At 73.7% G+C, this 114,512-nt stretch carries 95 protein-coding genes, 1 tRNA gene and 2 riboswitches (1 of these 98 only partly in view); of the genes, 51 read left to right on the plus strand and 45 right to left on the minus strand.

The window, feature by feature from the left end; genetic code table 11:
- Positions 1-316 precede the first annotated feature (316 nt).
- On the plus strand, positions 317-958 hold the full coding sequence (locus ACFVXH_RS09400; protein ID WP_079271871.1) for a suppressor of fused domain protein: 642 nt from the start codon (positions 317-319) through the stop codon (positions 956-958).
- Positions 959-1,047: 89 nt separating this feature from the next.
- Here ACFVXH_RS09400 and ACFVXH_RS09405 read toward each other — a convergent pair whose 3' ends face one another.
- From ACFVXH_RS09405 to ACFVXH_RS09425, 5 genes are all read right to left on the minus strand, one after another.
- Positions 1,048-1,908, minus strand: a complete 861-nt coding sequence (locus ACFVXH_RS09405; protein WP_387821836.1) for a PHP domain-containing protein — start codon at positions 1,906-1,908, stop codon at positions 1,048-1,050.
- Between the two features lie 56 nt (positions 1,909-1,964).
- Complete coding sequence (locus tag ACFVXH_RS09410; protein ID WP_063780222.1) at positions 1,965-2,603, minus strand: DUF6758 family protein; 639 nt, start codon at positions 2,601-2,603, stop codon at positions 1,965-1,967.
- 308 nt (positions 2,604-2,911) lie between these two features.
- Positions 2,912-3,070 carry a hypothetical protein gene (locus ACFVXH_RS09415; protein ID WP_158077673.1) on the minus strand — a complete coding sequence of 53 codons (159 nt, stop codon included), beginning with the start codon at positions 3,068-3,070 and terminating at the stop codon, positions 2,912-2,914.
- A 396-nt stretch (positions 3,071-3,466) separates the two neighbouring features.
- Positions 3,467-4,348, minus strand: coding sequence for an alpha/beta fold hydrolase (locus ACFVXH_RS09420; RefSeq protein ID WP_049654106.1), 882 nt, complete (start codon positions 4,346-4,348; stop codon positions 3,467-3,469).
- A gap of 128 nt (positions 4,349-4,476) precedes the next feature.
- Positions 4,477-6,597: a DEAD/DEAH box helicase gene (locus tag ACFVXH_RS09425; RefSeq protein ID WP_387821841.1), complete on the minus strand. Its 2,121-nt coding sequence runs from the start codon at positions 6,595-6,597 to the stop codon at positions 4,477-4,479.
- A 693-nt stretch (positions 6,598-7,290) separates the two neighbouring features.
- Between ACFVXH_RS09425 and ACFVXH_RS09430 the strand changes: the two genes are divergently transcribed.
- Entirely contained in the window at positions 7,291-8,019 is a 729-nt protein-coding gene (locus ACFVXH_RS09430) for a ferritin-like fold-containing protein (protein ID WP_049660234.1), read from the plus strand.
- Between the two features lie 25 nt (positions 8,020-8,044).
- Here ACFVXH_RS09430 and ACFVXH_RS09435 read toward each other — a convergent pair whose 3' ends face one another.
- The 3 genes from ACFVXH_RS09435 to ACFVXH_RS09445 form a co-directional block, all read right to left on the minus strand.
- Positions 8,045-8,380 (minus strand): hypothetical protein, encoded by a 336-nt coding sequence (locus ACFVXH_RS09435; protein ID WP_387821844.1) that lies wholly within the window; start codon positions 8,378-8,380, stop codon positions 8,045-8,047.
- A 171-nt stretch (positions 8,381-8,551) separates the two neighbouring features.
- Complete coding sequence (locus ACFVXH_RS09440; protein WP_387821847.1) at positions 8,552-8,779, minus strand: DUF3107 domain-containing protein; 228 nt, start codon at positions 8,777-8,779, stop codon at positions 8,552-8,554.
- 131 nt (positions 8,780-8,910) lie between these two features.
- The gene (locus ACFVXH_RS09445; protein WP_049660673.1) at positions 8,911-9,573 is read right to left on the minus strand and encodes a TetR/AcrR family transcriptional regulator; all 663 of its coding nucleotides are present in this window, start codon (positions 9,571-9,573) and stop codon (positions 8,911-8,913) included.
- 221 nt (positions 9,574-9,794) lie between these two features.
- Here ACFVXH_RS09445 and ACFVXH_RS09450 point away from each other — a divergent pair, with 221 nt between their 5' ends.
- The 5 genes from ACFVXH_RS09450 (at position 9,795) to moeZ (ending at position 16,457) form a co-directional block, all read left to right on the plus strand.
- On the plus strand, positions 9,795-10,697 hold the full coding sequence (locus ACFVXH_RS09450) for an alpha/beta fold hydrolase (protein WP_074001382.1): 903 nt from the start codon (positions 9,795-9,797) through the stop codon (positions 10,695-10,697).
- Positions 10,698-11,223: 526 nt separating this feature from the next.
- Positions 11,224-12,834, plus strand: a complete 1,611-nt coding sequence (locus tag ACFVXH_RS09455; protein ID WP_387821851.1) for a DUF3492 domain-containing protein — start codon at positions 11,224-11,226, stop codon at positions 12,832-12,834.
- On the plus strand, positions 12,834-13,916 hold the full coding sequence (locus ACFVXH_RS09460; protein ID WP_387821854.1) for a hypothetical protein: 1,083 nt from the start codon (positions 12,834-12,836) through the stop codon (positions 13,914-13,916). Before ACFVXH_RS09455 ends, ACFVXH_RS09460 begins: the two co-directional genes overlap by 1 nt.
- A gap of 142 nt (positions 13,917-14,058) precedes the next feature.
- Positions 14,059-15,048, plus strand: coding sequence for an NAD(P)-dependent oxidoreductase (locus tag ACFVXH_RS09465; protein ID WP_074001385.1), 990 nt, complete (start codon positions 14,059-14,061; stop codon positions 15,046-15,048).
- A gap of 230 nt (positions 15,049-15,278) precedes the next feature.
- Complete coding sequence (moeZ, locus tag ACFVXH_RS09470; RefSeq protein ID WP_049657292.1) at positions 15,279-16,457, plus strand: adenylyltransferase/sulfurtransferase MoeZ; 1,179 nt, start codon at positions 15,279-15,281, stop codon at positions 16,455-16,457.
- A gap of 78 nt (positions 16,458-16,535) precedes the next feature.
- On the opposite strand, the gene ACFVXH_RS09475 is transcribed toward moeZ, so the two are convergent.
- Positions 16,536-19,274: a lysylphosphatidylglycerol synthase transmembrane domain-containing protein gene (locus ACFVXH_RS09475; RefSeq protein WP_234348593.1), complete on the minus strand. Its 2,739-nt coding sequence runs from the start codon at positions 19,272-19,274 to the stop codon at positions 16,536-16,538.
- 135 nt (positions 19,275-19,409) lie between these two features.
- On the opposite strand from ACFVXH_RS09475, the gene ACFVXH_RS09480 reads away from it, so the two are divergent.
- The 4 genes from ACFVXH_RS09480 (at position 19,410) to ACFVXH_RS09495 (ending at position 27,941) form a co-directional block, all read left to right on the plus strand.
- The gene (locus tag ACFVXH_RS09480) at positions 19,410-19,763 is read left to right on the plus strand and encodes an MGMT family protein (RefSeq protein ID WP_049657293.1); all 354 of its coding nucleotides are present in this window, start codon (positions 19,410-19,412) and stop codon (positions 19,761-19,763) included.
- A gap of 92 nt (positions 19,764-19,855) precedes the next feature.
- Positions 19,856-23,272 (plus strand): ATP-dependent helicase, encoded by a 3,417-nt coding sequence (locus ACFVXH_RS09485; protein ID WP_387821859.1) that lies wholly within the window; start codon positions 19,856-19,858, stop codon positions 23,270-23,272.
- A gap of 32 nt (positions 23,273-23,304) precedes the next feature.
- Entirely contained in the window at positions 23,305-26,538 is a 3,234-nt protein-coding gene (locus ACFVXH_RS09490; protein ID WP_387821862.1) for a UvrD-helicase domain-containing protein, read from the plus strand.
- Positions 26,539-26,729: 191 nt separating this feature from the next.
- Positions 26,730-27,941, plus strand: a complete 1,212-nt coding sequence (locus ACFVXH_RS09495; RefSeq protein ID WP_143204490.1) for a PP2C family protein-serine/threonine phosphatase — start codon at positions 26,730-26,732, stop codon at positions 27,939-27,941.
- 13 nt (positions 27,942-27,954) lie between these two features.
- Here ACFVXH_RS09495 and ACFVXH_RS09500 read toward each other — a convergent pair whose 3' ends face one another.
- Positions 27,955-28,926, minus strand: coding sequence for an endonuclease/exonuclease/phosphatase family protein (locus ACFVXH_RS09500; protein ID WP_387821865.1), 972 nt, complete (start codon positions 28,924-28,926; stop codon positions 27,955-27,957).
- A 79-nt stretch (positions 28,927-29,005) separates the two neighbouring features.
- On the opposite strand from ACFVXH_RS09500, the gene ACFVXH_RS09505 reads away from it, so the two are divergent.
- The 6 genes from ACFVXH_RS09505 to ACFVXH_RS09530 all read left to right on the plus strand — a co-directional run bounded on the left by ACFVXH_RS09505 (position 29,006) and on the right by ACFVXH_RS09530 (position 37,036).
- Positions 29,006-29,632, plus strand: a complete 627-nt coding sequence (locus ACFVXH_RS09505; RefSeq protein WP_049656855.1) for a PadR family transcriptional regulator — start codon at positions 29,006-29,008, stop codon at positions 29,630-29,632.
- Between the two features lie 175 nt (positions 29,633-29,807).
- The gene (locus tag ACFVXH_RS09510; protein ID WP_387821868.1) at positions 29,808-30,572 is read left to right on the plus strand and encodes an ABC transporter ATP-binding protein; all 765 of its coding nucleotides are present in this window, start codon (positions 29,808-29,810) and stop codon (positions 30,570-30,572) included.
- Positions 30,569-33,436: an FtsX-like permease family protein gene (locus tag ACFVXH_RS09515; RefSeq protein ID WP_387821871.1), complete on the plus strand. Its 2,868-nt coding sequence runs from the start codon at positions 30,569-30,571 to the stop codon at positions 33,434-33,436. Before ACFVXH_RS09510 ends, ACFVXH_RS09515 begins: the two co-directional genes overlap by 4 nt.
- Before the next feature lie 134 nt (positions 33,437-33,570).
- Entirely contained in the window at positions 33,571-34,974 is a 1,404-nt protein-coding gene (locus ACFVXH_RS09520) for a dipeptidase (protein ID WP_049656851.1), read from the plus strand.
- A gap of 70 nt (positions 34,975-35,044) precedes the next feature.
- Positions 35,045-35,986: an NAD(+) diphosphatase gene (gene nudC, locus ACFVXH_RS09525; protein WP_049656848.1), complete on the plus strand. Its 942-nt coding sequence runs from the start codon at positions 35,045-35,047 to the stop codon at positions 35,984-35,986.
- 210 nt (positions 35,987-36,196) lie between these two features.
- Positions 36,197-37,036 (plus strand): GntR family transcriptional regulator, encoded by an 840-nt coding sequence (locus ACFVXH_RS09530; protein ID WP_074001394.1) that lies wholly within the window; start codon positions 36,197-36,199, stop codon positions 37,034-37,036.
- Between the two features lie 103 nt (positions 37,037-37,139).
- Here ACFVXH_RS09530 and ACFVXH_RS09535 read toward each other — a convergent pair whose 3' ends face one another.
- Positions 37,140-37,397 (minus strand): mycoredoxin, encoded by a 258-nt coding sequence (locus ACFVXH_RS09535; RefSeq protein WP_049660517.1) that lies wholly within the window; start codon positions 37,395-37,397, stop codon positions 37,140-37,142.
- 263 nt (positions 37,398-37,660) lie between these two features.
- Here ACFVXH_RS09535 and ACFVXH_RS09540 point away from each other — a divergent pair, with 263 nt between their 5' ends.
- From ACFVXH_RS09540 to ACFVXH_RS09555, 4 genes are all read left to right on the plus strand, one after another.
- Positions 37,661-39,829: an ATP-dependent DNA helicase UvrD2 gene (locus ACFVXH_RS09540; RefSeq protein ID WP_259316914.1), complete on the plus strand. Its 2,169-nt coding sequence runs from the start codon at positions 37,661-37,663 to the stop codon at positions 39,827-39,829.
- Positions 39,830-40,100: 271 nt separating this feature from the next.
- On the plus strand, positions 40,101-40,544 hold the full coding sequence (locus ACFVXH_RS09545) for a hypothetical protein (protein ID WP_375874122.1): 444 nt from the start codon (positions 40,101-40,103) through the stop codon (positions 40,542-40,544).
- A gap of 170 nt (positions 40,545-40,714) precedes the next feature.
- Positions 40,715-41,083: a WhiB family transcriptional regulator gene (locus tag ACFVXH_RS09550; RefSeq protein WP_369808359.1), complete on the plus strand. Its 369-nt coding sequence runs from the start codon at positions 40,715-40,717 to the stop codon at positions 41,081-41,083.
- Positions 41,080-41,478, plus strand: coding sequence for a hypothetical protein (locus tag ACFVXH_RS09555; protein ID WP_063780373.1), 399 nt, complete (start codon positions 41,080-41,082; stop codon positions 41,476-41,478). The genes ACFVXH_RS09550 and ACFVXH_RS09555 overlap by 4 nt, the downstream gene beginning before the upstream one ends.
- 181 nt (positions 41,479-41,659) lie before the next feature.
- On the opposite strand, the gene ACFVXH_RS09560 is transcribed toward ACFVXH_RS09555, so the two are convergent.
- Together ACFVXH_RS09560 and ACFVXH_RS09565 are read right to left on the minus strand one after the other, a co-directional pair.
- Positions 41,660-43,087, minus strand: a complete 1,428-nt coding sequence (locus ACFVXH_RS09560; RefSeq protein ID WP_387821879.1) for an ABC1 kinase family protein — start codon at positions 43,085-43,087, stop codon at positions 41,660-41,662.
- A 654-nt stretch (positions 43,088-43,741) separates the two neighbouring features.
- Complete coding sequence (locus tag ACFVXH_RS09565) at positions 43,742-44,830, minus strand: ThiF family adenylyltransferase (RefSeq protein ID WP_387821882.1); 1,089 nt, start codon at positions 44,828-44,830, stop codon at positions 43,742-43,744.
- Positions 44,831-45,085: 255 nt separating this feature from the next.
- On the opposite strand from ACFVXH_RS09565, the gene ACFVXH_RS09570 reads away from it, so the two are divergent.
- A complete protein-coding gene (locus tag ACFVXH_RS09570) occupies positions 45,086-45,823 on the plus strand; it encodes a M48 family metallopeptidase (protein WP_259316727.1) in 738 nt (245 codons plus the stop codon).
- A gap of 136 nt (positions 45,824-45,959) precedes the next feature.
- On the opposite strand, the gene ACFVXH_RS09575 is transcribed toward ACFVXH_RS09570, so the two are convergent.
- Both ACFVXH_RS09575 and ACFVXH_RS09580 read right to left on the minus strand, forming a co-directional pair.
- The gene (locus ACFVXH_RS09575) at positions 45,960-46,559 is read right to left on the minus strand and encodes an NUDIX hydrolase (RefSeq protein WP_049660410.1); all 600 of its coding nucleotides are present in this window, start codon (positions 46,557-46,559) and stop codon (positions 45,960-45,962) included.
- Positions 46,556-48,079, minus strand: a complete 1,524-nt coding sequence (locus tag ACFVXH_RS09580) for a zinc-dependent metalloprotease (protein WP_387821887.1) — start codon at positions 48,077-48,079, stop codon at positions 46,556-46,558. Before ACFVXH_RS09580 ends, ACFVXH_RS09575 begins: the two co-directional genes overlap by 4 nt.
- 198 nt (positions 48,080-48,277) lie before the next feature.
- Here ACFVXH_RS09580 and ACFVXH_RS09585 point away from each other — a divergent pair, with 198 nt between their 5' ends.
- The 4 genes from ACFVXH_RS09585 (at position 48,278) to ACFVXH_RS09600 (ending at position 51,673) form a co-directional block, all read left to right on the plus strand.
- Complete coding sequence (locus tag ACFVXH_RS09585) at positions 48,278-49,438, plus strand: NAD-dependent epimerase/dehydratase family protein (RefSeq protein WP_107086545.1); 1,161 nt, start codon at positions 48,278-48,280, stop codon at positions 49,436-49,438.
- Between the two features lie 173 nt (positions 49,439-49,611).
- Positions 49,612-50,052, plus strand: coding sequence for a molybdenum cofactor biosynthesis protein MoaE (locus ACFVXH_RS09590; protein ID WP_241852763.1), 441 nt, complete (start codon positions 49,612-49,614; stop codon positions 50,050-50,052).
- A 295-nt stretch (positions 50,053-50,347) separates the two neighbouring features.
- Positions 50,348-50,521, plus strand: coding sequence for a hypothetical protein (locus ACFVXH_RS09595; protein ID WP_234348548.1), 174 nt, complete (start codon positions 50,348-50,350; stop codon positions 50,519-50,521).
- 42 nt (positions 50,522-50,563) lie between these two features.
- Complete coding sequence (locus ACFVXH_RS09600; RefSeq protein ID WP_049655905.1) at positions 50,564-51,673, plus strand: PDZ domain-containing protein; 1,110 nt, start codon at positions 50,564-50,566, stop codon at positions 51,671-51,673.
- A gap of 83 nt (positions 51,674-51,756) precedes the next feature.
- On the opposite strand, the gene ACFVXH_RS09605 is transcribed toward ACFVXH_RS09600, so the two are convergent.
- The gene (locus ACFVXH_RS09605; protein WP_049655907.1) at positions 51,757-52,329 is read right to left on the minus strand and encodes a PPA1309 family protein; all 573 of its coding nucleotides are present in this window, start codon (positions 52,327-52,329) and stop codon (positions 51,757-51,759) included.
- A gap of 245 nt (positions 52,330-52,574) precedes the next feature.
- On the opposite strand from ACFVXH_RS09605, the gene ACFVXH_RS09610 reads away from it, so the two are divergent.
- From ACFVXH_RS09610 to ACFVXH_RS09620, 3 genes are all read left to right on the plus strand, one after another.
- Positions 52,575-55,535 carry a UPF0182 family protein gene (locus tag ACFVXH_RS09610; protein WP_074001563.1) on the plus strand — a complete coding sequence of 987 codons (2,961 nt, stop codon included), beginning with the start codon at positions 52,575-52,577 and terminating at the stop codon, positions 55,533-55,535.
- A gap of 76 nt (positions 55,536-55,611) precedes the next feature.
- Positions 55,612-55,685: transfer RNA gene (locus ACFVXH_RS09615), tRNA-Met, on the plus strand.
- A gap of 378 nt (positions 55,686-56,063) precedes the next feature.
- Positions 56,064-58,040 carry a tetratricopeptide repeat protein gene (locus ACFVXH_RS09620; protein WP_220450059.1) on the plus strand — a complete coding sequence of 659 codons (1,977 nt, stop codon included), beginning with the start codon at positions 56,064-56,066 and terminating at the stop codon, positions 58,038-58,040.
- A 79-nt stretch (positions 58,041-58,119) separates the two neighbouring features.
- On the opposite strand, the gene ACFVXH_RS09625 is transcribed toward ACFVXH_RS09620, so the two are convergent.
- Positions 58,120-58,533 (minus strand): Fur family transcriptional regulator, encoded by a 414-nt coding sequence (locus ACFVXH_RS09625; RefSeq protein ID WP_049655052.1) that lies wholly within the window; start codon positions 58,531-58,533, stop codon positions 58,120-58,122.
- A gap of 104 nt (positions 58,534-58,637) precedes the next feature.
- Here ACFVXH_RS09625 and ACFVXH_RS09630 point away from each other — a divergent pair, with 104 nt between their 5' ends.
- Positions 58,638-60,113: a catalase gene (locus tag ACFVXH_RS09630; RefSeq protein ID WP_380779350.1), complete on the plus strand. Its 1,476-nt coding sequence runs from the start codon at positions 58,638-58,640 to the stop codon at positions 60,111-60,113.
- Positions 60,114-60,203: 90 nt separating this feature from the next.
- On the opposite strand, the gene hisN is transcribed toward ACFVXH_RS09630, so the two are convergent.
- From hisN to ACFVXH_RS09655, 5 genes are all read right to left on the minus strand, one after another.
- Positions 60,204-61,001, minus strand: a complete 798-nt coding sequence (gene hisN / locus ACFVXH_RS09635; protein WP_049655055.1) for a histidinol-phosphatase — start codon at positions 60,999-61,001, stop codon at positions 60,204-60,206.
- Positions 61,002-61,019: 18 nt separating this feature from the next.
- Entirely contained in the window at positions 61,020-61,343 is a 324-nt protein-coding gene (locus ACFVXH_RS09640) for a multidrug efflux SMR transporter (RefSeq protein WP_074001397.1), read from the minus strand.
- Positions 61,344-61,477: 134 nt separating this feature from the next.
- Positions 61,478-62,530: a ribosome small subunit-dependent GTPase A gene (gene rsgA / locus ACFVXH_RS09645; RefSeq protein WP_049655059.1), complete on the minus strand. Its 1,053-nt coding sequence runs from the start codon at positions 62,528-62,530 to the stop codon at positions 61,478-61,480.
- 15 nt (positions 62,531-62,545) lie between these two features.
- The gene (aroA, locus tag ACFVXH_RS09650) at positions 62,546-63,886 is read right to left on the minus strand and encodes a 3-phosphoshikimate 1-carboxyvinyltransferase (protein WP_049655060.1); all 1,341 of its coding nucleotides are present in this window, start codon (positions 63,884-63,886) and stop codon (positions 62,546-62,548) included.
- Between the two features lie 68 nt (positions 63,887-63,954).
- On the minus strand, positions 63,955-64,680 hold the full coding sequence (locus ACFVXH_RS09655; RefSeq protein ID WP_074001398.1) for a M50 family metallopeptidase: 726 nt from the start codon (positions 64,678-64,680) through the stop codon (positions 63,955-63,957).
- Positions 64,681-64,830: 150 nt separating this feature from the next.
- Between ACFVXH_RS09655 and ACFVXH_RS09660 the strand changes: the two genes are divergently transcribed.
- From ACFVXH_RS09660 to def, 8 genes are all read left to right on the plus strand, one after another.
- Positions 64,831-65,583, plus strand: a complete 753-nt coding sequence (locus ACFVXH_RS09660) for an SOS response-associated peptidase (protein WP_387821898.1) — start codon at positions 64,831-64,833, stop codon at positions 65,581-65,583.
- A 44-nt stretch (positions 65,584-65,627) separates the two neighbouring features.
- Entirely contained in the window at positions 65,628-66,281 is a 654-nt protein-coding gene (locus ACFVXH_RS09665; RefSeq protein WP_387821901.1) for an alpha/beta family hydrolase, read from the plus strand.
- A 151-nt stretch (positions 66,282-66,432) separates the two neighbouring features.
- On the plus strand, positions 66,433-67,338 hold the full coding sequence (locus ACFVXH_RS09670; RefSeq protein WP_387821904.1) for a sigma-70 family RNA polymerase sigma factor: 906 nt from the start codon (positions 66,433-66,435) through the stop codon (positions 67,336-67,338).
- Complete coding sequence (gene rsrA, locus ACFVXH_RS09675) at positions 67,335-67,745, plus strand: mycothiol system anti-sigma-R factor (protein WP_079271878.1); 411 nt, start codon at positions 67,335-67,337, stop codon at positions 67,743-67,745. The genes ACFVXH_RS09670 and rsrA overlap by 4 nt, the downstream gene beginning before the upstream one ends.
- A gap of 422 nt (positions 67,746-68,167) precedes the next feature.
- Positions 68,168-69,604: an HD-GYP domain-containing protein gene (locus ACFVXH_RS09680; RefSeq protein ID WP_387821908.1), complete on the plus strand. Its 1,437-nt coding sequence runs from the start codon at positions 68,168-68,170 to the stop codon at positions 69,602-69,604.
- A gap of 125 nt (positions 69,605-69,729) precedes the next feature.
- Positions 69,730-71,037 carry an HD-GYP domain-containing protein gene (locus tag ACFVXH_RS09685; RefSeq protein ID WP_387821911.1) on the plus strand — a complete coding sequence of 436 codons (1,308 nt, stop codon included), beginning with the start codon at positions 69,730-69,732 and terminating at the stop codon, positions 71,035-71,037.
- Positions 71,038-71,537: 500 nt separating this feature from the next.
- A complete protein-coding gene (locus ACFVXH_RS09690) occupies positions 71,538-72,530 on the plus strand; it encodes a tetratricopeptide repeat domain-containing protein (RefSeq protein WP_049652370.1) in 993 nt (330 codons plus the stop codon).
- A 109-nt stretch (positions 72,531-72,639) separates the two neighbouring features.
- The gene (gene def / locus ACFVXH_RS09695; protein WP_369808303.1) at positions 72,640-73,215 is read left to right on the plus strand and encodes a peptide deformylase; all 576 of its coding nucleotides are present in this window, start codon (positions 72,640-72,642) and stop codon (positions 73,213-73,215) included.
- 83 nt (positions 73,216-73,298) lie between these two features.
- Here def and ACFVXH_RS09700 read toward each other — a convergent pair whose 3' ends face one another.
- The 3 genes from ACFVXH_RS09700 to ACFVXH_RS09710 all read right to left on the minus strand — a co-directional run bounded on the left by ACFVXH_RS09700 (position 73,299) and on the right by ACFVXH_RS09710 (position 75,825).
- Positions 73,299-74,282, minus strand: coding sequence for an NAD(P)-dependent oxidoreductase (locus tag ACFVXH_RS09700; protein WP_049652368.1), 984 nt, complete (start codon positions 74,280-74,282; stop codon positions 73,299-73,301).
- A 104-nt stretch (positions 74,283-74,386) separates the two neighbouring features.
- Positions 74,387-75,256 (minus strand): transcriptional regulator, encoded by an 870-nt coding sequence (locus ACFVXH_RS09705; protein WP_387821915.1) that lies wholly within the window; start codon positions 75,254-75,256, stop codon positions 74,387-74,389.
- A gap of 77 nt (positions 75,257-75,333) precedes the next feature.
- Positions 75,334-75,825: a hypothetical protein gene (locus tag ACFVXH_RS09710; RefSeq protein WP_159028470.1), complete on the minus strand. Its 492-nt coding sequence runs from the start codon at positions 75,823-75,825 to the stop codon at positions 75,334-75,336.
- A 161-nt stretch (positions 75,826-75,986) separates the two neighbouring features.
- On the opposite strand from ACFVXH_RS09710, the gene ACFVXH_RS09715 reads away from it, so the two are divergent.
- Positions 75,987-76,460 carry an SRPBCC family protein gene (locus tag ACFVXH_RS09715; protein ID WP_375877113.1) on the plus strand — a complete coding sequence of 158 codons (474 nt, stop codon included), beginning with the start codon at positions 75,987-75,989 and terminating at the stop codon, positions 76,458-76,460.
- Between the two features lie 73 nt (positions 76,461-76,533).
- Here the strand turns inward: ACFVXH_RS09715 and ACFVXH_RS09720 are convergent, their stop codons facing one another.
- The 5 genes from ACFVXH_RS09720 to ACFVXH_RS09740 form a co-directional block, all read right to left on the minus strand.
- The gene (locus ACFVXH_RS09720) at positions 76,534-77,529 is read right to left on the minus strand and encodes a ribonucleotide-diphosphate reductase subunit beta (protein ID WP_074001568.1); all 996 of its coding nucleotides are present in this window, start codon (positions 77,527-77,529) and stop codon (positions 76,534-76,536) included.
- Between the two features lie 20 nt (positions 77,530-77,549).
- Entirely contained in the window at positions 77,550-79,961 is a 2,412-nt protein-coding gene (locus tag ACFVXH_RS09725) for a ribonucleoside-diphosphate reductase subunit alpha (protein ID WP_049652373.1), read from the minus strand.
- Positions 79,962-80,153: 192 nt separating this feature from the next.
- Positions 80,154-80,288: riboswitch (cobalamin riboswitch) on the minus strand.
- A 72-nt stretch (positions 80,289-80,360) separates the two neighbouring features.
- Positions 80,361-82,052, minus strand: coding sequence for a glycosyltransferase family 39 protein (locus ACFVXH_RS09730; protein WP_387821918.1), 1,692 nt, complete (start codon positions 82,050-82,052; stop codon positions 80,361-80,363).
- Positions 82,052-83,188: a glycoside hydrolase family 26 protein gene (locus ACFVXH_RS09735; protein ID WP_387821921.1), complete on the minus strand. Its 1,137-nt coding sequence runs from the start codon at positions 83,186-83,188 to the stop codon at positions 82,052-82,054. The genes ACFVXH_RS09730 and ACFVXH_RS09735 overlap by 1 nt, the downstream gene beginning before the upstream one ends.
- A gap of 5 nt (positions 83,189-83,193) precedes the next feature.
- A complete protein-coding gene (locus tag ACFVXH_RS09740; RefSeq protein ID WP_107086463.1) occupies positions 83,194-84,612 on the minus strand; it encodes a glycosyltransferase family 2 protein in 1,419 nt (472 codons plus the stop codon).
- Between the two features lie 435 nt (positions 84,613-85,047).
- Here ACFVXH_RS09740 and ACFVXH_RS09745 point away from each other — a divergent pair, with 435 nt between their 5' ends.
- The 3 genes from ACFVXH_RS09745 (at position 85,048) to ACFVXH_RS09755 (ending at position 89,595) form a co-directional block, all read left to right on the plus strand.
- Complete coding sequence (locus tag ACFVXH_RS09745) at positions 85,048-86,268, plus strand: ricin-type beta-trefoil lectin domain protein (RefSeq protein ID WP_074001409.1); 1,221 nt, start codon at positions 85,048-85,050, stop codon at positions 86,266-86,268.
- Between the two features lie 94 nt (positions 86,269-86,362).
- On the plus strand, positions 86,363-87,748 hold the full coding sequence (locus tag ACFVXH_RS09750; RefSeq protein ID WP_387821924.1) for a LamG-like jellyroll fold domain-containing protein: 1,386 nt from the start codon (positions 86,363-86,365) through the stop codon (positions 87,746-87,748).
- Positions 87,749-87,909: 161 nt separating this feature from the next.
- A complete protein-coding gene (locus ACFVXH_RS09755; RefSeq protein ID WP_380745538.1) occupies positions 87,910-89,595 on the plus strand; it encodes an ArnT family glycosyltransferase in 1,686 nt (561 codons plus the stop codon).
- Between the two features lie 19 nt (positions 89,596-89,614).
- Here the strand turns inward: ACFVXH_RS09755 and ACFVXH_RS09760 are convergent, their stop codons facing one another.
- Positions 89,615-90,109, minus strand: coding sequence for a GNAT family N-acetyltransferase (locus ACFVXH_RS09760; protein ID WP_387821929.1), 495 nt, complete (start codon positions 90,107-90,109; stop codon positions 89,615-89,617).
- Positions 90,110-90,510: 401 nt separating this feature from the next.
- Here ACFVXH_RS09760 and ACFVXH_RS09765 point away from each other — a divergent pair, with 401 nt between their 5' ends.
- Positions 90,511-91,485 (plus strand): helix-turn-helix domain-containing protein, encoded by a 975-nt coding sequence (locus ACFVXH_RS09765; protein WP_117489493.1) that lies wholly within the window; start codon positions 90,511-90,513, stop codon positions 91,483-91,485.
- Between the two features lie 37 nt (positions 91,486-91,522).
- Here ACFVXH_RS09765 and ACFVXH_RS09770 read toward each other — a convergent pair whose 3' ends face one another.
- The 4 genes from ACFVXH_RS09770 to ACFVXH_RS09785 form a co-directional block, all read right to left on the minus strand.
- Positions 91,523-92,401 (minus strand): histidine phosphatase family protein, encoded by an 879-nt coding sequence (locus tag ACFVXH_RS09770; RefSeq protein ID WP_387821933.1) that lies wholly within the window; start codon positions 92,399-92,401, stop codon positions 91,523-91,525.
- A gap of 154 nt (positions 92,402-92,555) precedes the next feature.
- A complete protein-coding gene (gene mctP / locus ACFVXH_RS09775; RefSeq protein WP_049649418.1) occupies positions 92,556-94,166 on the minus strand; it encodes a monocarboxylate uptake permease MctP in 1,611 nt (536 codons plus the stop codon).
- Positions 94,163-94,426 (minus strand): DUF3311 domain-containing protein, encoded by a 264-nt coding sequence (locus ACFVXH_RS09780; RefSeq protein ID WP_049649419.1) that lies wholly within the window; start codon positions 94,424-94,426, stop codon positions 94,163-94,165. The genes mctP and ACFVXH_RS09780 overlap by 4 nt, the downstream gene beginning before the upstream one ends.
- 350 nt (positions 94,427-94,776) lie before the next feature.
- The gene (locus ACFVXH_RS09785; protein WP_049649420.1) at positions 94,777-95,568 is read right to left on the minus strand and encodes a GntR family transcriptional regulator; all 792 of its coding nucleotides are present in this window, start codon (positions 95,566-95,568) and stop codon (positions 94,777-94,779) included.
- A gap of 340 nt (positions 95,569-95,908) precedes the next feature.
- Between ACFVXH_RS09785 and ACFVXH_RS09790 the strand changes: the two genes are divergently transcribed.
- The 7 genes from ACFVXH_RS09790 (at position 95,909) to ACFVXH_RS09820 (ending at position 105,727) form a co-directional block, all read left to right on the plus strand.
- Positions 95,909-97,198 (plus strand): extracellular solute-binding protein, encoded by a 1,290-nt coding sequence (locus tag ACFVXH_RS09790; protein WP_074001414.1) that lies wholly within the window; start codon positions 95,909-95,911, stop codon positions 97,196-97,198.
- 138 nt (positions 97,199-97,336) lie between these two features.
- The gene (locus ACFVXH_RS09795; protein ID WP_049649422.1) at positions 97,337-98,365 is read left to right on the plus strand and encodes a carbohydrate ABC transporter permease; all 1,029 of its coding nucleotides are present in this window, start codon (positions 97,337-97,339) and stop codon (positions 98,363-98,365) included.
- Complete coding sequence (locus ACFVXH_RS09800) at positions 98,362-99,189, plus strand: carbohydrate ABC transporter permease (protein WP_049649423.1); 828 nt, start codon at positions 98,362-98,364, stop codon at positions 99,187-99,189. Before ACFVXH_RS09795 ends, ACFVXH_RS09800 begins: the two co-directional genes overlap by 4 nt.
- 6 nt (positions 99,190-99,195) lie before the next feature.
- On the plus strand, positions 99,196-100,749 hold the full coding sequence (locus tag ACFVXH_RS09805; protein ID WP_049649424.1) for a glycoside hydrolase family 3 protein: 1,554 nt from the start codon (positions 99,196-99,198) through the stop codon (positions 100,747-100,749).
- Between the two features lie 419 nt (positions 100,750-101,168).
- Positions 101,169-102,485: an extracellular solute-binding protein gene (locus ACFVXH_RS09810; RefSeq protein WP_259316730.1), complete on the plus strand. Its 1,317-nt coding sequence runs from the start codon at positions 101,169-101,171 to the stop codon at positions 102,483-102,485.
- A 262-nt stretch (positions 102,486-102,747) separates the two neighbouring features.
- Positions 102,748-103,806, plus strand: a complete 1,059-nt coding sequence (locus tag ACFVXH_RS09815) for an SIS domain-containing protein (protein WP_049649426.1) — start codon at positions 102,748-102,750, stop codon at positions 103,804-103,806.
- A gap of 400 nt (positions 103,807-104,206) precedes the next feature.
- Complete coding sequence (locus ACFVXH_RS09820) at positions 104,207-105,727, plus strand: sensor histidine kinase (RefSeq protein WP_181970676.1); 1,521 nt, start codon at positions 104,207-104,209, stop codon at positions 105,725-105,727.
- Positions 105,728-106,188: 461 nt separating this feature from the next.
- On the opposite strand, the gene ACFVXH_RS09825 is transcribed toward ACFVXH_RS09820, so the two are convergent.
- Positions 106,189-106,440: a WhiB family transcriptional regulator gene (locus ACFVXH_RS09825; RefSeq protein WP_014138019.1), complete on the minus strand. Its 252-nt coding sequence runs from the start codon at positions 106,438-106,440 to the stop codon at positions 106,189-106,191.
- Positions 106,441-106,809: 369 nt separating this feature from the next.
- Complete coding sequence (locus ACFVXH_RS09830; protein WP_074001417.1) at positions 106,810-107,781, minus strand: diacylglycerol kinase family protein; 972 nt, start codon at positions 107,779-107,781, stop codon at positions 106,810-106,812.
- A gap of 50 nt (positions 107,782-107,831) precedes the next feature.
- Here ACFVXH_RS09830 and ACFVXH_RS09835 point away from each other — a divergent pair, with 50 nt between their 5' ends.
- Positions 107,832-108,260, plus strand: coding sequence for a hypothetical protein (locus tag ACFVXH_RS09835; RefSeq protein ID WP_049649428.1), 429 nt, complete (start codon positions 107,832-107,834; stop codon positions 108,258-108,260).
- Between the two features lie 95 nt (positions 108,261-108,355).
- Here the strand turns inward: ACFVXH_RS09835 and ACFVXH_RS09840 are convergent, their stop codons facing one another.
- The 8 genes from ACFVXH_RS09840 to sodN form a co-directional block, all read right to left on the minus strand.
- A complete protein-coding gene (locus ACFVXH_RS09840) occupies positions 108,356-109,423 on the minus strand; it encodes an RNA polymerase sigma factor SigF (RefSeq protein ID WP_117489497.1) in 1,068 nt (355 codons plus the stop codon).
- A gap of 180 nt (positions 109,424-109,603) precedes the next feature.
- Complete coding sequence (locus tag ACFVXH_RS09845; protein ID WP_049649429.1) at positions 109,604-110,014, minus strand: anti-sigma regulatory factor; 411 nt, start codon at positions 110,012-110,014, stop codon at positions 109,604-109,606.
- 188 nt (positions 110,015-110,202) lie between these two features.
- The gene (locus tag ACFVXH_RS09850; protein WP_049649430.1) at positions 110,203-110,679 is read right to left on the minus strand and encodes a GNAT family N-acetyltransferase; all 477 of its coding nucleotides are present in this window, start codon (positions 110,677-110,679) and stop codon (positions 110,203-110,205) included.
- Positions 110,680-110,689: 10 nt separating this feature from the next.
- A complete protein-coding gene (locus ACFVXH_RS09855; RefSeq protein WP_049649431.1) occupies positions 110,690-111,073 on the minus strand; it encodes a nuclear transport factor 2 family protein in 384 nt (127 codons plus the stop codon).
- 90 nt (positions 111,074-111,163) lie between these two features.
- On the minus strand, positions 111,164-112,156 hold the full coding sequence (locus ACFVXH_RS09860; RefSeq protein WP_387821946.1) for an ABC transporter substrate-binding protein: 993 nt from the start codon (positions 112,154-112,156) through the stop codon (positions 111,164-111,166).
- A gap of 16 nt (positions 112,157-112,172) precedes the next feature.
- Complete coding sequence (locus tag ACFVXH_RS09865; protein ID WP_234348192.1) at positions 112,173-112,976, minus strand: ABC transporter ATP-binding protein; 804 nt, start codon at positions 112,974-112,976, stop codon at positions 112,173-112,175.
- Positions 112,973-114,052, minus strand: a complete 1,080-nt coding sequence (locus ACFVXH_RS09870) for an iron ABC transporter permease (RefSeq protein ID WP_074001420.1) — start codon at positions 114,050-114,052, stop codon at positions 112,973-112,975. The genes ACFVXH_RS09865 and ACFVXH_RS09870 overlap by 4 nt, the downstream gene beginning before the upstream one ends.
- A 122-nt stretch (positions 114,053-114,174) precedes the next feature.
- Positions 114,175-114,300: riboswitch (cobalamin riboswitch) on the minus strand.
- A gap of 81 nt (positions 114,301-114,381) precedes the next feature.
- A protein-coding gene (gene sodN, locus ACFVXH_RS09875; protein ID WP_049649434.1) for a superoxide dismutase, Ni crosses the window boundary here: on the minus strand, positions 114,382-114,512 show its end. The gene runs 265 nt beyond the window's last position; only the last 131 of its 396 coding nucleotides appear in the window; its start codon lies beyond the right edge, outside the window; it ends in the stop codon at positions 114,382-114,384.

Consider the following 114,512-nt stretch of genomic DNA (forward strand, 5'->3'; position numbering starts at 1 on the left):
TGGGCCTGCGGGGCGCGGGGTACGGGGAAGTCGGGGCCGGGCAGAGCTGCCGGTACTGCATGGTCGGCCGGTATCCACCGCAACCACCTCCTTCGCGCCGCCGCCCCGGGACGAACGATCCCGGTGGCCAGTCGCTCACCCTAACATCTGACCGGGCGTCGAGGCCGAGGGGTTCCCGGAGGTTTCCGAAGGCTTTACGGGATCCTTGCCCCGCCCGGCCGTTGCCCCGCCACGGCGCCCCGCCGCACCGCCGTCGCACCCGCCTCCGGCCCGCCCGCACGCGGCCCGCGAACCCCCGGGGGTTACGCTCACCGGCATGGCGCACGACTTCCCGCTCTTCGGCGACCCCCACGGCGGCAGCTCCCCGGAGCTCACCCGGGAGGCGGTGCTGGCCGCCGTCGAGGCCCGGCTGATCTCCACCTTCGGCGAACCGGGCGGCCGCGCCGCGGTCACCTTCCTCGGCGCCGACCGGATCGAGGTGCTGCGCTTCGGCCCGGACGCCGAGGGCCTGGTGCGGTACGCGACGCTCGGCATGTCCGCCGCACCGATGGCCGACCCGACCGCGCCGGTCGCCGACCAGGTCCGCGGCCCGCGCGTCGAACTGGTGCTGACGGTCCGGGGCGGGCGCGACAGCGTGCTGCGCACCCTGGCCACCTTCGCCGCCACCCCGCAGGTCGAGGGCCTGGTGGTGGCCCCGGGCGGCTCGCTGGACCTCGGCTCGCCGCTCTGGGACGGCGCGCCCTTCACCTCGGTGCTCGCGGCCGAACCGGGCGGCCTGGTCGAGGACCTGGAGCTGGCCGAGCCGGCCGACCCGGTCCGCTTCCTGCCGCTGCTGCCGATGACGCCCAACGAGGCGGGCTGGAAGCGGGTGCACGGCGCGGCCGCGCTCCAGGAGCGCTGGCTCGACCAGGGCGCCGACCTGCGCGACCCGGGCCGACGCGGCGTCCGGCTGGACTGACCGCCGCCCGGCCGTACTCCGAAACTCCGAACGCCGGGCCAAGGGACTCATGATCCCCTGGCCCGGCGTTCGCGTTCGTTCGCGTCCGCTCAGCGCTCGATCGGCTTCGCGCCGGTCGCCTGCGCCAGCAGCGCCCCGTACACCTCCGGGTCGGTGGTGTGCTCGCCGAGCCGTACGGTCTTGCGGGTGCCGTGGTAGTCGCTGGAGCCGGTGACCAGCAGGCCGAGCTCGCCGGCCAGGCCGCGCAGCCGCTCCCTGGTCTCCTCGTCGTGGTCGGTGTGGTCGACCTCCAGCCCGGCCAGTCCGGCCGCCGCGAGGTCGGCGATCACCTGGTCGGAGACCGTCCGGCCGCGCTTGACCGCGCCCGGGTGGGCGAACACCGGCACCCCGCCGGCCGCCCGGACCAGCCGGACCGCCGTGACCGGGTCGGTCTCGTGCTTGCGGACGTCCGCCCGCCCGCCGTTGGCCAGCCAGTCGGCGGTGAAGGCGTCCGAGACGGTGGCGACCACGCCGGCCTCGACCAGCGCGCTGGCGATGTGCGGCCGGCCGACCGAGCCGGCCCCGGCGATCCGCCGCACCTGCTCCCAGCTGATCTCCGCGCCGAGCTCCCGGCAGCGCTCCACGATCGCCCGCCCGCGCCGGAACCGGTCGGTGCGCACCAGGTCCCGCTCGCGCGCGAACTCCGGCTCCTCGGGGTCGAACAGGTACGCCAGCAGGTGCAGGCTGATGCCGTCCACGGCGCAGGACAGCTCGGCGCCCGGGACGACGGTCAGCCGGCTGCCCGCGGGCAGTGCGCGCACCGCCACGGCGGCTTCGGCGTGGCCGGCCACGGTGTCGTGGTCGGTCAGCGCCACCACGTCGAGGCCCGCGGCGACGGCCGCCGCGACCAGCTCGGCCGGGCTGTCGGTGCCGTCGGAGGCGTTGCTGTGGGCGTGCAGGTCGATGCGCACGGATCGGGCTCCTGGAGGCTCGTGGGTGCCGCCCAGGATAGGCCTAGGGCCGGTCGTCAGCCGAGGAGCCGGGGGGAGAGCGCCCCGCAGGGCAGCAGGTCCAGTTCGGCGCCGGCCTCGCGCAGGTCGGTCAGCACCAGCTCGTCGTACATCACCAGCGCGGACTGCTCGGGCCAGGCGACCGCCCAGAGCCAGAGCCCGCGGGCCTCGCCGACGAACACCGCGCGGTCGGCCGGGGCGTCCGGGACGTGGAACATCGGGGTGGGCCGCCCGGCGGCCAGCAGCTTGGCGTCGGCGGGCTTGTAGAGGCCGACGGAGTCGCCCGGGTCCGGCCCGGACAGGCCCGCGTAGCGGGCGCCGAGGCCGACCCCCAGCTCCTCGGCGACCAGCACCAGCTCGCCGAAGCCGCCGAGCGGCGCGGGCCCGGAGCAGGCGACGGCGGTGGCCCGGGCGCCCGAGACGTCGTCGCCGACGTGGGCGATGCCGGTGTAGAGCCAGCCGACCGGGAGCGGCCAGGGCAGCCAGACCGGGACCTGGGAGCGGGCGACGGCGACGCCGAGGGCCTCCACACTCGGGGGCAGCACGGGCTGCATCGGGTGCACGGCTCCGTGCCGGTCGCACTGCCAGGTGTCTGAGAACAGACCGGGGGCGCGGACCCGACCGGCGCACCTCGGGCAGCTGGGCTCGCCCCTCATAGCCGTCAACGCTCCTCCCTCCGGACCGCCGCGTCAAGGACGATCACCCGTACGGAGGGCTCGGCGGCACCTGTCGGTGGCGGGCGCCCGGACCGGCGCCGGGTGGGCGTGGCACGGGCGGTTCCCGTTGGGGGATGTCCCGTCCCGGGCGGCGGCAAACGTCCGGGGCGTCGACCCCGGAAACACTGACGCCCCGTCATCGGCGAATGCGGTGACGGGGCGTCAGTCGGGTATCGGAACGTCCGGATCGGACGCTCCCGGCTCGTCGGCGGCGGGTGAGGCCTCCCGGTCGGAGGCGCCGCGCCGGGTCAGACGGTCGGGCACGGACGGATGAGCAGGCGCTCGCCGGTGCGGGCGGCGGCCTGGACGACCTCGCGCACGGTGGCGGCGTCGGCGATCTGGCGGTCGGCGGCGGAGCCGTTGGTCTCGTCGAGTCGGACGATCTCGAAGCGCATGGTCTTCGTCATGGGCGTCTCCTTTCCTGGCCCCGCGGGGCGGGGCGGGGGTGGCTGAGTCGGTATCAGCTCTCTCGGGGTCTTGCGGATCCGGAGGTGAGGCCGGATCGGGCGGGTCGTCGCGCGTGTGGCGGTCTGCTGCGGCAAGGGCTCCCCCTGCTTGCCTGGTGCGTCCAGTGCCTCGTGCACCACGGTGTCGTGGCGGTGCTACCGGGCCGTTGCCCGTCCGTGAAGTCCAGGTTTCGGGTGATCGGTGCCGCGGTGGAGGCCGGCGATGATTCCCGGACAGAATCAAAGATTACCGTAACTAACGAATTTTGTCCTGTGTTGAAGCCGATCGAACTTGAAGAAGTGGTACAGACCACTTTCGGCGGACCGGGGGAACCGGCGCGGCCCCGACCGCGTCGGTCAGGCCCAGAACGCGGCCAGCGCCCCGGCCGTGGCGGCCGGCTGCTCGGCGTTGGGGGAGTGGCCGGCGTCCGCGACCACCACCCGGCGGGCGCCCAGGCGCTCGGCCATCGCGGTCTGCTCCGGGACAGGCCAGGCGTGGTCCCGCACCCCGGACAGCACCAGCACCGGCAGCCCGGCGGTGGCGGCGGCCAGCTCCGCCACCCGGTCCGGCGCGGCCACCAGGTGAGCGCCGGTGACGGACAGCGCCCGCGGCACGTTGGCCAGCCAGCGGCGGTGCAGGAACTCCGCGACGGCCGGCTCCAGGCTCGGCCGCGGCTGCCCGCTCTCCGCCTCCAGCTGCCGCATGACCTGCCAGATCTGCTCCAGGTCCATCCCCCGCAGGGCGTCCAGCAGCAGCCCGGTGCGGACCGCCTCGGCCGGGTCGATCGCGCCCGGGCCGGTGGACACCAGGGTCAGCGACCGCCAGGGCAGCGGGCCCTCCGCGGCCGCGGCGAGCACCGCCTCGCGCACCACCTGGCCGCCGAAGGAGTGCCCCAGCAGGTGCGGCGGGGCGCCCCCGGCCTCGGCCGCCAGCACCCCGGTGAGCGCCCGTACGTCCGCGCCGAGCGCCCCGACGGCGTACGCCGCCGGATCGTCCGGACCGCCGGTCTGGTACTGCCCGCGCTGGTCCACGGCCGTCACCCGGTACCCGGCGGCCGCCAGCGGCTCCAGCAGCGCGATGAAGTCCTCCTTGCTGCCGGTGAACCCCGGCACCAGCAGCGCCGAGCCGCGCACCGGCCCGGCCGGCTCCGCCCGCAGCGCCGCGAACTCCCCGCGCCCGGTCACCAGCCGCTCGGCCCGCGCGCACCCGGGCAGCGTCAGAAACGGCGGCGTGCTCATGGGCTGCTCTCCCTGCTGTCCTGTCGGCGCTCCCCGACGCCCCCGAGCTTAGGAGGCGGGCACAACGCCCGAGGGGGCGGGCCGGGCCGGGTGGCCTGGCCCGCCCCCTCGGGGGAGACACGGGGGTGTCAGCTCTCCGGGGTGGCCTCCGCGGGCGCCGCCGCCTTGCGGGTGCGGGTGCGCTTGCGCGGGGCCGGGACCTCGGTGGCGGCCTCGGCGGCCGGGGCCTCCGGGGCGGTCTCGGCGACGGCCTTCGGCTTGCGGGCCCGGGTCGCCTTCTTGGCCGGGGCGGGAGCCTCGGCGGCGGCCTCGGCGACCGGAGCCGCCTCGACGGCCTCGGCCTTCGGCTTCCGGGCGCGGGTGGCCTTCTTCACCGGGGCCGGAGCCTCGGTGGCCTCGGCGACCGGGGCGGCGGCCTCGACGGCCTCCGCCTTCGGCTTGCGGGCCCGGGTGGCCTTCTTGGCCGGGGCGGGAGCCTCGACGACCGCCTCGACGACCGGAGCCGCCTCGACGACCGGAGCCGCCTCGACGACCGGAGCCGCCTCGACGACCGGAGCAGCGGTCTCGACGGCCTCGACGGCCTCCGCCTTCGGCTTGCGGGTCCGGGTGCGGGTGGCCTTCTTCGCCGGGGCCGGAGCCTCCGCGATCGCCTCGACGGCGGCCTCGACGACCGCCACGGCCTCGGCCACGACGGCCTCGGCGACCGGAGTCGCCTCGACCGCCACGACGGCCTCGGCGGCGGCGGCACCGCCGCGCGAGCGGCGGCGGCGACGGCGCGGCGCGGCCTCGCCCTCGGCGCCCTCGACGGCCGGAGCCGCCGCGGCGGCCTCGGTCACGCCGGCGACGGCCTCGCCCTCGGTGCCGACCGCCGCGCCCCGACGGGTGCGGCGGCGCTCACGGTTGCGGCGCGGCTTCTGCTCCTCGGCCTCGGCCGCGCCGGAGCCCGGACGGTCGGTGCCCGGACGATCGGAGCCGGAGCCGGCGCCCGGACGGTCCGAGCCGCCCTGGCCGCCGCGCCCACCGCGACCGCCGCGGGGCGCGCGGGCACCGCGTCCACCGGTCTCGCCGAGGTCCTCGACCTCCTCCGCGTTCAGCCCGGCGCGGGTGCGCTCCGAGCGCGGCAGGATGCCCTTGGTGCCCGGCGCGATCTTCAGCAGCTCGTACAGGTGCGCCGAGGTGGAGTAGGTCTCCTCCGGGTCGTTGAACGACAGGTCCAGCGCCTTGTTGATGAGCTGCCAGCGCGGGATGTCGTCCCAGTCGACCAGGGTGACGGCGGTGCCGGAGGCGCCGGCCCGGCCGGTGCGGCCGATCCGGTGCAGGTAGGTCTTCTCGTCCTCGGGGCACTGGTAGTTGATGACGTGGGTGACGCCCTCGACGTCGATGCCGCGGGCCGCGACGTCGGTGCAGACCAGCACGTCGACCTTGCCGTTGCGGAAGGCCCGCAGGGCCTGCTCGCGGGCGCCCTGGCCGAGGTCGCCGTGGACCGCGCCGGCCGCGAAGCCGCGCTGGGTCAGCTGGTCGGAGACGTCGGCGGCGGTGCGCTTGGTGCGGCAGAAGATCATCGCCAGCCCGCGGCCGTCGGCCTGCAGGATGCGCGAGACCATCTCGACCTTGTCCAGCGAGTGCGCACGGAAGATGTGCTGCTCGATGTTGGCGACGGTCGCGCCGGTGTCGTCCGGGGCGGCGGCCCGGATGTGGGTCGGCTGGCTCATGTACCGGCGGGCGAGGCTGATGACCTGGCCCGGCATGGTGGCCGAGAACAGCAGGGTCTGCCGCTTGGCCGGCAGCATGGTGATGATCTTCTCGACGTCGGGCAGGAAGCCCAGGTCGAGCATCTCGTCGGCCTCGTCCAGGACCAGCGCGCGGACCTTCGACAGGTTCAGCTTCTTCTGCCCGGCGAGGTCCAGCAGACGGCCCGGGGTGCCGACGACGATGTCGACGCCCTTGTTGAGCGCCTCGACCTGCGGCTCGTACGCCCGGCCGCCGTAGACCGCGAGCACGCGGACGTTGCGGACCTTGCCGGCGGTCTGCAGGTCGTTGGTGACCTGGGTGCAGAGCTCGCGCGTCGGGACGACGATCAGCGCCTGCGGGAAGTCGGAGAGCTGCTCCTCGGTCGCCCGGCCGGCGTCCACGTCGGCGCGCACGATGGCCCGCTCGATCAGCGGGAGGCCGAAGCCGAGGGTCTTGCCGGTGCCGGTCTTGGCCTGGCCGATGACGTCGTGGCCGGTCAGCGCGACCGGGAGGGTCATCTCCTGGATGGGGAAGGGGTGGACGATGCCGACGGACTCGAGTGCCTCGGCGGTCTCCGGGAGGATCCCCAGGTCCCGGAAGGTCGTCTTGATGGGTTCAGCGGTGGTGGACAGGGTGCTGCCTCTTCCGTTTTCGAAAGGGCCGAGAGCGAGCGGCGGGCGGGCAGCCGCGCGGCTGTCTACGGGCCTGGACGGCCCTGGTACAGCTGCGCGGACGCACAACCGCGCCGGTCCCTGCGGCCGGCCGGTGCGCGCTGCCCGGTGCGGGGCGCGTCGCCGGCGGCGTCGGGGAGGATTCCCGTGAGGGACCTGCGCGGGACCTCCGCCTCGGGGCGTGGTCTCGGCGGCCCTCGCTCGGCCACTGATGCGGTGCCAAGGCTTGAGGTCCAAGCCATGGTCGGAGCCGATCGGCTCTCCGACCGGGCATCCGCGTACGTGAGTACCCGTGCCACCGGTGCGGACACGTCCGGTTGGACGGTGCCGCTACGGAGGGTTCGCGCGGGGTACCGAGACGGCGGTGACACCATGCGAACACGACGGGCTCCGTACCACCATACAGTCAGGCGACGACTCGAACACGTGACGCGTCTGACATTGCCCCCGGCAACTGCCACCGGAGCGGCCGGTCCGGGCGGTCACCCGGGCGTGCCTGGTGGTGGGGCGGACAAGCGGGCGGGACTAAAGTTGCGGGTCATGGAGACCCATGGTGAGACGCAGGACGCGGCGGCCGGCTCGATCGGGGACTGGGCCGCGTGCTCGGCCGACCCCGGCTACCGGGCGGCGGTGCTCGACCTGCTCGGCGCGCTCGCGTACGGCGAGCTGAGCGCCTTCGAGCGGCTCGCCGAGGACGCCAAGCTGGCGCCCGACCTCGCCGACAAGGCGGCGCTGGCCCGGATGGCCTCCGCCGAGTTCCAGCACTACCAGCGGCTGCACGACCGGCTCGCCGAGGTCGGCGCCGACCCGCAGGAGGCGATGCGGCCGTTCGTCGAGCCGCTGGAGCTGTTCCACCGGATGACGGCGCCCTCGGACTGGCTGGAGGGCCTGGTCAAGGCCTACGTCGGCGACGCCATCGCGACCGACTTCTACCGCGAGGTGGCCGTCCGGCTGGACGACGACACCCGCGACCTGGTGCTGAGCGTCATGTCCGACACCGGCCACGCCCAGTTCGCCGTCGACAAGGTCCGCCAGGCGATCGAGGCCGACCCGCGGGCCGGCGGCCGGCTCGCCCTGTGGGGCCGGCGGCTGATGGGCGAGGCGCTCAGCCAGGCCCAGCGGGTGGTCGCCGAGCGCGACGCGCTGTCCAACCTGCTGGTCGGCGGCGTCCAGGTGCAGGGCTTCGACCTGGTCGAAGTCGGCAAGATGTTCAACCGGATCACCGAGGCGCACACCAAGCGGATGGCCGCCCTCGGCCTGGCCTCCTAGCGGCCCCGCGACCTACCGGGGGTTCTCAGGCCGCCCGGTGCCGCCGCGCCGCGCGGTGGGTGCCGGGCCGGTGCGGGTGGTGCCGGTGGTGCCGGTGGGCCGGGGCGCGCCCCGCCGCGAGGTCCGGCCGGGCCAGCAGCGAGGTGAGCACGCCCGAGGCCACCGCCGCGGCCGCGACGGACACCGCGGGCTGGCGGCCGTCCACGCTGAAGTGCGCGACCACCCCGCCGACCAGCGCCGCCGCCAGCGCGGTGCCCAGGACCAGGGCCCGGGCGGCCCGGAAGTACGCCGGGCGGGCCAGCAGGGCCGTGCCGCCCGTGACCAGGCCGACGAGGGCGAAGACGATCGACTCGACCAGCAAGGCTGCCTCCCGGGGGGACGGGCGTGCGGCACCGGCGCCGCACCCTCGCCGTACCCCGCCCCACCCGCTCGTACACGCGACGCAGCCCCACGGGCCACAGCGCCCCCGGACACGACGGTGCCCCGCTCCCTCGCGGGAACGGGGCACCGGACGATGCTGTGCTGCGGCGCCTCAGGCGGTGCCGAAACCGACCTTGCGGGCGGCCGACTCGCCGATCTCCACGTACGCCAGGCGCTCGGCCGGGACGATGATGCGACGGCCGTGCTCGTCGGACAGCGCGAAGATCTTCTCCGAGCCCTCCAGCGCCTTCGCGACCGCGTTCTGGACCTCATCGGCAGTCTGCGAGCTCTCGATCACGATCTCGCGGGGCGCGTTCTGCACGCCGATCTTGACCTCCACGGCTTCCGTCCCTCCGGGGTTGCAGCCTCCACGCACGGGCACCGGACCGCCTGGGACAAGCGTTCGCGGCGACCGTGCCGTACGGCTTCACCATAGAGCACCGGATCCCCGGCCCGGCGAAGGTCGGCGGATCAGCCCTGGTGGGCGGTGCCCTCGCCGGACTGCTCGCCCGGGTGCATCGGGAAGCCCTTCAGGCCGCGCCAGGACAGGCTGGCGACCAGCCGGACCGCCTCGTCGCGGGGGATCGCCAGGCCCTGCGACAGCCAGTACCGGGCGGTGATCTGGGCCAGGCCGCAGACCCCGGCGGCGAGCAGCTTGGACTCCGCCTCCGGCAGGTCGGTGTCCTCCTGGATCACCTTGCTGACGAGCGTCGCGCTCGCCTCGGAGGCCCGCTCGACCCGCTCGCGCACGGCCGGCTCGTTGGTCAGGTCCGACTCGAAGACCAGCCGGAAGGCGCCGGACTCGCTGGAGACGTAGTTGAAGTACGCCTCCATGGTGTTGGCCACCCGCTGCTTGTTGTCGGTGGTCGCCGACAGCGCCTCGCGGGTCGACTCGACCAGGGCGTCGCAGTGCTTGTCCAGCAGCGCCAGGTACAGCTCCAGCTTCCCGGGGAAGTGCTGGTAGAGCACCGGCTTGCTCACCCCGGCGCGGTCGGCGATGTCGTCCATGGCGGCCGCGTGGTAGCCCTGCGCGACGAACACCTCCTGGGCGGCACCGAGCAGTTGTTCACGGCGGGCGCTTCGCGGCAGGCGGGCACCGCGCGGGCGCTCCTGCGCCTCCTGGATGGCCGTCACGGCGCTCCTCACTTCGGGGTCTGTTCGCTGCTGGCAAGATGGCCGATTCTACTTTTCGGTAACCGCGTCCGCGTTCGGCGAAGGCGAGAAAAGACGATCGGCCTGGTTGTCAGGAGCCCACAATACGGCGCTGACCTCGGCCTCGGCAGTGGTGGAACGGAGGCGGCCGGCGGCCGGACCACCCCGGGGTTCCCGGGGCGGGCTCATTACCATCGTCCACCATGAGCAGCGCTGAGCAGCAGGTACGTACGGTCGAGGTCCCCGGCGCGGTGCTCGCGGTGCACCGTCCCGCCGTGGACGGCGCCGCCGACGGGCGCGAGCCCGGGCTCTTCGTGCACGGCCTCGGCGGCTCGGCCGCCAACTGGGAGGCCCTGATGGACCGGCTCGGCGGGCAGGTCGACGGCGAGGCCGTGGACCTGCCCGGCTTCGGCCGCTCCCACCCGCCCACCGACGGCAACCTCACCGTCTCCGGCCACGTCCGCGCGGTGATCGGCTACCTGGAGGCCTCCGGCCGCGGCCCGGTCCACCTGTTCGGCAACTCGCTGGGCGGCGCGGTCGCCGTCCGGCTGGCGGCGCTGCGCCCGGACCTGGTGCGCAGCCTCACCCTCGTCTCCCCGGCCCTGCCCGAGCTGCCCCCGCAGCACTCCGCCTGGCCGACCGCCCTGCTCGCGGTGCCCGGGGTGCCCGCGGTGCTGCGCCGGCTGTCCGCGGGCGGGCGCGACGCCGAGGCGGCCACCGAGGACCTGCTGCGGCTGGTCTACGGCGACCCGGGCAGTCTGAGCCCGGCGGCCCGGGCCCAGGCGGTGGCCGAGTACCGGCGCCGGCTGGAGGTGCCGCACGCGATGCAGGCGCTGGTCGGCTCGGCCCGCGGCATCGTCTCGGCGTACACCGAGCGCGGCGACCAGGCGCTGTGGCGGCAGGCCGAGCGGGTCGAGGCGCCGGTGCTGCTGGTGTACGGGCTGCGCGACAAGCTGGTCTCCTACCGCTCGGCCCGCCGCGCCTGCGCGGCCTTCCCGGACGCCCGGCTGCTGGTGCTGCCGGAGTCCGGGCACGTGGCGATGATGGAGCACCCCGACGAGGTCGCCCGCGCGGTGCGGGAGCTGATCGCGCACACCGCGGGCTGAGCGCGGACCACGGCCCGGGCGCACACGGCGGGCCGGGCGCGGACCAGGGGCTGAGCGCGTGCCGTGGCGGGCCGACCGCGCGCCCGGGCGGGGCCGCGCGGGCGGCCGCGCATACCGCCCGGTAACGCCCTGGTCCCGGTCGAGGTCACGTCGGTTCACTCGATCAGGTGGCAGGCAGGCATGTGACCGATGGATCGGCCCGGGCCGGTCCTACCTTTCTGCTGTCGGACCGAACAGGTGTGGGGGAGTCGCGGCCGCCGGAGGAACCGGAGGGCGGTCGCGGCCGAGGTCCCGGCGGGTCGGGCCCGACCGCCGGAGCGGGCGCCCGGGGGAACGGAACGCGGCGCGTCCGCGACCGGGCCGCCCGGAGGCACCGCGGCGCCGGCCCCGGCCGACCGGACTCCCCGGCCCCGACCGTCCCCGCCGCCGTACGGGGGCACCCCGGGCCACTGCCCGGGCCGCCCGGGCACCCGTCGGTCCGTCCGTGGTCCCGCCCAGCGAATCCGCTCTGCCCCGGAGGTCTCCCGTGCGCGTTGCCCTGCTCACCGAGGGTGCCCGTCCGCATCCCCGCCGTGGTACCGGAGGCTGGTGCGACCGGCTCGCCGAGGGCCTGCCGGAGCACGGGTTCGAGCGGTACCTGCTCACCGGCCCGGAACAGCCGGGCACGGCGGAGCGGCTGTCGCCCGCCTGGCGCGGCGCGTACGAGCTGGCGCTGTGGGGGCGCCGGCCGGTCGGCCGGGCACCGCGCGCGCCGCGCAGACGCCGGTACGCCGGGGCGTACGAACAGCTGGTGCGGGCCCTGGTGCTGCCCGGGGAGAGAGCGGGCTTCGGGCCGGGGCTGTACCGGCTGGCCGCGCTCGCCCGGGAGGACGGCACGCTGCCCGCCTTCCTGGCCTCCGCGCACGCCCGCCGGCTGCTGGAGCGGACCTGGCGGCTGCCCGGCGCGGACACCTCGGCCGGGCAGCCGCTGGTCTGCGACGTGCTGGTCGCGGCCGACCTGCTGGAACAGTGCCTGCGCCCGCTGTCCGCGCCCTGGTACGGCACCGGCCCCGGCGGCCTCGGCGCGGTCGACCTGTGCCACGTGGTCGGCGGCGGCCCGGCCGCGCTGCCCGCCCTGGTGGCCCGGCACCTGCACGGGGTGCCGTTCGTGGTCACCGAGCACGGACTGCACCTGCGCGAGCAGTACCTCGGCTACCGCGAGGCGCCGTACCGGTGGCCGGTCCGCGCCCTGCTGCTGTCCTTCTTCCGGGCGCTCACCGAGGAGACGTACCGGCGGGCCGCGATACTCACCCCGGGCAGCGCCCACGACCAGCAGTGGCAGCGCCGCTGCGGGGCCGATCCGGCGCGCACCCGGGTGGTGTACGAGGGCACCCCGGCGGTGGACCGCCCGGCCGCCGGGCCGGAACCCGCGGCGCCGACCCTGGTGTGGGCGGGCGCGCTGGAGCCGGGCCGGGACCCGGAGCTGGCGCTGCACGCCTTCGCCCGGGTCCGCGCCGACCTGCCCGGCGCCCGGCTGGTGGTGTACGGGGAGGAGGCGGCGCCCGGCTACCGGGCGCACTGCGCGGCGGTGGCCGAGCGGCTGGGAGTGGCCCCGGCGGTGGAGTTCGCCGGACAGCCCCGCTCGCTGGCCGGGGCCTGGGAGGCGGGCACGGTGGCGGTCTTCTCGGGACTCTCCCAGCGCAGCCCCCGGCTGCTCGCCGACGCGCTGCTCAGCGGCCGGGCGGTGGTCTCCACCGACGTCGGGGTGGCCCGCGAGGTGGTCGGGCCGACCGGGCTGCTGGTGCCCGCCCGCGATCCGCGCGCCCTGGCCGGCGCCTGCCTGGCGCTGCTGCGCGACGAGGAGCGGCGGGGCCGGCTCGGTCTGGCCGGGCGGCTGCGGGCGCAGGAACGCTTCGCCGTGGAGCCGGTGATCGGCGCCTTCCGGGAGATCTACCTGGAGCTGGTCTCGCAGTACCCGGCCTTCCCCGGCGGCGGGGGCGGCGGCGAGGGCGTCCCGGCGCCGCGCCCCTTCGCCCGCCCCGCCGAGTACTGGCTGGCCGACGGCCCGCGCGGCGGCACCCCGCCGGACGGCGGCGCGCGGGACGCGGACACGGCGGCCGACGGCGTGCGGCCGGCCGAACTCGCGGAGGCCCGCTGATGTCCGGCGGCCCCCTGCCCGGCGGCAGCGCGGACCCGGTGCGCGAGGTGATGGCGGAGCACCGGGAGCTGTGCGAGCGCGCCGTCGACCCGCTGGAGATCGCCGCCGGGCTGGAGGAGGCCGGGCTCGGCCAGGACGCCGCCGCCCGCTGCCGGCACGCCGACCTGTTCTCGCTGGCCGAGGAGCTGTACGCCCGGGTGCCGCGCCGCCCGCCGCCGCCCGGGCCCGCGCAGCCGCGGTCGGGCGGGGCCGCGGCCCGGGCCGCGCTGACCGCCGCCGCGCTGGCCGCGCTGCCCTGCGCGGGGGCGGCCGCGCTGGGCCCGCGCTGGCCGGTGCTGCTGCTGCCCGCCGCCGTCCCGCTGGTGCTGCTGCCCGCGCTGACCGCACCGACCCCGGCCGAGCCCGGCCCGCCCTGCGCCGGGCCGGGGGTGCTGGGGCCCGGGCCGACGCCCCGGCCGTACCCCGGCTCCCGGCTGCGGCCGGCGGCGCTGGGCCACGGGCTGGGCCTGGCCGCGCTGCTGCTGCTCCCGCCGGCCCTGCCGGGCGGGGACCGCCCGCTGGCCGTCGCGCTGGTGCTGGCGGCGGCGGTGTCGGCCGGGTCGGCCGAGCGGACGGCCCGCTGGTACCGGCAGCTCGGCCGCGGCCACCTGGGCGCGGCGGGCACCCTGGCGGAGTTCCGGGCCCGGATGCGGCCGGTGCTCCCGGTCGCGCTGGCCCTGCACCTGGCGGTGCTCGGGGTGCTGAGCTTCGCCGCGCTGGCGGTGCTGGCCGTCGTCGCCCCGCGTCCCGGGCCGGGCCACGGCGGCGGGCTGCTGCACCTGGCGGCCGAGCGGGCCGGCCCCGCCCAGTGGGCGGCGCAGGGCGTGCTGGGCCTGCTGGTGGTGCTGCCGGTGCTGCTGGCGCGGTGCGGCCGGCCGGCGTCGGCCGCGGCGGGGGCGTCGGCCGGGGCCGCCGCGGTGCTCGGCCCGCTCGCCCTGGGGCGCTCCGCCCCGGAGGCCTGGCTGCTCGGCGGCGGCACCGTCGCGGCGGCGCTGCTGGCGTACGCCGGGGCGGTGCTCGGCCGGGCCGGCTCGCACCGGTGAGCGCCGTCCGCCCGTTCGCCACCCCCCGTTCGACGTTTGTCGGGGCCCGGTTCACGGTTCCCGCTCCCGTCCCGTTCGTTGAACTTCGTTGAATCCGTTCCGCCAGGTCGTCCCGAGCTGGCTTCGTGGAAGGACGCCCCCGATGAGGGTGCTGCTGCTGGGCGCCGACGGCTTCATCGGCCGCCGGGTCACCGATCGTCTGCTGATGGACCAGGAGTTGCAGGTGACGGTGCTCGGCCGACGCGACTCGGCCGACATCCGCTTCGACCTGACCACCGGGAGCCCGGGCGCGCTGGCCCGGTTCCTGGACGCGGTCGCGCCGCAGGTGGTGATCAACTGCGCGGGCGCCACCTACGGCAGCTCGCGCACCCTGATCCGGTCGAACACGCTGGCCGTCGCGACGGTCTGCGAGGCCATCCGGCGCTGCCGGGAGCCGGCCAGGCTGGTGCACGTCGGCTCGGCCGCCGAGTACGGGCCGGTGCCCGGCGGGGTGCCGGTCTCCGAGCAGGCCGAGCCGCGGCCGGTCGGCCCGTACGGGGTGTCCAAGCTGGCCGGGACGGAGCTGGTGCTGGCCTCCGGGTTGGACGCGGCGGTGCTGCGGGTCTTCGACGTGGTGGGCCCGGGGGCGCCGACCGCCTCGCTGTTCGGGCGGCTGGCCGAGGGCCTGCGGCGGGCGCTGGAGCGGGACGAGCACCAGGTGCGGATGCCGGACCTGTCCGGGTTCCGGGACTTCGTGGACGTCCGGGACGTCGCGCGGGCCATCCAGGCGGCCGCGGTGTCGGCCGCCACCGGGGTGGTCAACATCGGCAGCGGGCACGCCGTCCGGGCCCGGGACGCGGCCCAGCTGCTGGTGCGGGCCTCGGGCTTCGAGGGGCAGATCGTCGAGGAGAACCGGCCGGTCCTGCTGCCCGCGCAGGCCGTCGGGGCGGGCGGCGACCACCTGCCGGGCCACCACCTGCCCGGGCACCGGCCGGAGGGGCACCGGCCGGAGGGCCGGCCGGTGCCGGGCGAGCCGGTGCCGTGGCGGCAGGCGGACGTGCGCACCGCCCGGGACCGTCTCGGATGGCGGACGCAGGTGCCGCTGGAGGAGTCGCTGGGCGACGTCTGGCTGGAGACGGCCTGCCGGGTGTGAGCGCCTCCCGCGCGGTGCCCCGGGCCCGTCAACCACGGGTTCGGGGCGCCTTCCGGGGGTCCGGCCGCGGGTTCCACGATCCGGTGCCGCCCGTCTCGCCCATCGGACGGGCTGTCTCGGAATACCGGGGGCGCGTGACACTGTTGGCCTAGACAGCCACCCGAGTGGCGGAGCAGCAACCCGCAGCGAGGCTGGCCCTGGCCACCCGAACAAGACCCATCGGAGTCCCCGTGTCGTTGCCACCCCTGGTCGAGCCGGCCGCCGAGCTCACCGTTGACGAGGTCCGCCGGTACTCCCGCCACCTGATCATCCCGGACGTGGGCATGGCGGGGCAGAAGCGGCTGAAGAACGCCAAGGTGCTGTGCGTCGGCGCCGGCGGACTCGGCTCGCCGGCCCTGCTGTACCTGGCCGCCGCCGGTGTCGGCACGCTGGGCATCGTCGAGTTCGACGTGGTCGACGAGTCGAACCTGCAGCGCCAGGTGATCCACGGGCAGTCGGACGTCGGCCGCTCCAAGGCGGAGTCGGCCCGCGACTCGGTCAAGGAGATCAACCCGTACGTCGACGTGGTGCTGCACGAGGAGCGCCTCGACAACTCCAACGTCATGGAGATCTTCGCCGGCTACGACCTGATCGTCGACGGCACCGACAACTTCGCCACCCGCTACCTGGTGAACGACGCCGCGGTGCTGCTGGGCAAGCCGTACGTGTGGGGCTCGATCTACCGCTTCGACGGCCAGGCCAGCGTGTTCTGGGCCGAGCACGGCCCCTGCTACCGCTGCCTGTACCCGGAGGCCCCGCCGCCGGGCATGGTCCCCTCCTGCGCCGAGGGCGGCGTGCTGGGCGTGCTGTGCGCGTCCATCGGCTCGATCCAGGTCAACGAGGCGATCAAGCTGCTGGCCGGCATCGGCGAGCCGCTGCTCGGCCGGCTGATGATCTACGACGCCCTGGAGATGAACTACCGCCAGGTGAAGGTCCGCAAGGACCCGAACTGCGCCGTCTGCGGTGAGAACCCGACGGTCACCGAGCTGATCGACTACGAGGCCTTCTGCGGCGTCGTGTCGGAGGAGGCGCAGGCCGCCGCCGCCGGTTCGACCATCACCTCGCAGCAGCTCAAGCAGTGGCAGGACGACAAGGAGGACATCTACCTCATCGACGTCCGCGAGCCCGGCGAGTACGAGATCGTCAACATCCCCGGCGCGGTGCTGATCCCGAAGAACGAGTTCCTGATGGGCGACGCGCTGGAGAAGCTGCCGCAGGACCGGAAGATCGTGCTGCACTGCAAGTCGGGCGTGCGCTCGGCCGAGGTGCTGGCCGTGGTCAAGGCCGCGGGCTTCGGCAACGCCGTCCACCTGGGCGGCGGCGTGCTCGGCTGGGTGAACCAGATCGAGCCGCACAAGCCGGTCTACTAGGACGCGCACGGGGAAGGGCCCGCCGCGCCTTGGATTCCCAAGGTGACCGGCGGGCCCTTCCCCGTGTCCGGGGGCGGCTCAGAGCGCGTTCCTGCGCTGGAGCACGTTGTAGGAGATCCAGCCCGGCAGCACCGGTAGCCAGAAGGTGAGCGCCCGGTAGAGGAAGACCGCCGGGGTGGCGACCGCGGGGGAGACGTCCGCGACGGTCAGGGCGCCGATCAGGGCGACCTCGACCGGGCCGATGCCGCCGGGGGTGGGGATCGCCGAGCCGGCCGCGTTGGCGGTCAGGAAGACCACCGCGACGGCCGAGAAGCTGACGTCGCCGCCGAAGGCCTGCACCGAGAAGTCCAGGCAGGCGGTGAAGGAGAGGGTCAGCAGCAGGATGCCGCCGAAGCCGGTGACCAGCTTGCTGGGCGTCTGCATCAGGTCGAGCATCCGCGGCACCACGCCGAAGAACAGCGAGCGCAGCCGGCCCAGCACGAACCGGCGCAGCGGCGCGACGGCGGCCACCACCAGGGCGAGCACGGCGGCGGTCAGCACGCCGATGATCACCGCGCGGGAGGCGGAGAGGTCCCCGTTGGTCTGGCTGCCGGTGATCAGGCCGAAGCTGAACAGCAGCAGCAGGTGCCCGGCCAGGCCGGCCAGCTGGGAGGCGCCGACCGAGGCCACCGCCTGGCCGGAGCGGATGCCGGCCTTCTGCAGGTAGCGGGTGTTGAGCGCGATGCCGCCGATCGCGGCGGGGGCGACCAGCTTGACGAAGGAGCCGGCCAGCTGGGCGGCGACGGTGCGCCGGAACGGCAGCTTCTCGGGCACGAAGCCGGTCAGGCTCATCGCGGCGGCGACGTAGCTGAAGGCGGCGGCGAGCAGGGCGGCCGCGGCCCAGGCCCAGTTCATCTGGGAGAGCTTCAGCTGGGCCGGCTTGATGGTGGTCAGGGCCAGGTAGGCGGCGAAGGTGAGCGCGATCACCATGATCAGGCTCTTCGGCTTCAGCCGTTCCAGCTTGGCCGGGGCCATCGGGGCCTCGGGGGCGATCTGGAGGATCTGGCCGCGGATGCGGCTCAGCAGGTCCTCGCCGGCCGCCGCGATGTCCTCCTCGGCCTGCTCCTGGGTGCGCTCGCCGGCCGCGACCTGCTCCAGCGCCCTGGCCCGGGCGGCGGCCTTGCGCTCCTTGGTGAGCTTGGCGAGGTCGACCCGGGTGGAGCGGCTCATCCCGACCGGCTGGAGCAGCGGCAGCGCCTGCGCCACCCGCTCGGCGCCGAGCACCGCGTTGGCGGTGGCGACGGCGCGCTCCGGGCCGATCCGCAGGGCGAAGGTGGTGAGCAGCTGGGCGACGTCGATCCGCAGGGTCAGGTCGGTGGCGGCGATGTCGCCGCCGGAGAGGTTGACCAGGCAGCCGGTCCGCCCGTCCACCACCAGCAGGGACTCGCCGGTGAGCCGGCGGTGGGCGATCCGGCGCTCGTGCAGGGCGGTCACCGACTGCCAGATCGAGGCCATCACCGGGTCGGTGACCTCCTCGTCGGCCAGCTCGTCCAGGGTGCGGCCCTCGACGTTCTCGTAGACCAGGATCGCGGCGTCCGGGCCGAGCTCGGAGGTGGCGACCAGCTGCGGCGCGCGGGCGCCCGAGGCGGCCGCCGCGTACGCGATCAGGGCCTCCTGCTCCAGCGCCTGGCGCAGCGACTGGGGGCTGCGGCGCACCGCCACCGAGCGCAGCCGCAGCCGCCGCCAGGCCCGGTAGAAGAAGCCGGAGGCCTGCTGCTCGCGGTCGATGATGTGCACGTCCAGCGGGGGGCCGCCCTGCTGGGTGACCTGGTAGCGGCGGGTGCCGCCGGGGGCGTCGGGGGCGCGCATGGCACCGGCCGGGGTGAAGCCGACCTTGCGCAGGCCGATCATCAGGTGCTGGCCGGTGGGCCGGATGTTGGGCGAGCCGATCGCGTACAGCGTGCCGTACGCGACGGACCAGCCGGTCAGCACGGTGAGCAGCAGCGACAGCGGGGTGGTGTAGCCGCCGAGCAGCTCGGTGACCCCGCTGAAGACCACCACCACCCACAGCGCGACCCGCCAGCGCGGTCTGCTCGACATGCCGACGGCGGTCATGTAGGCGATCACCGGGGCGAGGTAGCCGTGCACCGGGTCGGTGAGGGTGCCGGTGCTGTCCAGCGGCAGCTGGGTCAGCGCGTCCCGGATGTGGTCGGAGGCGCCTTCGGCCACCCACCAGTCGATGCCGAGCGAGACGCCGTACGCCAGCACCGAGGCGAGCACGCCGTCGGCGACCCGCAGGCCGTCGCGTTTGATCAGCCGCTCGACCGCGAAGGCCAGCGGCACGGCGAGCACCGCGACGCTGGAGAGCAGGCCGGTGATGGTGGAGAACACCGCGGAGAAGTGCGGTGCGTTGGAGGCGATGTCCTGCTCGATGCCGGTGGTGGTCGAGGTGGCGATGCCGGCCAGCACGAAGACGGCGACGATGCCGAGGACGCCGGCCAGGAAGCGGATCAGGTCGGACGGGCGGTGCGCGCGGGCGGCGAGCAGCGGCTCGTCGACGTCCAGGTGCGGGGCCTCGTCCGGCGGCTCGGGCTCCCCGGGCGGGGCGGCGGGGGCCGCGGGCGCCGGGGCGCCGGTGGTCTCGGCCGGGGGCGGGCCGGGCTGCTCGGGGGTCTTCGCGGGTGCGGGGGTCTTGATCGTCCGGTCCTTGATCAGGGAGACTTCCGGCGTCGGCCCGGGTTCGGGCCGGCCCTCGCCCCCGCTCCCGGGCGCCGACGGCACGGCGGCAGCGGACTCGTCGGAGTCCTTGTCCACGCCCACGTCAGCCGTCCCGGTCATCTGGTCTTGTCCTCGTATCACCACTCACCGCCCCGGAAGATGGTGGCATGCCCCGGCGCCCCGTGCGGGACAGGGGGCGGATCGGGCGCGGCGGATCGTACGGACGGGGCCGCGGGCGCGCCCCCGTAGGGAAGAATGCCGCAGGTGACGGACGCAACACACGACGGCCCTCCGGACGCCCTGCCGCCGTTCGCCGAACTGGTGCTCGACCTGACCGAGCGGATTCCACCCGGCCGGGTGATGACCTACGGCGACGTCGCCGAGTACCTCGGCCAGGGCGGCCCCCGACAGGTCGGCCGGGTGATGGCCCTGTACGGCGGCCCGGTGCCCTGGTGGCGGGTCGTCCGCGCGGACGGCCGGCTGCTGCCCGGGCACGAGCACCGCGCCCTCGACCACTACGGCGAGGAGGGCACCCCGCTGCGCGAACTCGCCGACCCGCCCCGGGTCGACCTCAAGCGGGCCCGCTGGGACGGTCGGCCGATTCCCTAGGGGGGCTTGACCGACGGCCGCCGCACGGACCGGACTGACAGCGCGGGACCGTAGGCTCGATACGGGCGGGTCCGACGCGGGCCCGCCCCGCCATGCCCCCTGTTCGACCCCAGGACCCGTTCGTGACCTCCCCGTACCGGCTCGTGCGCAGCCCGCTCGTCCAGCCCGACCCACCTGTGCTGGACGCCTACCAGCGCGCCGTGGTCGAGCACCCCGGCGGGCCGCTGCTGGTGCTGGCCGGGCCGGGCACCGGCAAGACCACCACCCTGGTCGAGGCGGTCGCCCGGCGGATCGAGGACGGCACCGACCCCGAGCGGATCCTCGTCCTCACCTTCAGCCGCAAGGCCGCGACGGAACTGCGCGACCGGATGTCCGGACGGCTCGGCGGCACCGCCGCCGCCCCCCAGGCCACCACCTTCCACTCCTACTGCTACGCCCTGCTGCGCGCCCACCAGGACCCGGAGGACTACGCCGAGCCGCTGCGGCTGCTCTCCGGCCCCGAACAGGACGTCATGGTCCGCGAACTGCTGGCCGGCGGCGCCGAGGACGCCAAGCTCGGCCTCGGCCGGATCGCCTGGCCGCTGGACCTGCGGGCCTGCCTGACCACCCGCGGCTTCGCCGACGAGGTCCGCGCCGTCCTCGCCCGCAGCCGCGAACTCGGCCTCGGCGAGGCCGAACTCGAGCGCTTCGCCCAGGGCGTCCAGCGCCCCGACTGGGCCGCCGCCGCGCACTTCCTCGCCGACTACCTCGACGTGCTCGACCTGCGCGGCGTCCTCGACTACGCCGAACTCGTCCACCGCGCCGTGCTGCTCGCCGAGCGCCCCGACGTCGCCGAGCAGCTGCGGCGGCGCTACGACGTCGTCTTCGTCGACGAGTACCAGGACACCGACCCCTCCCAGGTCCGGCTGCTGCGCCGGCTCGCCGGCGGCGGACGCGACCTCGTCGCGGTCGGCGACCCGGACCAGTCGATCTACGCCTTCCGCGGCGCCGACATCAACGGCATCCTCGACTTCCCCCAGACCTTCCGACAGGCCGACGGCAGCCCCGCCGAGGTCAAGGTGCTGCGGGTCTCCCGCCGCTCCGGCGCCCTGCTGCTCGCCGCCTCCCGGGAGGTCGCCCGCCGGATGCCGATGGGCCGGCTGCCCGCCGACAAGCTCGCCCAGCACCGCGCCCTGCTGCCCTCCCGCGAAGGCGGCAGGGTCGAGGTCTACACCTACCCGACCCCCGGCGCCGAACTCGACTCGATCGCCGACCTGCTGCGCCGCGCCCACCTGGAGGACGGCGTGCCCTGGGGCGAGATGGCCGTGCTCGTCCGGGCCGGCGCCCGCTCCATCCCCGGCGTACGGCGGGCCCTCGGCGCGGCCGGCGTCCCGCTGGAGATCGACGGCGACGACCTGCCGCTGCGCGAGGAGCCGGCCGTCGCCCAGCTGCTGCTCGCCCTGCGGGTCTGCGCCGAACAGGCCGCCCGCGACAAGCAGGGCGACCCGGACGCCCCCGACCCGCTCACCACCGACCTGGCGCACGCCCTGCTCACCGGCCCGCTCGGCGGCCTCGACGGCTCCGACCTGCGCCGCCTCGGCCGCGCCCTGCGCGAGGAGGAACGCGCCGCGCTGCGCGCCGAGGCCAGGGCCCGCCTCCGGACCCCCGAGGGCGGGGCGGACGACGGGAGCGTGCCGCCGGATCCCGGCCCCGGCCCCGCCGCCGCCCCCCGCCCGGCCGGCGAACTGATCCGCGAGGCCCTCGCCGAACCCGAGCGCCTCGTCGCACTCGACCCCGCGCACGCCCGCCGCGCCCGCGACCTCGGCACCCTGCTGCGCAAGGTCCGCGAACTGCTGGCCGGCGGCTGCACCGCCGAGGAGGCGCTCTGGGAGCTGTGGGACGGCAGCCGCCGCTGGCGCGAGCGACTGGAACGGGCCGCCCTGCGCGGCGGCGCGGCCGGCCGCAACGCCGACCGCGACCTGGACGCGCTCTGCGCCCTGTTCGAGACCGCCGCCCGCGCCGAGGAACAGGTCACCGGCCACCGCAGCGCCCTCGACCTGCTCGCCGAACTCGAAGCCCAGGACATCGCCGCCGACACCCTCACCGTCCGGACCGTGCGCCCCGAGGCGGTGCGGCTGATGACCGCCCACCGCTCCAAGGGCCTGGAGTGGCGCCTGGTCGTGGTGGCCGGCGTCCAGGACGGCCTCTGGCCCGACCTGCGCCGCCGCGGCTCCCTGCTGGAGGCCGACCGGATCGGCCGCGACGGCCTCGCCGAACCGCTCTCCCCGGCCGCGCTGCTCGGCGAGGAGCGCCGGCTCTTCTACGTCGCCGCGACCCGCGCCAAGGAACGGCTGATCGTCACCGCCGTCAAGGCCCCCGCCGACGACGGCGACGAACCGTCCCGCTTCCTGCGCGAGCTCTACCGCGAGGACGTCGACCCCAGGACCGGCAGGGTCGTCCGCCGCACCCCGCCGGTCACCGTCGAGGACGTCACCCACCGGCCGCGCCGCCCGCTGTCCGTCGCCGCGCTGGTCGCCGAACTGCGCGCCGTCACCGTCGACCCCGCCCGCTCGCCCGAACTGCGCCGCGCCGCCGCCGAACGCCTCGCCACCCTCGCCGCCGCCACCGACGAGGAGGGGCAGCCGCTGGTGCCCGCCGCCCGCCCCGAACGCTGGTGGGGCCTGGACGACCCGACCGCCGCCGCCGAGCCGCTGCGCAGCGCCGACGCGCCCGTCCGGCTGTCCGGCAGCGGGCTGGAACAGCTGGAGAGCTGCTCCCTGCAGTGGTTCCTGGACAAGGAGGTCAAGGCGCGCGGCGCCGGCTCGGCCGCCCAGGGCTTCGGCAACGTGGTGCACGCCCTCGCCGACGAGGTCGGCTCCGGCCGCACCCCCGCCGACCTCGCCGTGCTCATGGAGCGGCTGGACACCGTCTGGGACGCGCTGGCCTTCGACGCGCCCTGGAAGTCCCAGCAGGAGAAGACCGAGGCCCGCGCAGCCCTGGAGCGCTTCCTCAACTGGCACGTCCTGGAGCGCGGCCGGGACCTCGTCGCCACCGAGCACGGCTTCGACGTCACCCTCGACGTCGGCGGCGTCTCGGTGCGCATCCGCGGCTCGATGGACCGGGTGGAGAAGGACTCCGCCGGGCGCGCCTACGTGGTCGACTTCAAGACCGGCAAGCAGATACCCACCGACAGGTCGCTGCCCGAGCACAAGCAGCTCGCCGTCTACCAGCTCGCCGTCCGGGCCGGCGCCCTCAACGAGCTGCCCGGCTTCCCCGGGCACCCGCCGGACACCGGCGGCGCCGAACTCGTCCACCTGCGCGAGCCCGCCGCCAAGGCCGCCCAGGACACCCCCAAGGTGCAGCACCAGGAGCCGCCGCAGGGCGAGCCCTGGATCGAGAACCTGCTCGCCGAGGCTGCCGGGAAGGTCCTCGCCGAGCGCTTCGTCCCGCAGACCGGCGGCGGCTGCGACCGCTGCACCTTCCGCCGCAGCTGCTCCGCCCAGCGCGACGGGGCGCAGCTCGTGGAGTGAATCCTGTCCGACGCTCCGGTTACGGTTGCGGGGTGACCGCCGTGCTCAGCCATCCCGACCAGCTCAAGGAGCTGCTCGGCATCCCGTTCAACCGGGAGCAGATGGCGGCCGTCGCAGCCCCCCTGGAGCCGGCCGTGATCGTCGCCGGCGCGGGCTCCGGCAAGACCACGGTGATGGCCGCCCGGGTGGTCTGGCTGGTCGGCTCCGGCGCGGTCCGGCCCGAGGAGGTGCTCGGCCTCACCTTCACCAACAAGGCCGCCGGCGAGCTCTCCGAGCGGGTGCGCGCCTCCCTCCTGCGGGCCGGGGTCGTCGACCGGGACGGCGCCGAGCCGCTCGGCGACCCGGAGATCTCCACCTACCACGCCTTCGCCGGCCGCCTGCTCAAGGAGCACGGCCTGCGGATCGGCATCGAACCGGACGTCCGGCTGCTCGCCGACGCCACCCGCTTCCAGCTCGCCGCCAAGGTGCTGCGCACCGCCCGCGGCCCGTTCCCCGCCCTCACCGGCACCTTCGCCAACCTGGTCGCCGACCTGACCGCACTGGACGGCGAGCTCGCCGAGCACCTGGTCGAGCCGCAGACCCTGCGCGAGTTCGACGAACGGCTGCTGGACACCCTCGCCACCGTCAAGCTCACCAACGACGACCTGCGGGCCGTCCCGGCCACCGCCCGGGCCCGGCTGGAGCTGCTGCGCCTCGTCGAGGACTACCGGCGCCGCAAACGCTCCGCCGGGCTGATGGACTTCGGTGACCAGATCGCCGCCGCCGCCCGCCTCGCCCAGCAGCGCCCGGAGGTCGGCGAGCTGCTGCGCGGCCAGTTCAAGGTGGTGCTGCTGGACGAGTACCAGGACACCTCGGTCGCCCAGCGGCTGATGCTCGCCGGCCTGTTCGGCGCCCCCGGCGACGGGACCGGCACCGGCAGCGGCCACCCGGTGACCGCCGTCGGCGACCCCTGCCAGGCGATCTACGGCTGGCGCGGCGCCTCGGTGGCCAACCTCGACGAGTTCCCCCGGCACTTCCCGAAGGCCGACGGCCGCCCCGCCGACCGCTACGCGCTCAGCGAGAACCGCCGCAGCGGCGGCCGCCTGCTCGCCTTCGCCAACGAACTCGCCGCCCCGCTGCGGGAGATGCACGAGGGCGTGGAGGCGCTGCGCCCGGCCCCCGGCGCCGAGCGGGACGGCTACGTGCGCGCGGCGCTGCTGCCCACCCACGCCGAGGAGGTCGACTGGCTGGCCGACTCGATCGCCCACCTGGTGCGCACCGGCACCGCGCCCGGCCGGATCGCCGTGCTGTGCCGCGGCGGCGCGGCCTTCCCGGACATCCACGCCGCGCTGGTCGCCCGGGAGGTGCCGGTCGAGGTGGTCGGCCTCGGCGGGCTGCTGCAGCTGCCCGAGGTGGCCGACCTGGTGGCGGTCTGCGAGGTGCTGCAGGACCCGACCGCCAACGCCGCGCTGGTGCGCCTGCTGATCGGCCCGCGCTGGCGGATCGGCCCGCGCGACCTCGCCCTGCTCGGCCGCCGGGCCGCCGACCTGGTGCGCACCGACCACCCCGAGGGCGTCGAGGCGCTGGCCGCGGCCGTCGCCGAGGCCGACCCGACCGAGGTGGTCTCGCTGGCCGACGCGGTGGAGACCTTCCTCGACGCCTCGGCCGGCGACGAGGGGAAGCCCGACGACCTGCCGTTCTCCGCCGAGGCGCGGGTGCGCTTCGCCCGGCTCGCCGCCGAGCTGCGCGACCTGCGCCGCTCGCTCGCCGACCCGCTGATGGACGTGCTGCACCGGGTGCTGTCCGTCACCGGCCTGGAGGTCGAACTCGCCGCCTCTCCGCAGGCCCTGGCCGCCCGGCGGCGGGAGACCCTGCACGCCTTCCTGGACGTCGCCGCCTCCTTCGCAGACCTCGACGGCGACCCGGGCCTCGCCGCCTTCCTCGGCTTCCTGCGCGCCGCCCAGGAGTACGAGCGCGGCCTGGACAGCAGCCTGCCCGGCGGCGAGGACACCGTGAAGGTGCTCACCGCGCACAAGTCCAAGGGCCTGGAGTGGGACGTGGTCGCCGTCCCCGGCCTGGTACGGGGCGCGTTCCCGTCGTCCAGCCCGCGCGAACGCTGGACGAGCACCAAGCGCGTGCTCCCGCACGCCCTGCGCGGCGACGCCGAAACGCTGCCCGACGTGCGCGGCGGGTGGAACGGGAAGTCGATGACGGCCTTCAAGAAGGAGCTGGCCGACCACTCCGCCGTCGAGGAACTGCGCCTGGGCTACGTGGCGTTCACCCGCCCCCGGTCGCTGCTGCTGGCCTCCGGGCACTGGTGGGGGCCGAGCCAGAAGACCGTCCGCGGCCCGTCCGACTTCCTGGAGCGGCTGCGCGAGCACTGCGAGCGGCCCGGCGCCGGCGAGGTCGAGCACTGGGCCGAGCAGCCGGAGAAGGGCGCCGAGAACCCGGCGCTGGCCTCCCCGGTCGAGCGCCCCTGGCCGCTGCCGCTGGACCCGGCCGCCCAGCACGCCCGCCGCCGGGTCGCCGAGGTGGTGCGCGCGCGGGTGGCGGGCGCGGCGGCCCCCGAGGCCGAGGAGCTGACCTCCGAGGACCAGCGCCAGGTCGCCTCCTGGGACCGCGATCTGACCGCGCTGCTGGGCGAGTTGGAGCGCTCCCGGCGCACCGCGCGGGACGTTCCGCTGCCCGCCTCGCTGTCCGCCACCCAGCTGCTGCGCCTCGCCGCCGACCCGGACGGCTTCGCGCACGAGCTGGCCCGTCCGATGCCGCGCCCCCCGCAGCCGGCGGCCCGGCGCGGCACCCGCTTCCACGCCTGGGTGCAGTCCCGGATCGAGCCGCTGCTGCTGGTCGAGCCCGGCGCGCTGCCCGGCGCCGACGACGACGGCATCGAGGACGAGCAGGACCTGGAGCGGCTCAAGGAGGCGTTCCTGCGCACCCCGTACGCGCGGCGCAAGCCCCACCGGGTGGAGGCGCCGTTCCAGCTGGTGCTGGCGGGACGGGTGGTGCGGGGACGGATCGACGCGGTCTACCGGGAAGATGACGCGTTGTCGGAATCCGGTGGTGCGTCACGCTACGAAGTGGTGGACTGGAAGACCCACCGGGAGGAGACCGCCGACCCGTTGCAGCTCGCGGTCTACCGGCTGGCCTGGGCCGAGCACGCGGGCGTCGATCCCGAGCAGGTCACGGCTTCCTTCCTGTACGTCCGCAGCGGACGGATCGTCCGTCCCGCAGGACTTCCCGACCGAAAAGAGTTGGAACGGCTCCTGATCGGGAACAGTGACTATTGAGTCACACAGAGCATCCAAGTCATCACGCCAGTGCCCGAAACCTGTGCGTCATGCACGTTTCGCGCCTATTGTGGGGTCGGTAACCGGTCAACCCCCGTGCTCCGGCCGCCAGCGAGGCCCGTATTCCCTGACCCTCAGTCATCACCGCAGGTGCCCTCGGGCATCGGCGTCTTCTGCTGGAGAGACCGAAGTTGAGCGCGACCGGATGGATCAGAGAGCGGTTCACCGGGCCGACACCGGGGCCCGCTCCGCGCGCGACCGGCACCTGGCCGAGGACGGCGCTGGCGCTGCCGTTCATCGGCATGGTGCTGATCGTCGCCCTCGACTACCTCAGCGGCACCGAGGTGACGGTCGAACCGGCCCTCACCGCCGTACCCGCGCTGGCCGCCGTGGTCAGCCGCCGAACCTGGTACCCGCTCGCCATCGGTCTGGGCACCGAGGCGGCGGCCTTCCTGATGGCCTTCCGCAGCGACACGCTCGGCGAATCCGTGCACGCCGCCAGCGTCTTCGCGATCCTGCTCGTCGCCGCGATCGGCTGGGTCAGCGCCACCCTGAGACTGCGCCAGGAACAGGCGTTGGCCGACGCCCAGCTGGTCGCCTCGATCGCCCGCCGGGTGCTGCTGCGGCCCGTCCCCGAACGGGTCGGCACCGTCCGGGCGGCCGTCCACTACGAGGCCGCCGCCGCGCACGCCCGGATCGGCGGCGACCTCTACGAGGTGGTCAACACCCGGCACGGGGTGCGGGCCGTGGTCGGGGACGTCCGCGGCAAGGGCCTCGGCGCGGTGGAGACGGCCGCCGCCGTGCTCGGCGCCTTCCGCGAGGCGGCCCACCAGGAGGCCGCCCTGGACCGGGTGGCCGGCTGGCTGGCCGTCAGCCTCGACCGCGCCCTGCACGAGAACGACCACCCGGGCGTGGAGGAGGAGTTCGTCACCCTGGTGCTGATCGGCGTCCGCCCCGACGGCGCCGCGGAGATCGTCAACTGCGGCCACCCGGCCCCGCTGCTGCTGCGCGGCGGCGAGGTCAGCCCGCTCGAACTCGCCGAGACCGTACCGCCGCTGGGCGTCCTCGACCCGGCCGACGTCCGCCCGCCGGTGCACCGGCTGCTGCTCCAGGGCGAGGACCGGGTCCTGCTGTTCACCGACGGGGTGATCGAGGCCCGCGACCGCGCCGGCGTCTTCTACCCGCTCGCCGAACGCCTCCCGCGCTGCGCCGCCGGCCGCCCGGCCGACGTCCTGCAGCGCCTGCACGAGGACGTGGTGCGCCACGTCGGGCGCCAGCTCGGCGACGACGCGGCCATGCTGCTGCTCCAGTTCGACCCGCCGCCCGCGCTCGGGCCCGGAGCACCCCGGGGCGCGGCCACCGTCCACCTCCCGCAGCAGGCCGGGGTCCTGGCGCGCCACTGAGGACCCAGAGGCCCTACAGGGACACCTCGACCAGCAGCGGGCGGTGGTCCGACACCACCGCGCGCGGCGCCGCCGCCGGGCCGACCGCCGTCCGCGGCACGCCGATCGCCAGCACGTGGTCGAACTGCACCGCGGGCCGGTGCGAGGGGTAGGTCGGCGTGCGCGCCAGGTCGTACCAGCCCTGCAGGCGCGGCCGCGGCTCGCGCACCCGGCGCCGGCGCGGCTCGGTCAGCGCGGGCCGGGCCCGCCGGGCCGCCCGCAGCTCGCGCACCCGCGCCCGCGGCGCGGTGCGCTCCAGCGCCGTCGCCCCGCCGAGCACCGTCCGCGGCACGGCGCCGACCAGGTTGAAGTCGCCCAGCACCAGGTACGGCCGGGGCAGGTCGGCGATCCAGCGCCGGATGCCGGCCAGCTGCGCCATGTTCCAGCCGGGGACGAAGGACAGGTGCGCCGCCACCACGGTGAACGGTCCGTGCTCGCCCTCCAGGACGGCCGCCAGCGCCGCCCGCGGCTCGTCCGGCACCGGGGTCAGCCCGCGCCGCCCGGCCACCCGCAGCGGCAGCCCGAACGGGGCCGGGGCGAACCGGCGGGCCCGCCAGTGCCGGACCGGAAGCCTCGTCAGCAGCGCCGTCCCGTACGAGGGCGCGGCGCCGTCGCCGACCTCGTCCGGCCCGTACACCCGCAGGCCGACCGGACCGGACGGCTCCGGCACCCAGCCCGCCACCGGCGCCGGGCGGCCGTGCAGCGCGGCGGCGAAGCGCCAGTCCTTGGCGCCCATCGCCGCGGCGGCCACCGCCGCCTGGTCGGTGAGGCCGGAGCGCGCCTGGTGGCGGTCCACCTCCTGGAGCGCCAGCACGTCGGCGTCCAGCGCGGCCACCGCCTCGGCCAACGGCCCGCCGGGGTCGGACGGGTAGGGCCGCGGCGCGCCGTCCGGGGCGAGCGGCTGTCCGTGCAACAGATTGAAGGTGGCGATGCGCAACTGGCTCACACCGCACGACGGTACCCGGTCCCCGGGGGAGGGGGGCCCGGCTTGAGGCGGTAGGGCATACCGGGTATACATACTCGGTATGTCCATCCGTCACGGTCTGCTCGCCCTGCTCGACCAGGGCCCGCGCTACGGCTACCAGCTGCGCACCGAGTTCGAGGCGCGCACCGGCGCCACCTGGCCGCTCAACGTCGGGCAGGTCTACACCACGCTGTCGCGACTGGAGCGCGACGGGCTGGTCGAGCCAGCGGGGGAGGACGGCGAGGGCCACCAGTTCTACGCCGCCACCGACGCCGGCCGGGAGGAGCTGCGGTCCTGGTTCGACACCCCGGTGCCCCGGACCAACCCCCCGCGCGACGAACTGGCGATCAAGCTCGCCATGGCGGTCACCGTCCCCGGAGTGGACGTCTCCGCCGTCGTCCAGGGCCAGCGCCGGCACAGCATCAAGGCGCTCCAGGACTACACCCGGCTCAAGGGCCGCGCCCTCGCCGGCGAGAAGCGCCCCGGCGTGGTGCCCTCCGCCAGCAACGACCTCGCCTGGCTGCTCGTCCTCGACCAGCTGATCTTCCAGACCGAAGCGGAGATCCGCTGGCTCGACCACTGCGAGACCCGGCTCGCCCAGCAGGCCGAACTCCTGCAGGCCCGCACCGCCGAGGCCGCCCGCGACGACGGCGCGCCCGCGAAACGCGGCCGCCGCCTGCGGGCCTGAGCCCACCGCCCGAGCGCATCGCCCGAGTCCACCGCCCGAGCGCATCGCTTGAGCCCACCGCCCGAGCGCATCGCTCGAGCCCACCGCCTGAGTCCGCGCGCGTGAGTCCGCGCGCCACCCGAACCACCAGGCTCGGCCCGACTCCGAGCCCACACCCAGCACAAGGGGGGAATTCGTGTCCCACACCCAAGAGGCCCGGCAGACGCCGGTGCTCCACCTGGAGAACGTCACCCGGGTCCACGGCCACGGCGCCGCCGAGGTCCAGGCCCTGCGCGGCGTCGACCTCAAGGTCCACCCCGGCGAGTTCGTCGCCGTCATGGGCCCCTCCGGGTCCGGCAAGTCGACCCTGCTCACCCTGGCCGGCGGCCTGGACACCCCGAGCGGCGGCCAGGTCCTGGTCGAGGGCGTCGCCCTCGGCGGCCTCAACCGCAAGAAGCTCGCCCAGGTCCGCCGCCGCTCCGTCGGCTACGTCTTCCAGGACTACAACCTGATCCCGGCGCTCACCGCCGCCGAGAACATCTCGCTGCCGCGCGAACTCGACGGGCTGTCCACCCGCGCCGCCCGCCGCGAGGCCCTCGTCGCCCTGGAGGAGCTCGGCATCCCCGAGCTCGCCGACCGGTTCCCCGACGACATGTCCGGCGGCCAGCAGCAGCGCGTCGCCATCGCCCGCGCCCTGATCGGCGACCGCCGCCTCGTCCTCGCCGACGAGCCCACCGGCGCCCTCGACTCCACCACCGGCGAAGCCGTGCTCGCCGTCCTGCGCGCCCGCTGCGACGCCGGCGCCGCCGCCATGATGGTCACCCACGAGGCCCGGCACGCCGCCTGGGCCGACCGGGTCGTCTTCCTGCGCGACGGCCGGATGGTCGACGAGTCCGTCAGCCAGGACGCCGCCAGCCTGCTCGTCACCGCCGCCGGCAACAGCCTGAAGGTGGACGAGTGAAGCTCAGCGCCTGGCGGGTCGCCCTGCGCATAGCCCGCCGCGACGCCCTGCGCGCCAAGGGCCGCAGCGCCCTCGTCATCGCCATGGTCGCCCTGCCCGTCCTCGGCGTCACCGGCGCCGACGTCGTCTTCCGCAGCGCCGAGCTCACGCCCACCGAACAGGTGGCGCGGCTCATCGGCCAGGCCGCCGGCGAGCTGAGCGTGGTCGAGGCAGGCTCCACCGTCAAGCAGGCGCCGGACCCCGACAAGGGCTTCACCGTCAAGGACCCCAAGGACGACGCCAAGGAGGGCGAAGCCCCCGCGTACACCCCCGTCCAGCGGCGCTCCCTGGACACCGCCCCCGCCGAGCTGGCCCGCCAGCTGCTCCCGGCCGGCGCCGTCCTGGTGCCGGAGCTCTCGGGCCCGTACACCGCCGCGAGCAGCGCCCAGGGCCTGCTCAGCACCCGGGTCGGCGAGGCCGACCTGACCGACCCGGTCTGGCAGGGCCGGGTGAACCTGGTCCAGGGCCGCGCCCCGGCCGCCGACACCGAGGCCGCCGTCACCACGGACTTCCTCAAGCGCTCCGGCCTCAAGGTCGGCGACAAGACCGCCGTCCGCGGCCTGGAGTCCGCCCCCTTCACCATCAGCGGTGTCTACGAGTACCCCGGTGAGCTGCGGGCCACCGAACTGACCGCCCGCCCCGGCACCCTGCTGGAGCGGCTCGCCAAGGCCACCAGGACGGACAACGCCCGCGAGGCCGGCACCGAGACCTCCCGCTGGCTCGTCAAGCTCCCGGCCGGGGCCGCGCTCGACTGGAACAAGGTCAAGGAGGTCAACGAGTACGGCTTCACCGTGACCTCCCGCGCCGTCCTGCTCGACCCGCCGGCCCGCGCCGAGGTCCCCTACTACGTCGAGCAGAAGTCGCGCGGCGGCGAGGAGACCTCCTACCTCAACCGGACCGACGTCGTCATCCTCGCCACCGTCGTCGGCATGGCCCTGCTGGAGATCGTCCTCCTCGCGGGCCCCGCCTTCGCCGTCGGCGCACGGCGCTCGCGGCGGCAGCTCGGGCTGCTGGCCGCGGCCGGCGGTGAACGCGCCAACGTCCGCTCGGTCGTGCTCGGCGGCGGCATCGTCCTCGGCGTCACCGGCGCCCTGGTCGGCCTCGGCCTGGGCGTCGGCCTGGTCGCCCTGCTGCGCACCAGCGCCGAGGACTACTCCGGCAAGCGCTTCGGCCACTTCAACCTGCAGCCGCTCGACCTGCTCGGCATCCTCCTGGTCGGCCTCGTCACCGGCCTGCTGGCCGCCGTCGTGCCCGCCGTCCAGGCCTCCCGCCAGGACGTCGTCGCCGCGCTGACCGGCCGCGACACGCTCAAGCCGCCGAGCCGCAAGCTCGCCGTCCTCGGCCTGCTGATGCTCGGCGGCGGCGCCGCCCTCGCCCTGTTCGGCGCGACCAGCGGCATCGGCAACCGCAGCGTCGCCGTCCTCGGCGGCTCGGTCGTCGCGGAGCTCGGCATGGTCGTCCTGACGCCCTACCTGGTCGGGCTCTTCGGCCGGCTCGGCCGCTGGCTCTCGCTCGGCCCCCGGCTCGCCCTGCGCGACTCGGTGCGCCACCGCGGCCGCACCGCGCCCGCCGTGGCCGCCGTGATGGCCGCCGTCGCCGGCTCCGTCGCGGTCAGCGTCTACATGGCCAGCTACGAGGAGCAGAACCGGCGCGACTACGTCGCCTCCGGGCCCTCCAAGGCCGTGATGCTCGGCAGCGGCTGGATGACCGACGCCGACAGCAAGCTGCTGCCGCAGGCGCGCGAGGCCGTCGAACGCAGCATCCCCGACCTCGGCCAGCGCGCCGACGTCCAGCGCGTCGAGCCCAAGGGCAACTGCCCCGACGGCAGCTTCTGCGGCTACATCAGGGTCGAGGTGCCCAAGGCGGACCGCTGCCCCGCCCTCGACCCGACCAACGAGCTCGACCCCGCGGAGCACTACCGGATCATGGGGACGGACCCGCGCTGCAAGTCGGACAACCGCCGCAGCACCCCGTACACCGCGCTGGTCGCCGGCGACGCCACCCTGCTGCGCAACCTCTACGGCGTCACCGACCAGGGGGCCGGCCAGGCCCTCGCGGCCGGCAAGGCCGTGGTCTTCGACCCCCGGTACCTCAAGGACGGCAAGCTCGCCCTCCAGTACACCCTGCCGGTCCACCCCGATTCGAGCGGCAACTCCCGGGAGAAGCCGGTCACCACCGAGATCGCCGTGGACGCCGTCCTCGTCGACTCCTCGGTGCCGGCCCCGGGCCAGGCCGTGGTCAGCCCGGCCACCGCGGCCCGGCTCGGCTTCGCCACCGCTCCGGCCGGCTCGGTCTGGCTGCCCGCCGCGATGCCCTCCGACGGCGCCCAGCAGAAGGCCGACGGCGCGATGGCCAAGCTCACCGACCACACGATGCTCAAGATCGAACGCGGCTACGAGTCCCGGGCCGGACTGGTCCAGCTCGGCCTGAACGTCTTCGCCGCGATCGTCGCCCTCGGCGCGGCCGGCATCGCCACCGGACTGGCCGCCGCCGACTCCCAGCGCGACCTGACCACCCTCGCGGCGGTCGGCGCCGAACCCCGCATCCGGCGCTCGCTGTCCGGCTTCCAGTGCGGGGTGATCGCCGCCATGGGCGCCCTGCTCGGCGCGGTCTGCGGCGTGGTGCCGGGGGTGGCGCTGCGCAAGGTCGAGGCCGCGACGGGCGGCTACCCCGGGATGAGCGCCGCCGAGCTGGCCAACAAGGCGATCGTGGTCTTCCCGTGGCCCACCATCGCCGCCACCGTGGTGCTGCTGCCGCTGCTCGCGGCCGGCCTGGCCGCCGTGATGACCCGCTCGCGGATCACCCTGCTGCGCCGCTCGGGCTGAGCCCGGCGCACCCGTCCGTCACCCCCGTCGCGCACCCCTGTCGCGACGGGGGTGACGCATGTTACAGAGCCGGGAACGCCCGGCAGCCGGACGGCCGGGGCGGGCACCCGCACGGGCGAACTACAGTCGTCGGTATGACGAGAACCCCGGACAGCGTCGTCCGCTCCTACATCGACCAGCACCAGGCCGCGTTCCTCGCCGACCTCTCCGAGTGGCTGGCCATCCCCTCCGTCTCCGCCGACCCGGCCCGGGCCGGCGAGGTGCGGCGCTCGGCCGAGTGGCTGGCCGCCAAGCTGGGGGAGACCGGCTTCCCGGTCGCCGAGGTGTGGGAGACCGACGGACTGCCGGCGGTGTTCGCCGAGTGGCCCTCCGGGGACCCGTCCGCGCCGACCGTCCTGGTCTACGGGCACCACGACGTGCAGCCCGCGGCCCGGGAGGACGGCTGGGACACCGAGCCGTTCACCCCGACCGTGGTCGACGGCCGGCTGTACGCGCGCGGCGCCGCCGACGACAAGGGCCAGGTGTTCTTCCACACCCTGGGGGTGCGCGCCCACCTGGCCGCCACCGGCCGCACCGCGCCGGCCGTCAACCTCAAGCTGCTGATCGAGGGCGAGGAGGAGTCCGGCTCGCCGAACTTCGCCGACCTGGTCCGGCGCGAGGCCGGGCGGCTGGCCGCCGACGTGGTCGTCATCTCGGACACCGGCATGTGGTCCGCGACCACGCCGACCGTCTGCACCGGCATGCGCGGCCTGGCCGACGCCCAGATCGACCTGTACGGGCCGGACACCGACATCCACTCCGGCTCCTTCGGCGGCGCCGTCCCCAATCCGGCCCAGGTCGCGGCCGAGCTGGCCGCCGCCCTGCACGACGCCGACCGCAGGGTCGCGATCCCGGGCTTCTACGACGGCGTCGTCGAGCTGACCGAGACCGAGCGCGAGCTGTTCGCCGAGCTGCCCTTCGACGAGGAGCAGTGGCTGCGGGTCGCCAAGTCGTACGGCACCCGCGGCGAGGCCGGCTACTCCACCCTGGAGCGGATCTGGGCCCGCCCGACCGCCGAGGTCAACGGCATCTGGGGCGGCTACACCGGCCCCGGCGGCAAGACCATCGTCCCCGCCTCGGCGCACCTCAAGCTGTCCTTCCGGCTGGTCGCCGGGCAGGAGGTGGAGCAGGTCCGCGAGGCGGTGCGGGACTGGGTGGCCGGGCGGGTGCCCGAGGGCGTCCGGTACGAGCTGGTCTTCCCCGGCGCGACCCGGCCCTGCCTGACCCCGCTGGACCACCCGGCGCTCCAGTCCACCGTCCGGGCGATGGGGCGGGCCTTCGAGCAGAAGATCCTCTTCACCCGCGAGGGCGGCTCCGGCCCGGCCGCCGACCTCCAGGACGCGCTGGGCGCGCCGGTGCTGTTCCTCGGCATCTCGGTGCCCTCGGACGGCTGGCACTCGGTCAACGAGAAGGTCGAGCTGGACCTGCTGGCCAAGGGCGTGGAGACGGCCGCGTACCTCTGGGGCGACCTGGCCGAGAACTTCCGGCCGGGGGCATGACGCCCACCGCACGCACCATGGCAGCCAGATCACTCATCCGGATGATTCACCACGTGGGGATGGAACAGACGTGAGCACCGTGCCTGAGACCGAGCGCCCGTTGCCCCTGGCCCTGGCCCGGTCCGGGGTGGACCGGGCGGCCGAGCACCGCCTCGACGAGCCCTGGCTGGCGGCCGCCTGGAGCCACCCGAACACCCGGGTGCTGCCGATCGCCGGCGGTGAGGCGTTCGTGGTCGACACCGCGCAGGGCACCGAACTCGTGCTGATGCCCTCCTTCGAGGCCCCGCAGACCGGCGACCGGTACTTCCTCGGCACCGACCAGGACGGCGTCTCGTACTTCGCGCTGGCCGGCGAGAGCCTGCCCGGGCGGCTGGACGGCGACGCCCGGCCGGCCGGGCTGCGCGAGGTCGGCGGGCTGCTGTCCGACCGGGACGCCGGGCTGCTGGTGCACGCCGTGGCGCTGGAGCACTGGCACCGGCTGCACAGCTTCTGCTCGCGCTGCGGGCACCCGACCGAGAAGGCCGGCGCCGGGCACGTGCGGCGCTGCACCTCCTGCGCGGCCGAGCACTACCCGCGCACCGACCCGGCGGTGATCATGGTGATCACCGACGAGCAGGACCGCTGCCTGCTCGGCCGCCAGGCGCTGTGGCCGGAGGGCCGCTGGTCGACGCTGGCCGGCTTCGTCGAGCCGGGGGAGTCGATCGAGCAGGCGGTGGCCCGCGAGGTGCACGAGGAGGCGGGCGTCAAGGTCGGCGAGGTGCGCTACGTGGCCAGCCAGCCCTGGCCGTTCCCGTCCAGCCTGATGCTCGGCTTCCTGGGCCGGGCGCTGCCCGGCGGCACCGAGATCACCGTGGACGGCGAGGAGCTGGCCGAGGCGCGCTGGTTCTCCCGCGAGGAGCTGCGCGCCGGGATGGAGGCGGGCGAGATCCTGCCGCCGTCCGGCATCTCGATCGCCCGGCACCTGGTCGAGCTCTGGTACGGGGAGCCGCTGCCCTCGGCGGCGCGCTGGTAATCCAGGACGAAAGGGGGGCGCGTGGTCAATTCCATGCGCCCCCCTTTTTCTCTCCAACCCCTTCCCGAATTCGCCACGACCAGCTGTTCGTATCCGGACGGGCCAGTTCTGCTACCGGGAGGGGTCGGCGCGGGGGCGCATTCAACCCGCTCGGACGATATTGCCGGAAACGGCTGATACCGGCTCACCGCGCTCGCTACATTCACGAGGGTGACAATCCCCCGGGGCACCGCCCAATCCCCCAAATACCAGCGCCTCGCCGCCGACCTGCGCCGCCGGATCGCCGAGGGCGAGTTCACCGCCGACGCCGCCCTGCCGGTCGAGAGCGAACTGGAGCGCCAGTACGGCGTCGCCCGCAACACCGTCCGGCTCGCCGTCGACGTCCTGGTCAACGAGGGCCGCCTGGTCCGCCTCCAGGGCAAGGGCACGTACCTGCGCGAACACCCCGTCCTGGACCACCGCGCCTACGGCCCCGGCCTGACCCCCGCGCCGCGCGACTGCCTCGCCGCGCCCTCCGACGTCTACCTCGGCGAGGCCGCCGAAGCCGGGCGGGAACTCGGCACCGACTTCGAGATGATGATCGTCCGGGCCCGGGTGGACATCGCCGAACGGCTCGGGCTGCGCCCCGGCGAGGCCATCGTGGTCCGCCGCCAGCTGCGGCTGCTCGACCGCGAGCCGTACTCCATCGAGGAGAGCCACTACCGGGCCGGCCTCGCCGCCGGCACCCCGCTGATGGAGCCCGACCCCGTCGAGGGCGGCGACGAGGCGGTGCTCGCCACCCTCGGACGCACCGAGATCGGCGCGGTGGACCACCTGGTCGCGCGGATGCCCGGCCCCGAGGAGGCCCAGTGGTTCCAGGGCGGCCCCGGCGTGCCGCTGATGGTGCAGACCCGCGTCACCTACGACCGGCGCGGGCCGGTGCGGGTCATCGAGACCCGCTACTCGGCCGACCGCAGCCGGCTCGTCTACGGCGTCGGCGACCTCGGCGCCCGCACCACCCTGCCCGCGCCCGCCGCGCCCGTCGACCCGGCCCGGGCCGACGCGCCGTGAGGCGCGCGCCGGCCCCGGCGGCCCGGGCCCGCGGGGCCCGGGTCGGGGCCGGTCGGGCCCGGGCCCGGCGGGTTCGCGCCCGGCGGGTGTGGACCCGGTGGGGTCAGGACGCCAGGGCCTTCTTGACCTGCAGCAGGCTCGGGTTGGTCATCACGACCCGCTCGCCGCCGCCCACCGGCGTCACCAGCACCGTCGGGACGGTCTGGTTCCCGTTGTTCACCGACTCGACGAAGGACGCCGACGCCGGGTCCTCCTCGATGTTGATCTCGGTGTAGCCGATGCCTTCACGGTCCAGCTGGCTCTTGAGTCGGTTGCAGTACCCACACCAGGTCGTGCTGTACATCGTCACGGTGCCGGACATCGAGGGGGCTCCTTCGAAAGAGGGGGGCGTACGGTCTCCGGCAGGAACGTCCACCGGGCGGCGGACATTCCGGAGCGCCGTCGACCGTCGCGCGGAGTGATCATCCTGCGATCGCACCGGGCCTGTGGACAACCCCGTCCGCGATGTCCCCCCGGGCTGAGAGGATGGAACGCATGCAGGAAGACCTCTTGAGCGGCAGCCCCTACGACGGCCCCCACGGCTCCCCCTGGGCCGACCCCGGTGCCGACACGGGCCCGGACGCGGTGCTCGCCGGGCTCGACCCCGAGCAGCGCGCCGTCGCCACCGCCCTGCACGGTCCCGTCTGCGTCCTGGCCGGCGCCGGCACCGGCAAGACCCGCGCCATCACCCACCGGATCGCCTACGGCGTGCGCAGCGGCGTCTACCACCCCCAGCAGGTCCTCGCCGTCACCTTCACCGCCCGCGCCGCCGGCGAGATGCGCGGCCGGCTGCGCCAGCTCGGCGCCGACGGCGTCCAGGCCCGCACCTTCCACGCCGCCGCGCTGCGCCAGCTCCAGTACTTCTGGCCGCGCGCCGTCGGCGGCCCCGTCCCCCAGCTCCTGGAACGCAAGGTCCAGCTCGTCGCCGAGGCCGCCGGCCGCTGCGGCCTGCGCGTCCAGCGCACCGAACTGCGCGACCTCACCGCCGAGATCGAATGGGCCAAGGTCACCCAGATCGCCCCCGAGGACTACCCCGCGGCCGTCGCCAAGTCCGGCCGCGAGGCCCCCCGCGACCCGGCCGAGACCGCCCAGGTCTACCGGGTCTACGAGGAGGCCAAGAGCCGCCGCGGCAGCATGGACTTCGAGGACGTCCTGCTGCTCACCGCCGCCATCCTGGAGGACCGCCCGGACATCGCCGACCAGGTCCGCTCCCAGTACCGGCACTTCACCGTCGACGAGTACCAGGACGTCTCCCCGCTCCAGCAGCGCCTGCTCGACCGGTGGACCGGCCCCGACGGCGGCGCCAGCCTCTGCGTCGTCGGCGACGCCAGCCAGACCATCTACTCCTTCACCGGCGCCACCCCCGACTACCTGCTCAACTTCCGCACCCGGCACCCCGAGGCGACGGTGGTCAAGCTGGTCCGCGACTACCGCTCCACCCCCCAGGTCGTCCACCTCGCCAACGGACTGCTCGCCCAGGCGCGCGGCGAGGCCGCCCGGCACCGCCTGGAGCTCGTCTCCCAGCGCGAGGCCGGCCCCGAGCCGGTCTACACCGAGTACGAGGACGAGCCCACCGAGGCCGAGACCACCGGCCGCCGGATCAAGGACCTGCTCGCCGCCGGGGTGCGCGCCAGCGAGATCGCCGTGCTGTTCCGCACCAACGGCCAGTCCGAGGTCTACGAGCAGGCCCTCGCCGACCTCGGCGTGCCCTACCAGCTCAAGGGCGCGGAACGGTTCTTCGAGCGCCCCGAGGTCCGGGACGCCGGCGTGCTGCTGCGCGGCGCCGCCCGGGCCGCCTCCGACCCGCTCACCGACGACGCCCCCGACCTGGCCGGCCAGGTCCGCGCGGTCCTGGCCACCCGCGGCTTCACCGCCGAGCCCCCGGCCGGCTCCGGCGCCGTCCGGGACCGCTGGGAGTCGCTGGCCGCCCTGGTCCGGCTGGCCGAGGAGTTCGAGCGCACCCGCACCGCGGCCGGCCAGACCACCGACCTCGCCGCCTACGTCGCCGAGCTGGACGCCCGGGCCGCGGCCCAGCACGCCCCGGCCGTCGAGGGCGTCACGCTCGCCTCGCTGCACGCCGCCAAGGGCCTCGAATGGGACGCCGTCTTCCTGGTCGGCCTCACCGAGGGCACCCTGCCGATCATCTACGCCAAGACCGACGAGCAGGTCGAGGAGGAACGCCGCCTCCTCTACGTCGGCGTCACCCGGGCCCGCAAGCACCTCAGCCTCTCCTGGGCGCTCTCCCGCTCCCCGGGCGGCCGGGCCAGCCGCAAGCCGACCCGCTTCCTGGACGGGCTGCGCCCCGGCTCCGCCGCCCCGGGCGCGCGCACCGGCGCGCGCGGCGGGCGGGGGGGCGTCGAGCCCGGCGAGCGCTCCGCCGGGCGGCGGGCCCGCGGACCGGTCAAGTGCCGGGTCTGCGACAAGGTGCTCACCGAGGCCGTCGAGCGCAAGCTGCGCCGCTGCGAGAGCTGCCCGTCCACGATGGACGAGGGGCTGTACGAGCGGCTGCGCGAGTGGCGGGCCCGGCAGGCGAAGAAGCAGGGCGCGCCGGCCTACGTGGTGTTCACCGACGCCACGCTGATGGCGATCGCCGAGGACGTGCCCGCCGGCCGCGGTGAGCTGGCGGCCATCTCCGGGGTCGGCGCGATGAAGCTGGACAAGTACGGGGCCGCCGTGCTCTCGTTGTGTGCGGGGGAGGAGCCCGAGGAGGATCCGGACGACGTCGAGGACGGCGGTCCGGCCGATCAGGCCTGAGCAGGTCCGAGCGCGGTCCCAGGGGCCGCTCCGAGGGTTTCGGAACCCGTCGTGTGACGTGCCGAAGAACTCGCGTGAAAAATAGTTTGCGCCGCGTACCGGGAGCGCAATAGCCTGCCGGAGCGGTCAAGGGGACGCGGTCGCACGGGGTGAAACCTGTGCCGATGCCCCTCGCCCGAGAGCTTTACCGAGACAGACATCCGAACATTCGGAGCCAGGGAGACCAGGCTCCGCGAGACGCCGAGAGGAGGCGAAGACAGTGGGAAACATCATGATCACCAAAATGACTGGCCAGACCGTTGTCGCTGCCTCCCTGCGTGCCGCCCGTCTGCGGGCGCTCGCCGAGCTCGGTGGAACCGGTCTGGGTCTCGACACCACCGGTGTCTCCGCTCCCGTTGTCAGTGGTCTTGGACACACTGATCTGTGCCTCACGGGCGGCAGGAGCTTCGAAGGCACCTTTGTCGAGACCGGTCTGTCCCGTGACTGGGCGTCGTTCGGTACGTCGTGCTCCCTGCGCGACGAGCGACCGACCCAGGCACCGAAGGCAGCAGTAGCCGCCGCCATGCATGGCGGCTATGCGCAGGTCGTCGGTGCCGGAAACGCCCAGAAGCAGAACGAGCAGCAGATTAACCAGGCCATGGCCGCCTTCACGGGCGCCGAGGCCATCCGGATGCAGGCCTTCCGCGGCCCTGAACCCTGGAGAGAACGAACCTGAGCCAGCCTCAGGTCGGCACCTCCAGGGCCGCGGAACCCGTCACACCGGGATCCGCGGCCCTTCTGTTTTGTCCGGTACGCAAGACCACCCAGGCCCTCCGGGGCCTCCGGCCCAGCACCACCAGTCACCTGGGCCGGAACCACTGAGAAAAGACGAGGAAGACGCCCACAGTGTCCACGGTCATCACACCGCCCACCCCGTCCGTACCGCCGACAAGCCAGATCACCAAGGCCGACCAGGCCGACCCCCCGGAGGTTCCTTCCATGCAGCTCAGCTCGATCGAGCAGGCCGAGTCCCTCGGTCTCCCCATCCCCTGCCGCGCCTTCGACCCCGAGGTCTTCTTCGCGGAGACGCCGGCCGACGTCGAGTACGCGAAGTCGCTCTGCGGCACCTGCCCGGTGAAGGAGGCCTGCCTGGCCGGCGCCCTGGAGCGGCGCGAGCCGTGGGGCGTCTGGGGTGGCGAGCTGTTCGTCCAGGGCGTCGTGGTGGCGCGCAAGCGTCCCCGTGGCCGTCCGCGCAAGACCGAGGTCATGGCATGAACCCCGCCCACGAGGCCAGGGTCGTCCGCCGGGGAGAGCAGCCCCCGCTGGACAGCGCCCTCCGCCGATCCGTGCGGATCGCCGCCGCCAAGGCCGACGCCGCAGCCCGCATCACGTCCCCGAGCAAGCACCACGAGCAGGACCACGACATGAACCCCGCCGCCGTCGATCCCACCGCCCGCGCCGAGCAGGCCACCGAACGTCAGACCCAGAACAGGATCCTCGAGATGCAACTCCTCCACGAATCCCTGGCCCGTGCCCATATGCAAGACAGGCTGCACGAGGCCGAGAACCAACGGCTCGTCAGCCGGGTCGCCCGGGCCCGCAAGCTCAGGCAGCGGGCCGAGCGGGCCTCGATGCGCGCCCGCAAGGCGCTCGCCGTCGCGCTGATGTAGCGCTGATACAGCGGATGCAGGGTCCCGCCGGCCCGGAGGGCCCGTCCTCGACAGGCCCCCGCCGGCTCCGGTCCACGGCCGGCCGCCGGTTCGCCGGCGGACCTTGAACCACCCCCGTCGTGCCGCAGGCCGCTCCCCGTCGTCGGGGGAGCGGCCTGCGGCCGTTGTCGCGGTGTGGGGGTCAGTCCTTGCGGACCCGGGCGGGTTCGGCGGTCCTGGCGGGCTTCACGGGCTTCGTGGGGGTGGCGGGGTTGGCGGGTTCCGCGTGCTCTGCCGACGGCCGCCCGGCGAAATCGGGCAGCCACTCCAGCATCTCCGCGCGGAACGGCGCCTTGGCGCCCAGCTGGCAGAGCACCCCGATGGTGCTCAGCGTCACCCGGTGGATCAGCAGGTACGCGGGCGGCAGGTTCAGCTGCTTGCCCAGGTTGTAGGCGGGCGAGCGCGGGTCGGCGATCCGGGCCGCCTGGGCCCGCATCCAGGTCCGGGTGAAGTGGAAGTTCTCCACCGCGGCCGGCTCGATGATCGGCAGCAGGTAGTCCAGCACCGCGTCCGGGTCCAGCCGGACCGAGGGCTTCACGAAGCCCTCCTCGCGCAGCATCCGGAGCACGCCCGCCGCGTCCCCGGCCAGCGCCATCCGCAGCGAGGCCCCGATCGGGGCCGGCAGCCCGCCGGGCAGCCGGTCCACCGTGCCGAAGTCCAGCACGCCCAGCCGCCAGCCCGACACCGGGCCGTCGTCCTTCAGCAGCCGGAAGTTGCCCGGGTGCGGGTCCGCGTGCAGCAGGCCGGTCCGGGACGGGCCGGCGAACAGGAACCGGGCCAGCAGCTGCCCGGCGCGGTCGCGCTCCTCCTGAGTGCCGTCCGCGATCACCTCGGCCAGCGGGGTGCCGCCCATCCACTCGGTGACCAGCACCTGGTCGGCCTGGGCCACCACGCCCGGCACCACGATGTCCGGGTCGTCCGTGAACTCCTCGGCGTGGCGGCGCTGGGCCTGCGCCTCCAGCTCGTAGTCCAGCTCCTCCGAGACGCGCTCGCGCAGCTCGGTGATCAGCGGCTTGATGTCCAGCCCGGGAATCAGCGGGCCCAGCAGCCAGGCCACCCGGCTCAGCTGCGAGAGGTCCGCGAGCAGCGCGTCCCCCGCACCCGGGTACTGCACCTTGACGGCGACCGTGCGGCCGTCGTGCCAGACCGCCTTGTGCACCTGTCCGATCGAGGCGGCGGCCGCGGGCCGGTCGTCGAACTCCCGGAACAGCCCGCGCCAGTCGTCACCGAGCCGCTGGGCGAGCGCGGTGTGCACCTTGGCGGCGGGCATCGGGGGAGCGGCGTCCTGGAGCTTGGTGAGCGCCGCCCGGTACGGCCCGGCGACCTCCTCGGGCAGCGCGGCCTCGAAGACGGACAGCACCTGCCCGAACTTCATCGCCCCGCCCTTTAGTTCGCCGAGGACCTTGAACAGCTGGTCCGCGGTGGCCTGTTGGAGCTCGGCGGTGACCACCTCGGCGGAGCGGCCGCCGATCCGCTTGCCCAGGCCGAGCGTGGCGCGACCGGCTATCCCCAGCGGCAGGGCGGCGAGCCGTGCCGTGCGGGTCACTGCCTTGCGCGGAAGATCGCTCACCCCGGGCCTCCATTCCCTGGCCCCCCGGTTCCGGACGGCCGACCATCTCTACGCCATTGTGCCCGCTCCCTGCTGCGTGCCCCTCGGAATTCCGTGGGGCGGGGCGGAGAGTGGCCTCCCTTTGCGGGGAGTTGGGCGGCTTGGTCCGGGGAGGGCGGGGGGTGGGGCAGGTGGTTGCTGCGCAGGAAGTCGGCTCGGCCGACTTCCTGCGCGGTGTTGTGATGCTGCTCGCTTCCCTCTTCCCCGGGGCCCCTCCCCCCTCCCCCCTCCCCCCACCCCACCCACCGCCCACCACCCACCGCCCACCGCCCACCGCACCCACAACCCACCGACCTCGTACCCCGAGCGGTGGCGCCCCGTCCTCTCTGCCGGTCCGTGCCCGTGCCCGGTCTGTGCCCGTGCCCGTGCCCGTGCCCGTGCCGTGCCATGGCCTGTGCCTTGCCCGAGGCAGGGCACAGGCCATGGGAGGCCTCGCACCCGCCCGTGGGGCTTGTCGGCCCCGGCCGGGGGTTCGTCGGGACGGCGGGCCCACCCCGGCCATCGGCTCGTATGGCCGGGTGGGTGCCCGTGGTCCCGTGGGGAGGCCGGAGGCTGCCGAGCCGTGCAGCCGCCGGGCCTGCTCCCGTCAGACTCGTTCTTCTCCTCCTCCGTTCCTCACCCCGGGGGCAGCGGCTGCCAGAGGCAGCCGCAGTCCGGGTGCCCGCGCAGTCGCAGGCGCCGTGGCATGCCGTCCCCGGCCGAGACCTCGCACCAGCCGTCCACGCTCGGTGGGCGCCCGCCGTCCAGGAACACCTGGACGTGCAGGGCCGCCAGGCCGGCGACCGCCGTCGCGAGCGCCGTGTCGCAGGCCGGGGTACGGGCCCGGCCGGGCCCTCCGTCGGCCAGCTGGGCCAGGACCCTCGGCCAGGCGGCGTCCTCGTCCTCCCGCCGCAGCACCAGGCAGTGCCCGCAGGCCGACATCCCGGGGATCACCAGTGGCCCGATGACGCCGAACTCCTCGACCACGCCCACGTAGAGGTGCGGCACCCCGGCCCGCAGCAGCAGCCGGGCCTCGTACGTCCCGCCCGCGAAGGCGGCGCTGCCGTCCCGGGGCGCGAGGACCACGAAGTCCGGTGGTGGGTCCCCGGGCCGGCGGCGGGGCACGGGCGCCGGTGGCCGCCCCGCCGCGCGCTGCACGGCCTCCCGGGCCGCCGTCGAGCGCAGTCGGCCGACGTCCCCGGGCGGCAGCCCGGCGGGGGAGCAGTCGCCGGGTTTCACCCGGCCGGTGTCCGCGACCGTGACCGTGCCGGTGCCGCCCGCCGCGAGCACCGCCGCCACGGCGGCGCCGACCCGGCCCGCGCCGCGCACCTCGATCCGCGCGTCGGCCCGGCGGCCCAGGACCGCCGGTGCGGCGCCCGGCCCGGAGTGGACCAGGGAGAGCGAGGCGAGGTCCGGTTCGAGCAGGTCCCGCTGCTGCGCGGGGAAGCGGGCCAGTGCGCGGCGGCCGGCCTCCGCGTCGTCCAGCAGGCCGGTCTCCTCCAGGCCGGTGAGCAGGGTGTCGGCCGGTTCGCGGCCGAGCCCGATGCGTTCTCCCTCGTTCAGGAGCTCCGGTCGGTCGCGCGTCCCGTCGAGCAGCGCGAGGAAGTCGCAGAGGGTCTTGTTGGCGTTGCCGAGCACCCCGGCGAACCGGGTGACGGTGCCGAACTGCAGGGTCTCCGAGTCCCGCCAGCTGCGGGACAGCGCGGGCTTGAGGGCGAGGCGCACGACGATCTTCCTTCCGATCGTTTCCGGACGGCTGACCGCAGCTTGCCCCATCACGCCGATGTCGTGCGCAGAGTTATCCACAGGTCTGTGCTTATGATCACCCCATCCGTTCGCACGCCCTGTGGATAACTGGCCATCCTCCCCGATGTCGCTTTCCGGACACCCCCCGTCGACTTTTCGTTCCCGATCGCTCCATGAAAGATTCCGGCCATGGCAGCGGACTTCTGTCCGTGGTACCGGGTAACGTCGTGTGCCATGGCAGCCGAGCGGGACTCCCATCCACCGGCGTCGCGTCGGCGTGCCCCCGCAGCGTCCGGGTCGCAGGTCGCGGCGCCGAACACGCGCGGGCGCCCGGACCAGCGGCAGCAGCCGGGGCCGGCCCCGTCGCAGCCGCCGCCCGCCGGTGCCACGGCCCCCGAGGCGCACGACCGCAGCCGGGTCGAGGTGCGCCGCAGCGCCCGCCGCAGCCGTACCGTCTCCGCCTACCGCGAGGGCGACCGCACCATCGTGCTGATCCCGGCCCGGATGTCGCACGCCGAGGAGCAGCGCTGGGTCGCGCAGATGCTGGAGAAGCTCGCCGCCCAGGAGTCCCGGCGGATCCCCGGGGACGAGGCCCTGATGGCCCGGGCCCGCGAGCTGTCGGCCTCCTACCTGGACGACCGCGCCCGGCCCAGTCAGGTCCGCTGGGTCACCAACCAGAATTCCCGCTGGGGCTCCTGCACCCCCAGCGAGGGGACGATCCGCCTCTCCCACCGTCTTCAGGGCATGCCGGAGTACGTGCTGGACTACGTGCTGCTGCACGAGCTGGCGCACCTGCTGGTGCCGGACCACGGCCCGGCGTTCTGGGCGCTGCTGGAGGCCTACCCGCGGACCGAGCGGGCCCGCGGCTACCTGGAGGGCGTGGTCTCCGCGGCCCGGCTGCCGCACATCCCCGGCGCCCGGCACGCCGCCCCGGGCCCGACCGGGCCCGATCAGGCGGCCTCCTGCGACTGAGGCCGCGGCGGAGCGGGAGTCGCGGTGGTGTCAGGGCCGGGGCAGCGCGGGAGCCAAGGGCGGGCCGGTCCGACCGTAGGAACGACGGAAGGGGGCGCGGGCCGATGCGGCCCACGCCCCCTTCCGGTGTCGCACCTCAGCCGGTCAGCTGCCGTGCCCGGGCCACCAGGTCGCGCACCGAGTGGTCGGTGAGCTCCGGCAGCCGGTCGTAGTCGAACCAGCGCAGGTCCAGCGACTCCTCGCTGATCAGCGCCTGGGCGCCGGCCGGGGCCAGCGCGATGTACTGGACGTCCAGGTGGGTGTTCTCCGGCCGGTCCTTGCCGGCGCAGCGCACCAGGTGCCGGTCCAGCTTGGCCGGTACCGGGGTGCCGCCGCTCTCCAGCAGCACCAGGTCGGGGATGCCGGACTCCTCGACGGCCTCGCGCAGCGCGGCCGAGGCGAGGTCGCGGTCGCCGGGCTCGCAGTGCCCGCCCATCTGGAGCCACATGCCGACCTTGGGGTGCAGGGTCAGCAGCACCCGCCCGGCGGCCGGGTCGACGACCGCCGCGCTCGCGGTGATGTGCGCGGGCAGGCAGGAGCGGTACAGGCCGTCGGGCCGCGCGGCGAGGTGCTCCAGGTAGTCGAGTCGCAGCCGCTCCTGGTCCTGGTCGGCGGGCCGCCACCCGCTCAGCGCGCGGACGGCGTCCGCGTGCAGGCCGGAGGAGGTCTCGGTGGCGGGCGTCTCGGTGGCCGTCATGCGGTGGGCTCGCCCTTCCCGCCGGTGCCATCCTCGTCGGTCTTCGGCTGCTCGTCCTTCTTGGTGAGGTCGGGCTTGCCGGCCGCGGCCTCGCCGAGCAGCTTGTCGAGCGCGTCGAAGTCGATGCCGCCCTCCAGGTCGTCGGCGGAGCCCCGGTGGACGAAGGCGTCCGGGTCGTCCAGGTCGGCGGCGGTGGGCAGCATGTCCGGGTGCTCCCAGAGCGCGTCGCGGCCCTCGATGCCGCGGGCGTCGGCGAGCAGCGCCCAGAGCCGGGAGGCGTCGCGCAGCCGGCGCGGGCGCAGCTCCAGGCCGACCAGGGTGGCGAAGGTCTGCTCGGCGGGCCCGCCGGCCGCGCGGCGGCGGCGGACGGTCTCGCGCAGCGCGCCGGACTGCGGCAGGTGCGGCTCGGCGGCGGCGTGCACGACGGCGTCGACCCAGCCCTCGACCAGCGCGAGCGCCGTCTCCAGGCGGGCGAGCGCGGCCTTCTGCTCGGGGGTGTCCTCGGGCTGGAGCAGGCCGCCGGCCAGCGCCTCCTGGAGCGCCTCCGGGTTGGTGGGGTCGAGCTGGCCGACCAGCTCCTCCATCCGGGAGGTGTCGACCTTGATGCCGCGCGCGTAGGCCTCGACGGCGCCCAGCAGGTGGGCCCGCAGCCACGGCACGTGGGCGAAGAGCCGCTGGTGGGCGGCCTCGCGCAGGGCGAGGTAGAGCCGGACCTCGTCGGCGGGCACGCTCAGGCCCTCGCCGAACTCGGCGACGTTCTGCGGCAGCAGCGCGGCCTTGCCGGCCGGGGCGAGCGGCAGGCCGATGTCGGCGGAGCCGACCACCTCGCCGGCGAGCGCGCCGAGCGCCTGGCCGATCTGGGTGCCGAACATGGCGCCGCCCATCGAGCGCATCACGCCCATCAGCGGGCCGGCCATGGCCTGCATCTCCTCGGGCAGGACGCCGCCCATGGCGTTGCCGACCCGCTCGGCGACCGGGTCCACCAGGTCCTTCCAGACCGGGAGGGTGGCCTCGATCCACTCGGCGCGGCTCCAGGCGACGGCGGTGCCGGCGCCGGAGGGGAACTCGGTGGAGCCGTCGAGCCACAGGTCGGCCAGGCGGACGGCCTCGGCGACGGCGGAGCGCTCGGCCGCGCTGACCGAGCGGTCCTTGCTCTTGCCCTCGGCGGGCTCGGCGACGACGGTCTGGCGGGCGATGTTCGTGGCGAGGTCCCAGTTCACCGGGCCGCCCTCGAAGGAGAGCATCTGGCCGAGCTGCTGGAAGGCGGCGCCGAGGTCGCCCGGGTTCATGCCGCCGAACATCGCGGCGAAGGGGTTGTCGGCACCGGCGCCGCCGGGGCCGCCCGGGGCGCCGGGCATGCCGAAGAGCGCGCCGAAGGGGTTGCCGCTCCCGAAGCCGAACGGCTGCGGGCCGCTGTCGGACTGCTCCTGGTCCTTCTTCTTCTGCGCGTCGTCGGGCTTGGCCTTGCCGTCCTCGGGCTCCTCTGGCGGAACGCCGAATCCGAAGGGAAGGTCGCTCACGGGGTCCTCGATCCGGTCGGCCGTCATGCGGGTGTGGCGGGAAAGTCTGCGCCCGGGGCGGCGGCGGAGTGGGGGACTCGGGGCGGCTCCCGCGCGGCAGGCCCGCGCCGGGTGCACCACCGGGCCTTCGCCTCGGGCAGGATGGACGTACGTGACACACGTCCGTACGCACATAAAGCTAACCGTGGAGGATGGCCGGTGAGTTCCCCGCCCTCGGACGTTCGCTCTGGGCTGACCGGAGGAGAGACCGGAGGAGAGGACGCGTCGGACACCACGGCGTCGCCGCCTCCAGCCTACGGCGGACGGCCGCTGACCGTGGCGGTCACGGGCGCCGCGGGGGTGCTGGGCGAGCGGGTCGCCGCCCGGCTGGTGGCCTCGCCGCACGTGCGGAAGGTCCTCGCGGTGGACGACCGGCGCGGCGACGTGCCGGGCGTGCAGTGGCGGGTCCTCGACGTGCGCGACCCGGCGGTGGCCGAGCGGCTGGCCGGGGTCGACGTGGTGGTGCACCTGGCGATGGACTTCGGCATGGAGTCGGACGCCCGGGCCCGCAGCGCCTACAACGTGCGCGGCGCCCAGACGGTGCTGACCGCGGCCGCGGCCGCCGGGGTGCACCGCGTGGTGCTGTGCACCTCGGCGATGGTCTACGGCGCGCTGGCCGACAACGAGGTGCCGCTGGCCGAGGACTCCGAGCTGCGGGCCACCGAGGAGGCCTCGCTGGTCGGGGACCTGCTGGAGATCGAGCGGCTGGCCCGCCGGGCGCCGCGCGCCCACCCGGGCCTGCAGGTGACGGTGCTGCGTCCGGCCGTGGTGGTGGGCCCCGGCGTGGACACCGTGCTGACCCGGCACTTCGAGGCGCCCAGGCTGCTGGTGGTGGCCGGCTCCCGGCCGTGCTGGCAGTTCTGTCACGTGGACGACCTGGCGGCGGCGCTGGAGTACGCGGCGCTGGGCCTGGTCGAGGGCGAGGTGACGGTCGGCTGCGACGGCTGGCTGGAGCAGGAGGACGTGGAGCGGCTGTCCGGGATCCGGCGGATGGAGCTGCCGGCCTCGCTGGCGCTCGGTACGGCCGCGCGGCTGCACCGGCTGGGCCTGACCCCGGCCCCGGCCGGGGACCTGGCGTACACGATGTACCCGTGGGTGGTGTCCGGCAGCCGGCTGCACGAGGCGGGCTGGCGCCCGGCGCACACCAACGAGCAGGTGCTGGCCGAGCTGCTGGAGCAGGTGTCCGGCAAGCACGCGGTGGCCGGGCGCCGGCTGGGCGGCAAGGAGGCGGCGACCAGCCTGGGGGCGGCCGGGGCGACGGTGGCGCTGGTCGGTACGGCGGCGCTGGTGCGCCGGGCCCGCAAGCGGCGGCGGTTCTGAGCGGCCGGTCCTGAACGGCCGGTCCTGAGTGCCGGTTCCGATCGGCCGGTGCCGGACGGCGGGGCCCGGCCGGCGGGCGGCGCTCTCCCTCGATTTCTCACGATGCGAAATTCCGGAACCGCGGTGCGGAAAGCACTTGCCCCGGAGCGTCCCGGATGGGGAATCATGGGGTCATGTCCGACAACCACGACCCCATCCGCCTGCTCGCCATCCGCGACACCCCGCTCTCGCTGGACGAGGTGTACGAGGCGGTCGGCGACGACGCGGCCGGCGGCACCACCGTCTTCGTCGGGACGGTCCGGGACCACGACGGCGGCAAGTCGGTCTCCGCGCTGGAGTACAGCTGCCACCCCACCGCCGAGCAGGAGCTGCGCCGGGTCGCCGAGAAGGTGGCCGCGGACTTCCCGGTCCGGGCGCTGGCCGCGGTCCACCGGGTGGGCCGGCTGGAGATCACCGACAAGGCCGTGATCGTCGCCGTCTCCTGCGCCCACCGCGGCGAGGCCTTCGCGGCCGCCCGCCGGCTGATCGACGACCTCAAGCACGAGGTGCCGATCTGGAAGCACCAGGTCTTCTCCGACGGCGCGGAGGAGTGGGTCGGCGCCGGCGACTGCTGAGGCCGGCCCGGACCCGACGGAACCGGACCGGACCGGACCGGACCGGACGGCACGGAACCGGACGCGGGGGCACCGAGCCGGTCGGAACCGAACGGCACACCTCGCGCGTCCGTCGGGTCAGGCGCGCCGCGGTCTCACTCCAACGGGTCCGTGCCGGCGCTCCGGATACTCCCTGGAAGTGAGCCGATCGGCCGTCCCGTAACCCGGACGGCGCCGGCCGCGTTGTCCGCCGGAGTGGTTAATCTGCTCATAGACACGACGAGCTGGGAGTGCTGGTATGGGTGTGCTCGCCTGGTTGATCATTCCGGTTGTCGCCGTCCTGGTCGCCGCCCTCTGGGCGGGGTGGGCCCAGCGGGCCCCGCGGGCCACCGGCGATCCGGCCTCACTCGCCGAACACCGGCGCTTCATGGCCGCGATGGAACGCACCACCGCGGGCGCCGCCGCCCCGGGTGAGGGCTCCGGCCGGTAGCCCGGCGGGCGCCGCTTCAGGCACGTCCCGTACTGTCGAGGCATGCCACGCCGCTCCGCGACGATGCTCGCTGCCACCCTGCTGCTCATAGCGCTGCTCTGCGTCTCGGTGCTGATGAAGGTGCCGTACACGGAGATGAGCCCGGGGCCGACGTACAACACGCTCGGCAACCAGGGCGGCAAGCCGGTGATCAGCATCAGCGGGCACGAGTCGTACCCGACGACCGGGCACCTCAACATGACCACCGTCCAGGTCACCGGGGCCAAGTACGAGCCCAGCCTGGTCAACGCGGTGGTCGGCTGGCTGCGGGACGACGTGCTGGTGGTGCCGCACGACAACGTCTACCCCAAGGGGCAGTCGGACGCGGACGCCAAGAAGCAGAACGCCGAGGAGTTCGCCTCCTCCGAGGACAGCGCCCGCACCGCGGCGCTCAAGCAGCTGGGCGTGCCGGTCGGCAGCGAGCTGATCGTGAAGTCGGTCACCGCGGGCGCCCCGGCCGAGGGCCGGCTGCACGCGGGCGACCAGATCGTGGCCGTGGACGGCGTCCCGGCCGGCTCGGTCGAGCAGGTGGTCGCGGCGGTCACCAAGCACAAGCCGGGCGAGTCGGCGGTCTTCACCGTCGTGCCGCGCGTCAAGGACGCGAACGGCGTCGCCACGGCGGGCGGGAAGACCGACGTCACCGTCCCGACCGTCCGCGCCAAGGACCTCGACCCGAAGGCCCCCGCCGAGCGGGCGGAGCTCGCGGTGGTGGGCATCGGCACCGGGATCCGGCACACCTACCCGTTCCAGATCGACATCGGGCTGCAGGACGTCGGCGGCCCGAGCGCCGGGCTGATGTTCTCGCTCGGCATCATCGACAAGCTCACCCCGGGCGGCGACCTCACCGGCGGCAAGTTCGTGGCCGGCACCGGGACCATCGACGACGACGGCAAGGTCGGGCCGATCGGCGGCATCTCGATGAAGCTGATCGCCGCCCGGGACGCCGGGGCCGAGTACTTCTTCACCCCGTCCTCGAACTGCGCCGAGGCGACCAAGAACGTCCCGTCCGGGCTGACCCTGATCAAGACGGACACGCTGGACAGCGCGCTGAAGTCGCTGGAGCAGGTCCGCTCGGGGCAGACCTCCGCGCTGCCGTCCTGCGCCGCCAAGTAGCGGCCGGGTAGTCGCCGAGCAGCGGCCGGGTGGTCACCGGGCAGCCGCCGGGGCGGCCGCCCGGGAACGTCGGCGGGAAGGCGTCAGGCGAAGGTCGCCAGCAGCGCGTCGGTCAGGCCGGGCACCAGGTCGGGGCCGGTCAGCACCTCGCGGGCGACGTCCTTGGAGCGCAGCCGCAGCGCGATCTCCTTCTTGCCGCCGCGGAGCACCGCGGCGGTGATCCGCACCTCCTCGCGCTTGGGGTGGTTGGCCACCCACTCGGCGAGCTGGGCGTCGGAGGCGCCGCGCGGGCGGGACTGCTCGGCGCCCGGGGGCAGCATGAGGCGCTCGACGACCAGGGCGCAGCCGGCCACGGAGTCGGGCCAGGCGATGGTGCCGAGGAACTTGTCGAGCTCCATGCCGGCCGGCAGCTCGTCCTGCTCGATCGGGGTCAGGCCGGGCTCGTCGCCGTCGGCGAGGCCGAGCTGCTTGGCGATCTTCGGGTTGGCCTTGCGCAGGGCGGCGCTGTCCACCAGGGCGAACAGCCGGGCCGGGAGGTCCCAGCCGAGGGTGGAGGCGTACTCGTCGATCTCCAGCGCGGCCCGGGTCAGCGGGGTGGCGGCCGGGAGCTTGGAGACGTCGTCGGGGGAGTTGTTCAGATCAGACGCGTCGGACATGCCTCAATCCTCACACGCCGGGCGGGGCGCGCTCGCCGGAAGGCCGCCAGGGGCGGTCGGGGGGCGTCGCGGGGGCCGTCGCGGGCCGTCGGGAGGGCTGGGGGAGCCGTGGCGGGGACGGCCGGCGGCGGGCGGTCGTCGTAACCGTCTGCTAACGGTGGGAACTCGGCCAAAGCCTGGTTAAGTTGCTCTGACGACCGACCCCATTCAGACGACACAGCCGAGGTGCCACCGTGGTCTTCCAGATGCCCGAACGCTCAGGGCCGGGTTTCCGGCGCAGGGTAGGCCCGCCCTCCCGGCGGGCGCGGGTGGCCCTGCTGACCCTGGGCGTGCTCGCGGTGCTCTTCCTGCTGTTCGTCATGTTCGCGGGCTTCTGGACGGACTGGCTGTGGTTCAGGTCGGTCCACTTCTCCTCGGTGTTCACCACCCAGCTGTGGACGAAGATCGGCCTGTTCGGGGTGTTCGGCCTGCTGATGGCGGTGATCGTCGGCTTCAACATCTGGCTGGCGCACCGGCTGCGGCCGCCGCTGTCGGCGATGTCGGTGGAGCAGCAGAGCCTGGACCGCTACCGGTCGGGCCTGGCGCCGTTCAAGCGCTGGGCGCTGATCGGGGTCTCGCTGGTGATCGGCCTGGTGGCCGGCGCCGCGGCCTCGGGCCAGTGGCGGACCTGGCTGATGTGGACGAACTCGACCTCCTTCGGTGAGAAGGACTCGCAGTTCGGCATGGACGTCTCGTTCTACGCCTTCGACCTGCCGTTCTACGAGTTCGTGCTGGGCTTCGCGTTCAGCGCGGTGATCGTCTCGCTGCTGACCTCGGCGCTGGTGCACTACCTGTACGGCGGGCTGCGGCTGCAGGGCCCGGGGCGCCGGGCGAGCGCGGGCGCGCAGGGGCACCTGGCGGTGCTGCTGGGCGTGTTCGTGCTGCTGAAGGCCGTCGCGTACTGGCTGGACCGGTACGCGCTGGCGGTGAAGACCGGCTCGTACAAGGGCGTCTCGGGCTGGACGGGTCTGCGCTACGTGGACGCCAACGCGTTCCTGCCGGCCAAGACCATCCTGTTCTTCGTCGCGATCATCTGCGCGGTGCTGTTCTTCCTGACCCCGATCCGCCGCACCTGGGCCCCGGCCCTGATCGGCCTGGGGCTGATGGTGCTGTCGGCGGTGCTGATCGGCGGGCTGTACCCGGCGATCGTGCAGCAGTTCCAGGTCAAGCCGAACGAGCAGGCCAAGGAGACGCCGTACATCCAGAAGAACATCGACGCCACCCGCCAGGCGTACGGGATCGCGGACGCGCAGACCACCCAGTACACCCCGCAGGGCACGACCAACGCCGACGCGCTCAAGCCGGACGCGCAGACCATCGCGGACATCCGGCTGCTGGACCCGAACGTCGTCTCGCCGGCGTTCCAGTCGCTGGAGCAGCAGCGCAACTACTACGCCTTCCCGAACACGCTGGACGTGGACCGCTACGGCACCGGGCAGGACAAGCAGGACAGCGTGATCGGCCTGCGCGAGCTCGACCTCAACGGCGTGCAGCGCAACTGGATCAACGACCACTTCAAGTACACCCACGGCTACGGCGCGGTGGTCGCCAAGGGCAACCAGGTCGACGACAAGGGCCAGCCGGTGTTCACCGAGTCGGGCCTGCCGGCCACCGGCACGCTGGGCGACTACCAGCAGCGGATCTACTACGGCGAGAAGACCACCACGTACTCGATCGTCGGCGGCGCCAACAAGGAGATCGACTACACCGATCCCAAGACCGGCCAGAACGCCGAGTACACCTACTCCGGCGGCAGCGGCGTCTCGCTGGACAACCCGCTGACCCGGGCCGCGTACGCGGTGCGCTTCACGGAGCCGCAGATCCTCTACGCGGGGGCCATCACCGACGGCGCCAAGGTCATCTACAACCGCACGCCGAAGGAGCGGGTGGAGAAGGTCGCGCCGTGGCTGTCGATCGACGCCGACCCGTACCCGGTGGTGCAGGACGGCCGCGTGGTCTGGGTGCTGGACGGCTACACCACCTCGGACGGCTTCCCGTTCTCCTCGAAGACGACGCTGGGCGCCGCCACCAAGGACTCGCTGACCAACCAGCGCGGTGAGCTGCTGACCGCCGCCAACCAGGTCAACTACATCCGCAACTCGGTCAAGGCCACGGTGGACGCCTACACCGGCGAGGTGAAGCTCTACCAGTGGGACGACAAGGACCCGGTCCTGAAGACCTGGATGAAGGCCTTCCCGGGCACCGTCGAGCCGAAGGCGGACATCCCGCAGACGCTGCTGCCGCACCTGCGCTACCCGCAGGACATGTTCAAGGTGCAGCGCGACCTGCTCGGCCAGTACCACGTCACCGACGCCAACTCCTTCTTCAACGGCAGTGACATCTGGCAGGTCCCGGTGGACCCGAGCAGCGACACCAAGCAGGTCCAGCCGCCGTACTACGTGACGGTGCGGATGCCGGACACGAACACCGCGAACTTCTCGCTCACCAGCACCTTCGTGCCCAACCAGCGGCCCAACCTGGCGGCCTTCATGGCCGTCAACGCGGACCCGGGGGACGACTACGGGAAGATCCGCATCCTGAAGATGACGGGCGAGAGCGGCGCCCCCGGCCCCGGCCTGGTGCAGTCGAAGTTCAACTCCCGCCAGGAGGTGGCCAACCAGATCTTCGCCCTGAAGAGCGGCGGGGACGCCGAGCTGGAGTACGGCAACCTGCTGACCCTGCCGGTCGGCGGCGGGCTGCTCAACATCGAGCCGGTGTACGTGCGCGGTCGCGGTGCCAAGTACCCGACGATGCAGAAGGTCCTGGCGGTGTACGGGGACGACAACGTGGCGTTCGAGGACACCCTGGAGGCCGCGCTGAAGAAGGTGTTCGGCGGGGCGCCCCCGTCGACCACCCCGATCGTGCCGTCCACGCCGGGCACCGGGACCGCTCCGACCACCACCCCGACGGCGCCCGCGACGCCGGCGCCGGGCGGGACGATCTCGCCGGAGCTCCAGAAGGCGCTCTCGGACGCGGAGAAGGCGTACGGCGACAGCCAGACCGCCTTCAAGAACGGCGACTGGGTGGCCTACGGCAACGCCCAGAAGGCGCTCGGCGACGCCCTGAAGGCCGCGGAGGCGGCCCGTGGCGGCAGCCCGGCGCCGGCCCCGGCCGGCACTCCCGCCCCGGGCGCCACCGGCGGCGGATCGCCCAGCCCGCAGCCGTAGTCCGCGGAGGCGGCCGCTGAGCTGCGGTAACCGTTTTCCGTTCCACCCCGCGCCCGTGCTATGGTTTAACCACCGACGCGGGGTGGAGCAGCTCGGTAGCTCGCTGGGCTCATAACCCAGAGGTCGCAGGTTCAAATCCTGTCCCCGCTACAAAGGCCAGAGGCCCGGAGGATTCTTCCTCCGGGCCTCTGGTGTTTCCCGCGCCGCTCCCGGGCCGTTCTCGTCCGGAAGCGGCGGGAACCGCTCCGGTACTATCGACCGTCGCCAAGGAGGACGGCAACGGGGTTTGTGGGGTTGACGTGTCGGGAAATCGACAAAGCGCCGAAGCAATTTCGTCGGCTTCGGGTCGGCCCCGCCGGAATTCGGCCGGGGCAGGTGTACGCGGGTACTGGGTGATGCGACGATGGGACACATGGGGGACGGTGCGCGGCCGCTGACCGGCCGTCGGGTCCGGCGCCTCCCCTGGGAGTCCCCCCGGACGCACGCCGGGGCACGATGCCGCGACACTCTGGGGGAGCGGGAGTCGGCATGAGGCTGATCGGCAAGTCAGGCGCCAGGTCCTCGGCGGCCGCCGAGGCGGACACCGACGCCTGGGCGGAGAGCGCCGAGCGTACGGCCAACCACCCCGGAGCCCTGCCCGCCCAGCGCACCAGCGGACTGTCCGAGCGCCCCCCGACCCAGGGCTACGGGCCCGACAGCCTCGTCCACGTGTCGACCCGTCAGTTCGCCGCCGCCGTCGGCGCGTACGGGGAGCAGCCCGGCGGGGAGCCGGGCGCCGGCGCCGCGATCGACCCGGCCGGCCTCGACTCGACCAGCTTCGAGACCGCCCTCGCCGCCCGCGAGTCCGCCGCGCTGGAGGCCCGCCACCGGCAGGCCGCCGACGGCGGCGACCCGGACGCCGCCTGCCGGCTCGGCACCCTGCTGCTGCGCCGCGGCGAACTGGAGGACGCCGAGCCCTACCTGCGCGCCGCCGCGGCCGCCGGGGTGCGCGCCGCCGCCAACAACCTCGGCGTGCTGCTGCACCAGCAGGGCCACCGCGCCGAGGCCGGGCAGTGGTGGCGCCAGGCCGCCGTGGCCGGCAGCGCGCCGGCCGCGCACGCGCTCGGGCTGCAACTGCGCGACCAGGGCGAGGAGGAGGCCGCAGAGTACTGGCTGCACTACGCCGCCGACCACGGCCACCCGCTGGGCGCCTACGCCCTGGGTGACCTGATGGAGCACCGGCGGGACGTGCGCGCCGAGCGCTGGTTCAAGGTCTCCGCCGACGCCGGGCACCGGGAGGCCTCCTACCGGCTGGCCCGGATGCGCGAGGCCGCCGGGGACAAGGAGACCGCCGAGACCTGGTACCGCACCGCCGCCGCCCGCAGCCACGCCCGCGCCGCGCTGCGCCTGGGCGTGCTGCTGGAGGAGCGGGCCCGCACCGACCGGTCGCTGCTGGACGAGGCGGCCCGCTGGTACCGGCAGGCCGCGCAGAACGGGGAGCCGCGCGCGGCCTGCGCGCTGGGCTTCCTGCTGCGCGACTCCGGGGACCTGGCGGCCGCCGCCGAGTGGTGGCAGGAGGCCGCCGAGGCCGGGGACGGCAACGCCGCCAACGCGCTGGGGGCGCTGCACGCGAGCCGCGGCGAGGCCGCCGCGGCCGAGCGCTGGTACCGGGCCGCGCTGGACGCGGGCGATCAGAACGGCGCCTTCAACCTCGGCCTGCTCTGCGCCGGCACCGGTCGCGAGCAGCAGGCCGAGCAGTGGTACCGCCGGGCCGCGTACGCGGGGCACCGGGAGGCCTGCAACGCGCTGGCCGTGGTGCTGCTGCAGCGCGGCGACGAGTCCGGCGCCCAGCCCTGGTTCTCCAAGGCGGCCGAGGCCGGCAGCGTGGACGGGGCGTTCAACCTCGGCGTGCTGCACGCCGGGCGCGGCGAGCAGCAGCAGGCCCAGGAGTGGTACGCGCGGGCCGCGGCCGAGGGGCACGGCGAGGCGGCCCTGCAGCTCGCGGTCGTCCAGGAGCAGCGCGGCAACCTGGGCGGGGCGCTGGAGCGCTACCGGCAGGCGGCGGCCGGCGGCTCGGCCGAGGGCGCGTTCCGGCTGGCCTCGCTGCTGGACCGGCGCGGGGACGCGGACGCCGAGGCCGAGCACTGGTACGCGCTGGCGGCCGACGCCGGGCACCGCCGGGCGCAGGTGCGGATGGGTGTGCGGGCGGCCGAGCGCGGGGCGCTGGAGATCGCCGAGAGCTGGTACCGGCGGGCCGCCGAGGCGGGCAGCCGCAGTGCCGCGTTCAACCTGGGGCTGCTGCTGGCCCGGCAGGACAGCGAGGCCGAGGCGATGCTCTGGTACACCCGGGCCGCCGACGCCGGGCACGGCCGGGCGGCGCTGCGCCTGGCGCTGCTGGCGCTGCGCCGCGGGGAGCCGATGCAGGCGGAGAACTGGTGCCGGCGGGCGATCGACTCCGGGCCGGCCGAGGTGGCGGAGCGGGCCGGGCGGCTGCTGGGCGCGCTGAACGCGGAGTTGAGCGCGTAGCGGGGCAACCGGGCGGCTGGGGGCGGCGGTTCGGCCGGGGCGGCTGGGGGTAGCCGGGAGGCAGGGGGCAACCGGCGGGCTAGGGGCGGCAGTTCGGGCACAGGCCGCGGTAGGTGACCTCGGCGGCGGTGACGGTGAAGCCGAAGCGCTCGGCGGCGGGGAGGGCGGCGAGCGGGTCGCCCTGCGGCTGGACGTCGCGGATCGCGCCGCAGCCCGAGCAGATCAGGTGCTGGTGGGCGCGGTGGGCGTTGGGGTCGTAGCGCTTGGCGCGGCCGTCGGCGGCGACCTCCAGGACCTCGCCGAGGGCGACGAGTTCGCCGAGCGTGTTGTAGACGGTGGCGCGGCTGATCTCCGGCAGTCGGGTCGTCGCGCGGGCGTGCACCTCGTCCGCGGTGAGGTGGACGTGTTCGCCGTCCAGGACCTCGGCCACGACCCGGCGCTGCGAGGTCAGCCGCCAGCCTCTCGCGCGCAGTCTCTCCAGCAGGTCGCTCATGCCCTCCAGAGTAGGTCACCCTCCGAGATTGGTTCCAGTATTGACTTGGACAAAGTCCAAGTTAGGATCGTGTCATCACGACCGGATACCGCGGAGGCACTCCCATGACGACCCAGGACGAGCTGCGCCCGACCCTGACCACGGAGGCGGGTGCCCCCGTCGCCGACAACCAGAACACCGAGACGGCGGGCCCCGGGGGCCCGGCGCTCATCCAGGACCAGCTGCTGTTCGAGAAGCTCGCGCACTTCAACCGCGAGCGGATCCCGGAGCGCGTGGTGCACGCCCGCGGCGCCGGCGCGTACGGCACCTTCACCGTGACCGCGGACCTGACGCCCTGGACCCGGGCGGCGTTCCTCTCCGAGGTCGGCAAGCAGACCGAGACGTTCCTGCGCTTCTCCACGGTGGCGGGCAACCTCGGCGCGGCCGACGCGGTGCGCGACCCGCGCGGCTTCGCGCTGAAGTTCTACACCGAGGAGGGCAACTACGACCTCGTCGGCAACAACACCCCGGTGTTCTTCATCAAGGACGCCATCAAGTTCCCCGACTTCATCCACACCCAGAAGCGCGACCCGTACACCGGCTCGCAGGAGGCGGACAACGTCTGGGACTTCTGGGGCCTGTCGCCCGAGGCCACCCACCAGGTGACCTGGCTGTTCGGCGACCGCGGCATCCCGGCCTCGTACCGGCACATGAACGGCTACGGCTCGCACACCTACCAGTGGCAGAACGAGGCCGGCGAGCACTTCTGGGTCAAGTACCACTTCAAGACCGACCAGGGCATCCGCAACCTCACCCAGGCCGAGGCCAACACCCTCGCCGGCGAGGACCCGGACAGCCACCAGCGCGACCTGCGCGAGTCGATCGAGCGCGGCGAGTTCCCCAGCTGGACGGTGCAGGTCCAGATCATGCCGGCGGCCGACGCGGCGAACTACCGCTTCAACCCCTTCGACCTGACCAAGGTCTGGCCGCACGCCGACTACCCGCCGATCGAGATCGGGAAGCTGGAGCTCAACCGCAACCCCGACAACGTCTTCGCCGAGGTCGAGCAGTCGGTCTTCTCCCCGGCGCACTTCGTGCCCGGCATCGGCCCGTCCCCGGACAAGATGCTCCAGGGCCGCCTGTTCGCGTACGCCGACGCCCACCGCTACCGGGTCGGCATCAACGCCGACCACCTGCCGGTGAACCGTCCGCACGCCACCGAGGCCCGCACCAACAGCCGGGACGGCTACCTGTACGACGGCCGCCACGGCCGGCAGAAGAACTACGAGCCGAACAGCTTCGGCGGCCCGGTGCAGACCGGCCGTCCGCTGTGGGCCGCGACCGCCGTCGACGGCCCCACCGGCAACCACGTCGCGCCCTCGCACGCCGAGGACGACGACTTCGTGCAGGCCGGCGACCTCTACCGGCTGTTCTCCGAGGAGGAGAAGCAGCGCCTGGTCGCCAACCTGGCGGGCTTCATCGCCAAGGTCTCGGCCGACCGCGAGGACATCGTGGAGCGGGCGGTCGACAACTTCCGCAAGGCCGACGCCGACTTCGGGCAGCGGCTGGACGCGGCGGTCCGGGAGCTGCGCAAGCAGTAGCCCCGCGCACCCGGGCGAGAACGGCGGGCCCCGGTGACCTGCTCCCACAGGTCACCGGGGCCCGCGCACGCCTCGGCCCGAGGATCCGGCTCAGACGCCCAGCCGGCGCAGGGCCTCCTCGTGCAGCAGGCCGTTGGAGGCGACGGCGTCGGCGCCGCCGGGGCCGGGGACGCCGTCCAGACCGGTGAAGCGGCCGCCGGCCTCCTCGACGATGATGCAGTTGGCCGCCATGTCCCACAGCGACAGCTCGGGCTCGGCGGCGATGTCGACGGCGCCCTCGGCGACCATCATGTAGGACCAGAAGTCGCCGTAGGCGCGGGTGCGCCAGCAGGCGCGGGTGAGGTCCAGGAACGGGTCGAGGCGCCCGCGCTCCTCCCAGCCGGTGAGCGAGGAGTAGGAGAAGGAGGCGTCCTCGATCCGGGAGACGCCGGAGACGTGCAGCCGGGAGGCCTTGGCCAGGCTGCGGCCGCCGAACGCCCCGAGGCCCTTGGCCGCCCACCAGCGGCGCTGGAGCGCGGGGGCGGAGACCATGCCGACCACCGGGCGCTCGACGCCGTCCGGGCCGTCCTCCAGCAGGGCGATCAGGGTGGCCCAGACCGGGACGCCGCGGATGTAGTTCTTGGTGCCGTCGATCGGGTCGATCACCCAGCGGCGCGGGCCCGAGCCCTGGAGGCCGAACTCCTCGCCGAGGACGGCGTCGCGCGGGCGGGCGCGCTGGAGCACGCTCCGCACCAGCTCCTCGGCGGCCTTGTCGGCGTCGCTCACCGGGGTGAGGTCGGGCTTGGTCTCGACCTTCAGGTCGAGGGCGCGGAAGCGCTCCAGGGTGACCGAGTCGGCCGAGTCGGCGAGGACATGGGCGAGTCGGAGGTCGTCGTGGTAATCGGCCATGCCCGAAACCCTAGCCGCTCAGTGGGCCGTGCCGCTGAGCTGGAGGCCGATGACGCCGGCGATCACCAGCGAGATCGAGACCAGCTTGAGGACCGAACTGGTCTCGTCCAGGAAGACCATGCCGTAGATCGCGGTGCCGGCCGCGCCGATGCCCGTCCACACCGCGTAGGCGGGGCCGACCGGCAGGGTCTTCAGCGAGAGGGTGAGCAGGCCGAAGCTGCCGAGGGCGAACACGCAGAAGCTGATGGTGGGCCAGAGCCTGGTGAAACCCTCGCTGAGCTTGAGGTTGATCGCGAAGCCGGTCTCCAGCAGGCCGGCCAGGACCACCAGGGCCCATGCCATCGCGTGCCCTCCCTGTCGATCGGGGGTCGGACCGGGTACGGTCCGACCTTCCTATGATCGCCAGGTGAGCCCGCTCCGACACCTCGAACGGGCCACCGGCCCCGAACCCGGGGACGGGCCCGGCCCGGCCGGGCTCAGTCGAGCTCGCCCTCCTTGCTGGCCAGCAGCCGGCGCAGCGAGTAGAGCCGGGCGGCCTCGGCGTGGCCCTCGGCGACCCAGGCGTCCAGCGCGCAGTCCGGCTCGTCGTGGCTGCACGCGCGCGGGCAGTCGACGGTGCCGGGCTCCAGGTCGGGGAAGGCGAGGATGACCCGGGACGGGTCGATGTGCGAGAGGCCGAAGGAGCGGAAGCCGGGCGTGTCGATCACCCAGCCGGGGTTCAGCGCCTTCTTCGAGCCCGGCTTGGCGCCGGGCGGCGGGGGCAGCCGCAGCGCCAGGGCGGAGACGGTGGTGTGCCGGCCGCGGCCGGTCACCGCGTTGACGCGCCCGGTCTGCCGCTGGCGGTCCGGGACGAGCGCGTTGACCAGGGTGGTCTTGCCGACGCCCGAATGGCCGATGAACACCGTGGACAGCCCGCGCAGGTGCTCGCGGACGGCCTCGGCGCCGGTGGTCTCCAGCTCGTCGCGGCGGGTGACCACGTACGTGATGCCCAGCGGGGCGTACGAGTCCAGCAGCGTCGAGGCCGGCGCGAGGTCGGACTTGGTGAGCACCAGCAGCGGCTCCATGCCCGCGTCGTAGGCCGCCACCAGGCAGCGGTCGATCAGCCGGGGGCGCGGCTCCGGGTCGGCCAGGGCGGTGACGATCGCCAGCTGCTGGGCGTTGGCGACCACGATCCGCTCGTACGGGTCGTCGTCGTCCGCCGTGCGCCGCAGCACCGAGCCGCGCTCCTCGACCCGGACGATCCGGGCCAGGGTGTCGGCGTCCCCGGAGAGGTCCCCGACCAGATTGACCATGTCGCCGACGACGACGCCCTTGCGGCCCAGCTCGCGGGCCTTCATGGCGACGACCTCGCGCTCCTGCTTCGTCCCCGGGTCGACCAGGCAGGTGACCCGGCCGCGGTCGACGGTCAGCACCATCGCCTCGGCGGCGTCCTCGTGCTTGGGCCGGATCCGGGTCCGCGGCCGGGACCCCCGGCGCGCGGGGCGGTTGCGGATGTCGTCCTCGTCGGCGTCCTTGCCGTAGCGGCGCATGTGCTCAGTCTCCGCTCAGACGCCCGCCGTCGCTTCCGCCGCTTCGCCGAGCAGTTCGGCCCACATCCCCGGGAAGTCGGGCAGGGTCTTGGCGGTGGTGGCCACGTTCTCGACCTCCACGCCGGGGACGGCGAGGCCGAGGACGGCGGCGGCGGTGGCGAGGCGGTGGTCCTCGTAGGTGTGGAAGACGCCCCCGTGCAGCGGGCGCGGGCGGATCCGCAGACCGTCCTCGGTCTCCGTGACGTCGCCGCCCAGGTCGTTGATCTCCTTGGCGAGCGCGGCGAGCCGGTCCGTCTCGTGCAGGCGCAGGTGCGCGATGCCGTACAGGTGGGACTCGGAGTCGGCGAGCGCGGCGACGGCGGCGATCACCGGGGTGAGCTCGCCGACGTCGTGCAGGTCGGCCTCGATGCCGTGGATCCGGCCGGTGCCGGTGAACTGCAGGCCCTCGTCGGTGAACTCGCAGGCGCCACCCATCCGGGTGTAGATCTCGCGCAGCTGGTCACCGGGCTGGGAGGTGTGCTTGGGCCAGTCCCGCACGGTGACCCGGCCACCGGTGACCAGCGCGGCGCCGAAGAACGGCGCGGCGTTGGAGAGGTCCGGCTCGACGACCAGGTCGCGGCCGATCACGGCGCCCGGGGTGACCCGCCAGACGTCCTTCTCGCCGCCGTCCTCGGGGGCGTCGACCTGGGCGCCGGCCAGCCGCAGCATCTCCACGGTCATCCGGATGTGCGGCAGCGACGGGACCGGGCCGCCGACGTGGCGGACCTCGATGCCGTGGTTGTAGCGGGCGCCGGAGAGCAGCAGGGCGGAGACGAACTGGGACGAGGAGGAGGCGTCCAGCTCGACCGGGCCGCCGTCCAGCGAGCCGGTGCCGTGCACCGTCAGCGGGAAGGCGCCGCGGCCGCCGTCCTCGATCCGGGCGCCGAGCGCGCGCAGGGCGTTGATCACGCCGTGCTGGGGGCGCTCGTAGCAGCGCGGGTCGCCGTCGAAGTGCACCGGGCCGTCGGCCAGGACGGCCAGCGGGGGCAGGAAGCGCATCACGGTGCCGGCGTTGCCGACGTCGACCGAGGCCGGGCCGAGCAGCGCGGGGGCGGGGATGACCCGCCAGGCCTCGCCGCCGCCGGTGCCGCCGGAGTCGTTGTTGACCTTCTCCTCGATGGTGACCCCGAGGGCGCGCAGGCCGTCGGCCATCAGCTGGGAGTCGCGGCTGCGCAGCGGGCGCCGCACCCAGCCCGGCCCGTCGGCGAGGGCCGCCAGCACCAGGGCCCGGTTGGTGACCGACTTGGAGCCGGGGATGGTGACGGTGGCGTCGACGGGGCTGGTCGCGACGGGGGCGGGCCACAGGGTCTCGGTCATGGGGCAAGTCTAGGGGCCGTACGGGAACGTTCTCGGCGCGCGGCCGGGCGGCGGGAGGCCCGGTGGGCTCACTGCAGGGGCTGGAGCAGCCAGGCGGCGCCGAGGGCGAGGCAGGCGAGGGCGACGAGCAGGAAGACGGTGACCCAGGCGAGGGCGGGGACGTGGGTGAGCCGGGCGAGCTGGTCGGCGTCGGAGTCGCGGGCCCAGCCGATCCGCCGCTGGTGCTGGAGCTCCAGGACGGGGCGGACGGCGCCGAGGAGCAGGAACCAGCAGCCGAGGTAGGCGAAGCCGGCCTGGACCTCGGCGCTGCCGAACCAGGAGACCAGGAAGAAGGCGCCGCCGGCGACCAGCACGGTGAGGAAGCCGAAGGCGTTGCGGATGCGCAGGAGCAGGGCGAGCAGCAGCACGATCGCCAGCCAGAGCAGCAGGGTGATCCGGTCGGCGGCGAGCAGGGCGGCGCAGCCGAGGCCGAGCAGGGCGGGGGCGGTGTAGCCGGCGGCGGCGGTGAGGACCATGCCGGGGCCGGTGGGGCGGCCGTAGGAGAGGGTGAGTCCGGAGGTGTCCGAGTGCAGCCGGATGCCGGCCAGTTTGCGGCCGGTGACCAGGGCGATCAGGCCGTGGCCGCCCTCGTGGGCGATGGTCACGGCGTTGCGGGCGACGTGCCAGAGCGGGCGGGCCAGGACGGTGAGCAGGGCGGCGGCGCCGGTGGCCAGGACCAGCCAGCCGGGCGGGGCGGCCTGGGTGCCGGTCACCTGGTTCCACAGGTCGCCGAGGGTCTGGTCGTTCGCGTTCATCGGGGTCTCTCCGCCTCCGTCCGTCGTACCGGGCCGCCGTGTGGGCCGTTCGGGGCAGCCTCCCATGCGGGGACGGGCGGGAGGCAGGGGGTGGTTCTGGTCCGGGGATGAACAGGTCCTGAGGAGCGGCGGCATGGCAAGCTGGCCCGCATGTGCGGTCGGTTCGCAGCGAGCAGCAAGCCCGAGGACGTCGTCGAGCTGTTCGGCGTCGAGCACTGGGACCCCGAGGAGACCCTGGACCCGAACTGGAACGTCGCGCCGACCAACAGCGCGTTCGTGGTGCTGGAGCGGCTGGGCCGGGAGCGGCCGGGGCCGGTGCGCCAGCTGCGGGTGCTGCGCTGGGGGCTGGTGCCGCAGTGGTCGAACTCCGCCGAGACGGCGGTGAAGATGATCAACGCCCGGTCGGACACGGTGCACGAGAAGCCCTCGTACCGGCAGGCCTTCGCCGCCCGCCGGTGCATCCTGCCGGTGGACGGCTACTACGAGTGGCAGACGGTCCCGGGGGAGCGCGGCAAGGCCCGCAAGAAGCCGTACTTCGTGTCCCGGGCGGACGGTGCCCCGTTGGCGCTGGCCGGGCTGTACGAGTTCTGGCGCAACCGGGCGGTGCCGCCGGGGCACCCGGAGGCCTGGCTGGTGACGTTCACGATCGTCACCACGGACGCCGAGGAGCTGCTGGCGCCGATCCACGAGCGGATGCCGCTGTTCCTGGACCGGGGGGACTGGGACGAGTGGCTGGACCCGCGGCTGACCGACCCGGACGGGCTGCGCCGGCTGCTGATACCCCCGCCGCCGGGCGCGCTGGTGGCCACCCCGGTGTCGCCGGCGGTCGGCAGCATCCGCAACAACGGCCCGGAGCTCAAGGAGCCGTGGGCCGAGCCCGAGTACGAGACCACCCTGTTCTGAGCCGCCTGTTCCGACCTTTTGCGAACGTCCCGGGAGACGTCGAGATGAGCACCACCGAACCGGTCCGCACCGAAGCGGTCCCCACCGGGGCCGGGGAGGCCCGGATCACCTACCACCGGGCCGCGAAGCCGGTGGCCGTCCTGGCCCTCGGCCACGGCGCGGGCGGCGGGATCGAGGCCAGGGACCTGGTGGCGCTGGCCGCGAAGCTGCCGGCCCGGGGGATCACCGTGGCGCTGGTCGAGCAGCCCTGGCGGGTGGCGGGCCGGAGGCTGGGCCCGGCGCCGAAGACGCTGGACGCGGGCTGGCGGCCGGTGGCCGAGCGGCTGGCCGGGCAGGGGCTGCCGCTGGTGGTCGGCGGGCGCAGCGCGGGGGCGCGGGTGGCCTGCCGGACGGGCGCGGCGACCGGGGCGGTCGGGGTGGTGGCGCTGGCGTTCCCGCTGCATCCGCCGGGCCGGCCGGAGAAGAGCCGGGCGGAGGAGCTGCTGGGGTCCGGGCTGCCGACGCTGGTGGTGCAGAGCGCGGCGGACCCGTTCGGCGGGCCGGTGGAGTTCCCGGAGCTGCCGCAGGGGCACGAGCTGGTGGCGGTGCCGTACGGCAGCCACGGCTTCGAGGTGCCCAAGCGGGCGCCGGTGGGGCAGGACGAGGTGCTGGACCTGATCTGCTCGGCGGTGGGGGACTGGGTGCTGCGGCTGGTGTGAGGCCGTGGGGCGGTCCGGCTCCGGGGCCGTGAGCAGGGAGTTTCCATTCGCTCACTCGTGCGAGTGAATGGCGCCCGGGGACGGGAATGCGGGCGGGGCGCGTGTGGTTGTCGTCTCCGTCAGCAGGAGTCACCGGTGAGAGGCAGGGCAGATGGGTTCGATCGCGTGCCCCGAACGGCCTGAGGAGCGCGAGGCCACCGCGGCGTTCGCCCCCTCCTGGTCGGACTGGATCGACGCGGGCGAGAAGCCCGTCAGCCCGATATCCTCCATTTCTGGGCGGCCCGCCGTGGGCCGTGCCCGTCATGCCGAGGAGGTGGGTCCGGTCGTCGGGACCGAGCACGAGGCCGATCCGGGCCGTGGCCCGGGCGACGCCCTGCCCGCGGGCGAGGCGCTCACCGGTGAGGAGCTGGCCGAGGCGATCGGTGAGGACACCTACCGGGTGTCGGCGGAGGAGAGCGAGGAGGCCCGGCGGGATCGCTTCGAGCGCGACGCCCTGGGCTACCTGGATCCGATGTACTCGGCGGCGCTGCGCATGACGCGCAACCCGGCCGACGCGGAGGACCTGCTCCAGGAGGCGTTCGCCAAGGCGTACGCGTCCTTCCACCAGTTCCGTGAGGGGACGAACCTCAAGGCCTGGCTGTACCGCATCCTCACCAACACGTTCATCAACTCGTACCGCAAGAAGCAGCGGGAGCCCCAGCGCACCGCGGCGGAGGAGATCGAGGACTGGCAGCTGGCCCGGGCCGAGTCGCACATGTCGACCGGTCTGCGCTCGGCCGAGACCCAGGCGCTCGACCACCTCCCCGACAGCGATGTGAAGGACGCGCTCCAGGCCATCCCGGAGGAATTCCGGATCGCCGTCTATCTCGCGGACGTAGAAGGCTTTGCGTACAAGGAGATCGCGGACATCATGGGTACTCCCATCGGTACGGTGATGTCCCGGCTGCACCGCGGCCGCCGTCAGCTGCGCGGCATGCTGGAGGATTACGCCCGTGAGCGCGGGCTCGTCCCGGCCGGCAGCGGGGCAGGGCAGGAAGCGAAGGGCTCGGGCTCATGAGCTGCGGCGATCCGCACGAAACCGAGTGTGGCGAGGTCCTCGACCACCTCTATGAATTCCTCGACAACGAGATGGCCGAGGGTGACTGCGCCAAGTTGCGGGTGCACTTCGAGGAGTGCTCACCCTGCCTGAAGCAGTACGGGCTGGAGCAGGCGATCAAGGCGTTGATCAAGCGTTCCTGCGGGTGCGACGACACCCCGACCGACCTGCGCAGCAAGGTGCTGGCCAGGATCGACTCGATCCGGGCCGGGCAGCGCTCGGGCGAGCAGGTGGTGGTCGCCGTGGAGACCACCGTCGAGCTGCACGTCGAGTCGGCCCGGCCGGCGCCCAGGCCGGGCGGGGCGGGCGAGGCGGAGACGGCCGGGCGCTCGGGCGCTCCGGTCGAGGCCGGCGCCCCCGCGGAGTGACGACCCGTCGGGCGAACGCCCGTACGGCGGCCGACTCCTTGGTCGACCGCCGGGGGCGGTAGCCCCGCGGCCCGCCGGCGAGGGCGGGCCGGACGGTTCGGGCACGTCCGGGCGGGTGCCGGGCGGGTTCAGGGCAAGGGCAACAGCGGCCCCGGGAGTACACACTCCCGGGGCCGCTCCCGTTCTGCTCGCATGCGCCATCACTCGTTCGAGTGAGCTGGCGGTGCGCCAACTGCGCCATTGCGCCATCATGCGTCCCCATGTCCGGAGGGCGGCCTATTCTCCTGACGGACACTCACCGTCGGTCCGCCCGACGCGCTGAGGCAACACGGGGTCCGTACGGCGGGGAGGTCGAGATCGCTACCGACTGTGGAGGCTCGACCCTGCCGCGAGGGGCGGCGCGCTACCTGGTGGTGGTGCCGGTGGCGGCGCTGTGCTGCCTGGTGCCGCTGCTGCCCGCCGCGGCCGCCGGGGTGCCGCACTGGCTCGGCGCGCCGGTGGACTGGCCCAAGGTCGCGCTGCTGGCCTTCCTGCACGGCTGCTGGGAGTCCCTGGCCCAGGGCCTGCCCACGCCCTGCCTGGTGCTGGTGCGCCGGCTGCTGCGCCGGCCGGCGCTGCCCGAGCGGACGCCCGCCCGGCCCGGGGTGAACACCTTCTTTCCGGTGCTGTTCGCCGGGGTGCTGATGCTCCCGCCGGCCGCCGCCGCCCTGGTGGCCGCCCCGGCCGCGCTGCTCGGCGGACCGAGCGGGCGCGGCTGCCGCCCGCGCCAGCTGTTCAACGGCTCCCAGCTCGCGCTGTGCGCCTTCGCCTCCTCCGTCGCCTTCCACCTGCTGCACGGCCCGCAGCTGCTGCTCGGCTCCCGCTTCCCGGCCGCACTGCTGCCCGGATTCGCCGCCGTCGCGGTGTTCTGCCTGGTCAACGGGGTGGTGGTGGGCGTCATGCTGATGCTCAGCGAGGGCCGCCGGCCCGGGGTGCTGCTGAGCGGGGCGCACGCGTCCTGCGGGCTGCCGGTGCTGGTGCACGCGGCCGGCGGGCTGATGGTCGCGGTGCTCTGGCAGGGCCCGTACGGCGCGTTCGCGGCGCTGCTCGCGCTGCTGCCGCTGTCCATCTCGGCCTGGGTGTTCGCCCAGGGCCAGCGCGAGAGGGACGCCCACCAGGCCACCGTGCAGTCGCTGGTGCAGGCCGTGGAGATCAAGGACTCCTACACCCGGGGCCACAGCGAACGGGTCGGCCGGGCCTCGGTGCTGATCGCCACTCAGCTCGGCATGGAGGCCGAGCGGCTGCGCACCCTGCGCTTCGCGGGCATCCTGCACGACGTCGGCAAGCTCGGCGTGGCCACCGAGCTGCTGCGCAGAAACGGTCCCCTGACCGAGGCCGAGCGCCGGGCGGTGGAGATCCACCCGGTGTACGGGTACGAGCTGGTGCGCGGGATCGACTTCCTCGGCGAGGCGCACGCCGGGATCCTGCACCACCACGAGCGGCTGGACGGCCGGGGCTACCCGAGCGGGCTGGCCGGCGAGCAGATCCCCGAGTTCGCCCGGATCATCTCGGTCGCCGACGCCTTCGACTCGATGACCTCCACCCGCTCCTACCGGCGCGGCCGCCCGGTCGGCGAGGCGGTCGCGGAGCTGGAGCGCTGCTCGGGCAGCCAGTTCGACCCGGTGATGGTGCGGGCGCTGATCGACGCGCTGGCCGGGTACGACTGGCAGCCGGTGGTGCACTCCGAGGACTCCATCGAGGCGGTGCCGGACATCCCGCTCGGGGTGCCCGAGCCGGTCCGGGCCGCCCCGGGCCAGGCCGTCCCGGGCCGGGTGCCGCCCCAGGGCGGCGGGACCGTCCCCGCGGCCGGGCAGCCGTGAGGGCCCCCGGGCGGGCGGCTGCCGGGCGGGCGGCCTCCGGTGGCGCGGCCTCCGGTGGTGCCGGTGCCGCCGCCGGGCGGGAGCTGTTCGGGCCCGGGGTGTCCGGGCCCCGGGCACTGCGGCGCGTGGTCCTCGGCCGCGCGCCCTGCGGGCGGACCGCGCGCGCGGTGCACGCGGCGGCCGCCGCGCTGCTGGCGCTCGCGCTGGGCGCCGTCGCGGTGCGCGGGGTCGCGGAGCCCCGGGTCGCGCTGGCGTTCACCGTGCTGATCGCGCTCGGCGAATGCGTCCGCATCACCCTTCCGGGGGATCGGGAGCAGGCGCCGATCGGCGCGGCCGGTGCGCTGGCGTACGCCCTGCTCGGGCCGTTGCGCGGGGTGCCGACCGCGCACGGGACGCTCCAGGTGGTCGCGGTGACCGGGGCCGGCCTGCTGCTGGGCCGGCTGGCCGGCCTCGTCCTGCCGGACGGCCCCGGGCGCCCGCACCGCCGTCCGCCCTGGGCCGATCCGGCCCGCCGCGACGGCGCCGCCCGCCGGGTGCTCGCCGTCGGCTTCGCGGGCGCCGTCTTCCAGCCGCTCTACAACGGCGGCATGGTCGACCGCTTCTCGCCCGAGGGCCCGGCGTACGGGGTGTTCCTGACCGCCGTCGCCGCGCTGGCCGCGCTCTGCGACGCGACCCTGGCGGCGCTGCTGCGCCGCTCCGGCGGCGGGCTGCGGTTCCCGGCGGCGCTGGAGGACGAGCTGCGCTCGCTGTTCGGCATCGGCTCGGCGATCGTCGCCACCGGGATGCTGGTCAGCCTCGCGGCCGGCGAGGTCGGGCTGTGGGCGCTGCCGCTGTTCTGCACCCCGCTGCTGCTCGCCCAGGTGTCCTTCCGGCGCGCCGCCGCCGTGCGGGCCACCACCGGGCAGACCATCGCCAGCCTCGCCCGGGCCACCGAGGTGGCCGGGTACACCCCGCACGGGCACGCGCGCCGGGTCGCGGACACGGCGTGCGCGCTGGGCCGCGAGCTGGGTCTGGGCACCCGCGAGCTCGCCCTGCTGGAGTACGCCGCGCTGATGCACGACGTCGGCCAGCTGTCCCTGGTCGAACCGGTGCCGGACGGCGCCACCGCGCTGCTGCCCGAGGCCGAGCAGCAGCGGATCGCCCGCCTCGGCAGCGAGGTGATCAGCCGCACCGGGGTGCCCCGGCAGGTCGCCGAGCAGGTCGCCCGGCTGGCCGACCCGTGCACCGGGCCCGCCTCGGGCGACGGCCCGGTGCCGCTCGCCTCCCGGATCATCCGGGTCGCCAACGCCCACGACGACCTGCTCACGGCGGCCCGCGGCCGGGGCGTCGGCGAGGCCGTCGGGCGGCTGGAGGCGCTGGAGGCCCTGCGGCTGGGCCGGGGCCGGGTCTACGACGCCCGCGTGGTGGACGCCCTGGCCAGGGTGGGCGGCTAGGGCCTGTCTTCGAACTCGCGTCTGCGGGGCGACGCCGGTGCACGCACCTCGCCGCGTTGTCGTCGGTCGCCAATGCTCCGCAGTGGCTCCCTCCTCCGCCTTGCGATGCACGCACCCCAACGCCGCCCCGCCCGCCCTCCGGGCGGACGACGGGAGTTTGAAGACAGGCCCTAGCGCCCGTCCTCGAACTCGGGTCCGCGGGGCCCGTACGGCCGGGCGGAGCAGGGTCCGCGGGCCCGTACGGCCCGGGCCGTCGGCCGCCGCCGCGGGGCCCGGGATGCGGGTTCCGGCCGTCAGGGGTTGAGCGGGCGGCATCGGACAGGCAGGCTGGGGAGGGGCGGGCCCCAACCTCGGCGGTGGGGAGCGCGGGCGGGGGCGGGCGTGGTTGGATGCGGTCGTAGCGTGGAACACCGACCCGGGGCACCGGGCCCGGGCGCCCTCCGAGGCGGTACGGGCACGGTGGCACGGGACTTGAGCGGACGACGACGGCAGGGACGAACGTGAGGATCTTCCACCGGGCACGGCACCGGCCGTCCGCCACCTGGCGGCAGACGACCGACCGGGCCTTCACGCTGATCGGCGACGGCCGCTACGAGGACGCCGGCGCCCTGCTGGTGATGGCCGCCGACCTGGAGCCGTGGCTCTCCGACTCCTGGTTCAACCTCGCCCTGCTGCACAAGTTCCGCCGGGACTGGGAGCAGGCCCGCTCGGCCGGCCTGCGCGCCGTCGCCCTGCTGGACCGCGAGCACGGCGCCCCGGACTGGTGGAACCTCGGCATCACCGCCACCGCCCTCCAGGACTGGCCGCTGGCCCGCCGCGCCTGGCAGGCGTACGGGCTGAAGCTGTCCGGCGGCCCCGGCGCGCAGCCGGACGGCCCGGTCAGCCTGGACCTCGGCACCACCCCGGTGCGGCTGTCCCCGGACGGCGAGTCCGAGGTGGTCTGGGGCCGCCGGCTGGACCCGGCCCGGATCGAGGTGCTGTCCATCCCGCTGCCCTCCTCCGGCCGCCGCTGGGGCGAGGTGGTGCTGCACGACGGCGCCCCGCACGGCGAGCGGGTCACCGACGGCGTCGCCTACCCGGTGTTCGACGAGATCGAGCTGTGGGCGCCCTCCCCGGTGCCGACGTACGTGGTGCTGCTGCAGGCCGCCACCGCCGGGGACCGGGACGCGCTGGAGCGGCTGGTCGCCGACGCCGGCTACGCGGCCGAGGACTGGACCTCCTCGGTGCGGCTGCTGTGCCGCGCCTGCTCGGAGAGCCGGATGGCCTCCGACGACGGGGTCGCCGCCCACCACGACCCGCACGACGACGGTGACGCCGCCCACCCCGGCCACCTCAGCCACCTCAGCCAGGGCGGCGCGGCCGGGATGTCCTGGCTGGTCGAGCGCGAGTGCGGGATCGCCGCCCCGGCCCATCTGGTGCGCACCCTGCTGGACCGCTGGGTCGCGTCCGCCCCGGGAAGCCGGGCGTACCGGGACCTCGAAGAAGTGTGCTGAGTACCCTGGTGAGGTAACGCGTACACCGACGGAAGCGGAAGACATGGCGGAGCAGGCCGAGCAGCACGAGCACGAGCACGACGTGGAGGGGACGGCGGCCGAGGCGCCCGTGAAGGTGATCGGTGAGGAGCCCGACCTCAGCAAGGGCACCGCCCGCCCGATCACCGTCGTCGGCAACCCGGTGCTGCACCGCGAGGTCAAGGACGTCACCGTCTTCGACGGCGAGCTGTCCGCGCTGATCGACGACATGTTCCAGTCGATGTACGCCGCCGAGGGTGTCGGCCTCGCCGCCAACCAGATCGGCGTCGACCTCAAGGTCTTCGTCTACGACTGCCCGGACGACGAGGGCGTGCGCCACATCGGCCACGTGATCAACCCCGTGCTGGAGGAGTACCCGGCCGACCGCCGCCGCGTCCTGGACGACGGCAACGAGGGCTGCCTCTCCGTCCCGACCGCCTACGCCGAGCTGGCCCGCCCGGACTACGCCGCGGTCACCGGCGTCGACAAGGACGGTCAGCCGATCCGCGTCGAGGGCACCGGCTTCTTCTCGCGCTGCCTCCAGCACGAGACCGACCACCTCTACGGCACCCTCTACATCGACAAGCTGTCGAAGCGGGACCGCAAGGACGCCCTGAAGCAGATGGCCGAGGGCACCCCGAAGTACGCCACCGTGGCGAACGACTGACGGTCCGTCGCACGCGAGGGCCGGGACACCGCTGGTGTCCCGGCCCTCGGCGTTCCGTGGGGCGGTCCGGTACGGGGGGCGGCTCAGGACTCGCCGTGCTGGCCGCGGGAGAAGATGGTCGGGCTGCCGGGGAGCTCCGGGTTCGCGCCGAGGTGGTCGGCCAGGTCGCGCACCCCCTCGGCGAGCGAGACCGCCGGCCGGTAGCCGAGGCCCTGGAGCTTGGAGATGTCGCCGACCAGCCGGTAGGTGTCGTCCTCGATCTCCGGGATCACGCTGACCTCGGGCGTGACGCCGGTGGCCTCCCCGATCGTGTTGACGAGGTCGCGCATCGAGACCTCCGTACCGGAGCCGATGTTGAACACCTCGCCCAGCTCGGCCCGGTCGGCGATCGTCAGCAGCCCCTGGACCAGGTCGGTGACGTGGACGAAGTCGCGGGTCTTCCGGTCGATGTCGCCCACGATCTGGATGGGCTGGTGGTTGAGGTGCCAGCGCAGGAACCGGCCGACCTCGACCATCGCCTCGTGCGGGTTCTCACCCGGCCCGTAGACGCAGAACGGGCGGCCGACCACTACCGGCAGACCGCAGGCGCGGTGGAGCGCCAGGCAGGTGATCTCGCCGCTGAGCTTCGACGCGCCGTACGGGACGAAGGGGCGGGTCGGGTGGTCCTCGTCCATGGGGAATTTCCGCGGAGTTCCGTAGACGGACGCGGACGAGACGTAGACGACCCGGCGGACGGACGCCTTGAGGAGGGCCTCGGCGAAGATCAGGGTGCCGAGTGCGTTGATCTCGAAGTCGAGGCGCGGCTGCGTCACCGACAGCGTGCCGTTCGCGTTCGCGGCGACGTGGAAGACCAGGTCGGCGTCGTCCACGGCCTCGGCGACGGCGTCGACCTCGCGGATGTCCAGCAGGTGCAGGGTGGTCCCGGACGGCGCCGAGATGCTCGTCGCGGTCCGGGCGTTGTCGATGATCGCCACCTCTTTCCCGAGAAAGAGAAGGGCGCTGGTCAGGTGCCTTCCGACGAAACCCAATCCGCCCGACACCAATACCTTGTCGTATTCTTCGAGCATATTATCGATATATCAAGCCTCGAACATATTCGCGATCCGGGAATTCGGAATCGCGTCCGTCCGGGTGAAAATCAGGCGGACAGGTGTTGTCCCGGTTCGCGCTGTTACGGCGCGTGGCGCTCCGGTTCGTGGTGTTCCGGCTCCGTGTCGAAGGCGCGGAAGAGCGAGAGGTCGGGGGTGCGGCCGCGGATCGCGGTCCAGGCCTCGTCGAAGTCGCGCCGGACCCCGGCCGGCGGCCACGGGGCGGGCCGCAGCTCCGGGGGGAGGAGCGGGTCGAGCTCCAGGGCGTGGGTGAAGGCCTCGGCCAGGCGCAGCGCGGTGGCGACTAGTTCGACGGAGCCGCGGTCGGGGCCGAGGGGTTCCTCGGCCAGCGCCTCGGCGAGGGGTCGGTAGGCCTCGACCGTCCCGGCCGCGGGCCAGAGGTGCTCGGCGGTGGCGGCGGGGCCGGTGAAGCCCCGGCCGGTCAGGCGGGTGGCCTCCGCCGTGACCAGGTAGGCGTCGACGGTCGCCGCCGAGGCCTCGGCGGCGAGTTCGTCGAGCAGGTCGTGCGGGCTGACGTAGGCGCCGGGCGCGAGCGGGGCGGCGCCGAGCCGGGTCAGCGCGGTGCGCAGGGCGTCGCGTTCCGCCCGGTGCCGCTCGGGGACGGAGAAGGTGTAGAGGCGCCAGAGCCCGTCCCAGGGGGCGAGTCCGGCGTCCTGGGCGTAGGCGAGCGCGACGAACCGGACGTCCAGGTCCGAGCGGAGCCGGCCCGCGTCGGTCAGGACGAGCCGGCCCTTGCGGCCCCGCCCCTCCTGCCGCAGGACGCCCGCCGCCTCCAGCCGCCGTACGGCCAGCCGTACCGGCTGGTCGGACAGGCCGGCCGCCGCGGCGACGTCGTAGACGTAGTCGAGCGGGGCCGTGCCCTGCGGGTCGAAGCAGGCCTCGACGACCGTGCGCGGCGCGGGTCGGTACGGCGCGGCGTTGTCTGCGGACACGGGAGACCTCGGTTCTCGATCACGGGGCCCGGGGCTGGGGCCGTCCGGTCAATGTGCCACATCCGGCACGAGGGGCCTCAGGCGCCTTCCCAGGGGTAGCCGTGGCGGCGGAAGGCCGAGGCGATGGCCGCCTTCCCGCCCTCGACGTCGTCGTCGAAGAGGACCCGGCCGACCGGTGACTCGATCCGCACCTTGCCGCCGTGGCGGAAGACGCCGCCGACCTGGTCCCGGGCGATCACCCGGCTGTCGTCGCCCTCGACGACGGTGATGCTCTCGTCCGAGATGCGCAGCGTGGCGGCGTGGTAGGTGACGAACATCCCGACCACGAGCCCGACGGCGGCGAGCGCCACCGGTCGGCCGATCACCATGGCCGGGGAGGTGAACGAGCCCAGGAAGCGCACGGTGTCCGCGTAGGGGATCGGGTGCCGGGCGGCGAACTGGAGCAGCCACGGGACGGCGAAGCCGAGGCCGGCGCCGACCGCGCCGCAGAAGGCCCAGATGACCACCTTGGTGTCGAGGGGCATCCGGAGCTCGGTCACGGCGGACTGGGCGCCGGTATCTTTCGTCATATGGACGACCGTAGCAGATTCAATAGGTTAAGGGCATGGTCGGAGGCGCTTCGGGACGGGGCGGCGGCCCCGGTGTCACGTTTCCGACGGCTCCCCGGTCCATCTGTCGGGCGCGGTGGCCGCAGTCCGCGCCGCCGCCGACCGAGAGAGGGGACATGACCATGGAGACCCTGACCGTCCGACGCGTCATCGCCGCACCGATCGAGGACGTGTTCGACTGGTGCGCCACCACCACCAACTACACCCGCTCCCCGCTCATCCTCCGGGCCCGCCTGGCCCGGCCGGGCGCCGGTGCGCCGTACGGCGTGGGGGCGGTGCGGGTGCACACCTGGGCGATCGGCTGGTTCCGCGAGCGGGTCACCGCGTACAACCGGCCGTACGGCTTCGACTACACGGTCGAGCGCAGCCTGCCGCCGTCCCGGCACGAACTCGGCCGGATGACCTTCACCGAGGTCCCCGGCGGGACCGAGGTCGCGTGGACGACCACCTTCCAGGTCCGCCTGCCCTTCGGCGCGGCCCTCACCCGGGCCCTGGCCAAGCCGGTCATCGCCCACACCTTCGGCCGCATCCTCGCCGCCGCCGACGCCGACCTCACCGCCGGCCGCCGGCGGGCCGGGAACGGCGACGCCGGGTGACGGCGGCGCGCAACGACAGAGGTGCCCCGCACGGCCTAGCCGTGCGGGGCACCTCTGGTGTTTCGTGTGCTTCTTAGAAGTCGTCGTCGAAGGCGACGGAGCCCTCGACGGCGACCTGGTACGCCGAGACGCGGCGCTCGAAGAAGTTGGTCAGCTCCTGGACGTTCTGGAGCTCCATGAAGCCGAACGGGTTCGTCGACCCGTAGCGGATCGGCAGGCCCAGGCGGGCCAGGCGCTGGTCCGCCACGGCCTGCAGGTACTCGCGCATCGAGGCGGTGTTCATGCCGGGCAGGCCGTCACCGCACAGGTCCTGGGCGAACTGGAGCTCGGCCTCGACGGCCTCCTCCAGCATCTCCGTGACCTGCTTGGCCATCTCGTCGTCGAAGAGGTCGGGCTCCTCCTCGCGGACGGTGTCGACCACCGACATCGCGAAGTCCATGTGCATGGACTCGTCGCGGAACACCCAGTTGGTGCCCGTGGCCAGGCCGTGCAGCAGGCCGCGCGAACGGAACCAGTACACGTAGGCGAAGGCGCCGTAGAAGAACAGGCCCTCCACGCAAGCCGCGAAGCAGATCAGGTTCAGGAGGAACGCGCGGCGGTCCTCCTTGGTCTGCAGCGAGTCGATGTGGTCGACCGCGTTCATGTACTTGAAGCAGAACTGCGCCTTCTGGCGGATGGAGGGGATGTTCTCCACCGCGGCGAAGGCCGCGTTGCGGTCCTCCGGGTCGGGCAGGTAGGTGTCCAGCAGCGTCAGGTAGAACTGGACGTGCACGGCCTCTTCGAACAGCTGCCGCGAGAGGTACAGGCGCGCCTCGGGCGAGTTGATGTGCTTGTAGAGGCTCAGCACCACGTTGTTGGAGACGATCGAGTCGCCCGTCGCGAAGAACGCGACCAGCCGGCCGATGAGGTGGCGCTCGCCCTCGCTGAGCTTCGCCAGGTCGGCGACGTCGGAGTGCAGGTCCACCTCCTCGACGGTCCAGGTGTTCTTGATCGCGTCCCGGTACCGGTCGTAGAACGACGGGTAGCGCATCGGGCGCAGGGTCAGCTCGAAGCCGGGGTCGAGCAGCATCTTGCGGTCTTCGGGGGTGGTCACTGGCAGGCCTCGCAGGACTCGGGGTTCTCCAGGGAGCAGGCGATGGCGGCTTCCTGCTCCGGGGTGAGGGAGGGGGTGTTCACGGGCACCGGCGCCGGCGCGGCGGCACGGGCGGTGCCGGACGCGGCCTGGGCGATGCGGGTGGCCGGGCGCGAACGCAGGTAGTAGGTGGTCTTCAGACCGACCTTCCACGCGTAGGCGTACATCGAGCTGAGCTTGCCGATGGTCGGCGCCGCCATGAACAGGTTCAGGGACTGGCTCTGGTCCAGGTACGGCATGCGGGCCGCGGCCAGGTCGATCAGCGCGCGCTGCGGCAGCTCCCAGGCCGTCCGGTACAGCGAACGGACCCCGGCGGGCAGCCAGTTCAGGTCCTGGACGGAGCCGTTGGCGTCGCGCAGGGCGTCGCGGGTCTGCTGGTCCCAGACGCCGAGCTCCTTGAGCTCGCGCACCAGGTACGGGTTGACCTGGAGGAACTCGCCGGACAGCGTCTCGCGCTTGAACAGGTTGGACACCTGCGGCTCGATGCACTCGTACACGCCGGCGATGGACGCGATGGTCGCGGTCGGCGCGATGGCCAGCAGCAGCGAGTTTCGCAGGCCGGTCTCGGCGATCCGGGCGCGCAGCGCCGTCCAGCGGTCGGCCCACTGCGGGGCGGCCGTCGGGAAGTGGTCGATGTGCAGCTCGCCGCGGGCGGCGCGGGTCTCGCCGTACGCCTCGTGGCGGCCGAGCTGCTCGGCCAGGTCGGCGGAGCGCTCGTACGCGGTGAGCATGATGCGCTCGGCGATCAGCGTGGACAGGCGGGCGGCCTCGGCGGAGTCGAAGTCGATCCGCAGCTTGAAGAAGACGTCCTGGAGGCCCATCACGCCGAGGCCGACCGGCCGCCAGCGGGAGTTGGAGGTGCCGGCCTCGGTGGTCGGGTAGAAGTTGATGTCCACCACGCGGTCGAGGAACGTCACGGCCGTGCGGACGGTGGCGTCGAGGCGCTCCCAGTCCATGGCGCCGAGCAGGTCGTCGACCGTGGCACCGGGGGCCACGTGGGCGCCGAGGTTGACCGAGCCGAGGTTGCAGACGGCGGTCTCGGAGTCGTCCGTGACCTCCAGGATCTCCGTGCACAGGTTGGAGGAGTGCACGGTGCGGCCCGGCAGGGCGGTCTGGTTGGCGGCGCGGTTGGAGGCGTCCTTGAAGGTCATCCAGCCGTTGCCGGTCTGCGCCAGGGTGCGCATCATGCGGGCGTACAGGGTCTGCGCCGGGATGGTGCGGACGGCCTTGCCGGCCAGCTCGGCCTTGCGGTAGGCCTCGTCGAAGTCGGCGCCCCACAGGTCGACCAGCTCCGGCACGTCGGCCGGGGAGAACAGCGACCAGTCCTGGTTGGCGTTGACCCGGCGCATGAACTCGTCCGGGATCCAGTGCGCCAGGTTGAGGTTGTGGGTGCGGCGGGCCTCTTCGCCGGTGTTGTCGCGGAGCTCCAGGAACTCCTCGATGTCGGCGTGCCAGGTCTCCAGGTAGACGCAGGCCGCGCCCTTGCGGCGGCCGCCCTGGTTGACGGCGGCGACCGAGGAGTCGAGGGTGCGCAGGAACGGCACGATGCCGTTGGACTTGCCGTTGGTGCCGCGGATCAGGCTGCCGCGCGAGCGGATGCGCGAGTAGGACAGGCCGATGCCGCCGGCGTGCTTGGACAGGCGGGCGATCTGCGCGTAGCGGTTGTAGATCGAGTCCAGGTTGTCCAGCGGCGAGTCGAGCAGGTAGCAGCTCGACATCTGCGGGTGCCGGGTGCCGGAGTTGAAGAGCGTCGGCGAGGAGGTCAGGTACTCCAGGCGGCTCATCAGGCCGTACAGCTCGGCCACCTCGCGCACCGACTGCTCGGAGTCGCCGACCGCCAGGCCGCAGGCGACGCGGAGCAGGAAGTGCTGCGGGGTCTCGATCACCTTGCGGGTGATCGGGTGGCGCAGCAGGTAGCGGGACTGCACGGTGCGCAGGCCGAAGTACTCGAAGCGGTCGTCGCCGGCGGTGTCGATCAGCGCGTCCAGGGCGGCGGCGTGCTTGGCGACGAAGTCCGCGGTGGTGTCGCCGATCAGGCCCTCGGTGTGGCCGACGGCGATCGAGGCGGAGAAGGACACCGAGCCCTGGCTGTTCGCCTCGTCGACGATCTCCAGCGCGAGCAGGCGGGCGGCCAGCTTCGAGTACTGGGGGTCCTCGGCGATCATCGACGCGGCGGCGTCCACGGCCAGCCCGCGCAGCTCGGCGAAGTCCGAGCCGGCGTGGCGGCCGCGCAGCGCGGCGGCGGCGACATGGCCGGGGTCGACCTCGGTGAGGTCGGTGCTGCGGTCGGTGAGCAGCCGCAGCAGCGCGCCCCCGGGGTCGGAGACCGTCGGGTCGGTGAAGGCGGTACCGGAGCCCTGGGCGGGCAGGGTGGCTGAGGCAGCGGTGGTCAAGGCGCTCTCTCCTGGCGGCGATCGGCGGCGGTGCTCGGGGGGCCACCGGGCCGATCTGGGCAGGGGAGCACGGCGCGAACGCAAAAAAGCGTCGCGCGAGGTGACTCCCCGGCCCGCCCGCGAGGCCCGGAGGGGTACTGCTGGTGCCGGCGCGGCCTCTGCGGGAGGGCCGTGGCGCACGCCGTCGGCAGGTACTCGGACTCGCGGGGTGCGGCTGCTGGAGCCGCCCGCTCACCGCTGCGGGGCAGTCCCGGATTCGCACCGGGTTCCCCTGCATCGACAGCAGAAGCGAGCATACATGTTGTGCCGCCGGACTGCGGCGGCACCATATGTTGTGCCTGTCGTGTCGCGGATGTGCGTGGGCCGGGCGGCCGGTCAGTGCTTCAGATAGACCTTGTACGTGCTCGAATCGCCGGTCGGCGAGGTGAATTGGGCGACCAGCCGGTAGTGTCCGGCGGCGCCCAGGGCCTCGCCCAGGGCCCGGTCGGTGGCCCTCGGCGCGGTGCTGTCGAGGACGACCATGGTGAACCAGCCGTCCCGGATCGCGGCGACGCTGCCGTCGTCGCCGTGGTGCTCGACCCCGGCCCCGTCGCGGTAGTCGGTGCCGGCGCGCGCGGAGACCCACTGCTCGGGCTTGGAGACGCCGCCGAGGTAGTACTCGGCGAGTCCGTCGACCTCGGTGAGGTAGCGGCCCTGGGGCTCCGTGTGGACCCGCAGGACGGCCAGCAGGCGGCCGGAGTCGGGGCCGTTCTGGTAGCGCAGCGCGGACTGCTCCAGGCCGAGGGCGAGCAGGGCGACCCAGACCAGGATGCCGAGCTGGGGGTGGCGGAAGTGGGCGCCGACCAGCCGGGTCAGGCCGACCCCGGCGAGCGGGGCGGCCAGCAGCATGCCGTAGCCGAGGTGGCGGAACAGCGCGCCGGAGGTGCCGGTCCACAGGTGGGCGGCGGGGACCAGCAGGGCGGTGGCGGTCAGGACGGCCCCGAGCAGGGCGCGCCGGCCCCGGGTGGTGGGGAGGGGCTCCTTCTCCGGCGCGTCGTGCTCGGGCATCTGTTCGCGGCGCGCGTAGGCGATGGTGCCGGCCACCGCGAGGACGGTGAACAGGCCGGCCCACTGGAGCGTGCCGAGCAGGACCGAGCCGGCCGAGCCGGGGGCGTTGCCGCGCGAGGGCGACCACCCGGCGACCTTGCCGAGGGTGCCGTACGGGAGCAGTAGGACGAGGGTGCCGAGGGCCGTCAGCAGTGAGCGCAGGGCGGCCGGGCCCACCCGGTGGTACGGCCGGGCGCAGGCGAAGGCGAGGGCCACCAGGGCGGGGACGGCGAAGGCCGCGGAGTAGGCCGTGGCGCAGGCCAGCGCCGTGGGCGGGGCGGCGAGCAGGGCCAGGGCCGGATGGCGGCCTGCGGTGAACACCGTGGTCCAGGCCGAGAGGGCGACCAGCAGGACGGCGAGGGACTCGGGCGCGGCGTAGAAGCCGACCACGACGGTGGACTGGAGGACGGCGTACCCGGCGATGGCGCAGATGGCGACCCGCTCGTTGAACAGCCGCCGGGTCAGCGAGTACAGCAGGACCGTGGTGAGCAGTGCGAAGCCGAGGCTGAGCAGCCGGGTGCCCCAGATGCCGTTGGCGTCGGCGGCGGCGCCGGCCAGCGGCGGGTAGAGCCAGGGCGAGCCGTGCACCCGGTCGACCAGGTCGGTGGTGACCGGGGTGCCGTGCAGCAGGTGGGCCAGCTGCTGGCGGCCGGCGACCATGGCGGCGGCCTCGTCGGGGTGCGCGGCGGCCAGCAGGCGCAGCGAGAGGGCGGCCTGGACGGTGAGGACGGCGCCCAGCAGGCCGCGGGCGATCCACCGGCGCCGGGGGCTGGTGCCCGGGTCCCAGCCGATCGCGGGGACCTGCGGGATGGTGTACGGGGCCAGCTCGACGCCGTCGGGGTTGTCGACCGTTACGGCGGGGCGCGGACCGTCGGGGCTGTCCACCGCCACGGCGCCGGGCCCGTCCGGGTCCGGCTCGGCGGCCGGGTCGTGGGCGGAGCGGCCGTGCGGGACGGGGGAGAACTCGGACTCAGTGCTCATCAGGGGTTCCGGATGTCGAAGCCGTAACGGGGGTCGGACACGCGCTGCTTGAACGCGGCGAGGGTGTCCGGCACGGCCTCGACCCGCCAGTCCGCCCGCTTGACGATGTTGAACCAGACGAAGCCGACGATGTCGTCGTGCGCCTCCAGCCCGGAGAACAGCTGGTCGATGTCCGCGTGCTGGCGCTTGCCCTGTTCGGAGGCGGTCTCGCTGATGAAGAAGGGCTTCTGGGAGAAGCCGCGGATCTCGGCCATGGTCGGGCCGTAGAGCGCGTCGAAGGTCTTGGGCCCGGTCTTGGTGAAGTAGCCGGTCATGCCGGCCCAGTCGACGTAGGTGTCGCCGGGGTAGTACGGCTCCAGGCGGGTGTTGGGCGCGGGGTCGGTGATGTTGGGGCTCCAGACCCAGATCACGTTGGTGGCGCCGGCCTGGTCGAAGAGGTCGTGGACGTGGCACCAGGCGGCCACGAAGTCCTCGGGGGTGGCGGCCTGACGGCCCCACGGGTACCAGTCGCCGTTCATCTCGTGGGCGATGCTGACGGCGATCGGCAGGTTGAACTTGGCGACGGCCTTGGCGACGCCGCGCACGTAGTCGTCGGTGTCGCCGGCCGCGATCGAGGCGAGCGAGCGGTCGTGCGGCTCCCAGGCCATGAAGGGCAGCGCCCCGGCGTCGTGGATCCGGCGGGCGCCCGCGGTGTCGAAGCCGCCCTTCCAGTGGGCGTAGAACTCCAGGACGTTGGGCTGCTTGCCGATCGCGTCGCGGTAGCCGGGCAGCGCGTCCATCGTGGCGGGGACGTCGGGCAGGGCGGCGCCGAGGTACTTGTGGCTCGGCCTGAGCAGCGGCGTGACGTCGTACGGGACGCCGGCCGGCAGGGCCTTGGGCGTGGCGGGCGCGGCCGGTGCGGTGCCCCCCGCGGCGGGGGTCGCGCCCGGAGTGCCGGGAGCGCCGGGAGCGCCGGGAGTCCCGGGGGCGCCGGGGGCCGGGGTGGCGGCCGGGGCGGCCTGGGCGAGGTCCTTCTGCATCGCGAAGCCGGGGTCCTCGGGGCCGCACGCGGTGGTGAGCAGCAGGCCGGCGGCGGCCAGCAGCGGGAGCGCCAGCCGGTGACGGAGCCGGCCGGCCCGTCTCGGGTGGGCGGTCATGGCGATCACACTGCTTCCGTCGGGCGGGGCTGGACGAGGACCCGGCCCACGATGGTGGCGTAGAAGAGGCCGGAGGCGAGGACGAGGGCGAAGTTCAGCGGGCCCATGGTGAGCATCCGCCAGATGCTCAGCAGCACCCAGAGCAGGGCGGTTCCGCCGCCCCAGGCGATGACGCCGATCCAGAACCGCCGGGTCCTGTTCCGCTTGGCGCCGCTGGAGCCGGTCGGCTGCCAGGCCATCCGGTTGCGGCGCACGATGTCCCAGATGGCGAAGACGTGCGCCCAGCCGTACATCATGCGGGCGGCCCAGGCCTCCAGCCGGTAGGGGTTGCGGTGCCAGAGCGGGAAGATGACCGTCGCGTAGAGCAGGCCGGGCAGCACCAGCGCGGTGTTCTCCCAGCGGATCAGGTCGGGGCGGGCGAGCAGCAGGACGATCGGGATGAGCGGTGAGACGACGGTGAACAGCGCCGTGTGGATGTAGTAGAAGAAGCCGGACAGGTAGCAGGCCCGGGTGATCGGCCGCAGCTTGGTCTGCCAGAACTTCTTGCTGCCGAGCAGGCTCATCGAGCCGGTGCACCAGCGGTACTGCTGGTTGAAGAAGCCGCCGACGTTGTCCGGGCAGACGCCGGTGGCCAGCGCGACGGGTATGTACTGGAGGTCCCAGCCGAGGCGGCGCAGGTCGAACCCGGTGTGCACGTCCTCGGAGTGGCCGATCAGCGTGGTGCCGCCGTTCTCCTCCAGCGCCGCGCGCCGGTACACCGCGCAGCTGCCCACGCAGATGGCGCCGTCGCTGCGCTGCCGGGAGACCTGGACGGTCCGGTAGAACAGCTCCTGGACGGCGCCGGCGCCGCGCTCGATCCAGTTCTGCGAGTCCAGGATGCGGAAGAACTGCGGGGACTGGACGATGCCGAGGCGGGGGTCGGCCTCCATGTAGGGGAGCATCTCGTTCAGCAGGTCCGGCCGGGGCGCGAAGTCGGCGTCCAGGATGAGGATGTAGTCGCTGTCGGAGTTGCGGAAGCCGAACTGGAGGTTGCCGGCCTTCTTGAACCAGCCGAGCTTGTCGCGGGTGCCGTACACGAACCCGAAGTCGACGGCCATCTGCGCGAGTTGCGGGCTGTTGCTGTCGTCGAGGACGTACGGGGTGACGTCGCCCGGGTACTGGTCGCGGAGCCGGGCGACGTGTGTCCAGGTGTTGTGCAGGACCTCGATCGGCTCGCCGGCGACCGGGAGGAAGATGTCGACGGTCGGATGGTGCTCGGGCTGCCAGGACTTGACCAGGGCCCGGTGGGCGGAGAGATCGAAGGTCTCGTTGAAGCCGTGCACCCAGCGGGATATGAGGTAGTAGACGATGGTGAAGGCGAGCGGCGGTATGAAGAAGAGGAACCACGGCGTCGCGCTCAGCAGCCCGATCTCGCTGGCCACCATGCAGGCGAAGCTGATGAGGGAGAAGCAGGTCAGCACCCACAGGTTGGTGCGGGCGTAGAGGTACTTCTCGGTGTTGTCCGGGGGTTGGGGGAGCAGGCCCCACCGGTTGCGGGCGGCCGGGCCGCGCCGGCTGCGGCGTCGTGAGACCGGCGGCTGACCGCTTCCCGCGAGTCGCGCGCTCTCGGTGACAGTCACGTGCTCTACTCCCCCGAAGCCGTACTGAGTCTGAACCGTCCCCGGGTGGTGGCCGTTGTCGCTCGGGCACCAGGGGACGCCAGGATCGTACGGGACCGATCGCTCTGCGTCCGCTTCCCCCTGTTCGACCGGCCGCCCGGAACCGATATCGAGCTCCGATCGTGATGTGAACGGGGGTGCGGCCGGAGCGCCTGTGTACGGTTGTCCGTTCGACGGGCGAGGACGGTTCGGGGGAGAGCGATGGGCATCGAGGACGGCGCGGCCGGGCGCGTGGCGCGGGGCCTGCGGGCGGTCGCCGCCTTCGGTGCGGTCGCCGCGCTGCTGGCCGGGTGCAGCGGCGACGTCGGGGCGGTGGAGCCGCCGGCCGGCCCGGCGACGGCGCTGTCCGGGCCGGGCATCTGCTCGACCGCTCAGGAGCCGTTCCCCAAGCTGGCGATGGACGGCGGCGCCAAGATCCTCGAACCGAACCCGTGGAACACCGCGGGCACGGTCTGCGTGGACCCGGTCGGGGACAGCGGGTTCACGGTGTCCCGGATCAACGACTTCGTCCCGAAGAACCCGCTCGCCCCGGGCGCCTACCCCAACGTCTCGACCGCCCCGGGCGCGAGCGGACTGCCGGTGCCGGTCAGCGCGCTCGGCGACGCCACCGCCGACTGGGACGCCAACGGCCGGGTGAGCGGCTCCTTCAACCTCTCCTTCGACCTCTGGTACGGCTCCAGCCCGGACAACTGCCTGCCGGGGGAGAGCGCCGAGGTGATGATCTGGCTGGACGCCACCGACAACGTGCGGCCCGCCGGCGACAAGGTGGCGGACGCCCTGCCGTTCGGGGACGCGAGCTACCACGTCTACCAGGCGCCGATCACCGGCCCGCACAGCGTGATCAGCTACGTCCGCACGGCACCCACCCACACCACCCGCGGCCTCGACCTGCGGCTGTTCACCGCCGACGCGATGGCACGCGGCTACGTCCCGAAGAGCTCCTACCTCTGCCGGGTGCAGGCGGGGTTCGAGGTCTGGAGCGGCGGGACCGGCCTGCGCAGCAACTCCTTCGCCTTCCACAACCGGGTCGGCCTGCCGGCCGGCGAGGTCCCGGCGGGTGCCCCGGGGATCTGCCTGCGGCACGGCGGCGGCGGGACCGCCGGCAGCCCGGTGACCGTCGGATCCTGTGGCGACCAGGCCGTCTCGACCGGGTGGACGGTGGGCAACGACGGTTCGCTGCGCGGCGGAGCGGCCTGCCTGGCACCGGGCGCCGACCGCTCCTCGGTGACCCTGGCCGAGTGCACCGGCGGCTCGGCCCAGCGCTGGGTCACCGCCCCCGGGCAGCGGCTGAAGCACCCGGACACCGGACTGTGCCTGGGCACCGCGGGCGGGGCGCTCGCGGACGGCACGGCGGTGCTCCTGCGCCCGTGCGCGGACACCGTCTCGCAGCGCTGGAAGCTGCCCTACAACGGGCTCGCGTGAGCCGGCGTCGCACCCGGGAAACCCCGGCCGTGCTGACGTTTCGTCCGCGCACCCCCCATGGGCGTGTCGGGGTGGATGCCCTAGCATTCGGGCCATGAGCGATCGACCGGTACCGAGTGGCGAGCCGGGCCAGCCCGCCACGCCACCGCAGCAGGCACCGGCCGGGGGGCCCGCTCCGGCCACCGGTGTGCCACCGCAGTTCCCGAGCGGAGCCTTCGGCCCCGCGTCCGGCTACGGGCCGCCGCCCGCACCCGCGCAGCCCCAGCAGATGACGCCGCATCCGGTCGCGCAGCCGGTGCCGCCGGTGCCGCACCAGGGCGGCGGACCCGCCCCGGTGGCGCCGGGGCCGGTGCAGCCCGGTCCGGTGGCGCCGCAGCCCGGCCCGGTGGCACCACAACCCGTCCAGCCGCAGGCGGTTCAGCCGCAGCCGCAGGCACCGATGCCGCAGCCCGGGCCGGCCGTCGGGCAGCCCTTCCCGCCGGGCCCGCAGCCGGGCCAGCCCGTGGCGCACTGGCAGCAGCAGGGCGGCTTCCAGCCGCCCGTCCCCCCGCCCGGCCCGGCGCTCTCCCCGGCCGGCACGCCGAACTGGGAGGCGCTGGCCGAGCAGAACGAGCAGTCCGCCAAGCGCGGACGCAGGATCAAGCTGATCGGCGTGGTGACCGCGGTGGTCGTGGTGGCCGCCGCCGGTGGCGGCGGGTACTGGTACTACCAGCACGGCAAGGAGAAGACGCCGGTGCCCCACGGCGCCGGCTCGCCGACCCCGACGGTCACCGGCCCCTCGAACACGACGAGCGCGCCGCCGCTCAAGGGCATCGACAGCCCGCCGACCGTCGGCTCGCTGCCCGCCAAGAAGGGCGCGGCCGCGCTCAACCTGGGGGCGGACGCCAAGCAGGGGACGATGGCCGGGTTCTCCGGGCAGGTCCTCAAACTGCCCAGTGGCCAGGACTCGTTCGCCTCGACCTCTACGTCGGTCGTCGAGGTCAACAAGAGCTTCACCGTCTCCGCGCGGGTGCTGGTCGACGTGCCCAACGGCAACCGCAGCGCGGTCAGCCAGGGCGACGGCCAGTACTACTCGTTCGCGCTGGGCCGGGCCGGCAACAACGGGCACGACCAGTGGTACTTCAAGGTCCAGGTGCCGGGCGGCGGTTCGGCGATCGCCTGGTCCAAGGGCGACGCGACGGTCAATCAGTGGGTGCTGCTGACCGGCGTGTACGACGACCCGTCGGGCCAGCTCACCCTGTACGTCAACGGCGCTCCGCAGTCCTCGGCCAAGTCGGCCGGGGTGCAGCCGAGCGGCAGCAACTCTCTCCAGGTCGGCCGGCTGAGCTCCAACTCGCAGTGGGCCGACCCCTGGCACGGCGCCGTCGCCGACATCCAGGTGTGGGACCAGGTGCTGCCCGAGGCCGACATCGTCAAGATCGTGGCCGGCCCGAGCTCGCCGCCGTCCATCGCGCCGACCGGCGCCTGGCTCGGCGGCTAGGGTCGCCAGGGGCGGGTCCCGCGGGATCCGCCGCGGGCCGACCGGCCCCGTGAACGTCCGGCCGCCGCCCCCGGCAGTGTGGGGCGGCGGCCGAAGCGCGCCCCGGGGCGCGCGCTCCACGGCGCGTCCGGATGCGAAGTCCCAGATGAGGAGCAGTACTGATGAGCGCGGACGGCCGCTGGATCCGGCCCGAGTCCACCCGCAAGCCCGTCCTCGGCGGAGCCCGGCCGGGCGGGGTGGCCCTCGGCGAGCGCGGCCGGACGGGCCCCGGGCCGACGCCGGCCTCCCCGGCCGACCGGCGCCGCCGCAGGCCCGGGCCGCCCCGGGTGCCGCACCCGGCCCGGCCGGTGCTGCGGGCGGACTGGCTGCCGCTGCTGGCCGTGCTGCTGGTCCAGGCGGCGCTCTCGTACCACCTGATCCTCAGCAACACCGCCTTCATCGACGAGGGCACCTACATCTACGCGGGCTATCAGGAGATCGCGCACCTGCGGCACGGCACCCCGGTGTCGACGTACGAGACCTTCTTCTCCGGCTCCCCGCTGATCTACCCGGTGGTGGTGGCCGTCGCGGACTTCGTCGGCGGGCTGAACGGCGCCCGGCTGCTGAGCCTGGCGTTCATGCTCTCCGCCACCACGGCCGTCCACCTGGCCACCCGTCGGCTGCACGGCTCGCTCGCGGCGTTCTGCGCGGCGGCGGCCTTCGTCGCGCTCGGCCCCACCCAGTTCCTCGGCGGCCTGGCCACCTACGACGCGATGGCGCTGGCGGTCCTCGCCTGGGCCGGGTACTTCGCGGTGCGGCTGACCACGGGCGGCGGGTACCCGAGCCTGGTCGCCTCCGGGCTGCTGCTGGCCCTGGCCGGCGCCACCAAGTACGCCGCGCTGCTGTGGGTGCCGGTGGTGTGCGGCATCGCGGTGCTGGCCGGGCCGCGCGGGTCGCTGCGCAGCTGGGAGGCCTGGCGGCGCGGGCTGCTGGTGCTGCTCACCTTCGTGGTGGCGGTCGGCGCGGCGGCGCTGGCGGCCGGCGAGAAGTACGTCAACGGCTTCAACCACACCACGCTCAAGCGCGCCCCGGGCCACGACTCGTACTCCTACGTGGCCTCGGAGGCCGCCCGCTGGGTGGGTCCGCTGCTGGTGGTCGCGCTGGCCGGGGTGCTGGTGCAGCTGGTGCGGGCGCGGCGGCGCGGCGGCGAGGCCTGGCCCGAGTTCTGGCTGGCGCTGTTGCTGTTGCTGGCCGGGCTGATGGCGCCGGTGAACCAGATCCGCATCCACACCTGGCTGTCGCTGCAGAAGCACGTCGACTTCGGCGCCTGGTTCTCCTGCATCGTGGTGGGCCTGGTGCTGGCCCGTACGGCGCTGTGGCTGAAGGGCCGTCTGCACCTGGTGGCCGGGGTGGCGGCGGCCGCCCTGGTGGTCGGCCCGCTCGCCTGGGTGGGCGCGGCCCAGGGCCGGGAGATGTACGGCGAGTGGTCGAACTCGAAGGAGTTCGTCGCCGCCCTGGAGCCGTACATCGTCAAGGGCGACGACCGGTACCTGGTCGAGAACTACAACGTCCCCGCGTACTACCTGCGCAAGCAGACCACCTGGCAGCAGTGGCACGACCTGGTGGCCGTCTTCCGACGGGACCCGGCCACCGGCGAGATGCAGAACGGGGTGCCCGCGATCCAGGCCGGCATCCAGGCCCACGAGTGGAAGGTCGTGGTCCTGGACTTCACCCAGACCGGGGCCATCGACAAGGCGATCCAGCCCACCCTGAAGGCCTCCGGGTACCGGGTGGTCACCGTGGTGACGAGCGGGAAGCACGGCCGGTACACCGTCTACGTGGCGCCCGGGTACGACAAGAAGCCGTGACGGGCGCCCGGGCCGGTCGTCAGAAGGCCATGGTGTAGACCATCAGGTCCATCCCCGGGTACGGGGCCCAGTCGCGTTCGGGGGTGCGCCGGAAGCCGATGCGCTCGTAGACGCGGTGGGCGGTGGTCATCTCCGGGCGGGTGGAGAAGGCCATGCCGACCAGGCCGAGTTCGCGGCTGCGGGTGATGGTGGCGCGGACCAGGGCCTCGCCGACGCCGCGGCCGCGGGAGGCGGCGGCGGTGGCGAGCATCCGTATCTCGCCTTCCCGCGGGGTGGCGATGTCCGCCCACTCGGTGCCGCCGACCGCGTAGGTCACGCAGCCGAGGACCCCGGCTCCGGCCGTGTCGACGGCGACCAGGAGTTCGGCCTCGCGGGCCCGTCGCTCGGCGTCGCGCAGCAGGTCGACGTAGCTGCTCGTGGGGTTGGTGAAGCCGTCGCCGACGAAGGCCTCGACGGTGATCCGGCCGGCGTCGGCGAGGTCCTCCGGGAGGGCCTGGCGGATGAGGAAGTCCATGCGGCCAGTGTGCCGGAGCCCTGGTCGGGACGGTCCTCCGGGGTCGAACGGGTCGGAGGGGTCGACGGGGCCGGGGTCGGGGCCGGGTCGGCGGTGCCGTGCAGCCGGTCGGGGCGGGCCGGGTCGGCCGGGTAGCCGCCCGGGCGGTGGTAGTTGTCGCGGCCGGCCGCCGGGCCGTGGGAGGTCTCGCGGCCGATCAGCAGGCCGAGCAGGCCGAAACCGCCGACGGCCGCGGTCATCGCGAGTGAGCCGATGAGGGTGTCGCTGTCCATGGGCACCACTGTGGCCGGGCGGCGCCGCGGCCACGAGTGGCAGGAACGACCGATCACCTCGAAATCCTGCCATCCTCCCGCCGTCCCCTTCCTTCCGCCGGGGCGGGCGCCGGGGGCATCCTGGTGGGCATGCTGAAGAACGTGGTCGCGGTGGTGCTGGAGGAGGTCCACCCCTTCGAACTGGGTGTGGCCTGCGAGGTGTTCGGCCTGGACCGCACCGCCGACGGGCTGCCGGGCTACGACTTCGCGATCGCCGGGGCCCGGCCGGGGCCGCACGCCACCCACTCCGGCTTCGCGGTGGACGTCCCGTACGGTCCCGAGCGCCTCGCCGGTGCGGACCTCGCCGTGGTCACCGCGGCGAGCATCCGCCCCGGCTACCCGGAGCCGCTGCTGGCGGCGCTGCGCGGGGTGGTCGAGGGCGGCGGCCGGGTGCTGTCCATCTGCAGCGGCGCCTTCGTGCTGGGCGCCGCCGGGCTGCTGGACGGCCGTCGTGCCGCCACGCACTGGCGGCACGGCGAGGAGCTGGCCGAGCGCTTCCCGCTGACCACGGTCGAGCCGGACGTGCTGTACGTGGACGACGACCCGGTGATCACCTCGGCCGGGACGGCGGCCGGCATCGACGCCTGTCTGCACCTGGTGCGCAAGGTGCAGGGCGCCGAGGTGGCCCGGGAGATCGCCCGCCGGATGGTGGTGGCACCGCACCGGGAGGGCGGGCAGGCCCAGTTCGTGAACCGGCCGCTGCCGGAGGCCGCCGGCGACTCGCTGGCCCCGCTGCTGGACTGGATGCGCCACCACCTGGCCGAGGAGGCCACCGTCGAGCAGCTGGCCGCCCGGGCGCACATGTCGCCGCGCACCTTCGCCCGCCGCTTCCAGCAGGAGACCGGCACCACCCCGCACCGCTGGCTGGTCGGGCAGCGGGTGCTGCTCGCCCAGCGGCTGCTGGAGTCCACCACCGAGCCGGTGGACGCGATCGCCGCCCGCTGCGGCTTCGGCAACGCGGCCGCGCTGCGGCACCACTTCGGCCGCCGGCTGGGCACCACGCCGCTGGCCTACCGGCGTTGCTTCGCCGACCCGGACCCGGACCCGGACCCGAAGGCGGGCTGAGGGGCCGCAGGCTCGCACCAGCAGGTCCCGCCGGCCGTCAGTCAGCCCCGGCCGTCAGGTGCCCGACGCCGTTCCAGCCGTCCGGCCGCAGCCGCCCGTCCTGGGCCCGCCAGAGGCTGGTGGAGCAGTTGTGCACCGGCCCGAGCGCGGTGAGCTGGTCCTCGGTGAGCCGGTCCAGCGCGTAGCGGAGCATCAGCACCGTGCAGTCGTGCGCGACCAGCAGGACGGGCCGTCCGGCCTCCTCCTCGCAGAGGTCCCGCAGCAGGCTGCGCACCCGCAGCGCGACGTCGGCCCAGGACTCGCCGCCCGGCGGGCGGTAGTACAGCTCGCCCATCTTGCGCCGCCGGGCCGCCTCCTCCGGGTGCTTGGCCTCGATCGCGGCCTTCGGCAGCATCTCCAGGACGCCGAGCTCGCGGTCGCGCAGCCGCTCGTCGTACCGGACGGCGAGGGTGACCGGGACGGAGCCGAGCCCGGCGGCCTGGGCGAGCGCGATCCGGGCGGTCTCGGCGGTGCGCACGTACGGCGAGCACCAGACGCTGCGCGGGCGGTCGGCGCTGGGCAGGCCGGCCCACCAGTGGCCGAGCGCCTGGGCCTGCCGGCGGCCCTGCAGCGACAGCGGGATGTCGGCGTCGCGGCAGCTGATCGGGACGCTGAGCGCTCCGGCGGCCTCGGCCAGCTGGAACTCGACGTTGGCGGTGGACTCCCCGTGCCGGGTGGCGATCAGCACGGACGGCAGCCGGCCGGCCGCCGACGGGCGGTGGGCGGTGCCGTGCTGGCCCTGGCCGGTGGTGTGCGGCCCGTGGCCGGCGGTGTGCTGACCCTGGGCGGTGCCGTGCTGGCCCTGCGCGGTGACGTGGTGGTGCTGGCCCTGCGTGGACTGGTGCTGGCCGTTGAGGGTGGTGCCGAGTTCTGCCATGGCCGCGAGCTCCCCGTGGTCGATCAGGTCCCGGCCGGATGCCGGTCCGGTCTGGTGGTGCCCGGCGTGCACGCCTGTTCATACATATGATCGCGCCGCCTTCTCCAGTGTTCACGGAGAAGGCGGCGCGATCACAGGGCGCGTACCGCGCGAATCAGTGCGCCGCTACAGGCTCCGGCGCGTTCTTCAGCTCGTCGTCGCCGGCTTCGGCGCTGTAGTCGGACGGCCTGGTCTCGTCCGGGCCGTCCGGCGCCTTGACCGCCCGCAGCACCAGGGTGAGCGCCACCGCGACGACCAGGTTGAGGGCGAAGGCGGTGACGCCGATGTAGCCGATCTCGCCGATGCCGGGGATCTCGGCCGCGTTGCCGCCGAAGTGCTTGGTGGCCGGGCTGGCGATCCCGTACGCCTTCCAGGTGCCGTACACCATGCCGGCCGCCCAGCCCGCGAACAGCGCCCAGTGGTGGAACCAGCGGGTGAACAGGCCGCCGACGATCGCCACGAAGGTCTGCAGGATCCACAGGCCGCCCAGCAGCTGGAGGTTGATCGCGGCCTGCTTGTCCATGCCGAGCACGAAGACCAGCGCGCCGACCTTCACCAGCAGCGAGACCAGCTTGGCGATCCGGGTCTCGTCGGCGGGGGTGGCGGCGGGCTTGAGCCACTCCTTGTAGACGTTGCGGGTGAACAGGTTGGCCGCCGCGATGGACATGATGGCGGCCGGCACCAGCGCGCCGATGCCGATCGCGGCGAAGGCCACGCCGGTGAACCAGTCCGGGAACATGTCCGCGAACAGCTGGGGCACCGACAGCTGGGCGTTGTAGCCCTTGACGCCCTTGCCGACGCCCGCCGCGAGCGCCATGAAGCCGAGCAGCGCCAGCAGGCCCAGCATCAGCGAGTAGGCGGGCATGATCGCCATGTTGCGGCGCACGGTCTTGCGGGACTTGGAGGCCAGCACGCCGGTCACCGAGTGGGGGTACATGAACAGCGCCATCGCCGAGCCGAGGGCGAGCGTGGCGTACGTCCACTGCTTGTTCTCGGGGATGGTCAGCGAGCCGCCCTTGACCTCCTTGAAGTGCTGCGCGGCCGAGTCGAAGATGTGCCCGTAGCCGCCGAGCCGGATCGGGATGTAGATCACCGCGACGATGATCACGATGTAGACCAGGGCGTCCTTGACGAAGGCGATCAGCGCCGGGGCGCGCAGGCCGGAGGAGTAGGTGTAGGCGGCCAGCACGCCGAAGGCGATGAACAGCGGCAGGTCCTTGACGAACCAGTTGGCGTTCTCCCCGCCGCCGACTCCCAGCACGTCCAGCACGGCCTGGATGCCGACGAGTTGCAGGGCGATGTACGGCATGGTGGCCAGGATGCCGGTGAGCGCGACCACCAGCGACAGCGGTCGCGAGCCGTACCGGCCGCGCACGAAGTCGGCCGGGGTCACGTAGCCGTGCACCCGGGAGACCGACCAGAGCCGGGGCAGGAAGAGGAAGACCAGCGGGTAGGCGATGATCGTGTACGGCACCGCGAAGAAGCCCGCCGCGCCGGTCGCGTACACCGCGGCCGGGACGGCGACGAAGGTGTACGCGGTGTAGAGGTCGCCGCCGAGCAGGAACCAGGTCACCCAGGTCCCGAAGCTGCGGCCGCCCAGGCCCCACTCGTCCAGGTGCGCGGCGTTGTCCGCGCGGCGCCAGCGCGAGGCGAGGAAGCCCATCACGGTGACGAGGGCGAAGAACAGCACGAAGACCACGAGGGCCGGCACGTTGACGTCCTTCATCGCGCACCGCCCTTCCGGGCCGCCTTGCGGGCCTTCTCGTCCCGGGTGATCAGCAGGTAGGCGGCGACCGTGAACACGGCCGACACCGGCACCCAGAGCAACTGGTACCAGTAGAAGAACGGCACCCCGGCCACCGCCGGGTCGCTCTTGTCGTACGAGGACACCCAGAGCGTCGCGACGATCGGCACGAGCAGGGCGAGGCCGGCCAGCACCCGCTCGGGCGTCACGGCCGGGACGGGCCTCCCGGCTGGCTCGGGCATGACATCTTCGACGCTGGGGGGATCAGAGGGCATCTTCGGCTCCGCTCCGGAGGGGTTCCCCGTCGGCGCCGCAGCCCCTCGGCGCCGAGCGCCGCACGGGCCCGCCGAGCAGCACCATCGGTGATCGGCAGTCAGGTCAGTACGGCTGCGCAATCTAGAGCATGGGGTGATCCATGTCACCGGGATTGACCGAACTTCCCACCAGCCGGACGCAACCGGCCGGAGTCCGCCGTCGGGGGGCGCAAAAGCCACCACCGCCGGGGGCCGCGGGAGAAGCCGCCGCGGAACGCGAAGGGCACCGGCGCGTGGGTCGCGCGCGCCGGTGCCCGGGATGCGGTGGGGGAGTGCGGCTACTCCGGACGCTTCAGTCGGGTGATGAACTTGTAGCGGTCGCCGCGGTAGATGGAGCGCACCCACTCGACCGGGGCCCCGTCGTTGTCGAAGGAGTGCCGGGAGAGCTGGAGCATCGGCAGGCCGAGGTCGGAGCCGAGCAGGCCGGCCTCGCGCGGGTTGGCCAGGGTGGTCTCGATGGTCTCCTCGGCCTCGGCCACGGTGACCCCGTACACCTCGCGCAGCGCCGCGTAGAGGGAGGTGTGCTTGGCCAGGTTGCGGCGCAGGGCCGGGAAGCGCTTGGCGGAGAGGTGGGCGACCTCGATGGCCATCGGGTCGCCGTTGGCGAGCCGCAGGCGCTCGATCCGCAGCACCCGGCCGCCGGGCTTGATGTCGAGCAGCGGGGCGAGCCGGTCGTCGGCGGTGATGTAGCCGATCTCGATCAGCCGGGAGGCGGGCTCCAGGCCCTGGGCCCGCATGTCCTCGGTGTAGGAGGTCAGCTGGAGGGCCTGGGCGACCTTGGGCTTGGCGACGAAGGTGCCCTTGCCCTGGATGCGCTCCAGCCGGCCCTCGACGACCAGCTCCTGGAGGGCCTGGCGCACGGTGGTGCGGGAGGTGTCGAACTGGGCGGCGAGCGCCCGCTCGGGCGGCACCGGGGTGCCGGCAGGCTGGGTCTCGGTGAGCTGGAGCAGGTGCCGCTTCAGGCCGTAGTACTTGGGGACGCGCGCGGTCGGGTCGGTGCCGGCCTGCGTCGGGAGGCTGTTCACCTCGGGGTCGTTGACCTGGGCGGTGGATCCCCCGTCGCTGCTCATCGGACCTGTTCTCCCGCTTCTCGCGAGGCCTACGGCGACCCCGCCACATCGTTAACGGCTCACATCGTTGCATGTATGGCTACGGAACGAATACCTCATCACGCGATGAACGATGTGCGGTGTCGGCTTGATAACGGGTGGTCGAGATCGGTCGAACAGCCGTTGACAGGCCCATTGGTCTAGGCCAAGCTCCAGGCAGCTGGTCTACACCACTAGGCCGGTAGCTATGAATCCCCCCACCCGTTCGAAGGGGTCCGCGGCACCTTTCCCCCCGCTTTGTGTGGGTCTGCCGCTGCCGCCCGACGGGGGTAACCCAGGCATCCCTCAGGAGGATGGCGTAATGAAGCGTCAGCTCATCGCGGCGGTCGGCGTCGCAGCAATGGTCGTCGGCCTGGCGGCTTGCGGCTCGGACGGCAAGAAGAGCGAGGGCGACTCGGGGTCGTCCTCCGCCTCCGCGGCGGACAAGTACAAGGGCAAGACGCTCAAGGTCTGGACCATGACCGGCTCCGCCCCGAAGGGCTGGACCGACGCGGTCAAGACCGAGTTCGAGACCACCTACCCGGGCTCGAAGGTCGAGTACGCGACCCAGGAGTGGGGCGGCATCGGCGCCAAGATCACCGCCGCGCTGTCGGAGGGCTCGGTCGACGTCCTGGAGGTCGGCAACACCCAGACCGCCGGCTACGCCTCCTCGGGCGGTCTGCTCGACCTCACCAAGGAGAAGGCCGCCCTGGGCGGCGACGCCTGGCCCGCCAACCAGAACGAGTCCGCCGTCCTGGACGGCAAGCAGTACGCCGCCCCGTGGTACGTCACCAACCGCGTGGTCGCCTACAACAAGGACCTGTGGGCCAAGGCCGGCCTGACCGACACGCCGAAGACCCTGGAGGAGTTCTACAGCGACCTGGAGAAGCTGAAGACCACCGAGGGCGTCGTCGACCCGATCTACATGCCCGGCCAGGAGTGGTACGTCTACTTCGGTCTGCTCACCAGCGAGGGTGGCAAGATCGCCAAGAAGGACGGCGACAAGTGGGTCGGCGGCCTGGGCTCGCCCGAGAGCCAGAAGGCCTTCGAGACCTACAAGAAGCTCCAGGGCTACTCGGCCACCGGTCCGAAGGACAAGGACGAGGCCACCCCGCAGCAGAAGGACGTCTTCGCCCAGGGCAACGTCGGCGCCATGATCGGCCTCGGCTGGGAGCTGCCGGACGAGAAGGCCATGCCGAAGGACAAGATCGGCTACTTCGCGCTCCCCGGCAAGACCGCCGACAAGCCCACCGGCGTGTTCCTCGGTGGTTCGAACCTCGCGATCGCCTCGCAGAGCAAGAACACCGACATGGCCAAGGACTACCTGAAGATCGCCCTCAACGACAAGAACGAGGGTCTGTTCGCCGCCGCCGGCATCACCACGAACAAGCCCGCGCTGAACGCGAACATCCAGGGCGACTTCGCCAAGGCCGCCCAGCAGGGCGCCACCGTCGGCGCGATCACCCCGAACACCCCGAACTGGTCCAGCGTCGAGGACAACCCGAACCCGGTCAAGGAGTTCCTGACCGCTGTCCTCCAGGGCGGCGACTTCGCCTCCACGGCCAAGAAGTACGACGACGAGATCGCCAAGAAGCTCAACCAGAAGCAGTAAGCACCCGGGACCCGTCCTCGGACCTCCCGCAGGCGGGAGTCCGGAGGCGGGTCCCAGCAGCGTCGTTCACCGGCCCCCGGCGGGGGGCCGGTGGGCGGCGCCTGTCCGTCGTGGCCAGGTTGTGAGGAAGTGAGAACGATGGCTGTGCATTCGGAGCGGGTGCAGACACAGTCCCCGGACCCAGGGAAGGCCGCTGTGGCCGGTCAAGAGACGAGCGCCTCGGGCGGCGGCTCGAAGGGCACCGCGCCGAAGGGCGCCAGATCCGCGGGCGGCCCCAGCCTGGGCTCACGCCTCGCGCCGTACCTGCTGCTGCTGCCGGCCACCGTGGCGACCCTGGCCCTGCTGGGCTGGCCGCTGCTCAAGACGGTCCTGCTGTCGTTCCAGAACCTCAACAGGCGCCAGCTGGTCCTGCACCTGACCGAGTGGACGGGCTTCGACAACTACAAGGAGCAGCTGACCGACCCGGAGTTCTGGTCGGTCACCGGCCGGACCATCGTCTTCACCCTGGTCAACGTGGTGCTGATCATGGTCGGCGGCACCCTGATCGGTCTGCTGCTGAACCAGCTCGGCAAGAAGATGCGGCTGGTGCTCCAGGTCGCGCTGCTGCTGGCCTGGGCCATGCCGGTGGTCGCCGCGACCACCGTCTACACCTGGCTGTTCGACTCCCAGTGGGGCGTCGTCAACTGGATCCTGGAGCAGCTCGGCTGGCAGTCGATGCACGGCTACAACTGGCTCAGCAACCAGTACTCGACGTTCTTCGTGATCATCCTGCTGATCGTCTGGATGTCGATCCCGTTCGTGGCGTTCAACATGTACGCCGGCCTGACCACCATCCCGAAGGAGCTCTACGAGGCGGCCCGGATGGACGGCGCCGGCGCGCGCAAGATCTTCACCGCGGTGATCTTCCCCAACCTGAAGCCGTTCTTCCTGGCCACGACCTTCCTCGAGGTCATCTGGGTGTTCAAGGCGTTCACCCAGGTCTACGCGGTCAACGCCGGTGGACCGGAGAAGCTGACCCGGACCCTGCCGGTGCACGCCTTCCTGGAGGGTTCGGCCGGCCAGCACTACGGCGTCGGCTCCGCGATCGCGGTGCTCACCATCCTGATGCTGGGCGTGCTGATGGCGTACTACTTCCGCATCATGATCAAGCAGGAGGACGAGCTGTGAGGCGCTCTCTCTTCGGACGTACCTGGCTGAACGTGATCGCGGCCGTCCTCGCCGTCTTCTTCGTGTTCCCCGTCTACTGGATGTTCGCGACCGCGTTCAAGCAGAACAGCGACATCATCAGCCCGACGCCGGTGTTCATCCCGCTCGACGCGACCTTCGAGCACTTCACCACCGCGGTCAACGCGCCGAACTTCTGGACGTACGTCCTCAACAGCGTCGTCGTCACCGTCGGCGCGGTGCTCGGGTCACTGGTGATCGCCACCCTGGCGTCCTTCGCCATCGCCCGGATGAGGTTCCGCGGCCGCAAGGCCTTCGTGCTGGTCATCATGATGGCCCAGATGGCGCCCTGGGAGGTCATGACCATCGCGGTCTACATCATCTCCCGCGACAACGACATGCTGAACAGCCTGGTGCCGCTGACCCTCTTCTACATGATGATGGTCCTGCCCTTCACCATCTGGACGCTGCGCAGCTTCATCGCCGCGGTGCCGAAGGAGCTGGAGGAGTCGGCCATGGTGGACGGCTGCACCCGCTCCCAGGCCTTCGTGAAGGTGATCTTCCCGCTGCTGGCCCCGGGCCTGATGTCGACCTCGCTGTTCGGTTTCATCACGGCGTGGAACGAGTTCCCGCTCGTCCTGATCCTCAACAAGGACCAGGGCAAGACGCTGCCGCTGTGGCTGTCGTCCTTCAAGACCGCCTTCGGCAACGACTGGGGCGCCACCATGGCCGCGTCCACGATGTTCGCCATCCCCGTGCTGATCCTGTTCGTCTTCCTCCAGCGCAAGGCGGTCGGCGGTCTGACCGACGGCGCCGTGAAGGGCTGAGTCCACGTGAGCATCCTCGTTCCCACCGTGCCGGACAGCGACCAGCTGCACCGCGACGCCCTGACCGTCCTCCAGCCCGGCTTCGTCGGCACCGAGCCGCCGGAGTGGCTGCGCCGCCACCTCGCCGCGGGCCTCGGCTCGGTCGCGCTGTTCGACCGCAACGTGGTCGACCTCGACCAGCTGTCCGCGCTCACCCGGGCGCTGCGCGCCGAGAACCCCGACCTCCTGATCGCCATCGACGAGGAGAGCGGCGACGTCACCCGGCTGGAGGCGGGCTCCGGCTCGTCCTGGCCGGGCAACCTCGCGCTCGGCGCGATCGACGACCCGGCGCTGACCCGGGACGTCGCCCGCGAGCTGGGCCGGGCACTGGCCGCGGCCGGCGTCAACTACAACTGGGCGCCCACCGCGGACGTCAACTCCAACCCGCGCAACCCGGTCATCGGCGTCCGCTCCTTCGGCGCCGACCCCGAGCTGTGCGCCCGGCACACCGCCGCCTGGGTGGAGGGCCTGCAGTCGGCCGGCGTGGCCGCCTGCTCCAAGCACTTCCCCGGCCACGGCGACACCGCGGTGGACTCGCACCACGGCCTGCCGGTCATCGACGTCGACCTGGACGTGCTGCGGGCCCGCGACCTGATCCCGTTCCAGGCGGCGATCGCGGCCGGCACCAAGGCCGTGATGACCGCCCACATCATGATCCCGGCGCTGGACCCGAAGCTGCCGGCCACCCTGAGCCCGACCGTGCTGCGCGACCTGCTGCGCGCGGCCCCGGCCGACGGCGGCCTCGGCTACCAGGGCCTGATCGTCAGCGACGCGATCGAGATGGGCGCCATCGCCGACACCTTCGGGATGGGCGAGGGCACCGTGCTGGCCCTGGCGGCCGGCGCGGACGCGATCTGCGTCGGCGGCGGGCTGGCCGACGAGGAGACCGTGCTGATGCTGCGCGACGCCATCGTGGCGGGCGTGCGCTCCGGCCTGCTCGCCGAGGAGCGGCTGGCGGACGCCGCCGAGCGGGTCCGGGCGCTGGGCAGCTGGGGCCGGATCGCGGCCCAGGGCGAGCGGGTCGAGCCGGACCTGGCGGTCGGCCTGCGAGCCGCGCGCCGGGCGCTCAAGGTGGTCCGGGCGCCGGGCCAGGTGGTGCCGCCGGTGAGCGAGCGCCCGTACGTGGCCTCGTTCTCGGACGAGCCGAACATCGCGGTCGGCGACGTCACCCCGTGGGGCGTGGCCGGCATGCTGGCGGACCGCTTCCCCGGCACCCGCACCCGCGCGGTGTCGGCGGCCGAGGCCGCGCCGGAGCTGCTGGACGCCCTGGTCGGCGAGCTGCTGGCCGGCGCCGAGGGCCGCCGCCTGGTGCTGGTGGTCCGGGACGCGCACCGGCACGCGTGGATGTCCGCCGCGCTGCGCCGCCTGGTGGCGGCCCGGCCGGACGCCGCCGTGGTCGAGATGGGCCTGCCCCAGTCGGAGCCGGTCGGCGCGCTGTACATCGCCACCCACGGCGCCGCCCGGGTCTGCGGACTGGCGGCCGTGGAGGTCCTCACCGGGCAGCCGGGAGCGGTCGGCTGACACGATCGACGCGACGTCACCGGCGCTGTCCGGTGGCGTCGGTGAACGGGCCCGTCATGCGCATGTCGCATGGCGGGCCCGTTCTGTTTCCCCGCCGTCGACCCGGGAGACCACCGAGTGACCGTGTTCCCTCAAGCAGGCCTTAAATCCACCTTAAGACCTACTTAGGGTGACGGAACGACGACTGGCGGCCACGCGGTACAACGGCTCTGCAACGGCCGCCCCGACGAAGGCTTTTGGTCGTTGACACCACCTATGGTCTAGGCCAGAGTCCAGTCATCCGGTTCGAGATTCAACCTCGCCGGATGTGGTATCGGCCCTCCCCCAAGCTCTTCGCCGCCCCCTGTCCGGACTCTCCGCCACGGGCGCCAATCACGCTGCCGGCGGGCACAACGGCTCTACACCCCTCGGAGGATGGCGTGAAGAAGCGTCAGCTCATCTCGACGCTCGGGACCCTGGCACTGGCGGTCGGTCTGACGGCCTGTTCCTCGACGGCGAAGCCCTCGGGCGACGCCGGCGCGGCCGGTTCCGCGGACCCGAAGGCCGCCGGTGGCACCGTCACCGTCTGGCTGATGGACGACGCCCAGAAGAACTGGCCGGACCTGGTCCAGCGGGTCAACGACGAGTTCGCGGCGAAGTACCCGAACGTCACCCTCAAGCTCGCCTACCAGGGTTGGGCCGACAAGCTGGCCAAGCTCGACAAGGCCATCGCCGACGGCAGCGCCCCCGACGTGGTCGAGCTGGGCAACACCGAGACCATGAAGTACGTGCTCTCCGGCGCGCTGGCCCCGGTGGACCGCGGCACCTTCGACAACTCCGACAGCTGGATCAAGGCGCTCGCCAACACCTGTACGTACCAGGACAAGCTCTGGTGCGTGCCCTACTACGCCGGCTCCCGGGTCGCCATCTACAACTCCACCGCCTTCCAGCAGGCCACCGGCAGCGCCGACTTCCCGAAGACCGAGGCGGAGCTGCTGGCCGCGCTGGACAAGGTCGCGGACCGGAACAAGGCCGACAAGACCTTCTCCCCGCTCTACCTGCCCGGCCCGTACTGGTACGCCGCGATGAGCTACGTGGCCGCGTACGGCGGCGGCATCGCCAAGTTCGACGGCTCCGGCAACTGGCACGGCACCCTGCACGACCCCAAGTCCCAGCAGGGCATCAGCCACTTCGTCGACCTGGTGCGCAAGTACAACAAGGGCGACCTGGCGGTGAACGAGCAGAACCAGTTCGAGTCGATGGCCCGCGGGCACGCCGCGTCCTTCTACGGCAACGGCTACGAGGCGGCCAGCGTCACCGCGCCGGTCACCGGCGACCCGAGCCTCAAGGACGCCGTCAAGGTGGCCACCATGCCCGGCCCGGACGGCAAGCCGCTGCCGACCTTCATCGGCGGCTCCGACCTCGCCGTCACCGCCAAGTCCCAGCAGGTGGCGCTGGCCACCGACTGGATCCGGATGTTCACCAGCACCAAGTCCGAGCAGGCGCTGGCCGACAAGGACATCCTGCCGAACAACCTGACCCAGCTGAACCCGCTGAAGAGCAAGCCGAGCACCGCCGCCGCGGCCAACGCCGTCCCGGACGCCTGGTTCACCCCGCTGGCCCCCGGCTGGGGCGCGGTCGAGAAGCAGAAGATCATCCCGGACATGCTGACCTCGATCCTCAAGGGCAAGTCGGTGGACCAGGCCACCAAGGAGGCCGACGCCGCGATCGACCAGCTGATCAACAAGGCGTCCTGACCTCCCGTCGCGCCCGTCTCCGGATGCCCGTCCCGTCGTCGGAAGGGCGTCCGGAGGGGTGTGCGGAGGGGTGTGCGGAGGGGTGCGCGGGTGGGCGTGCGCGCGGGGCGCGCGGGTGTGCGGACGGAGGTGCCCGGCGGCGGGCGCGCCCGTAGGATCGTGGGACGAAGGACCGCAGCGAGTGTGCGGACTCGCCGCCTGGAGGTCCCCGCCGGGCAGCCGCCCGAGCGGGGTCGAACCGTCTCACCGGAGGCAGACCCAGATGTCCGACCCGCAGACCGTTCCCGTCCCCGGCCGGATCATGGCGGCGGAGATGGCCGAGCAGCCGGCCGTCCTCCAGCGCATCCTCGACGAGGGTGCCCCGAAGATCCGCGAGGTCGCCGCACAGATCGCCGCCCGCCGCCCGCGCTTCGTCCTGCTCACCGCGCGCGGCACGTCCGACAACGCCGCGCTGTACGCCAAGTACCTGATCGAGATCCTGCTCGGCAAGCCGGCCGGCCTGACCTCGATGTCCACCACCACCGCGTACGGCGCCAAGCCGGACCTCACCGACGTCCTGGTCGTCACCGTCAGCCAGTCCGGCGGCTCGCCCGACCTGGTGGCCTCCACCAAGGCCGCCCGCGAGGCCGGGGCCGTCACGCTCGCGGTGACCAACAACGCCGCCTCGCCGCTCGCCGAGGTCTCCGAGTTCCACATCGACGTGCTGGCCGGCCCGGAGAAGGCGCTGCCGGCCACCAAGACGTACACCGCCGAGCTGCTGGCGCTCTACCTGCTGGTCGAGGGCCTGCGCGGGGGCGACGGAGCGGCCGCCAAGGAGCTGCCGGGCCTGGCCGCCGGGGTGCTGTCCCGCCGGGCCGAGGTGAAGGCGCTGGCGGAGCGCTACCGCTTCGCCCAGCGCCTGGTGATCACCTCGCGCGGCTACGGCTACCCGACCGCCCGCGAGGCGGCGCTCAAGCTGATGGAGACCACCTACATCCCGGCCACCCCGTTCTCCGGCGCCGACCTGCTGCACGGCCCGCTGGCGATGGTGGACAACGTCTCGCCGGTCATCGCGATCGTCCCGGACGGCAAGGGTGGCGAGGCCCTCCAGCCGGTGCTGGACCGGCTGCGCGGGCGCGGCGCGGACCTGGTGGTGGTCGGCCAGCAGGCGCAGGTGGACGCCGCCTCGGCCGGCTTCGCGCTGCCGGCCGGCGTGCCCGAGGAGGTGCAGCCGATCCTGGAGATCCTGCCGCTGCAGCTGCTGGCCTACGAGGTCACCATCGCCCGCGGCCAGGACCCGGACGCCCCGCGCGCCCTGGCCAAGGTCACCGAGACGCGGTAGCCCGTCCCGCACGCGAGCCGGCCCCGGTCCACGGATTGTGGACCGGGGCCGGCTCGTTGAGCGGCGGAGACATGGTTCCGGGGGTGGAAAACACTACGGGCCACGGCGCCGACACGGGACCCTCAACCCATGCGGCACCGCAGCCCGGAGCTGTCGTCGGGCGCCAGATGGGATCGAGAACTGTGCGGGGTCCTCGATCTGCGGCGTCCGACCGAGGAGGGGCCGCGCGCGGTCAGGGCAGTTGCGCGGGGACCTCTCCTTGGTGCCCTTCCATTGTGGACTAGACCAATCTCGGTTGTCCAGGCCTCCCGGAAAATTGGTCTAAACAACTCAGGGGGTGTCCGGACCCGGCGGGAGGCCTGGCGCGCCCCGCCCGGACCGGCGGCGCTACCCTCGCCATGTGCCCTCGCTGAACGAACTCGTCCGCCGCCACACCACCCTCACCGGGGCCGATGTGGAATGGCTCCACCACCTGGTCTCGGAGTGGCAGCTGCTCTCCGACCTCTCCTTCGCCGACCTGGTGCTGTGGATCCCCACCTGGGACGGCATCCGCTACGTCTCGGTGGCGCAGATGCGGCCCAACACCGGGCCCACCTCCTACCAGGACGACATGGTCGGCCACCTCGTCCCGCGCGGCCGCCGCCCGCTGCTGGACGCCGCCTTCGACGAGGGCCGGATCGTGCGCGAGGGCGACCCGGAGTGGCGCGAGGAGGTCCCGGTCCGGGTCGAGTCGATCCCGGTCCGGCGCGAGGGCAAGGTGCTGGGCGTGATCGCCCGCAACACCAACCTGCTGACCGTCCGCACCCCCAGCCGGCTGGAGCTCACCTACCTGCAGAGCGCCTCCGACCTGGCCCAGATGATCGCGGCCGGCTCCTTCCCCTTCCCCGGCGTCGAGCAGGCCGACATGGACGCGGCCCCCCGGGTCGGCGACGGCCTGATCCGGCTGGACGCGGACGGCGTGGTCACCTACGCCAGCCCCAACGCCCTCTCCGCGTACCACCGCCTCGGCCTCACCACCGACCTGGTCGGCAGCCACCTCGGCCGGGCCACCGCCGACCTCGCCCCGCCGTCCCGCTCGGCCGTCCACGAGGCGCTGGTGAAGCTGGCGAGCGGCTGGGCACCCCGGCAGACCGAGGTGGAGGCGCAGGGGGGAGTGGTGACCCTGCGGGCGATCCCGCTCAAGCCCAAGGGCACCCTGACCGGTTCGCTGGTGCTCTGCCGGGACGTGACCGAGCTGCGCCGCCGCGACCGCGAGTTGATGACCAAGGACGCCACCATCCGGGAGATCCACCACCGGGTGAAGAACAACCTGCAGACCGTCGCGGCCCTGCTGCGGCTGCAGTCCCGCCGGATGGAGTCGGAGTCCGCCCGGGCCGCGCTGGACGAGGCGGTGCGCCGGGTCGGCTCGATCGCGATCGTGCACGAGACGCTCTCCCAGGCGCTGGACGAGCAGGTGGCCTTCGACGAGATCGCCGACCGGGTGCTGGCGATGGCGATGGAGCTGACCCAGGACGGCCGGGTGGCGACCCGCCGCACCGGCAGCTTCGGGATCCTCTCCGCAGAGGTGGCCACCCCGCTGTCGATGGTGCTGACCGAACTGCTCCAGAACGCCCTGGAGCACGCGTTCGGTCCGACCGCCTCCGGGAACCTGGAGGTCAGCGCGCTGCGCGGGCGGGCCCCGGCGACCGGCAAGGGCTGGTCGGACACCTGGAACGGCGGCGCCCGGCCGGAGGAGTACCTGCTGATCACGGTGCAGGACGACGGCCGCGGCATGCCGGAGGGCTTCGACCCGAAGACGGCGGGCAACCTCGGGCTGCAGATCGTCCGGACGCTGGCCACCGGCGAACTGGGCGGCACCTTCGACATGGTGGCCGGCCCGAACGGCGGTACGAAGGTGATCCTGGAGATCCCCGTCCGCTGAGATCCCGGTCCGCCGCGGTCGCGGCCGCGGGGAAACCGTTGCGCGGGGATGCGCACAGGTGCGTGGAGGGGGCGTGCGTCCGGCGGAAGCGCCGGGTGCGCGCACCCACACGCCGGGGTGCGGAACGGGTTGCGGAAACAGAAACGAGGCCCTGTCGACCGGGGGGGGTGGGTCGACAGGGCCTCTCAACCCGTTCCGGCCGTCGGGGGGAGTCGGCCGGAGCGGGGGCTCTGGGTGGTGCGACACCTCGCCGGTGCGTTGCACACGGTGAGCGCCACAGCTCCACGATATTGCTCTAAGTGAACAGTATCAAGTGCTTGGGCGGGTCCGGTGTCGCGGGACCTGGCTGGGCGAGGTCCTTGGTGCGGAAGGCTTCACCAGGAGGTGCAGGGAAGCCTTTGATCATGTGTCGATCGGTACTGCGGTCACTGCTGGTACTACGGCGTGTGATCGCCGGGTGATCAGGCGGTGCGGGCGCGGTTGCGGGCTGCACGGCGCTTCATCGCGCGGCGCTCGTCCTCGCTCATGCCGCCCCAGACGCCGGCGTCCTGACCGGTCTCGAGCGCCCACTGGAGGCACTGCTCCATCACCGGACAGCGGCGGCACACGGCCTTGGCTTCCTCGATCTGCAGCAGAGCAGGACCGGTGTTCCCGATCGGGAAGAACAGCTCGGGGTCCTCTTCGCGGCAGACAGCGCGGTGGCGCCAGTCCATGGTCGTCCAACTCCTCCTGCCGCGGGGGGTGGCCCGATCGGCATAATCGAATGGCTTGTGAATGTGAACGCTTTCACGAATCCCGCAACAGCAAAAGAGACCAAAGGCCCGTCGGGCCCGGGTGGTCTGTGCTGGGGGGGATTCGGCGATTCGAGGGACACCCCGCGGTCGGCGCTCCTGTGGTTCCGGAGTTGCCGTCGCTGCGATGTGTCCCGATCGCCATGTAGAGGTTCGCAAACCTCGGGCTCGGATACAACCCCCTTCGGGGAGGAATTTTGGATTCTTCGGTGTCGCCTAGCTCACAGCCAGTACTTCTATGGAGTGAAGGGGGCTTGTGCGTTCGAGAAGAAGGAGGAACCCCCCTTCCAGTCACACAATCACACGCAGTGCCCGCCGTACGCCTGTGAAACTGACGCGACTCCTGTCTCCAAGATGGTCCCCGTCGACCTGGAACGGGGCCGGTTCCTCCGAAACCAAGGTGAAGTGTCTGACGTCGTGATAGGAGACGACGTGCTTCCCGGAGGGGCCGCTGGGAGGGGCGCCGTCACTCGAAGTCGTGTACGACCGCAGGATCTGACGGACCGTTCGAGCGGTGCCGAACGCCGTCATCCGGGTGATGCCGAAGACGTCCAGGTCCGTGTCGAAGGAGGCGAGCGGTGAGGGGTAGACCGGACGGTTGCCGAGGAACGTCCAGGGAGAGGTGTTGCTGACTATCGACAGCACCAGGCCCGGAACCCGTTCGTGGCCAGGCAGCTCCAGGGAGACGGGGCCGGAACGGCGCTGCTCACGCTGGGTGAAGTAGTGCCGCAGGGCCTGGCCGACGTACAGGGCGTGGGTGGACTTGCGCCCGGCCCGGCGCTGCTCCTCGACCCGCCCGACCACCCCGGCGTCGAAGCCGAGGCCGGCGGTGAAGGTGAACCAGCGGTCCGGCAGCCCGTCGGTCATCGCCTTGCCCAGCCCGATCGGCCGCTCCCGGCCGTGCTCCAGCGCGTCCAGCAGGGCGCCGGTGGCCTCCACCGGGTCGTTGGGCAGGCCCAGCGCGCGGGCGAACACATTGGTCGAACCGCCCGGCACCACGGCCAGTCGCGGGACCTTCTCGCCCGGGCCGTGCGCCAGCAGCCCGTTCACCACCTCGTTGACGGTGCCGTCCCCGCCCAGCGCCACCACCAGGTCGACCGTGCCGTCCTCCGCCGCCTCGCGGGCCAGGTCGCGCGCGTGGCCCCGGTAGCGGGTCTCGGCGACCTCCAGCTTGAGATCGCTGCGCAGGGCGTGGATCAGGACGTCCCTGGTCCGGCCACTGGTGGTGGTGGCCTTGTGGTTCACGACCAGGAGAGCGCGCATGGGGAAAGCCTACGGGTCGGTACGGAGCAACCGGCGGCTACCCTGCTGGAGTGACCGCAGAAACCTCCGCACCCGTACCCTCGGCCGGATCCGGCCGCCCGGCCTCCCTGACCCTGGGCGCCGCCATCACGGCCCTGGCGGGCGCCGCGCTGGCCGTCGTCGGCGTCTGGGACATGGTGGCCGCGCTGTCCGGCCAGTCCAAGCAGCTGGCCCTGAACGAGTTCGGCGGAGCGGTCATCGTGCTGCTCGGGGTGCTGCCGGTGCTGGCCGCCCGCGCCCTGCTCAAGGAGCGCCGCTGGGGCCGCAGTCCGGCGGTGCTGACCAACTCGATCTGCCTGCCGGTCGGCTACTACATGGCCGAGAGCGGCGGCGCGATGATCGCGGTCGGCGTGCTGGTCGGCGCGCTCGGCCTGGTGGGCATCGGCTGCCTGCTGAACCCGAAGTCGACGGCGGCCCTGTACGCCCCGTCCGAGGACTAGGGGTACAGGGCCGCCGGGAGCCTGAAGCCGGGAGCCTGAAGCCGGCGGCTTGAAGCCGGGGAGCCTCAAGCCGGGAGGCTGAAGGAGCGTCAGTCCTACTCCTCCACCAGGAGCTTCTCCCGCAGCTGGGCCAACGTCCGGGCGAGCAGCCGGGACACGTGCATCTGGGAGATCCCCACCTCGGCGGCGATCTGCGACTGGGTCATGTTCCGGAAGAACCGCAGCACCAGGATCTTCTGCTCCCGGGGCGGCAGTTGGGCCAGCAGCGGCTTGAGCGACTCGCGGTACTCGACGCCCTCCAGCGCCTCGTCGGTCGCGCCCAGGGTGTCCGCGACGGCCGGCGACTCGTCGTCGCTGTCCGGCACGTCCAGGGACAGCGTGGAGTACGCGTTGGCGGACTCCAGGCCCTCCAGGACGTCCTCCTCGGAGATCCCCAGGTGCTCGGCCAGCTCGTGCACCGTGGGGGAGCGGCCGTGCCGCTGGGAGAGCTCGCTGGTCGCCGTGGTGAGCGACAGCCGCAGCTCCTGGAGGCGGCGCGGGACGCGCACCGCCCAGCCCTTGTCGCGGAAGTGCCGCTTGATCTCCCCGACGATGGTCGGCGTCGCGTAGGTGGAGAACTCGACCCCGCGCTCGTGGTCGAAGCGGTCCACCGACTTGATCAGGCCGATGGTGGCGACCTGGGTCAGGTCGTCCAGCGGCTCGCCCCGGTTGCGGAAGCGCCGGGCCAGGTGCTCGACCAGCGGGATGTGCATCCGCACCAGCTGGTTGCGCAGCTCGACCCGCTCCGGGGAGCCCTCGGGCAGTGCGGACAGCCGGACGAACAGCGCGCGGGCGGCCTCCCGGTCCGGGGCGCCGGTGCGGTGCGAGCCCTGGGCGGGCAGGGCGACGTGCGGCTCGACCTCGGCCGTCGACTCGGCCTCGACCGCGGGGTCGGCCTCGACCGCCGGTTCCGTCCCGACGGCCGGGGCCGTCTCGTCCACCGGGTCCGGCGGGGGCGCGGAGGCAGGCGTCGGCTCGGACGTCGGCTCGGTGGGGTGGCTCATCCGCTGGGCGTCCTTCGGGTGCGCTTCGTCGTTGGCGGCGAGGCCGGGAACGCTCGCCTGGGTCGGTACGGCAGGTCCCGCCGTCGCGAGGCCGGTACGGTCCAGATCACTCACGGCCATTCCCCCGTTCCGTTCCGGGAGCACCGGGGCCGGTGGCCCCGGAATCGTCTCGTTGGTCGTACCGCGTGGGTGGCGGTACCGGGAGCCGTCCGTCGGTCCCCTGAGCGGGGGAGCGGCGGACGGCCCTTGCGCGGGTGCTGCTCGGTGCTGCTCGGTCGTGCGGTGCGGTCCGGCGCCCGACTAGTGGGAGGGGGACCCGCCGCGCTTCTTGTGCAGGCTGATCGTCACGGTCCTGTCCTCGGCGACCGAGGAGTCGACCTCGCCGGCCAGGGCGGAGAGCACCGTCCAGGCGAAGGTGTCCCGTTCGGGAGCCTTGCCGTCGGTGGTCGGGGCGGAGACGGTGACCTTCAACGAGTCGCCGACCAGCCGGAACTCGCAGGACAGTACGGAGCCGGGCACCGCCTGCTGGAGCAGGATGGCGCAGGCCTCGTCGACCGCGATCCGCAGGTCCTCGATCTCGTCGAGCGTGAAGTCCAACCGGGCCGCCAACCCGGCCGTCGCTGTTCGCAGGACGGAGAGGTAGGCCCCGGCTGCGGGCAGCCGGACCTCCACGAAGTCCTGAACGCCGAGATCGCCGTCGATCTGGGACACCCTTGCCTCCTGGGTGGCGCGCTGTGCTTTCTTGGTACCCCGCTTGTTACCGCTTGCTACCCCCGAAGGGGGCCCGGCGCCGCGGATCCGCCATCGCTCTGCCTTCCGCACCCCGGTTCGGGAGTTACTCATGGTAAGGCATTGCGACGCAGGGTGGCAGACCCTTTCCCCGGACTCCCGGGAGCCGTTCAGCGCTGCCCGGCGGCGGCCAGCGCCCCGTCGGAGAGCCGGTACACCGTCCACTCGTCCATCGGCACCGCGCCGATCGACTTGTAGAAGTCGATCGAGGGCTGGTTCCAGTCCAGGACCGACCACTCGACCCGGGAGTAGCCGCGCTCGACGGCGATCCGGGCGAGTTCCAGCAGCAGCGCCTTGCCGTGGCCGCCGCCGCGCGCCTCCGGGCGGACGTACAGGTCCTCCAGGTAGATCCCGTGGGTGCCGCGCCAGGTCGAGAAGTTGCGGAACCAGACCGCGAAGCCGACCGGTTCACCGGTGGCGTCGTCCTCGGCGATCAGCCCGAACAGGGCCGGGTTCTCGCCGAACAGGGCCTCGTGCAGCTGCTCCTCGGTGGCCTTCGCCTCGTGCAGGGCCTTCTCGTACTCCGCGAGTTCGCGGATCATGGCGTGGACGACGGGGACGTCGGTGGCGACGGCGGTGCGGATCATGTCCGTGAGCCTACTGCTCGGGACCGGTCTCGTCCCAGGCCTGGAGGGAGGTCTGGTCGATGATCCGGCCGTCCCGCAGACCGGCCATCGAGGACATCAGCACCCGGACGCCGTCCGGGTACCGGCAGGACTCCAGGAAGGCGACGTGGTCGCCCTGGACGACCACCTGTTCCAGTGTGTGGGTCATCTCGCGGCCGTAGACGTCGTCCAGCATGGCGCCGATCTCCTCCCGCCCGTGCATCACCAGGGGGTGGCTGGGCTGGGTCTTGCGGTCGACCATGCGCAGTTCGGCGTCCTCCGCGTAGAGCGCCAGGAGGGCCTCGGCGTCGCGGCGCTCGATGCCCTCGCGCAGTGCGCGGGTGTCGAAGGCGGCGGGGGCCGTCGTGGTGGTCATGATCTCGCTCCTCCGGTCGGGTTCCGTCGGCTCGTACCTTGAGCGTACGCCCGCGGCCGCCCGGACCCGGAGGAGCGGGATCCGGGCCGGTCAGGGGGCCGGCACGGTGCGCAGGTAGGCGGCCAGCGCGCTGATCGCGGCCGGGTTGCGCGGGCTCTCCACCAGGTCGACGTAGTCCATGACGAAGATCCGGCCGTTCCTGACCGCGGCGACGTCGGCCAGCGGCGGGAAGGACGTCAGGAACTTCCGCTTCTCCTCGGCCTTCGGCGTCGCGTAGTCGTTGATCACGATCACCTCGGGGTCGCGCTGCACCACGCTCTCCCAGCCGGCCGTGACCCAGCTGTCGGCGAGGTCGCCCATGATGTTGGTCCCGCCGGCCTTGGCGATGATCTCGTTGGCGGCGGCGAACTTCCCGGCGGTGTACGGCTTGTCCTGCCCGCTGTCGTACAGGAAGACGGAGGGGCGGCGCTCGGGCTGCGGGACGGCGGCGATCCGCGCCTTGAAGTCCGCGATCAGCTGGTCGGAGCGGTCCTTGACGTCGAAGATCTCGCCGAGGTTGGCCAGGTCGGTGTAGAGCGCCTCCAGCGGGTCCATCACGCCGCGCTCGGTGCCCTTGCCGCTGCGGCAGGACTCGCTGAGCACGTACGAGTCGACGCCGAGCGCCTTGAAGGCCTGCGGGGTGACGCCGCTGCCCTCGTCGAAGCCGTAGTGCCAGCCGGCGAAGACCAGGTCGGCCTTGGCGTCCAGCGCGATCTCCTTGGTGAGGATCTTCTTGGAGAGCCAGGTGGTCTGCTGGTAGCCGTCCTTCCAGGCGACCTGGTCGATCTTCCCCTTGTCGTCGGGCATCACGTAGCCGGCCATCCGGTCGGCGAGGCCGAGCGAGAGCATCAGTTCGGTGATGTTGACGTCGTTGGTCACCACCCGGGCGGGCTTCTGCGCGAAGGTGAGCTTCTCCCCGCAGTTGTCCACCGTCACGGGGTAGTGGGCGGAGGCGGTGGCGGCCTCCTTCGGGGCGATCTCGGCGCCGCAGCCGACGAGTCCGAGGGCGAGCAGGGCGGTGGCGGCAACGGCCTTGGTGCGCACGGGAGTTCCTTGGGGGTCAGGGGAGGCGGTCGAAGAGCAGCTGGAGGGCGCCGGTCTCCGGGTGGCGCACCGGGGTGCCCCGGACGCCGAACACCTCGGCCAGCAGGGCGGGTCGGAGCACCTCGTCGGGCGGCCCGGAGGCGACGATCCGGCCGTCCCGCAGGACGTACAGCAGGTCGCAGTGGCCCGCCGCCAGGTTGAGGTCGTGCAGCGCGGTGAGCACCGTCGGACCGGCCTCGCGGGCGAGCGCCAGCACCTCCAACTGGTGCGCGATGTCGAGGTGGTTGGTGGGTTCGTCGAGCACCAGCAGGCGCGGTTCCTGGACCAGCGCGCGGGCGAACAGCACCCGCTGCTTCTCGCCCCCGGACAGGCTCAGGAAGCCCCGCTCGGCGAGGTGCCCGGCCCGGACCTTGCGCAGCGCCTCGGCGCAGCGCCGCTCGTCCCCGTCGACTTGGGCGCCGAAGCCGCGGCGGTGCGGCAGCCGGCCCATGGCGACCACCTCGGCGACGGTGAAGTCGAACTCGGCGGAGTGCTCCTGGGTCAGCGCGGCCACCCGGCGGGCGCTCTCGCGGGCGGTGAGGGCGTGCAGGTCGTCGCCGGCCAGCCGGACCACGCCGCCGGCCGGCTTCAGCACCCGGTAGACGCAGCGCAGCAGGGTCGACTTGCCGCTGCCGTTGGGGCCGATCAGGCCGACCACCTGTCCGGCGGCGGCCGCCAGGCTCACCTCGTGGACCAGCCGGGTGCCGGCCAGCTCCACCGAGACGCCGTCGACGGCGAGGTCCTGGGCGTGCACCGGGGTCGGGTCGGTCGTCGCGGTCACCGGGCACCTCCGAAGGCCTGGCCGCGGCGGCGCATCATCACCAGGAAGGCGGGCACGCCGAGCACCGCGGTGAACACCCCGACGGGCAGTTCGGCGGGCGCCAGCAGGGTGCGCGAGGCGATGTCCACCCAGACCAGCAGCAGCGCCCCGGCGAGCGGCGCGACCACCAGCACCCGGCGGTGCCCGGCGCCGACCAGCATCCGCGCCAGGTGCGGCATCAGCAGCCCGACGAAGCCGATCGCTCCGCTGACCGCGACCACGGTGCCGGTGACGGCGGCGGTCACCACGAACAGCTCGCGGCGCAGCCGGTCCGGGTCCACGCCGAGCGAGGCGGAGGTCTCGTCGCCCATCGCGAGCGCGTCCAGCCGCCCGGCGGTGCAGGCCAGGTAGGCGAGCCCGGCCAGCACGGTGACGGCGGCGATCGGCACCTTGCCCCAGGTGGCGCCGCCGAGGCTGCCGAGCAGCCACATCATGACGTCCCGGGCGGCCTCGCCGCGGTCGGCGGCGAAGACCATCAGGGTGGTGGCGGCGGAGAAGCCGTAGGACAGCGCGGTGCCGGTGAGCACCAGCCGCAGCGGGGTGAGCCCGTACGCGGTGCGGGCCGCGACGTAGACCAGGGTCATGGCGGCCAGCGCGGAGCCGAAGGCGGAGGCGGAGATCGCCCACACCCCGAGCGAGGCGAAGGCGCCGAACAGCATCACGGCGTTGGCGCCGACGGCCGCGCCGGAGGAGATGCCGAGCACGAAGGGGTCCGCCAGCGCGTTGCGCACCAGGGCCTGGACGGCGACCCCGCAGGCGGCCAGCCCGGCGCCGACCACGGCGGCCAGCACGGTGCGCGGCAGCCGGATCTCCCAGACGATCGCGTACGCGGCCGCCTCGTCCGCGTCCAGCCGGCCGCCCGTCAGCCCGGCGCCCAGGAGCCGCAGCACCCGGGGCAGGCCGAGCCCGGAGGAGCCGAGGGCGACCCCGCAGACCAGGGAGAGCAGCAGGGCGGCGGCGAGTCCGGCGGCGAGCGGGACGACGGGTATTCGGCGAGCGGGCGGGCCGACTGCACGGTTGACGGGTGCGCGGTTCACGGGTGCGCCTTGCCTCGGGCCGGGAGCGCGCCGGGGCGGGCGCGGGCCGGGGGCGTGCCGGGGCGCCGTTCCCCTCGCAGTCCGCGGCGAGTTGTCGGGAGGTCGGCGGCCGAGGGCGATCGGGCTGGCGCGGCCGTACGGGCGGGTACGGGCCGTGCTCACCGTTGCGGGTCAGCGCCGGATTCGCACCGGACTTCCCCCTCGGACGCCCTGGCAGCATAACAGCCACTCAGGGCAGGCAACCCTTACCGAGCCGGGTCGGACGTGAACGCACGACCGCCCCCGTCCGGCGGTGCGGACGGGGGCGGTCGGGTGGCGACGCGTCAGGCTCAGGCCTGCTTGGTCTCCCAGAAGATTTTGTCGACCTGGGCGATCAGGTCGAGCAGGGCCTGGCCGGTGGCCGGGTCCGTGGACGCCTTGGCGGCCGAGGCGGCCTTCAGGGTGTCGTTGATCAGCTGGT

Origin of the sequence: Kitasatospora sp. NPDC058184 (genome assembly GCF_042883725.1) — a bacterium.
GTDB lineage: Bacteria > Actinomycetota > Actinomycetes > Streptomycetales > Streptomycetaceae > Kitasatospora.

Excerpts from the sequence above, each read along its gene's own strand:
- ACFVXH_RS09485 (WP_387821859.1), top strand. The coding sequence starts at position 19,856 with ATGCCCCCTGTTCGACCCCAGGACCCGTTCGTGACCTCCCCGTACCGG.
- rsrA (WP_079271878.1), top strand. The coding sequence starts at position 67,335 with ATGAGCTGCGGCGATCCGCACGAAACCGAGTGTGGCGAGGTCCTCGAC.
- ACFVXH_RS09700 (WP_049652368.1), bottom strand. The coding sequence starts at position 74,282 with ATGCTCGAAGAATACGACAAGGTATTGGTGTCGGGCGGATTGGGTTTC.
- ACFVXH_RS09430 (WP_049660234.1), top strand. The coding sequence starts at position 7,291 with ATGGAGACCCATGGTGAGACGCAGGACGCGGCGGCCGGCTCGATCGGG.
- ACFVXH_RS09610 (WP_074001563.1), top strand. The coding sequence starts at position 52,575 with ATGCCCGAACGCTCAGGGCCGGGTTTCCGGCGCAGGGTAGGCCCGCCC.
- hisN (WP_049655055.1), bottom strand. The coding sequence starts at position 61,001 with ATGGCCGATTACCACGACGACCTCCGACTCGCCCATGTCCTCGCCGAC.
- ACFVXH_RS09420 (WP_049654106.1), bottom strand. The coding sequence starts at position 4,348 with ATGAGCACGCCGCCGTTTCTGACGCTGCCCGGGTGCGCGCGGGCCGAG.
- ACFVXH_RS09720 (WP_074001568.1), bottom strand. The coding sequence starts at position 77,529 with ATGCTGCTCGACCCCGGCTTCGAGCTGACCCTGCGCCCGATGCGCTAC.
- ACFVXH_RS09480 (WP_049657293.1), top strand. The coding sequence starts at position 19,410 with ATGCCGCAGGTGACGGACGCAACACACGACGGCCCTCCGGACGCCCTG.
- ACFVXH_RS09600 (WP_049655905.1), top strand. The coding sequence starts at position 50,564 with ATGCCACGCCGCTCCGCGACGATGCTCGCTGCCACCCTGCTGCTCATA.
- ACFVXH_RS09815 (WP_049649426.1), top strand. The coding sequence starts at position 102,748 with ATGTCCGACCCGCAGACCGTTCCCGTCCCCGGCCGGATCATGGCGGCG.
- ACFVXH_RS09730 (WP_387821918.1), bottom strand. The coding sequence starts at position 82,052 with ATGAGCACTGAGTCCGAGTTCTCCCCCGTCCCGCACGGCCGCTCCGCC.
- ACFVXH_RS09665 (WP_387821901.1), top strand. The coding sequence starts at position 65,628 with ATGAGCACCACCGAACCGGTCCGCACCGAAGCGGTCCCCACCGGGGCC.
- ACFVXH_RS09770 (WP_387821933.1), bottom strand. The coding sequence starts at position 92,401 with ATGGCAGAACTCGGCACCACCCTCAACGGCCAGCACCAGTCCACGCAG.
- ACFVXH_RS09575 (WP_049660410.1), bottom strand. The coding sequence starts at position 46,559 with ATGACGGCCACCGAGACGCCCGCCACCGAGACCTCCTCCGGCCTGCAC.
- ACFVXH_RS09630 (WP_380779350.1), top strand. The coding sequence starts at position 58,638 with ATGACGACCCAGGACGAGCTGCGCCCGACCCTGACCACGGAGGCGGGT.
- ACFVXH_RS09760 (WP_387821929.1), bottom strand. The coding sequence starts at position 90,109 with ATGGACTTCCTCATCCGCCAGGCCCTCCCGGAGGACCTCGCCGACGCC.
- ACFVXH_RS09780 (WP_049649419.1), bottom strand. The coding sequence starts at position 94,426 with ATGCCCGAGCCAGCCGGGAGGCCCGTCCCGGCCGTGACGCCCGAGCGG.
- ACFVXH_RS09640 (WP_074001397.1), bottom strand. The coding sequence starts at position 61,343 with ATGGCATGGGCCCTGGTGGTCCTGGCCGGCCTGCTGGAGACCGGCTTC.
- ACFVXH_RS09740 (WP_107086463.1), bottom strand. The coding sequence starts at position 84,612 with ATGGTGGCCAGCGAGATCGGGCTGCTGAGCGCGACGCCGTGGTTCCTC.
- ACFVXH_RS09410 (WP_063780222.1), bottom strand. The coding sequence starts at position 2,603 with ATGAGGGGCGAGCCCAGCTGCCCGAGGTGCGCCGGTCGGGTCCGCGCC.
- ACFVXH_RS09475 (WP_234348593.1), bottom strand. The coding sequence starts at position 19,274 with ATGACCGGGACGGCTGACGTGGGCGTGGACAAGGACTCCGACGAGTCC.
- ACFVXH_RS09625 (WP_049655052.1), bottom strand. The coding sequence starts at position 58,533 with ATGAGCGACCTGCTGGAGAGACTGCGCGCGAGAGGCTGGCGGCTGACC.
- ACFVXH_RS09750 (WP_387821924.1), top strand. The coding sequence starts at position 86,363 with ATGAGCGATCGACCGGTACCGAGTGGCGAGCCGGGCCAGCCCGCCACG.
- ACFVXH_RS09840 (WP_117489497.1), bottom strand. The coding sequence starts at position 109,423 with ATGGCCGTGAGTGATCTGGACCGTACCGGCCTCGCGACGGCGGGACCT.
- ACFVXH_RS09710 (WP_159028470.1), bottom strand. The coding sequence starts at position 75,825 with ATGACGAAAGATACCGGCGCCCAGTCCGCCGTGACCGAGCTCCGGATG.
- ACFVXH_RS09505 (WP_049656855.1), top strand. The coding sequence starts at position 29,006 with ATGTCCATCCGTCACGGTCTGCTCGCCCTGCTCGACCAGGGCCCGCGC.
- ACFVXH_RS09425 (WP_387821841.1), bottom strand. The coding sequence starts at position 6,597 with ATGACCCTCCCGGTCGCGCTGACCGGCCACGACGTCATCGGCCAGGCC.
- ACFVXH_RS09785 (WP_049649420.1), bottom strand. The coding sequence starts at position 95,568 with ATGAGCAGCGACGGGGGATCCACCGCCCAGGTCAACGACCCCGAGGTG.
- ACFVXH_RS09555 (WP_063780373.1), top strand. The coding sequence starts at position 41,080 with ATGAACCCCGCCCACGAGGCCAGGGTCGTCCGCCGGGGAGAGCAGCCC.
- ACFVXH_RS09735 (WP_387821921.1), bottom strand. The coding sequence starts at position 83,188 with ATGACCGCCCACCCGAGACGGGCCGGCCGGCTCCGTCACCGGCTGGCG.
- ACFVXH_RS09460 (WP_387821854.1), top strand. The coding sequence starts at position 12,834 with ATGTCCGGCGGCCCCCTGCCCGGCGGCAGCGCGGACCCGGTGCGCGAG.
- ACFVXH_RS09795 (WP_049649422.1), top strand. The coding sequence starts at position 97,337 with ATGGCTGTGCATTCGGAGCGGGTGCAGACACAGTCCCCGGACCCAGGG.
- ACFVXH_RS09765 (WP_117489493.1), top strand. The coding sequence starts at position 90,511 with ATGCTGAAGAACGTGGTCGCGGTGGTGCTGGAGGAGGTCCACCCCTTC.
- ACFVXH_RS09745 (WP_074001409.1), top strand. The coding sequence starts at position 85,048 with ATGGGCATCGAGGACGGCGCGGCCGGGCGCGTGGCGCGGGGCCTGCGG.
- ACFVXH_RS09855 (WP_049649431.1), bottom strand. The coding sequence starts at position 111,073 with ATGACCACCACGACGGCCCCCGCCGCCTTCGACACCCGCGCACTGCGC.
- ACFVXH_RS09670 (WP_387821904.1), top strand. The coding sequence starts at position 66,433 with ATGGGTTCGATCGCGTGCCCCGAACGGCCTGAGGAGCGCGAGGCCACC.
- ACFVXH_RS09590 (WP_241852763.1), top strand. The coding sequence starts at position 49,612 with ATGTCCGACAACCACGACCCCATCCGCCTGCTCGCCATCCGCGACACC.
- ACFVXH_RS09620 (WP_220450059.1), top strand. The coding sequence starts at position 56,064 with ATGAGGCTGATCGGCAAGTCAGGCGCCAGGTCCTCGGCGGCCGCCGAG.
- ACFVXH_RS09570 (WP_259316727.1), top strand. The coding sequence starts at position 45,086 with ATGGCAGCCGAGCGGGACTCCCATCCACCGGCGTCGCGTCGGCGTGCC.
- ACFVXH_RS09535 (WP_049660517.1), bottom strand. The coding sequence starts at position 37,397 with ATGTCCGGCACCGTGACGATGTACAGCACGACCTGGTGTGGGTACTGC.
- ACFVXH_RS09655 (WP_074001398.1), bottom strand. The coding sequence starts at position 64,680 with ATGAACGCGAACGACCAGACCCTCGGCGACCTGTGGAACCAGGTGACC.
- ACFVXH_RS09830 (WP_074001417.1), bottom strand. The coding sequence starts at position 107,781 with ATGCGCGCTCTCCTGGTCGTGAACCACAAGGCCACCACCACCAGTGGC.
- ACFVXH_RS09850 (WP_049649430.1), bottom strand. The coding sequence starts at position 110,679 with ATGATCCGCACCGCCGTCGCCACCGACGTCCCCGTCGTCCACGCCATG.
- ACFVXH_RS09790 (WP_074001414.1), top strand. The coding sequence starts at position 95,909 with ATGAAGCGTCAGCTCATCGCGGCGGTCGGCGTCGCAGCAATGGTCGTC.
- ACFVXH_RS09825 (WP_014138019.1), bottom strand. The coding sequence starts at position 106,440 with ATGGACTGGCGCCACCGCGCTGTCTGCCGCGAAGAGGACCCCGAGCTG.
- ACFVXH_RS09545 (WP_375874122.1), top strand. The coding sequence starts at position 40,101 with ATGATCACCAAAATGACTGGCCAGACCGTTGTCGCTGCCTCCCTGCGT.
- ACFVXH_RS09660 (WP_387821898.1), top strand. The coding sequence starts at position 64,831 with ATGTGCGGTCGGTTCGCAGCGAGCAGCAAGCCCGAGGACGTCGTCGAG.
- ACFVXH_RS09465 (WP_074001385.1), top strand. The coding sequence starts at position 14,059 with ATGAGGGTGCTGCTGCTGGGCGCCGACGGCTTCATCGGCCGCCGGGTC.
- ACFVXH_RS09520 (WP_049656851.1), top strand. The coding sequence starts at position 33,571 with ATGACGAGAACCCCGGACAGCGTCGTCCGCTCCTACATCGACCAGCAC.
- aroA (WP_049655060.1), bottom strand. The coding sequence starts at position 63,886 with ATGACCGAGACCCTGTGGCCCGCCCCCGTCGCGACCAGCCCCGTCGAC.
- ACFVXH_RS09755 (WP_380745538.1), top strand. The coding sequence starts at position 87,910 with ATGAGCGCGGACGGCCGCTGGATCCGGCCCGAGTCCACCCGCAAGCCC.
- ACFVXH_RS09715 (WP_375877113.1), top strand. The coding sequence starts at position 75,987 with ATGGAGACCCTGACCGTCCGACGCGTCATCGCCGCACCGATCGAGGAC.
- rsgA (WP_049655059.1), bottom strand. The coding sequence starts at position 62,530 with ATGCGCCGCTACGGCAAGGACGCCGACGAGGACGACATCCGCAACCGC.
- ACFVXH_RS09400 (WP_079271871.1), top strand. The coding sequence starts at position 317 with ATGGCGCACGACTTCCCGCTCTTCGGCGACCCCCACGGCGGCAGCTCC.
- mctP (WP_049649418.1), bottom strand. The coding sequence starts at position 94,166 with ATGAAGGACGTCAACGTGCCGGCCCTCGTGGTCTTCGTGCTGTTCTTC.
- ACFVXH_RS09450 (WP_074001382.1), top strand. The coding sequence starts at position 9,795 with ATGAGCAGCGCTGAGCAGCAGGTACGTACGGTCGAGGTCCCCGGCGCG.
- ACFVXH_RS09605 (WP_049655907.1), bottom strand. The coding sequence starts at position 52,329 with ATGTCCGACGCGTCTGATCTGAACAACTCCCCCGACGACGTCTCCAAG.
- ACFVXH_RS09415 (WP_158077673.1), bottom strand. The coding sequence starts at position 3,070 with ATGACGAAGACCATGCGCTTCGAGATCGTCCGACTCGACGAGACCAAC.